The sequence below is a fragment of the Spirosoma foliorum genome (assembly GCF_014117325.1).
In the GTDB taxonomy this organism is placed as follows: domain Bacteria; phylum Bacteroidota; class Bacteroidia; order Cytophagales; family Spirosomataceae; genus Spirosoma; species Spirosoma foliorum.
The window spans coordinates 3110071-3225413 of sequence record NZ_CP059732.1 but is presented as its reverse complement, the minus strand read 5'-3'; the positions used below and the strand labels follow the sequence as shown (position 1 = coordinate 3225413).

Below are 115343 nucleotides of genomic sequence, written 5' to 3'. Positions count from 1 at the left end.
GCCATTTCCAGCAGCGACATGGCCCCTATGACACCCGTTAAAGGCGATTTTAGATCGTGGGCCACTACATACACAAATTTTTCCAGTTGCTTATTAATCCGCTCGATGTGTTGCAGGCTTTGTTTTAACTCCTGCTGGTAGCGATACAACCGTTCAAAAACATTCACCTTCGCCTTCGTTACGTTGATATCCAGTGGTTTTTGCAGGTAATCGACGGCCCCTTCATCGAAGCCTTTCATGACATATTGCTCGTCTTTGCTAATGGCCGTAACGAAGATGATAGCGATATCCTTTGTTTTAGGGTTCGATTTAAGCAGATGGGCGACCTCAAATCCGTCCATTTCGGGCATTTGAACATCAAGCATAATCAGCCCGATTGACTCGTTTTTGAGGACTTTTCGTAAAGCCTCGCCCCCCGAAGAAGCCTTCAGAAACGTGCGGTTATCGGTTGCCAGCATGGCTTCCAGCGCCAGCAAATTTTCTTCGCGGTCGTCGACCAGTAAAATGGTAAACTCGTTGCCTGTATTGTTGGAGATCATAAGCTCTGGATGGGTTGAAGTACGCTTTGCAGATACGCCTTGAGTTGATCCGGCGATAAGACAAGGGCCAGTGGATTTTGTTCAATAGCGGCCAAAGGCATGGCCGGGTAATCGGCCGATTCTGGTTCCTGAATAATGCCGACTCCGCCGTGGGCCTGAATACAACCCAGCCCATCGGCTCCATCGCGATTGGCACCACTGAGTAAAATGGCCGTTGCCCTATGGGTGTACACGCGGGCAACGCACTCAAAGGTGACATCGATAGATGGTCGACTGAAATGAACTGGTTCTGAGTAATCCAGGCTAAACGTCTCGTCGGTTTCGATCAGCAGATGGTAGTTCTGGGGCGCCAGATAAACATAACCAGATCGAACGGGGTCTTTGTCATTGGGCTCGCATACACGGAGGCCTTCCTCGTCGCCCAGGAATAATTTGTACAACTCACTTGGCGTATTTTTTAATCGATGCACAATAAGAATGACGCTTCCCGTGAATGGTTTCGGGAGCGATTGGAGCAGATCGGCGATAACCGGAATGCTGCCAGCCGAGCCGCCAATAACTACCAGACCGATATCGTTTGTTAGCCTCATTGCTTGCGTCGGTAAATACGTGTCGGTAAACTGATTGTTTCAAATTGTGTTCGCACATCGGCCGTCTGAATCGACTCTTTCGTGCCAATGGCCAGGTAACCCAGGGGCGATAAACTGTCGTGGAATAGTTGAAACACCCGATTTTGTAAATGCCGGTCAAAATAGATCAGCACATTTCGGCAACAGATTAATTGGAATTCGTTAAACACCTGATCGACAGCCAGATTGTGCTGCGCCAGCACAATATTCGAGCGATACTCTTTCCGAATAATAACGTGTTCATAACGAGCCGTATAGTATGACGAGAATGCGTTTTTACCACCCGACTGCATATAGTTATCGGTGTAGGCTTTCATCTGCTGCATGGGTATGATTCCCTGCCTGGCCTGGTCCAGATTCGCCGGATTCAAGTCGGTTGCGTACAATTTAGAGCGCTCCAGTAAGCCCGCTTCGGCGAGCAGAATGGCCATCGAGAAGACTTCTTCGCCAGTAGCGCAGCCCGCATGCCAGATTTTAATGACGGGATAGCTCGCCAGTTTAGGGAGTACTTTCTCGCGCAAGTCCCGATAAAACGTCGGGTCCCGAAACATCTCCGTAACGTTAACCGTCAGCGATTGTAGAAACCAGTCGAAAAATGATTTGTCATTGGTTAAGCTATATTTTAGGTCGTAAGTCGTTTGCAGACCCGCTTGTTGCATGCATCGAACGACCCGGCGCTCCAGCGAAGCCCGCGCGTAATTGCTGAAATCATACCCATATTGCTGGTGAATCAGGTAGATGATTTTGGTCAGCTCCTCCGACGTTACAATTGGATGCTGATTCATAAACTTAGTGCGACAACCAGACACGCATCAGGGAGAATAACTGGCCTTTATCGACGGGTTTAGGAATATAGTCGGAGGCTCCGGCTTCAATAACTTTTTCCCGGTCGCCGGGCATGGCCTTGGCTGTGAGGGCAATAATGGGCAATTTGGTCATATTCAGGTCTTCCCGAATGCGTCGGGTGGCCTCGTAACCATCCATTTCGGGCATCATAATATCCATCAGTACGATGTCCGTATCGGTGTGCTGCTGAAGCATTTCCAGGGCTTCCCGACCATTGTCGGCGGTTAAGACGTTCATCTGGTTTTGTTCCAACAGCGTGCTGAGCGCGAAAATGTTGCGAATGTCATCGTCTACCAGTAACACTTTCCGACCTTCTAGATTCTGGCTGATCGGCTCTACTTTGGGCTGGGGGAGGGGTCTCTTCTTCTCTTCCTGAACCTTGTAGAGAAACAGTTCCAACTCATCCATAAGCCGGTCGATGGATTGGGATGACTCCCGAATAACGACATCCGATAACTTTTTGAGTTTAAGCTCATTGGCCGGGCTTAAATCTTCATCAATGTAAATAATAACCGGCATCGCGTTCGACGCCAGGGCCGACTTTAACTGGCGAAGTTCCTTAATGCCATGCTTCAAATCGTGGCCCATATCGACAATCAGGCAGTCATAGGTTTGTTCGGTCACCTTCTGAACGACTTCTTCATTCGTCAGTACATACTCGCATTCCAGTTCCAGATGTCGTTGTTCGATCACATGGCGGAGCGCGTCGTCTTTGAGGTAATTGCCCGACTGGATAAGCACCTTTTTGACTTTTCCGCTTAACTGGGTCCCGATTAAGGTGAAAATCTGGTTTAAATCGTTGGCACTAACGGGTTTCTGAATGTATGTCAAAGCGCCGTCGCCAGGAATCCGAAGATCGTTCATGCCCGATATGATGTGTACCGGAATATGCTTCAGCGCTTCATCGTTCTTCAGTTCGCTCAGGATGGACCAGCCGTTTACGACGGGCAATTGCATGTCCAGAATAATCGCGGCTGGTTTGTAGCTACGAGCGAGTTTTAACCCTTCGTCGCCCTGGGTGGCTATAACTGTTTTGTAGTGCCGACTACGGGCAAAATCGCGGACAATTCGAGCGAATGACAGATCATCTTCAATGATCAACATCACCTGATCGTCTTTTTGAATCGCTTGTCGATCATCCAATTCCTGAACATCAGCTACTTTTTTAACTGGTTGAACGGGCTGCGTTACGGCCACAACAGGCTGATTGACAATCGATTGTGCTGAAATCGGTAAATTGCTCCCCGTCAGTGGGAATATTAGTGTAAAGGTGCTGCCTTTACCTACTTCACTCTGAAGCTGCACTTCGCCGTTTAGGAGTCGAATCAGCTCTCGGGTGATGGAAAGCCCCAGACCGGTACCACCGTATTTACGGCTAGTTGACCCGTCGGCTTGCTGAAATGCATCAAAAATTAATTGCTGCCGGTCGTTTGGGATACCAATACCCGTATCGGAAACCGAAAGAGCGAGAACTTGATCGGCCTGCCTTAATGCGAGATTCGTTAACGTAGGAGCGGGCTTCTCAACCCGCAGCGAGAGCGTTACGGAGCCATTTTTTTGGGTAAACTTGAAGGCGTTCGATAGTAAATTTCTAACGGTTTGTTCAAGTCGCTGTTTGTCGGTGTGGATCAGTGCGGGTACGGCTTCGTCAACATAGGTATGGAACGTAACGCCTTTTTGATCGGCAACCACCGAGAACAGCTGTCTCAAATCGTCGACAATGCTGCTGACTGATGCTTGTTCGAGATGCAATTCTACTTTACCCGCTTCAATTTTCGATAAATCCAGGATGTCATTAATAAGTTCGAGGAGATCGGCTCCGGATTTATGAATGACGTTGGCATAACCGATTTGCTTGTCGGTCAGGTTGTTCGATTTATTCTCCGCCAACAGCGAAGCCAGAATCAGGACACTATTTAGTGGCGTTCGCAATTCATGCGACATATTGGCCAGAAACTCGGATTTATATTTGCTGGCTTCTTCCAGCTCCCTAGCCTGACTGACGAGCGTTTGCCGGGTTACCTCAATGGCTCTGTTTCGCTCTTCTAGCTCGGCATTGGTTTGCCGGAGTTCTTCTTCCTGCACACGCAACTCTTCTTCCGACGCCTGTAAATTCTCGGCTTGCAAGGTTAGCTCTTCATTAGTCTGCCTTAGCTCTTCCTGCTGGTTCTCCAGAATGGCCTTTTGCTGTTGCACCTGTCGGAGCAATTGACTCATCTGCTGCCGGGCCTGAACGGTGCTCAACGCAATGGCAATATCGCTGGCCACATCGTTTAGTAATGACAGATTAGAATCTGTGAGGGGTTGAAAACTAGCCAGTTCGATGACCCCTTTCAATTCGTTACCATACCATAAAGGCACGCAGACGACCTGTCCCGGCGTAGATTGTCCTGTTCCTGATTGGATAGCCCAATAGGTCGCCGGAACATTTTTAAGTACTAAAATATCTCGCCGTGTAGCAGCCTGACCAACCAGACTTTCACCGATGAGATAAGATTGAGGAGCACTCGGAGATAAGGCCACCGATGCCGTCAATTGTAAACGCTGCTCACCATCCTGTTCCTGACACAGATAAAAACCAGCAGCGGGCACATGCAGATATTGGCTAAGTGTTTGCAGCGCATTCCTGGCAACCACCTTGGGGTCTTGCTGGTTTTGCATCGCTTCATTCAGCGCGGTTGTCCCCGTGAGTATCCAGTTTCGATTGTCGCTATCCCGATTAAGCGCTTCTAATTTAGTTACGTTGGCATGAAGCTGGGCGGCTACTAAGCGATGGCGTTTGAACTCCTGCGCGTAGAAGTAGGTAAGTACTAAGGCAACGGCAAACAGAATAATGGTGGCTGCAACGGCTCCTTTGGTAAGCGTTTTAATGAGCACCTGCATTTTTTGTTCCCGCTGGTTTAATTCCCGCTGTGCTTCGCGAAGAATCTGCGTGAGTTGCTTATCACTAGCCGCCAGTTCGGCTGCTTCCAGCTTTTTTAATTGATTGGCATCAGTAGCATTTGTTGAGGCATTGGTGGTGTGCTGATTACCTCGAATTTGGACCAGCCGTTGCATGGTCTGTTCTAACTGAAGCAGTCGTTGGGTTTGTTGTAAGTCATTGGGCGTCGTCTTGAGTTCGCTAATCGTTTTTCGGGCTTCTTCCTGTGCTGTTGAATAAGCCAACAGCAACGCCTGATTCCGTGTACTTAGAAAAGAACGATGGGCTAATTCAGCATCATCGAGTAAGTTTTCAAGCGTTAACAATTGCTGAATCTGTAAGTTTTTTCCTCGAGCCCAGCGAGACTCCTGTTGCTGATCCTGAATAGTTTGGAAAAACAATACCCCGATCAGCGAACCGGACAGAGTAAGAAAAATACTACTCAGATGTAGCTTATTTACAAACGAAATAGTCATAAGACAAAGCGTCAGTAGGTATAGGTCAGGGTGTCAACTGGCCTGATTTAAGGCAATGGCGTTTTATAGATAGGAGGTATAGTACTGTACTAGATTGGCATGACTCACGTCGGATCAAACCTAAAAGGCATTTCGATTGATTGCACAGGCAACCAGTTCAACAAAAAGCGTTCGCTACAGAAGGCCAGTGATTGAAATTTGAATAATTTCCTAATTATCAAGAGTTTATATAGAATTGGGTAGAATTAACTAAATGAACTGGCTTTCTATACAGATCTTTATGGGTAGTTATTGTGTAAATATATAGAATGTACGTTAATATAATATTGATTAATATGGAATTAAAGTAACTTTTGTTGAATCGATAAACTAGTAGAAGTACTTACGGCAGTTAAAAGAGCGTAGGCCAGTGTGTTGGCAAAATAGATTCTATAGATACTTTTGAATGTATACTCAGTGTTTAGTAAGTACAATAGAATCCCAAGAATCTATAGAAACTAAATTCGTCAAAGTCGCCGATCGCTCTTTGATCCTTTATACATACACAAGCGCATATTTTTTACCCGGTAGTGAACGGACAAATCCTCTAAATTCCAGGCTGAGAAGTAAGGAGGCCAATTTCCCCATGTGCATCTGACTCTTCCAGCTTAACTCATCAATATGCATGTTCTCGCATTGACGAAGTAAGGCCAGAATCTGACTCTCTTCGTCAGTCAAGTCGACAGGTAAGGCGGGTGCTATCCTGTTTCGTGAACCCTGCTCGTTGGTTTGTTTAGTCGATTGATCCCAATTTAGACCTTCAATAATATCGTTGGGACTGGTGTAGATCTGCGCCTTATTCTCTCGGATGAGTTTGTTACAGCCTGCCGAAAAAGCTTGGTTTAATTGGCCTGGTACTGCAAATACCTCACGGTGGTAGTTGTTGGCATACTCAGCTGTAATCAAGGCTCCGCCTTTGGCCGCAGCTTCTACGACCACCACCACATCGCTCAAACCAGCAATAATCCGATTTCGGGCTGGAAACAAATGCGCATCTGGTTTAGTACCGGGTTGACTTTCGGTGAGCAGGCCGCCCAATGGTTGCATGTCCTGCGCTGTTTTCTGATGCACGTTTGGGTAAATAACGTCTAATCCACTCGCCATGACGCCAATTGTGGGTAGGCCATTGGCTAAACTGGAACGATGAGCTGCAATGTCGATGCCATACGCCAGACCACTGATGACATGTACGCCCAAAGGAGCGATCGCTTCAATGATTTCATTCGTAATGCGTCGGCCATAATCGGTAGCTTGTCGGGTACCAACGATACCAATCGTGCGGGATGTATTCAGGTTGCCTTTACCCTGAAAATAGAGTAAGGCTGGTGCATCATAAAGTGCCTTCAAACGGCTTGGGTACGCCTTTTCTGTATAGAATAAGGCAGTGGCGCTCATTTTTTCCAACCGATTCAGAATTCGTTCGGCTTCGGTCAGGACATCCGATTTCAGAATAGCCCTGGCAGTTACCTCGCCAATACCGGGTACTTTCAGTAATCTACCCACTGGTGAGCGGAGGACATCGGTTGCTGAACCACAATAGCTAATCAGTTGCCGAATAAGAATACTCCCTACGCCAGGTACAAGTGTGAGGGCAATTTGGTGTTGAGTATCGGTGGACACAGAATGAAGATCAGAGTAAGTTCTTTTACTAGACACTATATCTGTAAATAGTAACTTAATGAGTTCCTAAACTTCTACTTTTTTTACGAATTTGTAGTTAGTAGCCCGGACATCTTGTCCGCATAGCCAACTCGGCCATTGATGAAGCGGACAGGATGTCCGCGTTACTAACGTGAGCGTTTTAACAAACGAACTTTGAGCGTTTCAACAAAGCAGGCCGGGCCAATTCGCTGGACCTTTGTCAAAAATAAAATTCAACGACAATGACAAAAGTTTGGTTTATCACCGGTAGTTCCAGAGGCCTGGGACGTAGTTTAACAGAAGCTGTTTTGGCAAAAGGAGATCAGGTTGCCGCAACGGCTCGCAACCTGGAGCAGCTAAAAGACCTCACCAAAACCTATCCAGATCAGATCTACCCCATCCAGTTAGATGTGACCGATAAAGGGCAGATTATCAAGGTTGTTGAGGAGGCTATAGCTCATTTTGGCCGAATTGATGTATTGGTGAACAATGCTGGGTTTGGTATTATTGGAGCTGCTGAAGCCTTTACCGATGAGCAGGTGCGTAGCCAGTTGGAAACGAATCTCTACGCCCCCATCGAAATAACGAGGGTTGTGTTGCCCCATATGCGGAAACAGCGTTCGGGTCGTATTTTGCAAATTAGTTCAATAGGTGGTCGAGTCGGTAATGCAGGTTTAACGATGTATCAGGCCGCTAAATTTGGGTTGGGTGGTTTCAGTGAAGCGCTGGCCAAAGAAGTTGCTCCACTCGGTATTCGAGTAACCAGCGTAGAGCCGGGTGGTTTCCGGACCGATTGGGCCGGAGCTTCTATGACCTATGCGCCAGCCGTAGAAGGTTACGAAACGACTGTCGATCAACGGGCGGATTTCATTAAAGGAGGAAATTTTGTCCCGGTGGGTGATCCCGAAAAAGCGGCAAAAGTAATGGTGGACCTGGTTGAAAGTCCTGAGCCACCCGTTCATCTGGTTCTGGGCAGCGAAGCCATCGGTATCTTAAAACAGGCCGATTCCGCCCGTCAGGCCGAGTTGGAAAAATGGCTTCCGGTTAGTCTTTCCACCGATCACGACGAAGCCGTCAATTTTCTCGATACGACATTGGGTAAAACATTCATTAAAGCGTAATTTTTTTTGACAGGGTTGACAAGATTAACAGGTTTTTATTGATTCTGAAGCCATTTATATTGACCCTTTTATAGCTTTTTTGTCATTTCCACGCAGGAGAAATCTCAAGCCTGACCAATACACAAACTTGAGATTTCTCCTGCGTCGAAATGACAAAAAACAAATTCAGTTTTACGAAGTCTGGCAAGATTAACAGACTCGATTCTAACCATCCTGTTAATCTTGTAAACCCTGTCAAAAAGAGAGTCTTATGATTACACTGGCAGAAACTAAGCCGCCGTCGAAAATCGTCTATTCCTGTTACTACACCCGTAGCAGGGAAGGGGAGCAGTTCATTTCGGAACATGTGTTTAGCTACCAGATTGCTGGTACACTCACCATGACGGACGGACTGAAAGACTATGTATTTAAGGAAGGTGATTTTCGGTTTAGTCGTAGGAACCACCTCGTGAAATTCTTCAAACAGCCACCCGAAAATGGTGAGTTTAAGTCGCTGTCCATTTATCTCGATCAGGAGACCTTACGCAAGTTCAGTATTGAATATGGTTATAAAGCCGAGGCTCATCAGGAAACCGATGCCATTCTGGAGCTAAAGCCGCATGCATTGTACAAGAGCTTTATGGATTCGTTGCTGCCTTATTTGCAGGAGAATCAAGCCGTAAATGAAAACCTACAGGCTATAAAATTGAAAGAAGCAATTTTAATCATTTTACAGGCTAACCCGGAATTAAGGCACATTTTGTTTGATTTTTCGGAGCCGGGTAAGTTAGACCTGGAAAGCTTCATGAACAAAAACTTTCACTTCAACGTGGAATTAAAACGATTTGCCTACTTGACAGGGCGAAGTCTGGCAACGTTTAAGCGGGATTTTGAAAAGATATTTCATGTATCGCCGAGTCGATGGCTACTCCAAAAAAGGCTACAGGAAGCCTATTATCTGATCAAAGAAAAAGGAAAGGCCCCGTCGGAGGTGTACCTGGAGTTAGGCTTTGAAGACCTATCCCATTTTTCATTTGCCTTTAAAAAAATGTACGGCTTAGCGCCTTCGAAAGTTTAGGAAGCTGACTCAATTGCTTACTCCTCAGTCTCTTTGGTGGTTTCCTGCGACTTATCCAACGCTTCGCGTAACTCCACCATAAATGATTTTATCTTTTTCAATTTGGCGATGTAGCGGGCGTTTTCCTGACGTCGTTCCAGTTTGGCTTTTAAAAATTCGCGCGCACCGGGAAGCGTATATTTCTGGCGATCAATTAAATCCAGAATTTCGGTAAGGTGGTCAATGTCTTCCTGCGTGTACACCCGATCACCAGAGCGGTTTTTCTTAGGCTGAAGTGTAGGGAATTCCTTTTCGTAATAACGCAGTTTAGAGGCATTAATGCCGAACATATCGGCGACTTCCTTAATGCCATAATACAATTTACCAGAACCTTCCATATCACAAACTTGCTGACGTTCGGCTAAACCTGCAAGTTTTACCGTAATTTTGCTGAATTAACGTAGTCTGACGTTTGAAGTTTGTAGTTCGAAGTTGGTTGCCGCATTAGTGATTCTCGCGTCAGCCAACTTCGAACTACAAACTTCAAACGTCAAATATCACACGGTCTACAACCGCAATAAAAATGACTTCCCACGAAATTCGTCGGCATTTTCTCGACTTCTTCCGCTCAAAACAACATTTGATTGTTGCTTCGGCTCCGCTTGTTGCCAAAAACGACCCCACCCTGATGTTCAATAACTCAGGCATGGCGCAGTTTAAAGATTTTTTCCTCGGCAACGGGACACCACCAGCCAAACGGGTTGCCGATACGCAGAAGTGTTTGCGGGTGTCGGGTAAACATAACGATCTGGAAGATGTAGGGTTCGATACCTATCACCATACCATGTTCGAAATGCTCGGTAACTGGTCGTTTGGTGATTATTTCAAGAAAGAAGCGATTACCTGGGCCTGGGAGCTGTTAACGGACGTGTATAAACTGCCGAAAGATCGGCTATATGTATCCGTTTTCCAGGGTGATGATAAAGACAACGTTCCGTTCGATCAGGAAGCGTTCGATTTGTGGAAACCCATTGTTGGCGAAGACCGGATTATTTACGGGAATAAAAAAGACAACTTCTGGGAAATGGGGGATACCGGTCCCTGTGGCCCCTGTTCCGAAATTCACGTGGATTTGCGGTCGCCAGAAGAGATTGCCGAGAAGCCCGGTAAAGAACTCGTCAACGCCGATCACCCACAGGTAGTTGAAATCTGGAACCTCGTGTTTATGCAGTTCAACCGTAAAGCCGATGGTTCGCTGGAGCCGCTGCCTGCCCGGCACGTCGATACCGGTATGGGCTTCGAGCGGTTGTGCATGGCCATTCAGCAGAAACGATCAAACTACGATACCGACGTTTTCTCGGGTACGATTCACGTAATCGAAGAACTGTCGGGCCTGAAATACAGTGCCGGAACCGGTATGGCCGATGTAGCGATGCGCGTTATTTCTGACCACATTCGGGCCGTGTCGTTCGCCATTGCTGACGGCTTGGTACCGTCTAATTCGAAAGCAGGCTATGTGATCCGACGGATTCTGCGTCGGGCAATCCGGTATGGCTATTCGTACCTGAACCTGACCGAACCATTCATGACCAAACTCGTGCCTACGCTAGCCATGCAGTTTGCCGATGTTTTCCCCGAATTGAACGCTCAGCGTGATTTCGTGGCAACGGTTATTCGGGAAGAAGAAATTGCTTTCCTACGGACACTGGGAACAGGCTTGGGCCGATTAGATCAGATCATTAGCGACTTGAGCGGCAAAGGCACCAAAGAAATTCCGGGCGAAACGGTATTCGAACTGAATGACACTTTTGGCTTCCCAGCTGATTTAACGGCCCTGATTGCCCGTGAGAAAGGATTGAGCATTGACGAAGTCGGTTTCCAGAAAGCCCTACAGGTGCAGAAAGCCCGTTCGCGGAAAGATGCAACGTCGTCTGCTGGTGACTGGATCGAATTGGCCGAAACCGATAAAGTTGAATTTGTGGGTTACGACCAGCCTGAAGCCTATGCCCATGTGGTGAAGTATCGGAAAATTCAGAACAAGCAGGGGACTCAGGTTCAGGTCGTACTGGATAAAACGCCGTTCTACGCTGAATCCGGTGGACAAATTGGCGATACGGGCGTACTCGAACTGTTCAAAGGTTCGGACCAGATTGGCACGTTAACGGTGCTGGATACCCGGAAAGAAAATGATCTGAGTATTCACATTGTTCAGGACGTGACCGGTATTGACGACCTACTAACCGAAGCGGATACGGTGTATGCTGTTATCAACAACGCTCGTCGGGGTCTGATTGCCAGCAACCACTCGGCTACGCACCTATTGCATTCGGCGTTGCGCGAAGTGTTAGGAACACACGTTGGTCAGAAAGGTTCGTACGTTGGCCCTGATGCCCTGCGCTTCGACTTCTCGCACTTTACCAAAGTGACCGACGAGCAGTTGGCCGAAGTGGAGCGTATCGTAAACGAGAAAATCCGTGAAGATATCAAGCTCGATGAGAAGCGGAATGTCCCCATCGCACAAGCCAAAGAATTAGGCGCAACGGCCCTGTTCGGCGAAAAATACGGTGATTTTGTGCGTGTAATCACGTTCGATCCTAGCTACTCGGTTGAACTTTGTGGGGGTACACACGTGCCAGCTACGGGACATATTGGCCTGTTCAAGTTTACGGGCGAAGGGTCTGTATCGACGGGTATTCGTCGGGTTGAGGCCAAAACGTCGGCGGGTGCCGAAGCCTTGATTAACGAACAGATGGCTGTAGTAAGTGAGTTGAAAGACTTACTGAAAGCGCCTAAAGATATTGTTAAAGCCGTTCAGGCGTTGCTTGATGAACGGACTGCCTTACAGAAGCAGGTAGAAGCGTTGCAGAATGAGAAAGTTCAGCAACTGAAAAATCAACTGCTGGATAAAGTAGAGGTTGTAAATGGGCATTCTCGTCTAGTTGAGCGGGTCGACGTTCCGAATGCGGATGCCCTGAAACAACTGACGTATGATCTGAAAGCGAAAGTAGACAACCTGGCTGTTGTTCTTGGCGCTGATATCAATGGCAAGCCACAACTAGCCGTGATGCTACCCGATTCATTGATTCAGGGTAAAAATCTGAATGCTGGTCAGGTAGTGAAAGAGCTGGCGAAAAACATCAAAGGTGGTGGCGGTGGCCAGCCATTTTTCGCTACGGCAGGCGGTTCCGATTCATCGGGACTGGATGCTGCGTTGGCACAAGGGAAAGCGTTATTGGGGTAAACTAGACCTGTTATGACAACTATCCAACTGACATTGCCCGATCAACAAGTATCGGCTTTGCAATCGAAGGCTGAATCGGAAAATCTTACGATTGAAGAGCTGTTGAAGCAAACGATTGAGACAATTTTAGCTCAATCATCTGAAAAGGAGCGTGCAATGGATTATGTTCTGGCTAAAAATAGAGCCTTGTACGAACGGCTAGCTTAATGGTATTTCTATCTCTCACTGATGCACTTTCGTTGCATGAACGAATTATTCTGCAATCGGGCGGGAGTTTAGGTGTTCGAAATAGGGATGCCATTGCATCTGCTTTGATTCAGCCTTTTGCGACCTTTGATGGCCAGCAGCTTTATCCAACACTCGTTGATAAAGCTGCTTTGGCTGGCTATTTGTTAATCTGCAATCACCCATTTGTCGACGGAAATAAGCGGATTGGCCATGCCGTGATGGAAGTGGTTTTGATCCTAAATGGGTTCGAAATTGCTGCTAGTGTTGATGAGCAGGAGAAAATTATCCTACAAGTTGCTGACGGAACGTTAAGTCGAGAGGAGTTTACAGACTGGCTTCGTCAAAATATAAAGGCAGCTTAAAAAACGACTTGCTTGTTGTTATAGTGTCTACTAAATCATTAATATGCTGAGTTCTAACTTCCCGAAAGCCTAAACTTTCGGGAAGTTTTATTTCTAATCTTACCGTTAATCCTCCATGCGAAACCTACTGCTTGCGCTTTTTATACTGCTTGTAACAATCAATATAGCTCACGCCCAAAAACAAAACGTCGATCTTTTGATCAAATCAGGGAACCTGATTGATGTAAAAACGGGCAGCATTCTGACGAAGAAAATCATTGCTACTCGTGGTAAGACCATTGTGGGTGTGTTCGATGAAGCCCAACTCAAGAATTTTCAGGCGAAAAAGACGATCGATGCGAGCGGAAAATACATCATTCCGGGTCTGTGGGACATGCACGTTCATTTTGGTGGTGGGGATACCTTGATTGAGGAAAACAAAAACCTCTTCCCACTTTACATTGCACATGGGATTACGGCCATTCGCGATGCTGCTGCCGATTTGAGTCCAAGCGTATTAAAATGGCGCGATCAGATTGCAAAAGGTGAATTGATGGGGCCAACACTGTTTACGTCTGGCCCTAAGTTGGAAGGCTATAAATCGAGTTGGGTAGGCGATATTGAAGTGAGCACAAATGCCGAAGTCGACAAAATGCTTGATTCATTGCAAGGATTGAAGGTTGATTTTGTGAAGATCACCGATAATGCGATCAAGCCGGATATCTATCTCTACATTTTGCAGGAAGCCAAAAAGCGCGGTATGAAAACCTCGGGGCACGTGCCCTTTGCCCTGACGATGGACGAGGTTTCTGCGGCAGGTTTAGGTTCGGTGGAACACATGAGTTATGTTCTCAAAGCAGGCTCAACGCGCGACAAGGAGGTGGCCGACAAAGTTAGGTCAGGTCAGCTAACTGCCCGATTGGCATCGCCGATAGTTGCCCAAAGTTTTGATGAAACAACTGCGTTGGCGGTTTATGGTCGAATGGCTAAAAACGGTACAATCGTTGTGCCTACGTTAAACATCAGCCGTACTGTAGCGTATCTGGATCAGGATAATCACCAGAAAGATAGCTACCTGCAATACATCGGTCAGGGGCTTAAAAATACCTACTCCTGGCGGGTGAGCCGGGTGGCGAAAGATGGGCCAGAAGCCATTGCCGAACGCCATGCCGTTTATGAGAAATCGGCGGCTTTGCTTCCGCTACTTCATAAAGCGGGTGTGACGATCATGGCTGGAACCGACGCTGGATTTCTGAACTCTTACGTGTATCCGGGCCTGGGCCTGCATCATGAACTTGGCTATTTCGTGAAAGCCGGATTGACGCCCCTACAAGCGTTGCAATCGGCCATTATTCCGGGACCTGTGTTTTTAAACAAGACCGCTTTGTATGGCGATATTGCCCCCGGGAAAAGTGCCGATATTGTTGTGTTGGATAAGAATCCGCTCGAGAACATTAGTGCCACGCAGGCGATTAATACCGTCATTCTGCGCGGAACCGTGTACGATCGAAAGGCGTTGGATGGGTTGCTGGCCGACGCAAAAAAGAAAGCTAGCAAGTAAGCATGTCAGTATTCTCACAACCCATCGGTGTATTTGATTCCGGCTATGGCGGCCTGACTGTTCTGCGCGAAATTGTTCAGAAATTACCTCAATACGATTACGTTTACCTCGGCGATAACGCTCGAACGCCTTATGGTACCCGCTCATTCGACACGGTTTATCACTACACGCTCGAATGCGTCCGTCACTTGTTCGATCAGGGTTGCCGTTTGGTAATTTTGGCCTGTAATACCGCATCGGCCAAAGCCTTGCGTAATATTCAGCAGCTTGATTTGCCAACGCTTGCGCCAGACAGACGGGTGCTGGGCGTAATACGACCCACCACCGAAGTCATCGGCAATTATTCCAAAACGGGTGAGGTGGGTGTTTTGGCTACGCGGGGAACTGTCACCTCAGAATCGTATCTGGTTGAAATTGAGAAGTTCTTTCCAAACCTGAACGTCTATCAGGAAGCATGCCCAATGTGGGTGCCTTTGGTCGAAAACGGCGAATACGCCAGTCCGGGGGCCGACTATTTTGTTCGACAACATATTGATCGATTACTAGCTCAATCCCCTGATATTGATACGATTCTGCTTGCCTGTACACACTACCCACTCCTGATCGATAAAATCCGGCAGGCAGCACCAGTGGGCACGACGATTCTGAGTCAGGGACGCATTGTTGCCGAGAGTTTAGCCGATTATTTACAACGCCACCCCGAGCTCGAAGCGCAGTGTAGCAAGCATGGGAAGCGCACTTTTCTGACAACCGACTCTACCGATGACTTCGACCGACAGGCTACCATTTTTTATGGGCAGCCTGTGCAATCAGGGCACTTGGCATTGTAGCGCGGACATCCTGTCCGCATAGCTATTATCTCTACAATTTAGATTGAAGCGATGCGGACAGGATGTCCGCGCTACTTAAAACACAACTCGATAACTCAATACCGGTATCAACCCCGTCGCATAATACGATTTAACTGTACCGCTGGCTGGATCGAAATAGTGGTTATAACTGTTTTGCCGATTGATGGCATTCTGCAAATCCAGTGAAAGCGTTCGGGTTGAATTGAGTCGATTTTTCTTCCAGCTGAGTCGGATGTCGGGCCGGAAATAATCGGGCAATTGTTCCGTAAACGATTGATTATCTACGTACACCGTTTCTCCCAGCCGTTTGGATTCGGCGATGTCAACCGGTGTGTCACGATAACCTCCATAGTAGCTCAGTTTCAGGTTTAAGCCAAATACATTGGAACCTGACACCCACTCATTACCCACCAGCAGGCTTTCGGCGAAGCGGCCATTCCAGCGCGTATTTCGCCAAACCCTATCCGACCCCTGATATTCCGAATTGTAGAGCGATGAGGAGAGTAGAAAATAAAAACTATTGCCCGACGCCGACCGACGAAGAAATTGTTCCAGCGTTAACTCAAGCCCATAATTCCGGCCAATACCTGCGTTGACCAGCGCTCGGTCAGTGAACCCATCGAATCGATTGATACTTGCAAGGGCGTCGCGTTGACCGGCACTCACCGGAATGTTGAACAGATGCTGGTAATACGTTTCCACTTTCAAGCGTAGTGGCGCTCCATCACTGTGGCTGTTCAATCGTTGATCATAGGCTAGCACGTAATGATGGGAGCGGGTAAAACTCAGGTTTCGATTGGACGTAACTGGACTACCCGACTGATCGGTTGGAAGTACAAAATAGACTGCTGGATTCTGCAACTGGCTATGCAAGCCGTAGCCCAGACTAATGGATTTATTGGCTGAGAATGCCCAGCGAATAGAACCACGTGGTTCCAGCGCCGAGGTGTTGTTGAGGTTCAGACGAAGATAGTGCAGCCCGGCGTTGATCGTTAATTGCTCCGATAGTCGATAATTCCACTGACCAAATGCCTGTAGTGTACTGGTTTGATCGCTAACCCGAACCTGTGTTAATACTTGCTGCTGTTCTGAATCCCAGGATTTTTGATTCAGATCGTACAGCAACTGTGTGCCAATTAAGCCGGTTCGGAATGTGTGCTGAGCATTGAGTTTATAGGTCAACGTGGTCGATAGAATACGCTTTTGGGTGAGGAAGGCATCGTTCTCCCGCTCCGAGGCCGAGTATTCTTTGGCGGGGTCCAGCAGTTCAGTTCGATCCCTATTTTCATAGCCAGAGGCTAGTATTACCGTTTTGAGTAAGGCTTTCCGACCAATTGATAAGGCGTGTGTTAGCCCAGCGGCACCCGTATTTGATTGAAAATTGTCATTGTATTGATCGTAGTCGGTTACCCATTTGCTGGAGTCGGCTGGGGCGTTGACTTTGCTACTACTGAGTCCGCCAAAACCGAAGAAGGTGAACGTGCCGACTTTTCGGGTGGGCAGATATAAATTGAACGATAAATCCTGAAATACACTTTCTCCTGTTCCAATATTGACTCCCAGCTTTGAGAGCAGTCCCAGAGTTGAGTAACGATAGTTAATCAAAAACGAACCCTTGTAGTTTTTGGCAATAGGCCCTTCGGCGGCTATATCCAATCCGAGTACACCGGCTTGCACAGTGTATTCCCGCTTGGTGTTGTTGCCCCGTCGTAATTTCAGATCGAATACACCAGAGAGGGCATTTCCATATTCGGCGGGAAAAGCGCCTGTTAGGAAATCGGAATTGGCTAGTAATTGGGCGCTCAGAATAGAAATGCCTCCACCAGCCGAACCCAGATTGGAGAAGTGATTGGGATTTGGAATTTCGACCCCTTCCATTCGCCATAAAAGGCCATTGGGGGCATTGCCACGAATGACAATATAGTTGCCGCCATCGTCGCCCCCAACAACGCCAGCATAGGCTGTTGCCATACGAGCGGGATCGTTCACGGCTGCTGCAAATTTCTGAGTTTCTTCAACCGAAAACGTTCGGGCCGAAACGGCTGCCATTTCATTGATTGGCTTGTCTTTTTCAATCGTCGGCTTTACGGTTATTTCCGATAATTGACTAACAGCTTCTTCGAGCGCGATGGTTAGTACCAATTCCTTCCCCGCATCGACGGTGATATTCTGGAGCGTTGTCGTTTTATAGCCAACAACACTAATTTGCAGGGTTTGTCGACCAACTGGGATCTGTAAAAACTGGAATTGGCCACTGGCATCTGTACTGACCCCTCGGGTTGGTGAGTTGCCGAGAATAACAACAGTAGCCCCAGGGAGTGGCGTTTGCAGGCTCTGATCAACGACCGTGCCCCGGATAGTTTGGGTTAGTGATTGCGCGTAAACGAACGGTGAGAATAGAAAAAGGCAGAGAATTAATAAGCGCTGGTGGCTGGACATGATTGACAGGATTGTGATGGTTTGCTTACCTGACAGCCAGTTTGTCAATTGCCCCTATGCATTGGTTGTTGATTTTTTATAGTAGCGCGGACAGGATGTCCGCGCTACTATAAAAAAGTTTTGTACTAGATAGGGGTAAGGTGCAGGTTAGTTGTCATAGAGCTAACCAAGCGTGTGTTTAGCGAAAAATGATAGCTTTGCAACCTCCTATCATCCACAAGCCTACAGCCGTGCCACCGATTGAGCAGGATATACTTTCGGCCATCCGAGACGGAAATGAGCGGGCATTTGAGTCGGTTTTTCGGCAGTACTATGCAGCGCTGTGCCGTTACGCCCGACAGCTGTTGCCCGACACTGATGAAGCCGAAGAAGAAGTACAAGCCATGTTTTTGTCCGTCTGGGAAAAACGGGAAGACTTGTACATTACCGTTTCGTTGAAATCCTACCTGTATCGGGCGGTGCATAACCGGTGTTTGAATCGACTAAAACACGCATCGGTTCGGGAAGAGCATCGGGAGTATACCCGTTATCTGGGTGACACCACAGCTGAATCGCCCATGCAGACATTGCTTGGCAATGAACTGTCGGTCCAGATTCAGTGGGCGATTCAAAAGTTGCCTGAACAGTGTCGATTGGCGTTTACACTAAGCCGATTTGAGGAACTGAAATACGGAGAGATTGCCGACCAATTGGGCATTTCCATCAAAACGGTTGAGAATCAGATTGGAAAGGCACTTCGTATTTTACGTACTGAATTGAGCGAGTATTTGCCCGTTGCCGTTGTGATAATGAATAATGTACAATGGCTAATGGATAATGTAGGCCGGCTTTTCCATATAGACTTGCTTGCTTTACTGATAACTGCTCATTTCGCATTATCCATTTTACATTATTCATTAGCAATCGTAAGTCATGTCTGATCAGCAACCTATAGATGATGCCCTGCTGGGCAAGTTTCTGGCGGGTGAAACCGATCCAGCTGAATCGGCGCGGGTACGGGCGTGGCTGGCTCGTCGCGAGGACAATCAAGCAGAAACGAGTCAAGACGATTTTGGCCGGTTCGAACGACTTTGGGAGGCTGCCGAACCCAATAAAACGGAAGTAGATACCGATGCCGCCTGGCGATCGGTTCGGCAGAAGATGCGAACAACCGATCGGAATCCTGTTTCCCGCAATGAACCGATCATCAAGCCGTTGCCGGTTCAGTCTACTAAATCGTATCGAGACTGGAATCAGACAATTCTTCGGGTAGCGGCTGTGCTGGCGTTGGTGGCGAGTTTTGGTGGATTGCTGTACAAATTCAGAACGATGAGTCATCGGCACCCGGCTGAGGGCGTGGTAACACTGGTAACCAATAATCAGAAAATCAGCAAAACCTTACCCGATGGCACCCATATTTTACTGAATAGCCATTCGATACTAACCTACCCCGTCGCTTTCGCCGATGATCGACGAGAGGTAACCTTAGTGGGGGAAGCTTTTTTTGAGGTTACGCCCGATGCCAGCCGTCCATTTCGGATCGATGCCCGCAAAAGTGTTGTGCAAGTGCTGGGTACGTCGTTTAGCGTTCGGGCTTATGATGATAACGTAAGCGTGGCCGTTCGGACGGGGAAAGTGCGTTTTTCCAGAGGGCGAAATAAGGTTCTACTGACCAAAAATCAGCAGGCAACGTTTGAGGAATCGGGTGACACAATTCGTCGAATGACGCAACTGTCGCCGAATGTATTTGCCTATAAAACAGGTCAGCTTGTTTTCGACAATGAACCGTTGCGTGATGTAATTCAGTCGATTAATCAGTTTTATAATGCCGATGTCCGACTGGCAAACGACCAGCTGGGTAACTGCCGTCTGACTACCCGATTCGATAAAACGTCGCTGGACGATGTGCTGGCCGTTACTGCCGAAACGCTCAGCCTGCATGTTCGTCATGAAGGAAGGCAGGTAATTTTAGACGGTACTGGGTGCCGATGAATAGGGGTAAGGATCAAGATAACTGTCTTGCTCTAAACTCATCAGAATACACCGTCATGCGCTATGTTCTCATTTTTGTTTTCCTACTTGTCAATGCCAGCCTTTTTGCTCAATCGGTTCCTCCGCTCGATCGGGTTATTTCGGTAGATATTCGAAATGCCACAATCGAAAGTGCCCTTCATCAGGTTAGTAGCGCCGGACGGTTTGAGTTTTCGTACAATCCAGATCGTGTCAATGCAAACGCTGTAGTGACCTTACGCTTGGTCAATACGCCTGTCCGTGACATACTTAATCGATTGTTTCAGAATCAGGTATCCTTCAAGTCACGAGGCAATCACGTTATCTTGGTTCGGGCTGAAGCGCCTGACCCAACGCCCAAAAACTTCCTGCTCGACGGGTATATTCTGGACGAACAAACGGGCGAACGCATAGCACAGGTCAGTATTTTCGAAAAGACAACCCTGGCGTCGACCGTCAGCAACCCATTTGGTTACTACCGGCTTCGCTTGGCGACCGACTTGCCAGCGGTACGACTGGATGTTCGGAAACAGGCGTATGTGGGCGAAACGGTTTTGATTAGATCGAGAAGTACGCATTCGCTCAGTATCCGAATGACGCCCATACCTGCCCGTATGCCGTTGGAAACGTTGCCCATACGCATCACGGAAGATACAACACGATCAATAGGGACATTGGCTGCTGTGCCGGTTGAAATGCCAGCGGTTTCGCCCGATACAACGGTTCAACAACGACCCGTCTCTGTTCTGGATCAGGGTCTTACACGAATCACGCGCGTTTTTGTTTCCGCTCAACAGATTATTCACGATGCCAACTTAAACCGCGACACACTCTACCGCGATTGGCAGGTGTCGTTTCTACCGTTCATTGGAACTAACCATCGATTGAGCGGACGAATCAGTAATCGTGTTTCCGTGAATATGCTGGTTGGTTATTCATTTGGTGTGCGTGCATTTGAACTAGGCGGTTTAATGAACCTTGTCCGTACGGATGTGCAGGGATTTCAGGCGGGTGGACTGGCTAACCTGGTAGGCGGTAAGCTTAAGGGCGTACAGCTTGGAGGGCTGGTTAACTATGCCAATCAAAACCTGAATGGTGTGCAGATCGGCGGTTTAGTAAACACCGCTGGCTTATCCGTCGACGGGCTTCAACTCGCGGGTTTAGTCAATTATGCGCATCGGGATGTGAGGGGTTGGCAGATTAGCGGTATTTTGAATCGGGCTCATCGCGTAACATTGGGGCATCAGATTGGGCTGGTCAACATTGCCGATACGGTAGGCAACGTTCCAATTGGCTTACTAAGTTATGTGCGTAAAGGCGGTTATCAGAGCCTGGAAGTAGCGGCCAATGAAGTCAATTTACTAAACGTCACGATTCGGACGGGTATGCGAAGACTATACAATATCCTTTCAGCAGGGCACAGTTTCGACCGGGTAGGAAGCCCCCGATTGAGTGCAGGTTATGGGCTTGGAAGCGCCTTTGGCTTATCGCGCGCTACATTCCTTAGTGTAGAAGGAACCTATCATCACCTGTTTTATTTCGATAAAGCGACCAGGAATGACGGCTGGAATAATCAGGTTCGATTGAGTACGCTGATCGAAACAAAATTTAGCCCGCATCTGTCGCTGGCATTCGGACCATCGGCCAACTGGTATTTCAGTAACGATGGAACCACTAAACCATTGCTACAACCTGAGGTGGCCCTTATTTCTGGCCGTAACGACATTTCGAATGCTACGCATAATTGGGGCTGGGTTGGTTTTCAGGTTGGGTTACGGTATAGTAATTTGTAGGCGTCTTCTGTTTAATTCAACTGAATCACTCTGTTGAAGTAGTATGGACTACGTTCGAGCGTTATCCGGTCTCTAACCGGGATGTAATAATCTAGAAAAGCCGGTCGGAGACCGGATAACACCACTTCGTAGTCCAGAGACTACGCCGAACAAAGGTTCACAGGCCGAGGATACCGGAAGGCCCAATTCGTCAATTAATTCAACTCAATCAATTAGACAGTAGAGGCAAAAAACAGCAGCGCGTCGGCAAGGTGTTCTTCCCAATAGGGCCATTCATGTCCCCCAGGATATTCGACATATTGGTGTGCTATGCCTTGCTCCGATAAACCCCGATGCAGGATACGATTGTGTTCGATCAACAAATCGTTCGTACCACAATCAAACCGAATTGGCGGGAGTTTCGCCCGATTTTGTACCATTAAGTCAAGTACAGATTCGTCAACGGAATTGGCTTGTCTGTACGAGCTGAGTGGCTCTTCGACAAAAAGGGGAAGTTGATCTACGTGCGTAATTGATGACATCCCACAAACGGCTTTAAATCGTTCAGGGTATTTAGCGGCCAATCGTAAAGCCCCAAAGCCACCCATCGACAAGCCCGCGATAAATAGCTGAGATGGAAAGATGGCCGCTTGATCAGGAGGCAATGCGGCTGCCGCTGCTTGCGGTACATCATCAACGATCCATCGCTCAAAATCAGAGCTATTATGAGGCAAATAACCGCTGCCATCGCCCCAAAGACCATCGGAAGGCATAGCCAGCATCATCGGGCGAATTCGACCTTCCCGAATTAATCGTTCAGCTGTTCGGTGGGCGCCACCTTTCAATGACCAGGCCCAATGGCTGCCGTAAACACCATGCAACAGAATGACGAGCGGTAAAGGCTCGTTGCCAATCAAATCAGGACCGGGAAGCCAGACGGTTAAATCACCCCGACCTTTCAGATTTGGCGTTTTTACCGTGATGGAGCGGAGGCCATCCTGCTCATAAGCCGGATTTGATAGCTCTATTGTTCGAAATGTTGAGGCCATCAGAAAACCAGTACGCCTTTGGCATTGCGTCCCTTCAGCATATCGTCGAAGGCAGTGTCGAGCTGGTGAAGGGAGTAAGTTCGGGTAATGAGATCATCCAGAATTAAGTCCCCTTTCTGGTATAAATTCAACAAGATGGGGATGTCAATTTCAGGGCGGCATTTTCCGTAGAGTGGATTGATGTAGATTTTGTCCCACTCGAACAGGTTCATGTCGATACTGATTTCCTGCTCAATTCCGCTAACCTGACAGGCAACGCCAGCGTTTCGGACCATCGCCAATGGTACAGCGCCGAGTTCGGGAATTGCAGTGCATTCGAACGCATAATCGGCACCGCGCCCGCCAGTTAACTGTTTAACTTGACTGACCGCCTGGGCTAATCCTTTATCGGCCCGGTCGGCCAGAATGGTGTGGGTAGCACCATAGCGAACAGCCATTTCCAGACGATTGGGGTTAACGTCGACCGCAATAATCATCCCGGCTCCCGAAATGCGTGCGCCTTGTATGACGTTCAGCCCAACGCCCCCCGTTCCCACCACAACCACCGATCGACCCGGTTTGACCTGGGCTGCATTCATGACGGAGCCTACGCCCGTCATGACCCCACAACCGACAATAGCCGCTGATGAGAACGGAATAGGAACGTTTGTTTTCACAACAGCGGCTTCGCGCACAACCGTAGCTCCCGACATAGTGCCGAGGCTAAAGGATCGTTCGATGGGTTGTCCGTTGTAGATGGTACGCTCCAGGGCCGCATGACCGCCACTGGCTTTATTGCCGGACGTAACCGGCGAGTTTACTTCGCAGATATGCTGATTGCCTTCCAGGCATTGAAAGCAATGCCCACACGGAATGGCCCAGTTAAGGATTACCGAATCGCCCGGTTTGACTTTCTGAACAAGCGGGCCTACACTGCGGACTATACCGGCACCTTCGTGGCCCATAACGATGGGTTTTCCCCAGGAAAGCGAGTCGAAGTCAGTATGGCAAATCCCGGCGGCTTTGATCTCAACCAGCACTTCGTCACCCTGCGGTTCATCAACGTCAATATAATCAATCTGGAAACTTCCCGTCCCGGTAGCAATGGCGGCTTCAACCTTCATAGTAGTGGTTTTACCTACTTAAAAGAAATGCCAAATAGCTTCCTACTTAGTGTTGGCTCAAACAAGATCGGAGGTACTGTAGGTTACTTATAACCGACACGATAGGTTTCTAAAAACCTACTCTTTGTGTCTATAGGTTTTGAGAAACCTCCCTGTCAGCTATAAGTAGCTGACAGCACTGGAAGAGCCTGTTTGGGCTAGCACTACAACCAGCGGCTGATGAACTGACCGAAAACGTCTTTGTACTGATCGCTAACCGGAATCATGGTTTGGCCAATCTGTACGGAGTTGCGCGTAACGGCATTGATTCGGTCGAGGGCGACAATGAACGACCGATGCACGCGCATGAACTGCTTGGTCGGTAATTTTTCTTCTAAAGTTTTAAGGCTGGTTAACGAGAGTAGTGGCTTGGTAGTGTCGCTTTGCCGATAGACTTTTACGTAGTCTTTTAGCCCTTCGATATACAAAATGTCATTATAAGCAACCCGAACTAACTGATACTCTACCTTCAGGAACAGATAGTCATCCGAAGGGTCAATGGGAATGGTTTGGGGAGCGACAACAGGCGATGATTCAGGACGTTGTACTAGCTCAAAGTAATTACGGGCCTTACTGGCCGCCCTTAGAAACTCTTCGTAGTTGAATGGTTTGAGCAGGTAATCGAGTGCATCAACCCGGAACCCATCGAGCGCAAATTGATCGAAGGCGGTTGTGAAAATGATCCGCGTTGTTTGTGCTCCCCGATTGCTGCGTTCCAGTACACGAGCCAGTTCCAGACCCGTTAAATCCGGCATCTGAATATCCAGAAAAATAACGTCTATGGGTGTCGTTATTAATGCCTGTAAAGCTTCGACAGCGCTGCTGTATCGGCCGACTAATTGGAGAAAAGGGGTCTTTTCGATGAACGCACAGACAAGGCCCAGAGCCAGCGGTTCGTCATCTACCGCAATACAGGAAAGTGTCATGCCAGATTAAGGGTAAGGTGTACATGGTATTCGCCAGCGGTCGTATGCTCATTGATTTGAAGTTCGTACTGCCCTGGATAAAGTAGATCGAGCCGACGGCGGGTGTTGGTCAGGCCAATGCCATTTCCTGTTTCGAGCGAGGGCGCTTTTTCAACAAATAATGTATTATGAACATCGAGTAATAATTTATTTGGCTCCTGTTCGATGGCGATATGTATCCGGCTTGGATGCATGGCACTGACGCCGTGTTTAAAGGCATTTTCTACAAAGGGAAGCAAGAGCATGGGCGCAATGGGCTGGTCATGCAATGGGTTTGGCGTATTGAACGTAACAGACACTTTATCGGTCAGGCGCAACTGCATAAGTTGGATATAGTCGCTAACGAACGATAACTCTTTACTCATCAGGGTAGTACCCGACTGAGTTTCATAAAGAACATAGCGCATCATTCGGGAGAGCCGATGGATAGCTTCACGGGCCGTTTCGGTATCGATTAACGTGAGCGCGTAAATATTGTTGAGCGTGTTGAAAAAGAAATGAGGGTTGATCTGGGCTTTCAGAAACGAGAGTTCGGAGGTTGTTTTCGCCTGTTCAAGGGAGATTCGAAGATTCGCATCATCCTGCCATTTTAACAACATCGCAATGCTAGTGCTAATCCCTAACACGAGCAGAATGGTAAACAAGGTAGGCTGAAGCCAGCCATAGAGTTTAGGTTTCCCCTTGCCATCGGGATGGAAAGCGAGGTGCATTTTCGTGGCTAGATCAAAGCCGAATTCAACACAAGCCACTAGAATCAGCACGGTAAGAATCATGGCAAATAAGGCCAGAATGTATTGACTGGTTTGTCCCTGCAAAAGCAACCGGGGAACCAGTCGCTGCGAATTCAAATAGAAAATGCAAACCATCAGGCCAAAGAAAATGCACTGTCTGACCCAGAAAAGACGAGGAAATTGGATGTCTGAATTAAACGACTGAGAAAAAAACAGCAGATAGCCCATTAAAAACCAGCCCAGTACGTGGATCAGTACAGGAACATAGCGTCGGGAAAACAGAGTAGCAGCCATAATTGTCAGGAAAGCTACAAGTTTACTGCAAATCTCCGACACCCCTTTAGCCAATCGCTGATTCCCCCAACTTTGCCGATGGCTTGCTTAGTTTGACCGATGAATGGCCTGATTTTTCAGTCGGTATAACTACTTAGCCATTCATCGTCTAAAATGGGCTATCTGCCGATGTTTTACAGTACTCAGTCTATTGCATTTTTTGGATTGATAGAACGGTAGTTGATTTGAACGATCAATCTGAAATCATTACATACCAATGCGTAAGCAACTTATACTTCGACTTCTAACATTTGGTCTCTGGAGCGGTCTGGCAATTGTTCAGACGGCCTATGCGCAATTTGGCGGCCCTCCAGGTGGTGGCCCCGGCGGACCTGGTGGTTTTGGCCAGGACAATGGACGTAAAAAAGCCGAGTTTACGGGCGTAGCCGACGACACTCCCAAAGGTAATGGCAAGATTGCCGGTGTTCTGGTCGATTCAACTTCCGGGAAACCCGTTGAGTTTGCGACCATCGCTCTCATGAATGTGAAAACCAATAAGCCTGTCGATGGGACAACATCGGATGCGAAAGGGGCTTTCACGCTCGCCAAATTAGCACCGGGCGAGTATCGGCTTCAGTACTCATTTATTGGTTATAAAACCCGCGATTCCAAGTCGTTCACGATTGCGAAAGGAACGGATATCAATCTGGGCTCCGTGAAACTGCCTGCCGATGTTCGCATGCTGGGTGAAGTGGTTGTAACCGGGAACGCTGCGTTGATTGAAGAGAAAGTAGACCGTCTGGTGTTCAATGCCGATAAAGATATGACTGCAAAAGGGGGCGACGCGTCGGATGTATTGAAACGCGTGCCGATGCTGTCGGTCGATCTGGATGGCAACGTGAGTCTACGGGGAAGTTCCAACATTCGGGTATTGATCAATAACAAACCATCGACAATTGTAGCGGCCAGCGTAGCCGATGCGCTTAAGCAAATCCCTGCCGACATGATCAAAACGGTAGAGGTAATTACGAGTCCTTCGGCTAAATACGATGCTGAAGGTGCCGCCGGTATTATCAACATCGTCACGAAAAAGAATACGCTACATGGCTTGACCTTGAATGTGGACGCGGGAGCAGGCCTTCGGGCATCTAACCTGGGCCTGAACGGTTCGTATCGGCAAGGAAAGCTGGGTATTACACTCGGTGGATTTGGTCGGGCAATGTACAACCATGCCTCCTCAACCTTAGATCAGACAACAACGTTTGGCGGGCAATCTGTGCGAACCAGTCAGGCAGGTACCGCCTTCGATAAGCCAGTATTTGGTCAGTATACCTTAGGCTTCGACTATGACCTGGCTAAGAACCAGTCGTTATCGGCCAATGTTCGCTATGGCACCCGCAATTTTGTTCAACAGCAGCAGCAATTGACCAGCACGTTTTCTGACAATGTGCTACAGAGCATAACTGACCGGGATGTAAATCGGAAAGATCTGTCAAACTCGGTCGATATGAATCTGGACTATGTTCGTACATTCAAACCACAGCAGGAGTGGAGTATTTCGACTCAATATAGCCGAACGGGACTGACAAATAATTTCTTCGCCGACCTGCTGAACACCAGTACCGGAGCCCTGACGGGCCGCCAGCAGAACCTGAATAATAATACTAACCAGGAAATAACCATTCAGTCGGACTATCAAACACCGATCCGGAAAAATCAATTACTGGAGTTTGGCGGTAAAGCCATTATGCGTCAGGTAGATAGCCGTTACCAGTATCTGGTAAGTGGTAGCTCAGGAGAACTGGCTGTAGATCAAACAAACCCTCCCGGATCGTTGAACTATAGTCAGAACATTGGCGCGGGCTATATCTCGTATACCTACGTAACACCAAGCAAATACACTTTTAAAGTAGGAACACGCTACGAACATACGGGCATTACAGCTACGGCTAATGAAAATACGCCATTAAATATTCCGGACTATAGCAACCTTGTGCCAAGTATTAACGTATCGAAGGGGTTGAAAGGCGGTACCACACTCAAAGCAGGTTACAATCGACGTATCCAACGGCCGGGTCTGCAACAGCTGAACCCGAACGTCAATGCGGCTAACCCGTTAACGATCTCGAAAGGTAACCCAAATCTGAGCCCCGAATTAACCGATAACGCTGAAGTAAGTTTGAGCACGACCATCAAGAAAACGTACCTGAACGCTTCGGTGTTTGGCCGGTTGACCAACAACGCAATAACGCAGGTTCGTATCCCTGGTGATACGGCACAAGGCTTTGCCGCAGGTTCTATTATTACGACGTTCCAGAATATCGGAGTGCAGCGTACGGTTGGGACGAACATTTTCTTCAACACGAACCTGACATCGAAATGGAGCCTCAACGGTGGCCTGGATGGTTACTATATGTACATGCAGGGCACAACCCAGGGTACTGATGGAAAAACTCAACTTATCGACAATTCTGGCATAAGTATTGGTGGACGATTGATGAGTCAGCTCCAATTGGATAAGGGCTGGAGTGCTCAGGTATTCAGCTTTTTCCGGGGACCAAGCCCACAACTGCAGGGAACGATGGGTAGCTTTTACATGTACTCGCTGGGCGTTCGGAAAGATCTGGCCAGCAAACGGGGCAGCATCGGACTGGCGGCAGAGAACTTTGCGGGTAATGGTGTAACCATGCGCACTACCCTGAATTCTCCGACGCTTACTCAGGTAAACGTTAACCACCTGTACAATGCAAACCTAAAAGTAACGTTCACCTACCGTATCGGTAAAATGACCTTTGAAGAGAATCGCCGGAAGTCGCGCTCGGTAAGTAACGACGATGTGAAAGGTGAAGGTGGTGGCGATGGTGGCGGACAGCCGCAGGCAGCACCTGCGGGTGGTGGACGTCCAAAATAAGTTTTTAGATTCTGTCGATGCGGCTAATCAGTGGTGATCGCATCGACAGAATCCAAAGAATCAATTAGTTAACTATATTGCTTAAATTCAATTTTCACCAATCCAATTCCAATCACACATGAAATCGATTCTATTTACAGTTGCTTCTTTACTTGCCTTTTCAGCGGCTAATGCACAAACCTGGGCAGTTGATAAAGCGCACTCAGGCGTAGGATTCACCGTTACGCACAATTTGCTGTCGGAGGTAGATGGTAAGTTTAAAACATTCGATGCCACAATTACATCGGCAAAACCCGATCTGTCGGATGCTACCTTTGCTTTTTCGGCTGACGTAAACAGCATCAGCACCGACAACGAACGGCGCGATGGTCACCTGAAAAGCCCCGATTTCTTTGATGCAGCGAAGTTTCCAACGCTAACGTTCAAGAGCACATCGTTCAAGAAAGTAGACGGTAAAAAGTACACGCTCGTAGGTGACCTGACCATGCATGGTGTAACGAAACCAGTAACCCTGGCGGTTGTGATGAATGGTCCCGTAACCGCGAAAGGCATGGGCGGCAAAGAGCAGGAAAAAGCTGGTTTTAAAGTAACGGGTACCCTGAAACGCTCTGATTTTGGCGTAGGTACAATTCCGGTTGTGGTGGTTAGTGATGAAATCGAACTAAAAGTTACCGGTGAATTCACCAAGCAATAAGTAATGAATATGCATTAGAACGCCCTGGCTTGTGTCTTATCAAGTCAGGGCGTTTTTTGTAAGCTGGCACGGGTAAATACCCGCGCCAGAAAATACAGCCAATTTAACTGAATTTATGATACGACATACCGTTGTTTTTAAGCTGAAGGATCAAATTGATTCGCTGCAGGAGCAGGCATTTTTCGAGGCTGCGTTAGCATTAGCCGCTATACCTGGCGTGCAAAAATTTGAAGGCCTGAAGCAAATTGGAACGAAAAACAATTTCAATTTTGGGCTGTCTATGGAGTTCGATAGTGCAGAGAAGTATGCTTACTATAACAACCATCCGGCCCATGTTCAGTTTGTACAGGAGCATTGGATCCCAACAGTACAGGATTTCCTGGAAATAGACTACGAACCCTTGGAGCCTGTTGCTGGAAATTCATAAAAGAGTGATTGAACATCAGGTTGTTATGCTTACATTAGCCTTGTCAATCAACGTATTCTTTTAAAACTAAACTCAATCAACATGAAACGACTATATGCCGTGCTGACCATCGGGTGTGCTGGCCTTTTATTGCTGGCAACAACAACCCGTTCGCCTAAAAGCAAGTATGGATTGGAAGTTGGAACACCGACCATTAAGTCGATCAATGCTTTGACATTTGGCCCTGAGGGCGTCTTATTCATTGGCGATGGAAAGAGTGCCACCGTGTTTGCGATTGATACCAAAGACGCCAACCTTGTCGAGAAACCCAATGCGGTCGATGTCAAAAATATTGATCAGAAGATTGCGGCTCTTTTGGGTACGGAGGTAAAGAATATCACCATTCAGGATATTGCCGTAAATCCGCAATCGAAGACTGTGTACTGCGCGGTGCAACATAGCGATGGAACGCCCGTATTGCTCAAGGTGGAAGGAGATAAAATTACACCTGTATCGTTGAAAGATGTTCCCTTCTCAACGCTGGCGCTAACCAACGCCCCGGCCGAAGATGCCAAAGATGGCCGAGGAGAGCCTTTACGCGTTGCGTCCATTTCCGATATGGGTTTTGCCGACGGCAAGCTGCTGGTGAGTGGATTGTCGAATCAGCAGTTTGGCTCTACCTTCCGCAGTATTCCATTTCCGTTTACCAAGGCGCAGGATCAGGCTTCGCTCGAAATCTACCACGCTGCGCACGGCCGATATGAAACAATGGCTCCGATCAAGACCTTTACAACGACGGAGATAAAGGGTAAAAAATATTTGTTGGCCAGCTACACCTGCACCCCGCTGGTTTTGTTTCCACTCGATGAGCTAAAGGCTGGCAGTCATGTGAAAGGTCGTACGGTTGCCGAAATGGGGAGTGGTAACCAGCCGCTGGATATGGTCATTCTGAAAAAAGGGAATGAATCATTTTTGATGATGGCCAATTCGAGTCGACCCGTATTTAAGGTGAAAGCCAAAAGTATTGAAGCCTATCAGGGTTCGTTGACCACACCGGTGGAAGAAAACTTTGCGACTGCCGGCGTCGATTTCGTTTCATTACCCGTTACAAACGTGATCCAGCTAGACAAACTCGATGACTCAAGAATGGTATTACTGCAACGTCGATCCAATGGCAACCTTGATCTTTGGACCTCCAGTGAGCGGTATTTGTAATCAATTCCAGTTTGCGAAAATCAGGTTATACACCATGTATAGCCTGATTTTTTTTGTTTGTGGCTTATTGCTGAACTGTCGTCAGTCAGAAAAAACGAGCATCGAAATCCAGTGGTCAGACAAACGGGCTACGGGTATTTCCATACCTAAGCCGTTGCTTCAGTCGGTGCCAGTCGATTCGCTGGGTCAATTGCTGGTGGTACGGCTGGCAGGAAAAACGACGGCTATTGCGGGGGCTATCAGCCAACGTAATGAGGCTGTTATTTTTGAGCCATTGATTCCGTTCACCCGCGGACTACACTATACGGTTTGGCTGCGCAATAACCAGCTCGGCGAACTGGCTATTCCAACGTTGGCGTCTGACGATAAACCTGAACTCCTGGCGATTTACCCGACACAGGATTCGCTGCCGGATAACCTGCTGAAAATCTACCTGAAGTTCTCCCGGCCGATGCGGGAGGGGCAATCGCTGAATTATGTTTCGTTAATCAAAAACAAAACGGATACATTGTCGGGTGTCTTTCTGGATCTTCAACCAGAGCTATGGAATGCCGACCGGACGATGCTGACGCTCTGGCTGGACCCCGGTCGAATCAAACGCGATTTACAGCCGAACAAACGATTAGGAACGCCCTTGCAGGCTGGCGAGTACTACCAGCTCATTATTTCCCCTTCCTGGCCCGATCAACAGGGAGCCACCTTGGCGAAGTCAATAACTAAGTCCTTCCAGACGATTTCACGAGATAGCGTTTCCCCCGCTCCAACTCGATGGACGATCTCTCCGCCGAAATCAGGAAGTGTGCAACCATTGGAAGTTGCGTTTGGTGAAACGCTTGATTATAGCTTGCTAAGCGAAACAATGCATGTGTTCACACCCACTGGGCAACTGGTTGCAGGGAGCTGGCAAATCGGAAACGAAGAGAAAATGGGCTTATTTACGCCAGACGTGCCGTGCCAAACAGGAGAGTATCGAATCCGAATCGAAGGGCGATTGGAAGATCTCGCGGGCAATAATCTGAACCGCCTTTTTGATCGTGACATAACCCGTAAAGAACTATCTAAAAAGTCCCAATCATTTGCCGAGTTAAGATTTGTAGTTCGTTAAGCAGGTGTACTGAAAATGAATAATTTAGTTTTGGTTTTAAAAGCCTATAAATCAGATGTCGAGATTCATAGGCATTCAGCTTATCAAATTGTTTTTACTACAGATAATCCTTTTTTGACTGTATGCGACAATAAAAAATGTGAAAATATCTTTGGTTTTGTTATCAAACCACAAGTTGAGCATTCCTGCACTTGTAGCAATAGCAATTTAATCATAATGAATATAGAGACGTATTCATTTATGGGTGAAAAATTAGCAGAAAAGTTAGGTGATAAACATGCTGAACTATTCCGAAATCGAGACGAGTTTATGGATTTCTTTATGCTATCCGGCAATGAAATTAGAATCCAGGATATTGTAAAGTCTATTCAACTAAATGATGACCTTCAACGAGTAGATAGTAGGATACTTAATGCCATTGAGCTGATAAATAGTGGTTACCAATCTAATAGGTTAACCCTTGAGTACATCGCAAAAACTGTCTGCTTATCGCCTTCTCGGCTGATTTTTTTGTTTAAGCAGCAAACCGGAAGTAGTATCATGAAGCTTCTGGTTTGGATTAGAGTCAGGAATGCCATAGCACGTATTCTTACCCAAAAAGATGAGTTGTTTACCTCCATTGCCTACGAATGCGGCTTTTATGACTCGGCGCAAATGAACAAATATATGTATCAACTATTTGGTATATCCCCGTCGAAACTCAGGAAGAAAAGTGATTTGATACAATTTTTACAATGACCCTACAGTGAACTTTGTGTTTGTTTTTAATCGAAGCTGTTTGGGGTTTCTTATTTCAGTTGAATCGTTTTTTTTGTCATGCTGACGAAGGAAGCATCTTAAAGTCGACTATCAAGTAGTTTTAAGATGCTTCCTTCGTCAGCATGACAAAAACTCTTGATTTTGACTTGAAAAGAAAAGCCTAAACAGCCTCATTATTAAATAATTTTTAATAGCGCAGGCAATGAATAGAATATTAGTTTTAATTACGTTGGCAGAAAATGGGATTGCGCAAATAAAAGCAACCCCAGAACTACCAAAGCGGGAAATGGAGTTTGTGAATCGTTGGAAAGAAGAAGGCCTATTAGAGAGTTTTTTTATTGCCACGTCTAAAAAAGATGCCATTCTTATTTTTAAAAATGTTGATGAACAAAAGGCGAAAAGCCTTATCGAAACACTGCCGTACTTCCCGTATATGCATAAGATAGATTACTATATTTTGGATAAACAATTCTAATTGGTAATTCAAAAAGAGGATTGGTTGATATAGGGCTTTCTTATAAAATTGAGACTCTTTTGTAGTAGCCTGAACGTCCACGTCCGGGTAGAAATTCAGCTATTTCTACCCGGACGTGGACGTTCAGGCTACTACAAAAGAGTCTCAATTTAGAAAATCCAGATATAGAGGGTCTTATAAGGATTCTTGTTTTCTAATATATGCCCGAAATTGGTCGGATTTAGCCCGCTATTTGTCGCTTTTACACACCGTTTGTTGGGTTGCCTTGCTATAAATTTGTTGCGTTAACAACCAGTAAGCAACATGCAAACAATCACGACATTTCTGACCTTTAACGACCAGGCCGAAGAAGCCGCCAAGCTCTACACCTCCGTATTTAAGAACTCAAAAATTAACCGGGTTAGCCATTATGGCGAAGGGGCGCCTATACCAGCGGGCAGTGTCATGTCGGTCACGTTTGAGCTTGATGGGCAGGGGTTTTTTGCCCTGAATGGCGGTCCTCATTTTAAGTTTTCGGATGGAATTTCGCTCTTTGTGAACTGCAATACGCAGAAGGAAATAGACTACTATTGGGAAAAGCTCACCGAAGGCGGGGCACCAGGTCCCTGCGGCTGGCTGAAAGACAAATTCGGTGTATCGTGGCAGATTGTGCCTTCGAACCTGGGTAAATTACTGGGAAACAAAGACCCCGAAAAGGCAAAGCGAGCGATGGCTGCCATGATGAAGATGTCGAAGTTGGACATTAAGACATTAGAAGAAGCCTAAACCTGATAAGAATGGGCCTTACTTTCGATAACCAGTAAATTTTCTAGGGGTCATCGAAGGTAAGGGCTGTTGCCTAGTTGACGATATTTAATATGAACTTCGCGTATTCGATCATTTCAGGGTAGTGTCTACTAAATTAGAAACTATTGTTTCAAGGGAAGGACCTCTCGTAAACCATATCGGGTATACCGTTTTAGGCTGGGTTGAGGGCGTTTGTGGGTTGCCGATATAAGCCGTTCCCAAATCTCGTTTGTCCAGGAATACCCCTGTGCCATGCATCTTTACGGGACCATAATAGAGTCCGTATTGTGGCTTTATCCCGTAGGCGGTCTTTAATTTTTGATGCAATGCGTCGGATTGTCGGTTCCCGTTAACAATCAACTCAGTTTCAGTTAATCCAAACCAGTCAACATCGGTCGGACTGGCTACTACTTTCTCCTGAACTAGTGCCGAAATAACTCCTCGAACACGTTCCTGATCGTACGAGATGTCTGGCGCTGTTCGTAGTTTTTTCTTAGACCAGTCCTGTAGTTTGGCTGAGCTATCGGGCAGCGTTGTCGCATGTTTTTTATATAGGACTTACGCAAAGGCAACTGAAGGATTCGCCAACTCTTGACGAAGGTAAGCATCTAATAAGCCTTGTTTGAGTTGGTAAACCGTTTTCTTAGTCTGATAAGCCAACTGTTTAAAACGTAACCAAGTCAGAGCCGCTAAGCCAATGTGATTGCGTTGACTACGAGCTAATCGACATTGACAACATTCCAGACCCGTGATCTGCTTATCTTCTCGATGAAACTGCTCAATTGTCCAACGAATACCACTTTTTTCTTCAGCGGCACTCGTCTCATTTTGAGCTAAATCGTTGGTGACGATATAGTCCGTCCGGTGGGTAGACACCAGTACGCGGAACAGTTTAAGATAGGTGTTTTGAGGCATCTTGTGTACTTTAACCAGCTTACCCTGCTGCACCTGTTGAGCTGACCAGCTCAGATAGCTGACAGGTTGATACGATTCTTTGCCACCTGAATCATCGACCTTACGGTTGCTCTTGATAGGACAGTAAAACAGTTTTTCATTGGTAATGAGCCACTTGAAGAGGTCGGTCACAGCATACCAACTGTCCATTAAGACGATTCGATAACTGATCTGGCGGGGTGCTAGTTGGTTAAGCATGTCCAACACATGATCCAACTTGCTTTTTCCATCCTCATCGGGATTAAAAATACGGTAGTCAATGAGCCAGAACTGATTAATTTTAGGATTGAAGTAGACACAATTAACCACACCGATGCCTTTGATGATTCCATGAGCATTTCCACTGTATTGCCGACGAACCAGTTCAATTTTATGACTATGTTCTTTATTGAGCACGGTATCATCAAAGAGGATATAGCCATCGGTATCCAGTTGAATTTGGTGGCGGACATGTTGCCAGACCTGGCGAGGTGCCACTCGGCTAGCTTTGAGAAAGTACTGCACATTGTCATGGGTGATCCCTTCCAGGTGATCAGCCAAGTAGGTAGCCGTATAGTTGATCTGGCTACTCAGTAGAAACTGTCCGTAAAGTTGTGCGGTGACCTTCAAGCTATTTTTTATTTCAATTTACCACTTTTGCGTAAGTCCTATTATAATTAGCTAGCTTCTCGGATTGGCTGGATAGGTCAGTTGTTTGCTTTACTGATTTTCCAGTAGCGTCTTTTTCCGTCTGCGATTGGAGATGATTGCGTTTACTCGCTTGCGCTTGTTTTAACCGACTAAGTTGCTGGCGCTGATTTTCGGCTGCTTTGGCTTTGAACTCAGTCACTGTTTCCTGTTTTACCTTCGATTTTTCCGCCATTGCCCGGTCAATTTGGGGTAGCAGTTCACTGTAAGTAGCTCGTTCACTTTCGGATAGAGAGACCCCATTAACGTCCAGAGCGACAAGTTGATTATTGATAATTTTTAGATGGTATTGATTGCCCTGGTCATCACGAACCATAATTTCCCGATTGGCCATATCGTGGTTGTTATTCACAAACAAAATGCTGGTAAAGGTGCGGGTTGTATCCCTGGGCGTTGTGTTAGGCGCACTGGGTAGTTGAATGTGCTGGTCCTGGTTCAGGATGGCTGCTTTAACGGGGCTGTAATGAGCTGTTTTATACGCCCTAATTAAGAAGCAGAGACATGAAAACTCTTCCGTTTCAGGTAGAAGGGTTTACTGAGAATATGTATTAAGAATACTAGACTGCACTTTTAATATCTGTCAACTCTAATCCGGTGAATTCGATATGGCTTGTATTAAGAAAACCAACCTTCTCTTGAAATACGAGCGGATGATGGATAAAAACCATCCGGAGTATATCCAAGAGAAGTGGTGGAATAAATAGGGGATAGTTGCTTTAAAGGCCTACTCCGCCAGTCACTTCTAGGCGCTGACCATTCACCCATTTCGCATCTTCACTACAAAGGAAGGCTACTACACCCCCAATATCGTCAGGAAGTCCAACCCGTCCCAAAGCCGTAATGCCCGCTACAAAATTTCGCATTTCCGGCGAATCCGGCATGGTACTGCCCCCAAAAATAGCACCAGGGGCCACTACATTGGCGCGGATGCCCCGTGGCCCCAATTCCAGGGCAAGGTATCGTGTATAGACATCGATTGCACCTTTCATGATCGCATAGGCCGATACGCCCGAAAAGGTCTGGCGGGAAACGGCGGATGAGATATTAACGATCCGTCCACCCTCTCGCATCTGCTCGAGTGCCTTCTGGGTAAAGAAGTAGACCCCTTTCAGATGGACGTTCATCATTTCGTCGAATTGGGCTTCAGTCGTTTCGGTGATTGGAGCGCTTACGCTAGTGCCGGCATTGTTGATGAGAAAATCGAAGCGGTCTGTTGCAAATCGATCTGGCAATATCACTTGTAGTTGTTCGAAAAAAGCAGGGAAGCCACTGGTTTGTGAGATGTCGAGCGGCAGTGCAACGGCTTTACGGCCAACCGATTGGATGACAGCAACGGTAGCATCTGCTTCCGATTTATTGCTAATGTAGGTAAATACGATGTCGACACCTTTTTGCGCCAGGTTCATCGCAATGTTCTTGCCTATTCCACGGCTTCCGCCGGTGATAAGTGCTATTTTCTGAGTTGTCATCGGACTTTTGTATAAACTAAAAACGAATACAAAAGTCCGGCAAAAGAGCACGTCAGGGTTTGTGGCTGTCAATCCATTTTATGTATAATTCAAACTTTGTGCCTGACGGCGAAAGGCACCGGGAGACAACGACGTTTCACTTTTGAAGAATTTGGCGAAATGCGCGAAATCAGAAAAACCCAGACTGTCGGCGATTTCGGCGATGGTCCAGTCTGTATGGAGTAGCAAGGCCCTGGCTTCCTGCACCAGGCGACCCGAGATAAGTTCGGTAGTTGTTAGTCCCGTGGATTCCCGGAGTACTTTATTCAAATGATTCACATGTACAGCGAGCTGGTCAGCAAACTGTTTTGCCGTCCGCAGGGCGATTTTCTGCTGTGGATTTTCAAGCGGAAATTGCCGTTCCAATAACTCGATAAACAGGGAGGTTGTCCGGGCAAATGCGCTATGATTGGGATGCAGCATCGTAGTTGATTGTAGCTTTTGACCGATATGAACAAGCTCGATCGTATAGGCACGCAACAAGTCGTATTTATAGGCATAATTAGACGTAATCTCAGCCTCCATATTGTCAAAAATGGCTTGAACACGTGTAGCTTGGGTTTCCGACAAGGCGTAAACCGGGTGTTCCGGAGATTTAAAAATGGGAAGCTCGTCGAGTATCACACCACTTTTAGTCGGGTGGAGGAAGTCGGCAGTGAACACGCAAAACTGTCCGGTTTGCCGGCCCATGGGCCACCAGGTAAACGGACTTTTGGGCGTGGTGAAGATTAGGGAGGGCTGATTGATTTCGATGGTGCGGTCGGGATACTCGGCCCGCGATTTTCCGGTCAGAAAATTAATCTTATAAAAGGCCCGGCAGGCGTAGGGCATTGCCGGTTTCTCCCGACTTGTCTGGGTAAGTTGGGTCAAGTTAAAGACGTTAAAATGGCCCACTTCGTGCTGTATACCCTCAGGTAGCAAGGCGCTCAGTTCCGTTGAGGTGCCGCTGGACAAACTGCTGCAAAGTGCTTCAAAGGAGGTTACGCTCATCTTGTTCTAGTGTGAAAATCAAATTTACATACTAACAACAAAACGCGGCTATCAGTTTAGTCTATGGCCATATACATGAAAGTTGCTTCGTCTCACTTGAGAGGTATTACTATGACTACTTTATTCCCAATAGCTGTTTGGAATTTTAGTAGATGGGAAGAGCGTATGCTACTGGTATAGGTTTACAATGGAGAACAAGGCTGCCAATCAGCTTGATATTGCACATTTCCGTACCGAACTTTTTTATAAGGGTACCATTTTAGTGGTTGATAGCCTTGACCCTGGTGAGCCTGATCAGGCGTTTTATAGCCTAAAGACGCGTGCGGTCGTACTGAATTGTAAGCACCAATGGCCTGCTCGATAGCCGTTTCAGCCACACCAAAAGTAGGGAACCCCCACAGATGAAAGTCTTCTTTTAGGGTACGGAAAACCCGTTCCGCTAAAGCATTCTCGTTTGGATCACCCGACTCGGTCATACTAATGGTAATTGTAGCTTGACGCAATCGATCCACATAAGCCCCCGAACAATACTGAACGCCCCGATCGGAGTGGTGGATCAGCGGTTGATTCGGCTGACCACGCGTTTTTAGGGCCATCTCCAAAGCCGCTACTGGCCCTTTGGCTTCTAACGTTTTGTGGAATGACCAGCCTACAATTTTACGCGAATACGCATCCATAATCACCGATAAATAGGCAAAGCCAATCCCCACCCGAATGTAACTCAGATCACTGACCCAGAGCTGACCCACTCGATCTGGTTTGAGCTCTTTAACCTGATTAGGATACTTCTCTAAATCATGATCGGAATCGGTCGTTTTAACTCTTGATCGTTTCTTAGAAAGCAGTAAAGTATTGTCTTTCAGTAATTTATGTAACCTGTCGCGTCCTAACTTGATTTGATGAGAAGCCAGAAAATCCTGCATCGGCTCATACAATTTAGTCGTGCCCAAACCCGCAACTTGCTTACGCAATCGTCTGACTTCAGCCAGAACAATGGCTGCCTGAAAGCCCCGTTTTTCCTGACGCCGGGTAGCCGCATACCAGGCCTGTCTTGTCATCCCAAACACTCCGCACAACTGCTCCATACCCACCAGGGGATAGCGACGAGTCAGTTTTTGAAGGGTTTGGTGCCAGACTTTTTTAAGATCGGGATCTGAAACTGTTCTTCGGCAATTTGGATGGCCGTCTGATAAGCCTCAGCTTTGAGTTTAAGGAGTTTATTTTCCTCTTCAGTGGCAGCCAGACGTCGTTCCAGCGCTTTGACGTAGGCATCTTGATCGTGCTTTTTCATGGATTTGTAACAGCGATACGGGTACAAATAAGGGGCTAATCGGTGCTTGAAATACCATCGGTTCAACTGACGCAATTCGGTCAGGGAAATGTGCAGGCATCGTTCAATGTCAAGGGCTTCGGCAATCTCGGCTCGAAAGACTTCAACGACCCTTCGCTTGAAATGAAGCGATTTTCTACTTTTCTTATTTCGTTGTAATACGCTAATATACATAAGCTTACCGATTTACTGTACACAGAAATCAGTAGCATACGGTAAAGCCTGTGAGCGGTATTATGACGACCTGACAGAAACCATCTTTGAAGGACACCATCAACCTTTAAAGGTCTGGATACTTTGTCTTTACCTGATGAGTTTGAACCTGTCTAATGCCCAGATTGCCCACGAGTTGGGGCTTTCAGAAAGCGACCTGCACCTGATGGCTTCGTTGCTGCGTGAAGGCGTTTATGAAAACATGAGTCATCCCGAATTTTGCGTGATGGCAAAAGCCACCATCAATGCATTGGCGATGGCTAAACGCAATCGATAGATCGGCACCGAAACGCTTCGGTGCCGATTGCCTGTTCGGGGTGCCCACCGCTTCAAGAACAGGGGTACCCAACCCGGCCAGTTGCGCAACAAAGACAACAGAAAATCATATACTAGAGCCACCACCCCTAACAACTTGAGTCGACTCGGCCAAAACCACAATCGGGGCGATTCCATGCCTAACTCGGCTTTGCCAGCCCGAAACGCCTGCTCAATCTGCCAGCGATGCATATAGCTGTGCACCAGCTGCCAAGCCTCTTTAACTGAATCAATGGCTACACTCGTCAGCAGATACATCGGCGGTTGACGGTGTTTCTTGTCCCGAACTACAATTAGATATAGCGTTGTTTGAGTAAACTCCGCATGGACGACTGCCGTCCAGCCCACACTGACATGCTTGGTGAGCTTACGCTCCTTATCGCGCAGCAATTTATGTCCCTGAGCCGGACAGCTACGAGCCAGCAGATGGGTCTGTTTAGTACCTTTCTGCGCATGGGTCAGTAAGTAATTTTTTTTCCAGCGCACCAGAAAATCCTGCTGAAAGTGCAACATCCACTCCAAGGTCCAGTGACTGGCGTACCCCCGGTCCAAGCTATGTAACACCGACTCAGGGAGCGAATCCTGTAGGGCTTTGAGCATGCGGTAGATGATGTTGGTGCCCACCTCCTTATACTTGCCTCGGGTGGTCCACCAACTCATCTGAACCACACTCGGCACCTCGCCCAGAGCCGACAAGAGTACGCCCGTCCACTGGAAGCCCGGTACGCAGATGCGAGCTGAAGGAGGCTTGAAAAAGCCTTTTTTGATCTTGGTGAGTCGCTTGCCCTTACTGCTTTCGACCGAACAGAGTCCTTCGACAAACCAGCTCTCGGGCTTCTCTAGCCGACTGTCATCCCATAACAGCAGCGGACGTTTGCCCACCGCCCGGAGCTGGTTAATGCGCTGTTTTGCCTTATCAAAGAAGAACTCATCCACTAAAGAGGCTGACCACTTTTGGCATCGTAAGAGGTTGCTGATACGCTTGGTGCCCGCCGGAGCATGCGCATGACCAGCAACGTATCCGCCTAACTCACTCAGCAAGAGGGCCATTTTGGTATTACGAAATAGCAAGATACTGTTAAATAGGGTCGAGAAGGTGGCTACTAGCCGTTTATCAATCTGCTCAAGGAGTTTGGCTTCCAAGGGCTGCAGATACTGCTGGACTTTGGCCTGTAAAAAAGCGGCACTGGTTGACTTTGGGGCGTGAATAACCGTATTTTGTTGGCATGTCCTGGACATAAAAAGACCTCCCTTCTAGTTTTGGCGTTGTGGTGATGCTCAAAACTACGAAAGGAGGTTCTTTTTTAGTAAGACCCTAAAATTCGGGATGACTCATGTTTGTCGGGTCAGGTAGAAGCCGATGAGCTTTACGTAATTGCTGGCCACAAAGGACAACGGGGGATACCCCAAAAAAAGGCCGCAAAGCCCGACGGCGACGCTTAAAAGGTAAGCGTCGCCGTGGTAGTGCTGCTGACAATAAACCACCCATTTTAGGCTTGCTGGAACGGGGGGGATTAGTACGCATCTGGATGCTTGCCAATGTGCAGCGTAAAACTATTCAGCCCCTAATTGAGCAAAGCGTTCAGCAGGGTAGCCTTTTTTATAGGGATGAGTATAATATTTACAACTGGCTATCAGACTCGTACATTCACAAAACGGTCACCCCTAGTCAGGGTGAATATGCCCGTGATGAGGACGGAGAGGGTAAACACAAAGTTCATGTCAACACGATGGAATGTTTTTGCCGGGCCGCCGTTGCGGAGTTTACTACGCCCCTGGCTACGAGTCCATCGAGGTCTATCTCAGGAACGCTTACCCTACTATCTGGCCTTCTTTGAATGTCTTTACAATCTGCGCAAACGCGGCCAGGTGGCTCTATCGGGGCTGATCACCTTGCTGATAACAACTTGAAACCCAAATTGAGCCATGGTTTTTATGCGTTGGATCGGCCGTTGTTCCATAATAAAGTCAAAACTTGATTTTTAGTGCGCTTGGTCCCATTGGTCAAAACCAACAGCCGGTAGATGTACGCCTACCGACTGTACTTTGTCGCCTTTCCAGGCACAAACAACACAGATTTTTCCTGATTTCATAAAAAGAGGTTCGACAGCTGATAGGCATTTCGGACCGTTGCTACACGGCCTGGTCATTTGGGAATCATTCCGGTTAAGTGTTCCCAGTTGGCGAACGCAAATTTTTCTTTGTCTTGCTGACTTAATGGGGCTGCTTCTAAAAAGGTACGGGCTTCACGGCCTGGTCGATACTGATAGGGGTAGTCGGTCGAAAAAAGAATGCGGTCGGTTCCGATAATGTCAATAGTGCGTTGCAGGTAAGATTGGCTGAACATGCCGCTGGCCGTTACGTACAAGTTTTGACGAATGTAGTCAATGAAGGGTCTATTCAGTTTGGTCACTCTGGTTATAGAAGCTAACCGTTCGGTATAGAATAAAATCACTTCCCCCCAATGGCCGAGAATAATTTGCAGGTTAGGAAATCGGTCAAATACTTTCGCTAAAACCAGGCGGACAAATTGGATGCCTGCTTCGTAGTGCCAGCCCAGTCCAAACGTTGAAAAGGCCAAGTCTGTTAGCTCGTCGAAGCCCGAATAATAAATGTCTCTAACCGCTTTCTGGGGGATTTGGGGGTGAATAAACAAGGGAACGCCGAGGGATTCTGCGCATTCAAAGAGTTCCCAGTAATCGGGATGGTCTATATTTTTCTCCCCCGTTCGTCCACAGATCATCGCTCCTTTAAGGCCTAAATTAGTTACGGAACGGCTCAATTCGTTGGCGACCTGGCTGGGTACCGCCATGGGCAAAGCTGCTAATCCTTGAAATCGTTCAGGGGTTTTGCTCACTAGTTGGGCTACATAATCATTCGTTAGTTTGGCTAGGACTACGCTTTGAAGACCTAAGTTGTGTAAACTTGGACTGGTAAGCGAGAGCACCTGCACGTCAACCCCTGCTTCGTCCATGAGTTGAAGACGGGTCTGGCCGATGTCTAGCAGCCGATTATCAATCTCACCAACGTGTAATTTATGAGTTGGGTCGTTGGGGTCGGCATAGGTTCTCCATTCCTCTTTGACAGCTTGGGTCAAAAAATGTTCTTCGATGGCAATTAGCTTCATCTTCGTAGTTGTTTATAGTGGCCACAAAATTCACTCCCCGTCTAAAAACAACGGTAGCCAAATGTCAGGTTCTTGTAGTCAAAACGGAAAAGTTCCACTATTGCTTGAGCCCCGGTATACGGGGCTTCGCGCATCAATCCACCAGACGGTATTAATATATTTGTTAGACAACACAAATTTATAGCTACGTTAGTTGCATGAGCTGTACTCCATGAATCTATCACTATGCTCATTACTTACTTTCCTCAAATTACATGGGGCATTTTTTGGATTGGCTGGGCCATCTGGGGGTATATAACACGCCGTCGAGTTCACATTCAGCAGCAATCGAACACGAGTTGGTATCGGCGAATCCATGTAGCCCTAGTCGTACTATCCTTCATCCTGTTGCTCAATCCACTACCATTGTCGTTCAATAAACCTTTTTCCGTTTTGCCGCACTGGGTTCACCTACTCGGAATGGGGTTGATGCTGATGGGCATGGTGTTCGGAGCATGGGCACGCCACGTGCTGGCTGACAACTGGAGTGGGGCCATTCAGCAAGTAGAAAAACAGATGTTAGTGACTAACGGCCCCTATAAATACATTAGAAATCCCATGTATACCGGTATACTCTCGGCAGCATTGGGTACAACCCTCTATCAACTTAGCTGGTCAAGCTTGACTGGCTTACTAACCTTGTCTACGATCTACGCGGTTAAAATAAGACGAGAAGAACATTTCTTACGGCAAGTATTTCCTGGCTACGCTGCTTATAGTCAGCATACTTGGCGCCTACTTCCGTTCATCTACTGAGTTGGGAATCGGCGAGGGTACACGGATTGTGGTTGCCACAACTGACGTTCCGGTTGGCGAGCTCTACCGAGAAGATTTTTAAGCGGACTGGCCAACTTTTGTGCAGACCTACCAAAAATCTGTGGAAAGCACACCATCTCAGTAAAGGCTCCTAAGTGATACGAAGGAGTTTATCCATCTGACTTTATGCTGCCGTTGGGGTGAGAAGATTCGAGAAAGAGGACACTCATGCCCCCAACAATCACTAGTTTGTTAAAACTTCTTAATGGCTTACAACCGCCCGACCCCTAGCCGCGTCTGAATAGTAAAACCACGCGCATGAATCAACTCCTTACCCTTTATCTTCTCCTGAATACCCTTCGCTTCGGTGCATTCCACCCAGCTATTCTGCCTGGCCAGGCCGATCAAAACGATTATACAACCTATCATCAAACCATTGCCAGGGCTCAACAGCTTATTGCTAGCAAGCACTATCAAGAGGCATTCGCGTTGTACAAACAGGTGTTTGATCAATATGAGTTCGTCTTTTCAAGGGACTACAAAGTGGCCACGCAGTTGGCCATACAAGTGGACCAAAAACAGCAGGCGTTTACCTATCTTAAGAAAGCAATCGCTACGGGTTGGACCCTGAGCGACATAAAGAAAAATGCCTTGGTCACTACGCTCCAACGCGACCCGCAGTGGAGAGTGGTTGAACAACAATACAACTCGCTCAGAGCGCTCTACCAAAACGGGGGAAATCAGGCCGTTCGGGCCCAAGTTGAGAAAATGTTTAAAAAGGATCAGCGAAAGGCCTTGTTGGCGCTGTTTCGTATTAGGGCTACCCAAGAGCGGTACGCCGAAAAACGATTTGCTCCTCACAGTGAGCAGCAGATGGCTCAACTCCTGCCGATTATTGATCAGTACGGCTACCCTGGTGAGCGACTGATTCACAATGGCTACTGGGCTGCGGTCATGCTGAGTCATCACAACTCCATTAGTAAAGCCTACGCCTTAAAAGACACCGTGTACCCCCAGGTGAGACCCAAGCTCATGAAGGCTCTAAAATCCGGGCAGCTGTCACCCTACGAATTTGCGATGATCGATGACTGGTATATGGCCGTCAAGACCAATGGTCAAGAAACGCACTTCGGCTACTTAAGTAGTTCCTTGACTGCTCAGGTGAAGACCAAAGTCGATCAATACCGGGAAGCCATTGGCCTGAATAGTGTAGAAACGATCAGTTTGTTGACTGACCTGCAACAACAGACAGGCTTCAACTGTTACTTGCCCTCCAACTTGGCTAAGAAAATAGCGACTGCTGAGTAGACTGGGCAGTGTTATGGCGGCAGCAGGGGACAGCATGCTTGAGGTCATTTTAAGTTTCGTTCGCTCATCCTCTGCTGAATAAGCATTCTCAAAATAAGGCTCATTAGAATTGGCTGCTTTATGAATGGCAGTAGTAGTTCTGTAGTTCTGGTAAGCCTATCCACTTCAGGCTTATCTTGCAGCCATGAAATCGATTTTCCCCGCCACCTATTCGACCCTTTCCCCCCAGGCCCTGGCTGATTTACTTGCTGAACGCTATACCTTAGAGACGATTCAATGCACCTTTCTGGTTCGAGGAGTGGGAGACACCTATTTAGTCGACTCTGCTCAGGGGCGATTTATTCTTCGTATCAACCGCACCACGCACCGTAGCTTGGCTCACGTACAGGCGGAAGTGGCCTTGCTAATCGCTCTCAAGAAAGCGGGCGTATCAGTGTCTTATCCTATTGTCGATCGGACGCAGGAATCTATTCAACAGCTGGAGGCCGTGGAAGGATCACGCTATGCGGTGCTCTTTAGTTATGCCCCTGGCCAGCCCGCTAAACTACTAAGCAACAACCAGCTCCGTACGCTTGGCCAGGAAATGGCGCACTTTCACCAAGTATCATCCACCATCGCATTGCCTGGGGAGCGCTGGGTGTTTGATCTGGATACCACCCTTTTCAGGCCATTGGAACGGTTAAAAGCCAACTTTGTCGCCGATCAGGAAAGTTATCTCTGGTTACAGCAAGCCGCCAAACGTGTCGAGACGAGGATAGCCCAGGTAAACACATCGGGGTTTCACAGCGGCTATTGCCATTTTGACCTACTCCCTAAAAATATGCATTTTGACGGGGATTCTGTTTCCTTATTTGACTTTGATTTTATGGGCTACGGCTGGTTGGTGCATGACCTGGTTTCTTTTTGGCAACACCTGGCCTTGGAGGTCTATACTGGGCGGATGACGCAATCAGCCTTTGAGGAGTCCTACACTATTTTTCTGGCGAGCTATCAAACCAGCCACCCGATCAGCGATCAGGAGTTAGCCCTGATTCCTTACCTGACGCTAGGGTTCTGGCTTTTTTACATGGGCTTTCACACGACCCATGACCAGTTCTATAGCTATCTGCAACCGGCCCAGTTAAAGGCGTATACGGGTTTCTTAAAACATGTGGCAGCGACTTATTGGGATTAGCCTTCTTAAGCATATTGGGAGTAAAAGGCGGGAAACCTGCATATCCAGATAAACTATCCCAAATTCTCTTGTTACCCTCCCAAATGAGACAACCTTCTGTTGGTGCACTTTGAAAGTTCACATTTTGTTAACTTTTTTCGTACCTTAACAGTAGCTTATGAAGCTTCATCTAATCAGAAAGGAAACGATTGAGGCTTATACCGAAATGAATGCTCGCCGTAAAAGTTCGTTTAAGGTTTGGCTCACCGTAGTCAAGTTTGCCGATTGGCAGACACCTGAGGCTATTAAAGATACATTTGGGGCAGCCGATTTGCTGGGTAATGGCACCAACCGTGTCGTATTTGATATCGGCGGTAATAACTACAGAATGATCTGCAAATACGCCTTTGGCAAGAACCAAGTTCATCTCTTTGGCTGCTGGATAGAAACCCATGCCCAGTATGATAAGCTTTGTAAGCGCAATGACCAGTATACCGTAAATCATTATTAATATGGAAGCACTCAGATATAAGATAATCAAATCCGAGAAACAATATAATGACTACTGTACTGCTTTAGAAGAGCTAGTAACTGGAAGCGATCAAGGGGAAAATACGCAGGATGAAATCGAGCTGCTCACTTATCTCATTGAAAAATGGGATGCCGAGCATAACTCCTTTGAGGATGTGGATCCCATTGAGTTACTCACAGCTCTGATGAGCGAGAAATCACTTAAAGCGAAAGATCTGACCCAGATTTTGGGCGTAAGTAAAAGTCTTGTTTCGGATATTTTGCATTATAAGAGAGGGTTATCCAAAGAGATCATCAGGAGACTTTCAAGCTACTTTAGCGTTTCCCAAGAAGCGTTCAATCGGCCCTATAAATTAAGGGTGCCCGAAAATAGCCACTTCAAAAATGCCAGTGTTATAAACACTAGAAAAGACCTACAACTGGTTTAGTATGAATTTACGATAGTATCCAACTGCAACAGGTGTTAAGCTTTACTGGGAATACCCTGACCTCCTCTTATATACTATCCAGCCGTCTGAGAATATCTAAAAATGGGTGTTTTAAGATACGCTATCCTATCAGTTATTCTGCACTCACTATTGGGTATAATCATACAGGCGGACCGTGTTCGCCGTTGCGGGTCACTGCCAGCGAAATTCCTACCGCTTCGGCGACCATACACGGCTTCGGCCCGGCCTAGCCGGGGATCGTCACAGCGGATAGGGCTCCATGTGGTCAAAGGGTAAATGATGTTGCTTAATACAAGAAAGGTGCGCTGGTTTAATTCATTGAACTTAGCAGGAATTCTTTCCTCCCCACGCAACGCGCTTCCGTTTTCTACAAATTTTTGAACCGTAAACGAATCATGAGATAAGACTTACGCCAGACCTCGTTTAATCGCAACCCTGTCCGTTCAGGGACGTTTTTTGTCCATATTCGGACAACCAACACTAGTTACTAGTTGCTCTCAACGTGTCTACGGCCTGATTTAAATGCATTTCAGGATTTGGCCGGAGATTTGTACGATAAAATATAAACTAATACTTCATGCAATGCGTCGCACGTATTTTGGTGAGTTTGAAGAGGTCGTTCTGCTCATGGTTGCTATCCTAGATGGGCAGGCTTACGGTGTCACAATTTCGCAAGAGATTGAGCAACACACGGGACGTTTGGTAACGTTTGGGACTGTGCATAACACGCTTGTTCGCATGGAGGAAAAAGGCTTTGTAAAGTCCGAGTTGGGCGGAGTCACTACAGAACGGGGCGGACGGCGTAAGCGCTTCTTCAGCGTCACGGCCCTATGCAGTCGTGCCTTGCAGGACATTCAACAAATGCGCCGTGAACTCTGGCAATTAATTCCCCCTCGGTCGTTGACGCTAAGTGGCTTATGAAGCGATCAAACCAACACAAGCCAACCCCACCGCGTTGGGCTCACTGCCTACTAACTTGGCTGCACCCGGCTAATACACTGGAAGAAGTCGAGGGCGACCTTGATGAGCTGTATGTCTACTGGTACAATCGGGCGGGTCCAACCCAGGCTACACTGAGGTACGTGCTCAATGTGGTGTCGGTGTTGCCCCCGTTTGTGCGCCGACGCCAACAAAGCAATCAATACACTCACCCCTCAATTCTTCACCCCGACATGTTTCAGAACTATTTCAAAATCGCCCTGCGAAACCTTTTTAAGCAAAAGGTGTATAGCGTTTTCAATCTGCTGGGCCTCGCTTTAGGAATTTCATGTGGACTGTTGTTAACGCTTCACATTAAAGAAGAGCTTAGCTATGAGAAAGACTTTCAGAATTATGACCGGATTTACCGGGTTGCTACAACGGAGTGGTCGAAGTCATCTCCTCCCTTAGCGGGCGCAATGAAGCCTTATTTTCCAGATATTGAACAGATTGTACGGTTTTCAAGTCGGGGAACGCGGGTTGTAAATTCGGAATTCAACGAACAGGGCGAAAGCACCGGCTATTTTGCGGATTCGTCGGCCGTACCCGTTTTTAGCCTGAAAACGGTAGCCGGGAATCCGATTCGGGCGTTGGCAGAGCCAGCCTCGATTGTGATTACCCAGAAAATGGCGGCGAAGTTTTTTGGCAAACGAAATCCCATTGGACGAAAGCTGATTTTTGATAGCAATGAAGAGTTATGGGTGAAAGCAGTCATTGAGAATTTGCCTGAAAACACCCATTTAAAGTTTGATTATCTGGCGTCCATGCCGACCTTTTACAAGTACGTTCCCGAGAGCTTGACAGGTAATAAAGGGTGGATGTTTGGCTGGACGTACGTGTTATTTCGCCACAAAGACGATGTGGCCAAAGCCGAAAAGCGGCTAATGGATTTTCTCCTCACCTATTACGCTCCCGGAAATGAAAAAGACGTTCGGGAGACAACGGAATTCGCTAGGACGGTTCGTTTTCAACCACTAACCGACATCCATCTCAAATCGAATCTGATTCAGGAGATGGGTGCTAACAGCAACATTGTTTACATCTATATTTTTATTGCGGCCGAAGTACTAATCCTGCTAATTGCCTGCTTCAATTTTATCAATCTGTTTACGACGCAGGCGCTTAGACGGGCAAAAGAGGTAGGTATGCGGAAAGTGTTGGGAGCTCGCAAGAGTCAAGTTATCGGACAGTTTTTGGGCGAAGCCTTCATTCTCACCTTACTGGCCAGTTTAATGGCGATCTGCCTGTATGAAATAGCGTTGCCTTTTTACAATAGCCTGGCGGGTAAACAGGTTTCGGCCTGGGAAATCTTCCGACCTGACAATCTGCTGATCATTGGTTTGATTGTGCTTTCTATCGGTTTGCTATCAGGCCTGTTTCCGTCCCTGTTCATTTCTCACTTTGAACCCATCACGTCACTTAAAGCCGACAAACTCCCTAAATCTTCGGCCAGTTTGTTACGAAAAAGCCTGATTGTCGCCCAATTTGTAGTATCGGCATTTCTGATTATGGCTACGATTCTGATCTATCAGCAGATGAATTTGCTCCGAAACAAACAATTGGGCTTTGATAAGGAACAGGTGCTTATTGTGAAGCTATATGGAAAATTTAAAGAGAAGGTATTGGTTAATACGGAGCTTTTTAAAAACGAACTGACGCGTAATCATTCTATTTTGGCGGTGGCTCAGTCGTCCAACCTGATCGGTGATGATCTAAGCGTTGAATCTGTAACGCCACTTAACCCACCAGCCGGAAAAGATTACCCTTCCGTAAAAGTCGCGCGGGTTGATGAGGATTATCTGAATGTGTTGCAAATCAAGCTTAAAGAAGGTCGAAATTTTTCCCATCAATTTAATGATTCGGCATCGTTCATCATCAACGAGAGAGCCGTCGAGCTACTGGGACTGAAAAATCCGGTAGGAGCCATTGTCGTAAACGATTCAGATAAACGGCAAGGAAAAGTAATTGGCCTTGTGCGGGATTTCAACTTTGCGTCGCTTCATAATCAAGTCGAACCGCTAGTGCTGGAATACAAACCACAGTTTAGTGGAAACTTGCTAGTCAAAATTAAGCCTGGAAACCCGCAGGAGGCCGTCGCTTTCCTGAAGAATACTGTTGAAAAGCTCGCTCCTAACACGCTGTTTAGTTACAGTTTTCTGGATGAACGAGTAGATGCCCTCTATACCAAAGAAGACAACATGAGCGGAATTCTGAATGGTTTTTCCGGGCTGGCTATCATCATTTCGTGTCTGGGCCTGTTTGGATTGGTTGTCCATGAATCAAAAATACGGACCAAGGAAATTGGTATCCGGAAAGTATTGGGAGCATCCGTCAGTAACCTGGTCGGGTTACTTTCGGGAAGCTTTATTAAACTGGTACTCATCGGTATTCTTATTGCCGCCCCGTTAACGTGGTATCTAATAGACAAGTGGCTGCAGGGATTTGCGTATAAAATTGACATTCATTGGTGGGTATTTGTGTTGGCTGGTCTGCTCATTATTGCCGTTGCTTTGTTAACAGTCAGTTTCCAGAGCATCAAAGCCGCCTTGATGAACCCGGTCAACTCATTACGTTCTGAATAATCTATCAACGCACTTTTATGAAAACGACATTATTCGCTTTTACCTGGCTTTTATCGCTCAGTATCCAAGCCCAAGATTCTAAATACAGTTCCTCACAGGAAGTGCGCGGCAGCGGATGGATTGTACGGGAAACCAAACCGGTTGCCCCCTTCAGCGAGATTCAGACGCAACAGTTTCCGGCAACTATAGCCGTTGAGGTTGGCGGCAATGAATCCTCAGTAGCTATCAGCCTTGACGATAATCTGCGCCCGTACTTGCGCATTGACCAGCAGAACGACATCCTGAAACTATCCTTCGCCGAGCCATCAGGTAAACCATTCTGGATCAGCAAATCAACGATCCGTGTTACTATCCGAACGCCCCAACTCATTGGATTCAGACACGGGTCCAACAATGATGTGCTGATACAAGGGTTGAGCGGTGAGTGGTTCGACTTAGTCAACGAAGCGAATGGTACTGTAAGGCTGCGGGGATAAGTCACAACTTTCAATGTGGTTAGTGCGGCCAATGGCGATGTGCGTGCGGACGAGTTGCTCTCGCAAACGGCCAACGCTACGTTGCGGGTTAATGCTCAAGCTATTAAAGAGATTAACTCCGGGCAAGGCCAGGTTATTAACGTCGCTAAATAAGCTCTCGTCAGCATCGTAAACAAGCCGCCTTGGTCAATCCGGTGAGGAGTTTACAAAGTGAATAAAGCCGTTGAATCGGTCCAGTGAGGTTACGGTTCATTATAGGTTGGTAGTTGGGGAAAGTATATCTGGGTTTCGGGTATACTTTTTCGTGTTTTGCTGAACAAGCCAACCCAACGGATCGGTCTGGTCTCATTCTGATTGATTTATTTATCGAGTAATAAGTTGAAGCGTATTGATCGGAACAACTAATTGTTGATTTATTCTCTCGAAAGGCGGCTCTCTAATAGGAGACGAGTAAGCTTACATAGATCTGCCTTTAAAATTCGGTTACAACCTTAGTTGAAGACTGCCTACATCAAATTATAATCTTTAGTAGCCCGCTGCGGCTAGAGCTTTTTCGATTTTTGCGGAAATGCCCTGACTGGGTCGCTCGGCGAAGTTTTCAATAATCGTTCCGTCAGCGCCAATCAACACATAATGCGGGTAGACGCTCACGATGTATTTCTCACTCAATGTTTTGGTCCAGGCACGGTTAGCGTACAGATCAATGGTTTTTAGCCCAAACCGTTTCGATGCCGCTTTCCATTTGAGCAATTGTTCGTTATCGGCCGCTCCTGGTGTGCCAACGCAGATACTAACAATTTTGACGGGTTTACCCTTAAACTGCTCAACCAGTTTGTTCTCATAGGGCATTTCCTGAATGCAGCCCCCACAGGTCGTGAACCAGAAACTTAGGTAGACCACCTGACCTTTGTACTGACTAAGCGTGATCAGCGAATCAGTCGCATTGACCAATGCGAAATTGGGTGCTTTATCACCTGACCGTAATAGCTTCACATTGCTAGTGGCGCGTTGTTTGATGTAATCAACCAAGTATTGGTACTGAGCAGGAAATTGTTTTTTGAATTTTGTCTCAACCCAATTGGGATTATCTACTGAGCCGCTCAATTCCCAGATTTCAAAAAAAGAACTCGCGTTTTGCCCCAATTCCTTTTTGGCGTAATCTATCAGGGCTTGTGATGAAGGTTTTGGTTCGGCTTGGCGTATCTGCCAGAAGAGGTGTTCCCGCAAAAATCGCAGATAGTCATACTGGTACAACGCCGTCAGGTTCTTCACCTTGATTCGACTATTAAACTCGTAATAGGAAGCCGGAATCACCTGTTTTTTCTTTTGATACTCGGTCTGGTACCAAACCATATACACCCTAAGCCAGGCGTCTGAATAGTTCAGTACGTTTGTTTCGTACGTTTTGAACCAATTGGGTAAGGTGTTCTTCTTCTGATAATCCATCCAGAACTGATCCTGTTTCTGGTAGGTTTCATCCATCATTTTCTTAAAAGGAACGAGATTGGCAGCCCGCATTCCTTCATTCATGCAAGTTTGCAGGGGGGCATTCAGTAGTCGTGTCTTGGCTTGATAATACTGTTGAATTTCGTTGTTTTTACCCTCGAATGTGATAAATGACTGAGTAGGGTTTTCCCCGCGTTTAGCTAAAATGAGTAGATGAATTGTATCCCCAGGAGCCCCAAGTATCTGATAGGTGGAATCGGCAATCGTAAGAAAAGAGTGGCCTACCGTTCTGAATGGGCTGTTTAGATAAATCTCGTTTCGGTCAACGGTTATGGAGTCTCGAACCGAATTTACATCATACTGGGGGAAGCTATGATAGGTATCTAACTTTATAGGAAGAGTTTCCACTTGTGGTACTGACTTAATGTGAAGAGTAAGCACCCCGGCTAGATTCAGTTTCGGAAGCGATGCTTCTTTAGACTGGGCCATACAGATGGTTAAACTAAAAACGAGCATGAAAGCAGTCTGTAATGATTTCATTTTAGCTCCAGATTAAGTGAGGTAACACGGAAGATCAAATATAAACTAAAAATATAGTTTAACAGTAGCATTATCTTATCTATTTCTAAAAAGGCAGGTGGTTTTATCCCCCTGTATCCGCCCCCTAGCGTTGTGGGATTGGGAAGTGAGTGAACGCATTAATAAATTGTATTGGCCGCTTTACAATAGCTCAACCTCGCAAAAACGCTCCTAACTGGGACAAAGGAATAATCAGATGTCCCCTTCATTTATTTGGCATGTAAACGGGCAGTTTTTAGTTGTGCTTGGCTTTATGGTTTTAATAGCTGTCAACCCAATTCCGTAGCATACGATCCAACTCAATGGATAACAACCGGTACGAATGGTCCCTGTAAGGTGAATGAGGATAAACCTCGGCTAATCCCTGGATTTAATCACTCAAGCATATTGAGTAAATCGGATATGATCAAATTTGCGTATTTTAAGGGTCAATTCGTTAGTCAATGCGTACCTTTTCCTTTCTACTCTTCGTTATTTTCTTTCCATTTAGCCTCTTTGCCCAGCCTAAGGCTCAAGGTTGGAAGGAACTGACTATTTCAGATGGCCTGTCGCAGGGTATGATCTACGACCTTAAACAAGACTATAAGGGCTTTATATGGATAGCCACCAAAGACGGACTCAACCGCTACGATGGTCACAATTTCACGGTCTTCACCCACGATCCCTATAATGAATTCAGCCTCTCAGACAATACCTGTACAGCCCTGTTGATCGACAGGCGGGGGCGCCTTTGGGTGGGTACGCTCAACCAGGGGCTGAACCTCTACGATGCACAAACCCAGCGGTTTTATCACATCGACATTCGCGATACAAATTCGCCCGGCGCAGGCAATCATGAAGTACGTTTGCTGGCGGAAGATCTGGATGGCAACATTTGGGTGAACACGGATCAGGACAAACTTTTTAGAATTACGCTGCCTGCTCACTTGAAAACCAGCTTCCCGGATAAGGCCAATTTTACGAGTCAGGCCCGGTTTAACTCCATTACGCTGGCTAGAATGGCAACCAATGCATCAGCACACCATATCCAATTCCGACCTGATGGCACAGCCACTGTTGGAACCACCTATGGTATGTGCGCCATCAACTGGCGACACATGAGTGGTATGCGACCTGTAAATCGCCCACCCAACCTGGCGGTGAGCGACTGGAACCTGGGAGATGATGACGCCCAAGGTGACTATTGGTTTTCGACTAGACAACAGCATATTCACGGCTGGTGGCGGGGAAGCCATAAAGTAATAAGCTTACCCGGTGTAACCACCGGTGCGCTGGTGGAGTTTCTCGATGCCAATACGGTAGCGGTGGTCACCTTGGAGCACCTCTGGCTCATGACGCCCGATCAACTTTTTGCGCAGGACAGTTTGACGGCAAATAATGCATTCACTGCTATACCGCCCGGCGCGATTGGCCTGACAACCTTAATGAAAGACCAGACAGGTTCGATCTGGATCGGCACAATGGGCTATGGGATACGGGTATTTAATCCAAAAATCAATCAATTCAAGGCTTTTTTGCCTACTAGATCCCTTACTTATCTCTATCAGGACCAACTAGGGCGCACCTTTGTTCGCCACTTCTTATCCTATGCTCAGCTTGACCAGGCCAACAACCGAATTGTTCCGTTCCTGGCTAAAGCGAATTCGGGAAACGGCCCACAGCAGAACTTCCTGATGCAGAGTAAAGCCGGTTTTTTCTGGGTGTCAAGTATTGACTACAATAAAAAAATACATCAATTGCTCAAGTACGCACCCACTGGGCAATTGCTGATGCGCTACAAGCTTCCTCCCAAAACTGCGTTTGGGACGTATCTTAATCAGACGGTGGAAGATCAGGCGGGTCGGCTTTGGATTGGAGCCATCAATGGTAAACTTCTGCAGTTCGATCCCAAAACGGAAACCTTCGCGGTATTTAGCTATGGGCACCTGCTTCCCCAAAGTGGAGCTGAAATAGAAGTGAGTGCCTTATATTTTGACCAGGCGGGTACGCTCTGGATCGGTACGGCCAGAGGATTGGTTAGAGCTGATTTGAACAAGATCAACCCTTCTTTCGCTATGTACAAAAATAGCATTACGGATCGGCTGAGCCTGAGCCATGATGTTGTATCGAGTGCAGTCGATGATCCGAACGAACCAAACCGATACCTGTGGGTCGGTACCAAAGGCGGGGGATTAGATCGGCTTGATAAACAATCGGGACAGTTTCGCCATTTTACGGAAGCGCAGGGCTTGCCCAACAAAGTCGTTTATGGTATCCTGACCGACGAATTCAATAACCTCTGGATGAGTACCAACCGGGGACTCGCCCAGTTTAACCCGAGAACATTCACGTTTCGCACCTATTCCAAAGCCGATGGCCTCCAGGATGATGAGTTTAACACGGGCTCTTACTTCAAAACGGCATCTGGAGAGTTACTTTTCGGTGGGGTCAATGGGCTGACAGCATTTCGGGCGAAGGATGTAGCGGGTAAAGCGGGGGCTCCTCCGCAAGCCCATCTGGTTAACCTGAAAATCAATAGTGAATCCATAACGGTGGGGGGAGCTGACGGAATTTTAAGTCAAAGTGTCGAAAATACCACCCATATCGACCTGGCGCACAACCAGAATTTAATTACGCTGGAGTTCGCGGTGATGAATTTTACCAATCCGGCCAAGAACCGCTATCGCTATCGGCTTGAGGGCATCGACCAGACCTGGGTGGAGGCCGGTACGAATCGGTTTGCCAATTACGCCCAATTGCCCAGTGGGCAGTACACGCTGCAGATGGTCGGGTCTGCCGATGGGCTGAACTGGAGTAAACCGGTCAAACTTCGCATTCAGGTCCATCCACCGTTCTACCGCACCTGGTGGGCTTATCTAGGTTACCTTAGCCTACTTTCGTTTGTTGGCTGGCAATTGTACCGTTTCCAGAAACAGCGATTGTTACTACATCAACAGGTTAGTTTTGAACAGAAAGAAGCGAGTCGACTGGCTGAGCTCGACGCCCTCAAAACGCAGTTTTTTGCGAATATCTCCCATGAGTTCCGCACACCGTTGACGTTGATTCTGGGCCCTGTAGAGCAAATGGCCCAGGATTACACCCATGACAGCCGTTTTTCGGTGCTCCAACGAAATGCCAACCGGCTACTAAGTTTGATCAACCAACTCCTCGACCTAAGTAAACTCGAAGCCGGACAGCTTCGGGCCGAAACTGAACCGGGTGACATGGCCGCTTTCTTCCGCATGCTGACCAGTTCGTTCAGTTCGCTGGCCGAAAGCCGCCAGATTACATTCACCTTTAGCCAGAATGTATACGAACAATGGACCAGTTTCGACCGCGACAAAGTGGAGAAGATCGTGACTAACCTGCTGGGCAACGCCTTTAAATTCACCCCCGCAGATAAAGCCGTCAGTATGACGGTGCAATATCCGGAGCAGGCGTATACTCCTCTAATTATCAAAATATCTGATACCGGTGTCGGCATTGAGGTTGACAAGCTCCCGCATATTTTCGAGCGGTTCTACCAGGGGTCTTCTGGTGTGGTCGATGGAAAAAACATCCGGCCCTACGAAGGCACGGGCATCGGGCTGGCTCTGGTTCATGAGTTGGTGAAAGTGCTGGATGGCCATATTGACGTTTCCAGTACCAAAGGCGTTGGCACTACGTTTATAGTAACGCTGCCGATAGCGAAAACGACGCCCCCGGCTTCGACCCCTGAGGTGAACATTGCCTCCTCTCCTCGGTCAATATCCTCACAGACGCACCCAACCGCCAACCCTTATCCGCGACCTGTAGAGACACAAGCCGAAGGATTGGAAAACACGGAGACGTCAACGCCCACCACCGACAATATCCTGCTCATCATCGACGATAATGCCGATATCCGGGCTTACATCCACAGCATCTTTGCCGCCGACTACCAGATCCTCGAAGCCCAGGATGGGGAGGAGGGATTGCAAAAAGCCACCGCAAGCCTACCCAATATCGTTATTTGCGACCTGATGATGCCCCGGCTCGATGGCTTCGGTTTTTGTAAAGCCCTGAAAACGCAGGAAGCCACCAGCCATATTCCGGTGGTGATGCTCACGGCCAAAGCGACGCTGGAAGACCGCATTGAAGGCTTTGATTTGGGGGCCGACGACTACCTGACTAAGCCCTTCCACCAGGCCGAAATTCAGGCTCGGGTGCGCAATCTGATTCAGCAGCGGCAACGCCTTTACCAACGGTTTACGACTGGTAAGTCCGGATCAGCCCCCCTTAGCACCGAACCGCTCAGGCCAACTGAACCGGCACTGTTGCAGGTGGAGCAGCAATTTATCGACCGGCTGACGGTCGTGGTGAATCAAAACCTGAGTAACCCGAACTTTGGCGTTGAGGCCCTGGCCGATGCAATTGGCCTGAGCCGGGCGCAGCTTTATCGAAAACTGAAAGCCCTGACCAATACGACCGCCGTTGACTTCATCCGGGATATTCGACTCGCCAAAGCGGCCGAGCTGCTGGCCCTGGGTCAGGAGAGTATCACGCAGATTGCTTACGCCGTGGGCTTCGAACACCTGTCGTATTTTGCCAAAGTGTTCCAGGAACGCTATGGCGTGCTGCCCTCTCAGTACGGTCTGGTCAGGGACGTGCCGACCAGCCGGAAAGACGACTAAATCAGGTACGACTCAGCTGTTTTTGGGGTTGGTATTCGGAGAATGTTCAACTTGATTGGCCTATAGGTTCATAGCAGTCTGAACCTGATTCAGCACGGCGGCAAAAAATGTCCCCCATTGATCGCCTACTTCTGAACCCATTTTTAACGGTTTTTTTGTGCATGCAACAAATAAGCTATTGGATGCAACAAATGGGCTAGCGGCTCAATACGCCCCTTCGCTACTTGCCAGGCAAAGGGGCCAATCCCGAGGAGGTGGTAACACTGCCGGGGATACCCGTCAACCAAACGCTTACCTGTTATGAAAAACGACTACCCATTTTTACTTCTTTTTAGGTTGTTTAGACCTGCCAATCATTTACGTCACCGGTTTAGTTTGCTTCTCCTGCTGTGCTTCAGCACCCAGTTAGCAACCTTTGCTCAGAACGGCCCCACCTGCAGTACGTACACTACCATCGACGTCACCAATAGTAGTCTGGCCAGCAACACCATTTATGGCATTTTTGCCGTAGCCGGTCCCACGAGCGCGAGTGTGTATGCAGCCACTAACTCAGGGCTGGGTATCTCGACCGATGGCGGCAGTACGTTCACCAACCGTCTTATTGGCAACAGTGGCCTGGGAGATAACCGGGTCAACGGCGTATTTGTACTAAACAGCGTTATTTATGCCGCTACCAGCGGTGGCCTGAGCATCTCGACCGACGGGGGCACCTCCTTCACGAATCGAACCAACGGCCTGGGCAGTGTTTCCGTAAACGGCGTATATGCGGTGTCGGGCCCCGGCAGCACGACCGTCTATGCCGCCACAAACGGTGGCCTGAGCGTGTCAACCGACGGTGGGACGACTTTTGTTAACCGGACAACCAGCAACGGCCTGGGTAGTAATGCCGTGAACGGCGTATATGCGGTATCGGGGCCTGGCAGTACGACCGTCTATGCCGCCACGAATAGTGGCGTGAGCATCTCGACTAACGGGGGCACCTCCTTCGTTAACCGGACCAATGGCCTGATCACCACGACCGTAAATGGGGTGTATGCCGTGTCGGGACCCAGTAGCACCACTGTCTACGCGGCCGTGAACGCTGGGTTGGGCATTTCCACCAACGGCGGTACTTCCTTTACCACCCGAACCAAAGATAACAGTGGCCTGGGTCTGGCCAGTGGGAGCAATCCGGCTAACGGCGTGTTTGTGCTGGGAAATACGGTTTACGCAGCCGTACAGGGCGGACTGAGTATCTCTACCGACCGGGGGAATACGTTTACCAATTACACGACTGCCAACGGGTTAGGAAATAACTTCGTGAGTGGGGTATACGTGGCCGGGGATGTTATCTATGCGGCTACCAACGGAGGAGTAGCTTATTGCGATCCGGCGTCGCCAACGCCTGCCATCGCGGACCTGACTGGTAGTCCGAACCTGGTTTGCGCCAGTAGTCCCGTCACCTTCACGGCTACAGTGGGCAACGTCACGAGCAGTTATAACTACACCCTGACCAATGGCAGCAGTCCACTGTCTGGTACAGCTACCGGCAATTTCAGCCAGAGTCTGACCGCCAGCGGCTCCGGTGTACAGACCTATACGCTAACCGTGAGCAATGGTGGCCAGTCAGCCACGGCGATGACCAGCCTGACGGTGGGCCAGCCGGGCGTGGTCCGTCTGTATGTGAAAGCCAATGCCAGTGGGGCCAACACGGGGGTGAGCTGGCAGGATGCCTTTACGGATTTGCAGTCAGCGCTAAAGTACCCCTGCCTGGGTAGTCTGCGCGAGATCTGGATTGCCCGGGGGGCGTATAAGCCAAGATCGAGTCTCAACCTCAATGATGCTTTTTCTATGCTGCCGGATGTGGCCATTTACGGGGGCTTTGACGGCACCGAAACGGACCTAAGTCAACGGCCTCCTATCACCCTGAGCAACCCTTCCTCAACGACCCTTTCAGCAGATGTCGATGGCGATGGTACTTCGGCAAACAATTCCTATTTCCTTATTTACAACACGCGTCGGCTCACCAGCACAGCTATTCTGGATGGAGTTGTTATCACCCCGCCCACCTCGGGTTCATCATTTGGAGCCGTCATGAACAACAGTAATGGCAATACAAATGAAACCTCGCCCGAATTACAATTCGGCAGTGAGAGCAGCCCGCAGTATCGGAACCTGTTGTTTACTGGTAATAATAGCAGTCTTTCTGTAGTTAACACGGCTATAAAAGGGGGAATTACCAGCCCCAGTTTCATAAACTGTGTGTTCCGTGACAACCCAATTGCACTGGTATTCAATCAGGGAAATGATTATTCTTCGGGTGTTTCACCAGTGGTTGCTCCCCAGTTTGTGAATTGTGTCATTGCCAATAACGTGAACAGTCCCGGTTTCCCTTTTCTTATCCTATCTCAGGCTAATTCCACTGATCAGTCCGCATTTATCAACTGTTCGTTTCTGAACCTTCCAACAGGAGTTGTTGCCACGAACACGAATGGGCTTTCTCAGAATGACATCCGGTTTACAAACTGTGTGCTGTGGAATACCGGAGGAGCGAACACCTTTACGAAAGCGAATGCTAATTCGGTGCTCAACGTAACCGTTCAATACAGTCTGCTCGACCAGGCCACCACTGGCTATACCAGCGGACCGGGCAACCAGACCACCACCGGCTCCTCCTTCGTGTCGGCCACCAGTGCCCAACTGCGGGACTGCTCAGTGGCTATCAACACGGGCAGCAATCAGGCCTATACCGCAGTGAATGGGCCAACTACAGATATAGCTGGTAATGCTCGCCAGTACAACGGCGGTGTCATCGATCGGGGCGCCTACGAGTATCAGAATAACCCCAGCAGCCTAACCGTAGGTAACCCCAGCGTCACGACGGCTATGGCCAATCAGCCTTTCAGCCAGAGTTTTACAGCCAGTGGTGGCGGCAGTGGAGTCTACAGTTTTAGTGTGGTCAGTGGCAACTTACCCACCAGCCTGAGTCTGTCGGCTAGTGGGGTGCTGAGTGGCACCCCCACGGTGGCAGGCAGCTACTCAGTGCTGGTGAGTGCCCAGGACCAGAACGGTTGTGTGGGCGTAGCCAGCGCGGCCTACAACCTGACGGTGAACTCTGCGGCTCTGCCCTGCGGGACGGTGGTGTACGTGACCCAAACCGGAGCGGGTTTGCAGGATGGCAGCAGTTGGACCAATGCCTTCAGCGGTACGGCCCTGCAAACGGCCATCAACACAGCCGCTAATTGTGGGGCTCAGGTCTGGGTGGCTCAGGGCATCTACAAACCCACCACCGGAACCGATGTGAATATTAGTTTTGTAATGAAAGAGGGCATAGCCATTTACGGCGGCTTTACAGGGGTTGAAACAGCGGTAAGTCAGCGACCGGCGGTCAACCCCGTCACGGGGCAACCCTCCAGCAGCACCCTCTCGGGCGATATTGGCACACCCGGCGATTCGGGGTATACCAGTGACAACAGCGCTCATGTGGTGCGAAGTGAGCCGGGCCTCACGGCCAGTGCTGTGCTGGATGGCTTTGTCGTCACGCGGGGTAATGCCTCCAATGCCCTCCCCATTGGGAGTAACCAAGGGGGAGGGCTTTACAATGTAGGGAGTAGCCCTGCCATTCGCAACTGCTACTTTGTGGAGAACAATGGCAGCAATGCAGGGGGGGGCATCTACAACCAAAACGGTAACCTCAGCATCACCAACTGCCGCTTTGGCGATGGCGGGACAAGTAATAACGGTACTGCGTTGGGCAACACAGGTACCTGTAGCGTGACCATAGCCAGTAGCTTGTTTGATGGCAAGATAACCGATTCTGGAGGGGGCATTATCCAAAATTATCAGGGCAACATTCGGCTTACGATTACGGGTAGTACCTTCCGGGATAACACTATTTCTAACTACGGGTGTATTTATAACGTAAGTGGTGCCACTGTTCAACTGGAGATGACAGACTGTGTGGTGCAGAACAATACATCGGGTGCAGCTGCTGGGATTTTCCATTTCACCGCGGGTTCAATCGTCCTTACCCGCTGCCAGTTTGTGGGCAACTCCGTCACTGATGACGATGGCGGGGCAATTTACTTCGCCAGTGGCGCTAGCCTGGTGGCCCATGACTGCTCCTTTACGGGTAACTCGGCTTCAGGTGATGGGGGCGCGATCTATCTGGGCGGTAGTGGTAGTCAAGCCTTGACGCTCGATCTGACCGGCTGCGTTTTTAGCGGTAACCGTAGTGGCGGCTATGAGGGTGGAGCCGTATTTGTGGACAACTTGAATGCCTCACCCACCCTGATTAATACGTCCTTTGTGAGTAATACGGCTACCAATGGTCGTGCGGGAGCTTTAGGGTTAAATACGAACAGTACCCGTCTAATCAACTGTTCGTTTATAGACAATCGGGCGGCTGTGCAGGGCGGAGCTATCTATGCCGAGGGTAATCTGCTGGTGACTAACAGTTCGTTCCAGGGCAACCAGGCTCCCCAGGGGCGCGTGGTGTATGCGGATGGGGCGAGGAGTCAACTGGTCAACTCGGTGCTGTTCAACAACGGGGGTGCCAACACCTTTGTGCTGACAAACGGAGCCAGCCTGTCGGCCAGCTACAGTGTGTTCGAGCCCGGCGTGACGGGCTACACCGATGGGGGCAACAACCTGACCACCACCGTCTCGCCCTTTGCCTCCACGACGTCCACTCAACTGGCGGCTTGCTCACCAGCTATCAACACGGGCAGCAATCAGGCCTATAGTGGGGTGAGTGGTCCGGCTACGGATTTGGCCGGTAACGCCCGTCAGTACAACAACGGAGTCATTGACCGGGGTGCCTATGAGTACCAGGGCAACCCCACCACGCTAACGGTGGCCAACCCGGCTGTCAGCACGGCTACCGCAGGGCAGGGCTTTAGTCAGTCGTTCACGGCCAGTGGTGGCAGTGGGGCCTACAGCTTCAGTGTAGTGAGCAGTAACCTGCCAGCCAGCCTGAGTGTGTCGGGCACGGGCGTGTTGAGTGGCACCCCCACGGTAGCGGGCAGCTACTCGGTGCTGGTGAGTGCCCAGGACCAGAACGGCTGTGTGGGAGTAGCCAGCACAGCTTACAACCTGACGGTTAATCCGGCTGCGTCACTAACTCCCACCATTACGGGTTTTATGGCTAGTTCTCAGTCGGTTTGCGCGGGTAGCCCCATCACCTTTACGGCTACGATAGGCAACATAACGAACAATTATGACTGGTCGCTTTCCAATGGGGGAACTCCGGTTGTCAGTCCAGGCCCGACGACAGCAACCGCCTTTAGTGTCGTACAAACAGCCCTTGGTTCGGGTGTACAAACCTTTACGCTCACGGTGACCAGCGGAGGACAGGTAGTGACGGCCACTACGAGTCTGATCGTAAATAGCTTACCTACCGCAAGTCTGATCAACAACGGCCCCCTGACCTGCACACAGACCAGCGTGACGCTGACGGCTTCGGGCGGGGCCAGCTATAGCTTTACCAATAGTAGTGGCCAGCTAGTGCCGGGAAGTGGCAACACGCGCACGGTGAGCAGTCCAGGCACCTACTCAGTTACCGTGGGTGATGCAAATGGCTGTGTGAGCACTACTAGCACGACGGTGGGCCAAAACGTTATAGCGGCCTCGGTGAGCATCAGCCCATCCAGTGCCACACTGACCAACTCCACCCCTTTAGTGAGTCTGACAGCCGTAGGAAGTGGGACGTTTCTTTGGTCAACCGGTGCCACTACCCAGGTAATCTCGGTAACAACCAGTGGCGTCTACTCCGTAACACTAACCAATCCAACAGGCTGTACTGCTACGGCCAGCGTGGCGGTGAGTGGGGCGGACCTGACGGTGACTCTGGAGTTACCCCAGGCCAACTTTGCTGCCCCAGGCAGCGTGGGTAACTTTCTGGTCAATGTGTTTGAAGTGGGGGGCTTGCCCACCTCATCAGGCAATGTGACCATTACCATCACCGCCCCTATCGGCTATACGCTTTCGTTTGCCTCAAGTCTAACCAGTATCCAGGTATCAGGGGGAAGTATCGTCCCAGTCGATAACAGCCAGTGGACAATAACCAATTCACTGTCGGCCCGGCAAATGACTCTGACAATGAATTCAGGAGCCTTTATTAACGGTGGGGGCGAATCGAGCCTAGGCTTTAGCATCACCCGAACGAGTGCGAATTCAGGCAGTACGGCCAGCATCTCGGTCAATGTGGCCGATGATCTGACCATGACGTATGATGGCAATTTAGCCAACAATGTGTACGCTCGCATTATAACGGGCTTGTGAGATGTTCTATAAAAGAGGACTAGTGAGAGGGTTTATTGAGGTGGCACAAAGTGGGGCCTCTCAATAAACCCTCCCATAAGTGAGACGGCTTTCACAAAGGTGGGTTGGGAATCATCTACTAATAAGGCATAACAAACCCATGTGACGAATTTGGTTCGTTTTTTTAGATTTACTCAGCAGTACGGGTAAGACATCAACCGTTAATAGGTCGAGTTGATTTTGACAATAAGCGCGCAACGATGGCGACGATCAAAATGCAAATTGACAACTCTGCCCCAGTAACGAGGATGGGAAAAAGGCACTGAAGCAGTTATTGGAGCAAAAGGAATGAACTAGTGTTCTGTAGATTTATCATTCTTGCCGGGTTAAAATCCGGCGCAAAAACACAGAATGGATGAGCTGCGCTGGGTTTTACCCGGCGAGAATGATAAATACTAAGCCACTCTTTTGATAGAACGAACGCAGTGAAAGCTTATACCCGAATTCGCTTTACTAGTAAAATGACTAGCGAATTTTTTCCATTCCTGTTCACTGGGAAGACGATAGGTAACCAGCGTCTTGGCAGATGCATTTGCCATCTGCATGGTTTGATAAGGAGCTATTTTTGCGTGCGTGAGTAAATAGGTAGCCGTTACGCTACGCCATTCGCAGTACGCTAAAGCTTGATGCCAACTTACGCCCACCACAGGAGCGTCCTGATTTTTAGGGCTGGTTTGCTGCTTACCCCACTGATCAGGTGTCATTGACTGACCTAGCTTTTTAGACAAAGCTGGATCGTTGTGAATAGCTTGAAGAAAAATTGACCAGTTTTTATTTGATACTGGTTGTTGATCAACGATGGGTTGAGCACTCGTAACTGAGTAATAGAAGAAGCTTAAGGCAAGGAGGGCTGATGGCATGATATAATTCGATTTAGTTCTACTGGCAGAACGGATCATCGAAATTTTAATTGTTTGACATCCAGTGATCTAATCCTTGGTCTGGGTCCTCAACTATCTTTGTGATTAGAATGAAATTTTATAATCGCAGAACAGGTTCTTCTGAAAACAAACTGAATACGCGTTAACTCATGGTGGAGATCGAGAGATTCCGGGAAATGGCCCTGTCGTTTCCCCAAATGACCGAAGGGCCTCACTTCGACAAAACGTCGTTTAAAGTAGGAAAGAAGGTTGTTGTAACGCTCAATGCCAAAGAAAATCGGTGTTGTCTGAAATTATCAGAAATTGATCAGGACCTTTTCTCAACATTTGATCGGACGGTTATCTATCCAGTGCCTAATAAATGGGGAAAACAGGGATGGACATTGGTCAGTTTACAGAAGGTAAACGAAGAAACGCTGCTCGACGCTCTAATGGCTGCTTATTGTGAAGTCGCACCGAAGAAGTTGGCAGACCTAGTCCGACCAAATTATGACGACCAACTCTGATAAGACGCGCCCTGAACCGTCATTTCAACACAATCAAGTAACCGTAGATGGCGTGTCTATACATGTGATTTCGGCTGGGCAAGCAACCAAACCCGCTGTATTGTTTTTACATGGCTTTCCCCAAAGTTGGCTGGCATTCCGAAATGTGATGACATCTCTGGCTGATGAATTCTACACGCTGGCTATTGATTTGCCGGGGATTGGCGAGTCTGAAAAAATTCCGACTAATGACACACTCACCATTGCTCATTATGTAAAGGGTGTACTTGCCGAACTAGGACTGACGAACGTAACCTTAGTTGGGCATGATCTCGGAGGTATGGTTACTTATGCTTTTTTGCGGGCATACCCAACCGATCTCGCCAGGGCGGTCATTATGAATGTCGTTGTTCCAGGAGTTGATCCCTGGAATTTAGTGAAACAGAATCCGCACATCTGGCACTTTCCCTTTCACTCCATTCCCGATTTGCCCGAAGCGTTGGTAATGGGGAAACAACGCATCTATTTCGATTATTTCTTCAACACCATCTCCGCGAAGCCCGATAAGATCGACGAGCAGGCCCGGAATGCGTATGCCGAAGCCTATGCCAGTTATGATGCGCTTCATACTGGTTTTGAGTGGTATCGAGCCTTTGGACAGGATGAAAAGGAGAATATTGCTGCTAAAGGAGAACTCGTTCAAACACCCCTGCTGTACCTGCGAGGAGAGCATGAATACGGAACTATTGAAGACTATCTGACGGGTTTTCGAGAAAGTGGGTTAGTCAATGTTAGCGGGCAAATTATTCCGGGTAGCGGTCACTACGCACCTGAAGAGGCTCCTGACGAGGTGGCTAATCGACTACGAGCGTTTGTTCAATAGCTTTTGGCAAATAGTACGATTATCAGCTCAGTAAGTTTCTGCATTAGATTCTCCTAATGATTCCCTTATGTGGGTCAAAACGGAGACGATTTATGAAGCTACGGCTATTGATTTTAGCAGGGCTGATTTGCCAGGTTGCTCACGCACAACTGCCGGTAGATTTGTCTGGTTACCAGAAAAAGAGTGGTACGAGTGTAACGAGTCAGGGAAACAGTTTGGTGATAAGCTGGCCTGCCAAGGGGAAAGAAACGGCTAAACTTGTCCTCAATCTCAACCAGGCAAAACCACTCTTCAGCAGCATTCAGTTAACCCAGCAAGGCAAAGTTCATGAGATTGTGAAAGAGCTGGACCCTGCCTTCGTGCTGACTATTGGTAAGCGGGATTTAGTCTCTCAAAATGGCTGGAATATCTTTTTCGACAAGACCAATAAGTTGCCCCATAAATCCTACGCGGTTGAGTTGACCAAGCGGGCTGCCAGCGTCAAAACCATCGGCACACGGACGGTAGTGCGGCTCTCAGAAGTAAAAGCGGCTACCTTTAGTGGGGCACTTGAAATTACAGTGTATGCAGGTAGCCCATTGATTAATGTGGCTGCCGTAATGGCCACCGAAGTGGACTCAACGGCCATTCTGTACGACGCAGGATTAGTGACGAAGCAGCCTGTGTGGAACACATTGGCCTGGGCCGATACGGACAACAATATGCAGAGTATTGCCGCTGACCTGAATCTGCCTAATAAAGCCCAGGCGGTTAAATACCGAACAATTATTGGCGTTACCAAGAGCGGAAGTCTGGCCGTTTTTCCCGCACCACACCAGTATTTCTATCCGCTGGATGAAGCCTACAACCTTGATTTTACGTGGTATGGGACCAAGTATCGGAGCCTGATTCCTGATTTTGGTATTGGTATCCGGCAGGATTTAATGGGTGATAGACGTTGGGTTCCCTGGGTCAACGCCCCTCCAGGAACCCAGCAACGACTAAACTTTTTCTGCCTGCTGAGCGCCGATACCCCCGCTAAAGCTCTTGACGAAGTCAAGCGATTCACGCACAACGACAAGTACCCGGTGGTGTCAGGATACAAAACGATGTCGAGCCACTTTCACAACGAGCATACCATGAACACGGTGCTGGCGGGAAAGCCGGTGCCCGAAGTGCCTAACTTTGTGAAGGTGTTCAAAAACGCTGGTGTCAATATTGTGCATCTGGCCGAGTTTCATGGACCGGGACACCCCAAAGGGCCTGATGATCAGCGATTACTTGAACTCAAAACGCTTTTCGGTGAGTGCAAACGACTCTCTGACAGTGATTTTCTGCTGCTTCCGGGAGAAGAACCTAACAATTTTTTCGGAGGGCACTGGCTGGACTTCTTTCCAAAGCCGGTGTACTGGATTATGTCCCGAAAGCCTGATATGCCATTTGTAACAGACGATCCAACCTACGGAAAAGTATATCGCATTGCCGATAAAAACGATATGCTGAAGCTTCTGCAGGTCGAAAATGGCCTTGCCTGGACAGCCCACGCCCGAACGAAAGGATCAACAGGTTTCCCGGATCAATACAGAGACGAAGAATTCTATAAATCCGACCACTTTTTTGGGGCCGCCTGGAAAAATATTCCCGCCGATTTGTCGGAGCCAAGATTGAGTCGACGGGTGTTAGACCTGATGGACGATATGGCCAATTGGGGCTTGAAAAAACACGTCATCGCTGAGTCGGACATTTTTTCGATGGAGCCAGAGAACGAAACCTACGCCCACCTGAATGTCAATTACCTACAACTGGATAAACTACCCGAATACAGTAAAGGCTGGCAACCCGTTCTGGATGTGATGAAGCAGGGGAAATTCTTCGTAACAACGGGTGAAATTATGCTACCCAAATTCACGGTCAACGGCAAAGGGGCGGGGGAGACACTGCAACTGCCTGCCGATGGAAAAGCAACGATCAATCTGAATGTTAACTGGACATTTCCGCTAACGTTTGCTGAAATTATATCCGGTGATGGCAAGCAGGTATTTCGTGAACGGATTGATTTAACGAATACGTTACCCTTTGGCAAACAGGCATTTAACTTTACAACGAATCTCAAAAATAGAACCTGGGTACGAGTTGAGTTTTGGGATGCGGCCGTCAATGGTGCTTTCACGCAGCAGGTTTGGCTAACACATTAACTAGTCGCGCGGATTTTAACCACCAAGGGACAGAGTAAAGAAAATCTAGATTGTTTTTTGTCATTCCGACGCCAGGATGAAGCTTAAAGCAGCTTATTTGTCAATGAACCTGTTTAGGATTTTGAAAAAGGATAAGAGTTGAGTGATTTTTGTCATCCCGACGCAGGACCGGGCCGCCGGAGCGGGGATATTCGGATTAGACTGAAAAACTTCCGGCTACAGAATATCCCCGCTCCGGCGGCCCGGTCCTGCGTCGGGATGACAAAAATGCTCTCGAACTGAAATCCTAAACAGGCTCATTCCTAAGCTTCCTCCCGGCGTCGGAATGACAAAAATGATGAACAGTTCCTTTTTAAGAATTAGCCAGAAAGCGATGACGGTATTTGTTCCATTTGCCTTTAAGCTTCCATGACTTCCGATGCATAGCTTTCCAGATGGCATCGTAGGCTTCGGTGTTGATCTGAGGATTAGTCTGATGCTGGCTAACTAACCGGTCTTTTAACACGTTGAGCGTGTACAAACTGAGGCAGTTTTCAACATCATTCAGAAAGTTTTCTGGACTTGGTAAGAATGGACTTTCTGGGGCTATTGGCTGCGTTTGCATACGGTGTAATTGATTGATTTTCTATATTAAATATACGAGTTTTATCGCACTTTATCAAGCAAATTGACTGGTGATTATTATGATTTTTAAGCGTGAAATGATAGCTTATATTGCTGAAAATCAGTGGTCTATTTCATCGCCCGATTTGACGGTAACCGCTGACCCATCGGCCAGAAATACCGAAACGGGTGGATGCTCAAAAAACGGTACAAAGTCAGTTCCGTAGAGAGTGGCTACATCGCAGCGAACGTCGTAGGTCTTTACTGGGTAGATGTTCCAGGGCGGGTGAACAACTTCATATTCTGATGTACGTTCATCACCCCGTCGTGTATAACCCCAGTAATGTTCGGTGATAAAGGCTTCCTCACTTTCGGCCACAAGCGTATGTCCGATTCGGTCGGCACTGACCCGAATACGGTTCCAGTGAGAGTCAACTTCCCACTCATACTCAATATGTTGGACATGTTCCTGAATATCCCAACGATGGCGCATGGGGTGCGTTTCATAAGGTTCGCCATATAGTGTATTGGCTACCAGAGAAATGGCGAATTTGGGGACCAACTCTTTCACAAATACGACACCGCGTCTCCAGCCAGTGGGCGATTTCCGTCGGACATAAAACCGTAAGTTGAACTCTTCAAACTCCCGATGGAAGGGCACTGGCACACGACCCAGCAGTTTTACATTCTGGAAATAAAACCCTACCAGACTCGCGTAGCATACGCCGTTAAACTCGTCGAGTTCGGTGCCGTATGGAACAAGGGGCGCCAGTACCCGACGATCGAGGGCATAGTTGGCAAAGATTAGATTTCGCCATTCGGCGTTGAGAAAAGTAGTTGCCATAGGGGTCAGGAAGGCCAGTTTTCCATGAGCCAAAGGTAAACATTTGTATGGTTTACAGTTAGTTAGGACTTTCTCAAAAGTGGATGGGAAGCCGTGCCACGGTTTATTTAAACATCATGAAAGAACCGTGGCACGGTTTTCCATCCACTTTTGCCTATAAGTTATTCGCCTTCAAGAATATCAAGGATGATTTTACCAATGTGTTCACCAGTTGCCATCAACGCTTGTGCCTGAGCGGCTTCTGCCAGCGGAAAAGTCCGGTAAACAATAGGCTTCAGGCGACCATCGATTACTAATAGCCAAACTCTCTCTTGGACATCCGCAACCAGATCGGCTTTAAACTGGGCGTCGCGTGGTTTGAGCATACTGCCGCTAAGCGTAATCCGTTTTTGCATCAGGGTTGGAATATGGATCTGACTATCGGCACCTTTCATGGCATTGATAAACATCAGTCGTCCATCGGTAGCGAGTAGCCGGAGATTTTTAGGGGTATAATCGCCCCCAACCATGTCGAGCACAACGTTGATGCCCACGTCCGCAAGCGCTTTTTCAAAGTCTTCTTCTTTATAATTGACGCATTTAGTGGCCCCTAACTGTTCGCAGGTAGCACATTTTTCTTTACTGCCTGCCGTTGCATAGACAGTTGCTCCGAATGCTTTCGCCAGCTGAATGGCCGTGACGCCAATTCCACTGCTTCCACCATGAATAAGAAAGTTTTCACCCGTTGTCAGATGTGCCCACTGGAAAACCGTTGACCAGACAGTCAGAACAGTTTCGGGTAAGGAAGCTGCTTCAACAAAGGATAAACCTGCCGGAATAGGCAGGCAATGCCGCTCATCGACAGCGACATAGTCCGCATAGCCACCGCCAGCAATGAGCGCACAAACCCGATCCCCAATTTGCCATCGACTGGTGTTAGGCCCACATTGCTCAATAATTCCAGCAACTTCAAGTCCCGGAATCTGACCGATCGGGTCTGTTCCATAACCCCCTTCCCGTAAGAGAATATCGCTTCTATTGACGCCAGCCGCCCGAACTCGAATCAATACCTGTCCAGGTTCGAGTGGTGGAATAGGGCATTCCTGTAGTTGAAGTATGTTGCTATCGTCTTGTCGGATTATACGAACTGCTTTCATACATCGATAACCTGAAAACCACTCATTTTGTCTGATAAAACGTTTGCTATTATGTGGATGTCCTAGGTGATTAGATTGTACCTACGGGCTTCAGCCCGTATTGCATGATCCAAAACACCGGCCGAAGCCTGTAGGTACAACCGAATCCCCCAATTCACGTAGAGGATAACTTGAATAGCTTGCTACTAAGCAAGGTTTGTTTAAGAGCGGTGTAAATATGAGTAACTAAAAAAAACAATAAACGGGACTAGGTATTTTTATTATTACTATTTGGGTATTTGATAAACAAAATATTTAAGTATTTTTATAATTAGTTTCAATAAAACAAAATATAATACCGTTTAATATACAATTAACCTTCAATTATACTATATGAAGACTATTTGCTTTATAGGTGTATCTGCTCTACTGTGGGCTTCTGTATCGTGCCAATCGGATCGGGAAACTACGCAAACGCCAGCGCCTGTTTCATCGTCGGTTTACAAGGAGAATGGCTCCGACATTGGTACTTCAGCGGTCACTCCAGATCTGGCAGGGGCACGCGCTGCGGCTGCTACAACGGATCAGCAACAACAAGTATTAAACTACATTAATGCGGCTCGTTCTAAACCCTGCAAATGTGGCACAACAACTTATCCGGCTGTTCCAGCTTTGACTTTAGATACTCAATTGAACACTGCTTCCGACAAATTTGCGGTTGATCTGGCTACCTATAACTACTTCAGTCATACCGGTCGGGATGGCTCAATGCCCTGGGACCGTATGACCCGCGAAGGTTATATCTGGAGAGCAGCGGGCGAAAACATTGCCGCTGGCTATTCTACACCACAAGCCGTTGTGGCAGGCTGGCTAGCGTCAACGGGGCACTGCCAAAATATTATGAGCGCCAATTTTAAAAATGTAGGCGTAGGCTATGGCTATTCGGCAAGTAGTACCTACAAACACTATTGGGTAACCGATTTCGGTACCCGTAGGTAATAGTAACCTAACCGCAGAGAACGCAAAGGTCTCAAAGGAATTTGATTAATTCCTTTGAGACCTTTGCGTTCTCTGCGGTTAAATAAAAAATAGCTGTATAGTCTCGCATCTAATCAAAGTCGCCGGATTGTCGTTTCTTGCTCCGCCCTTCTTTCCGAATACCAATAAAAAAGCCGACACTGTTATCATACAGATCGCCAATGTCAGTAGCTACCGATGCATTCGCTGTTACCCCGTTGAGGATGGCAAGTGGAGCGGCTATTGACAGAACCGACGAGAATTGATGTACCGGTTTGTCGAACGGAACCTCATAGGTGCCGAGATTCGTACTGTAAGAGGCTTTTACCTGAAACTGAAAAAAGTCGAGCATCTGCCCTGAAAGTCCCAAATGCATGACTGATACCCGATTATTATTTGTAAAACTGTAGCGGGGAAGATTACTACGACTGTCGGTCGATGGACTGATAAAGGGAGTACCCATGGTGAGGCCATAGCGCGACCAGCCATCCTGATATTGTGAATGATTGAAATAATTATCGCGGCCTCGATGGGCGTCATTTTCCAGAAATAAATTTCCCCCCTGACTTTCGGTGTACAGATATTCGAACAGGATGTCCTGAATTTGTAAACCGTTGGGATTCCGGGGACGCCGATTGCGAATCCGTAGTCCGTTTAAGCCATCCTGAATATTAGTAAGATAGAATAGAGAACCATCCTCGTAGATATTTTGCCGATAAGCGAAGATCGAAAACGAACGAGCCGTGTATTCAAACGCTAGGTCGACTGTGCCGAGGTGATTCCCGATCCGATTTTTTCGATCAAATTCACTGACCCGATTCGTGTCGATATCGGTTCGGTTTCCCAGTGTGACGGCTGTGACAACATTGATATAATCACTGAATTGATTAGGTAACTGATTGTTTTTAATAACCGATCCTGGCAAACGTTCGGTATTCCCTCCCCACATAACCTCGTGATTGATCCCCGCGAAAAGTTTGAGCCGCCAGTGCGGTTTGCCAAACCGACCGTAGAGGGCTTTTTGGTGGAGCATCGTATTATTGACAAAGCGATCTTCCTCAAACCAGCCATGTGCGTAAAAGCCCTTGAAGCCAAATAAACTATTGCGGGGAAGGTAGTCGTTAATCGCAATCTGGATTTTAGCCATGGGTAGCGTATTGCCCGACCAGGCGTACGAACCCGATGTGAGCGTGGAGTCGACTAATCCGATTAGTTCACGGCGTCGGCCTGCCCAGACTTCAAAATTTTTACCAAACCTCACTTTTACGTAGGCCTCCGGAATTAATAATTTATAGTTGTAGCCAGCATTAAATACCGCTTCGGCTCCCCAGCCCCAGTCGATACGTCGATTGGCCGCCCGAAGACTGTCGAGTTTAGTTTTTGGTGATTCATGATAATCGACGCGTAGGCCTTGCCGAACAGTCATAAATGCCTGATCTTTTGCGACGATTCCATATTGATTGGCTCGTAGCCAAAACGGAGTTTGGCCCGATGTGGCAAAATAAGTATCGACTTCAGTATGGTAATGAAGTTGTTTATCAGTCTGCCCAAAACACAAAACCGACCACAAAAAACAAGGGAGAAGTAGAAGTATATTACCAAATTGACTCATAATTATCGTTATTCTCCACTTAAGTTTTTACTTTTTGATTTCGTTATACTATGTATACGAAAACATACAATTAGTTTCATGCATAAAACATGCCACTCTATTAGTAGTTGTTAGTCATAGTGTTATGAAGATTGTTGAGGCCATGTCGATGATGTGTTTAACGTGTTTGTTTCGCAAGGCGATCAATATTGGCTACCTTTGTGAGGCCGCTCAGAAAATAAGATTTTATTGGTAAGCTTTGATATTATTGGTTACAAATAGAGTAGACCAACGTAGGTCAGGATTATTAGTACTGAGTGTAGCCCAAATTTTTTAAACCAACGAACTGATTTAAGGGAAGAGTCCCTGTTTGCGAGGATGAAACGTGCACCTGAGAAGGTCATTATCTGCAGCATTAACTAACTCAACCATTCATTGACTATGGTACCAAACGACGAATTGATCCGCATCATCGACCTCTTAAACACGACATATGAAGGCGAAGAAGCCTGGCATGGCCCATCGGTAGTTGATGTATTGCGGGGCGTTACGCCCGAAATGGCTGGAAAACGGATTGCTCCCAATACACATAGCATTGCCGAACTGGTCTTCCACATGACGAGCTGGCGCATATTCTGTGTCAAAAAGATGCAGGGCGATGAGACGTTTGATATTACAACCCCTGACAAAAACTTTGGGGCTCTGCCCGACAAAATTGATGATTTCGAGTGGGAAGCCCTTGAAATGGAGTTGAGCCTCAGCCAGGAGGAGCTTATCAATGAACTCGACAAACGCGATGACGATGAGTTCCTGGAAGATATCGTTCCCGGTCGTGACTACACCTATTACGACATGCTACACGGCATTATCAACCATGATATGTACCATACCGGGCAGATTATGATTCTGTATAAGGCACTCTCTTTCAAAGGAGGAGGCTCACGTTTTAACGACGATGATATAGATGAATACGGGTCTCCTTTTGGTAGCAGCCAGGAGCACGACGATTATTATTGATAAAGAGCGAAAGAGTGAATGAGCGAAAGAGTGAAAAACTCCGCCTTCCCACTCTTTCGCTCATTCACTCCGCTTCGGCGGTCACCCTATCATTCAAAATTGAATTACTGGCTTGTTAAGTCCGAACCCGATGTATACGGGTGGACTCATTTTATTGAACAAGGAAAGGCCGTGTGGGACGGCGTTCGTAACTATCAGGCACGAAACAACCTGAAAGCCATGCAACTAGGCGATCAGGTATTGTTTTATCATAGCGTCACCAACATAGGCGTGGTTGGTCTGGCCAAAGTGAGTAAGGAGGCCTATCCTGATCCAACCTCACCCGACGATTTACGCTGGGTTGTTGTGGAGCTAGAGCCCGTTATGGCGTTAGACAAACTTGTACCACTCTCGCAAATCAAAGCTGAACCATTACTGGAAAATCTGAGCCTCATCAGACAATCTCGCCTGTCGGTAATGCCCGTTCGGGCCGACGAGTTTGAATTAATTTTAAAAATGGGGCAGATTTCTAATGGATAATGTACAATGAAGAATGGAGAGTCCGGTTACTAGATTCATCTTCATACATTATCCATTCTTCATTGTACATTATCCATTGTACATTTAATCAATGACAAACATCCAACTTATCACCCCCAAACCCTGGGCTGAATACGAACTGATCGACTCGGGTAATTTTCAGAAACTCGAACGATTTGGCGATTTTATATTGTCGCGCCCTGAGCCGCAGGCCATTTGGGATAAGTCGTTGTCTGATCAGGATTGGGAACGTCAGGCCCAGGCTGTTTTCCGTCGTGACCGACAATCGCCGGAACGGGGTGACTGGCAAACCAAGCCCAGCATGCGTGACCCCTGGTATGTCACGTTTCGGCAAAGTGGATTGAATCTGAAGTTTAAACTGGCCCTAACTACCTTCAAACACGTTGGACTATTTCCCGAGCAGGCCGATAACTGGGTGTATATCTACGAAAAGGTAAAGGCCATTTCGGCCAATACCCCCCGCCCTAAGGTGCTGAATTTGTTTGCCTATACGGGGGGCGCTTCGCTGGCGGCTCGCCAGGCTGGAGCCGACGTTACTCATGTCGATGCCGTGAAACCGGTTATTAGTTGGGCTCGCGAGAACATGGATCACAGTGAGTTAGATAATATTCGCTGGGTAGTTGAGGATGCGGTGAAGTATGTTCGGCGGGAGGTTCGACGGGGAAACAAGTATAATGGCATTATTCTTGACCCACCTGCCTATGGGCGTGGACCCGATGGCGAAAAATGGGTGCTTGAAGAACAACTCAATGACTTGCTAAAATCCTGCGCTGATCTGCTCGATCGTGACGATTTTTTCTTTATTATTAATCTATATTCGCTCGGGTTCTCATCCTTGATTCTGGAAAATCTAATGCAGCCCTTATTCGGTGATGTTCCTAATCTGGAATGGGGTGAATTAGCCTTGGCCGACCAGGCGCAGAAACGGTTACCTTTAGGGGTATTTTATCGATTTTCGTCATGAAAATGGTTCAAGAGCGAAAGAGTGAAAGACCGGGCCGCCGGAGCGGTGAAGAGCGACAGGTTAGTGCCGGATGGTATTCACGCATTCGCACATTCGCACTTTCACTCTTTATGGTATCTTTTCTAGTTTCCTGTAGCGACGATAATCGGCAAACGACGCACATTCCCGATTATCCAAAACCGGGCGATAGTAGTCGGGTTGAAGGCGCTCTGCGTGCCCTAACAAACGCTATTAATCAGTCGTCATCGTCATCAGCCTATGCCAAACGCGCTGTTCTTTTGCTAGCTATGGGTCGTGTGAGCGACGCCTTGTCGGATATCGATGAAGCCATCAACCGGGATGATAATATTGGGTCGTTTTACCTGACCCGTGCCCAGATTCTACGGGCATTGCAACAGCCTGATAAAGCACTTCAGAACGCTCAACGAGCCGAAATCCTCGGGATCGACACGCCTGAATTGTATGCCTTGCAGGGTGATTTGTTACAACAGCAAAACCAGTTCGATAAGGCGAAACTCTACGTTGCTAAAGCTCTGCAGATGGCTCCTTACGATGGTGAAGCTTATTTTTTTAATGGACTCATGGCCGCTCGGCAGGGCGATACGGCGCAGGCCTTGGTTCTGTATGAACAGTCGTTGCGGCTGAAACCCCGGTATCTGGAAACCTATAATCAACTGTCGTCCATATACCGGACATTAGGCGATTTGAACTCCGCTCTTGTTTATAATGAACAGGCGCTACGCTACTTCCCAAATAATGCTAAACTGTATTATGGCCGTGGGATGATTTACCATACCGAGGGAAAGCTTGATAGTGCCATGATTTATTATCAGCAGACTGTGAAGGTGCAGCCCAATTACTATCAGTCCTATTTTCAGATGGGATTGATCAGTCAGAAATATCGAAATTATTATTCGGCGTTGGCAAATTATCAGCGAGTTCTGCAACTACGCCCTCAGTTTCCACGTATTGATACATACATTGGTTATTGTCATGAACAAATGGGGCAATATGAATTAGCGATAGCCGCCTACACTAAAGCAACCTCGCAAAATGCAACAGATCAACAGGCTGTTGCAGGTTTATGGCGATCTCAGCGAAGACAATACGCACAAAGTTCGTATAACTCCTTATTTTTGCCCGATACGGTGGCTAAACCAATAACGCCGACGAGAAGCCGGGCTGTGCTTGATACAACCCGCGTTAATATTTCGACGATTCAGCCGAAGCAACGCGTAACAACTAATTCCAGCGATTCGCTAAAACGAACCGTAAAACCGTTAAATTGATTTATGATGTAAGATATATGATGTATAACTTCTCGTGAGAAAATCATACATCATATATCTTACATCATACATAAAAAGTAAGTGGCTTACAGTTGTAGGTAAGCTGCGGGTGCCCACAAATAAATTAGTGTAAAGTATGATTGCGCAGGACGAACAAATCCGCGTGACGCTGCCAGACGGTAGCGTTCGACAGTATCCCAAAGGAAGCTCTGGGTTGGATATTGCCGCTCAAATTAGTGAAGGGCTGGCTCGTAACGTATTGGCCGCCAAAGTAAACGGTGTGGTGCAGGATGCCACGCGCCCCATTGATCAGGATGCGAACGTTCAGCTTTTGACGTGGAACGACGCTGAAGGGAAAGCAACCTTCTGGCACTCATCGGCGCACTTACTGGCCGAAGCGCTCGAAGCGTTGTATCCAGGTACGAAATTTGGAATTGGTCCTGCCATCGAAACGGGATTCTACTATGATGTTGACCTCGGTGGAAAGCCGTTTTCTCAGGAGGACTTCAAGAAGGTAGAAGATAAAATGCTGGAGCTGGCTCGCCAGAAACAACAGTACATCCGCAAGCCGATGAGCAAAGCTGATGCTATTGCTTATTTTGAGGAGAAAGGAGACCCCTACAAACTCGACTTGCTCGAGGGCTTGGAGGACGGAAGCATTACGTTCTACACACAGGGGGATTTTACGGATTTATGCCGTGGCCCGCACATTCCAAATACGGGCTTTATCAAAGCAGCTAAACTCATGAACGTGGCTGGTGCTTACTGGCGCGGCAATGAGAAAAATAAACAGTTAACCCGAATTTACGCGGTTACCTATCCGAAACAGAAAGAACTGGACGACTACCTGTTCTTACTTGAGGAGGCTAAAAAGCGTGACCACCGTAAGTTAGGGAAAGAGTTGGAATTGTTTGCTTTTTCGGAGAAAGTGGGAGCGGGGCTTCCATTATGGTTGCCGAAAGGTACCATGTTGCGGGAACGTCTGGAGAATTTTCTACGGAAAGCACAATCGCGGGCAGGTTATCTACAGGTAGTAACGCCCCACATTGGCAGCAAGCAATTGTACGTGACTTCGGGTCACTGGGAGAAATACGGTGAAGATTCGTTCCAGCCGATTAAAACTCCCGATCCCAACGAAGAGTTCTTGCTGAAGCCCATGAACTGCCCGCACCACTGCGAGATTTATAAAACCAAACCACGTTCTTACCGTGACTTACCATTGCGATTAGCCGAATTTGGTACTGTATATCGCTATGAGCAATCGGGTGAATTACACGGACTGACACGGGTTCGTGGATTCACACAGGACGACGCGCACATCTTCTGTCGCCCCGATCAGGTGAAAGAAGAGTTCATGAAGGTGATTGATTTGGTGTTGTACGTCTTTAAATCACTCGGATTTTCGGATTACAGCGCTCAGATTTCGTTACGTGACCCAGAAAACAGTACGAAGTATATCGGTTCGGATGACCTGTGGGAAAAAGCTGAATCGGCTATTATCGAAGCTGCTGCTGAAAAAGGGCTTCCAACCGTAACCGAGTTGGGCGAAGCGGCCTTCTATGGTCCTAAGCTTGATTTCATGGTACGTGATGCGCTTGGTCGTAAGTGGCAGTTGGGTACAATCCAGGTTGATTACAACCTGCCGAATCGATTTGAGCTGGAATACATCGGCGCTGATAACCAAAAGCACCGTCCGGTTATGATTCACCGGGCGCCATTCGGTTCGATGGAGCGGTTTATTGCGATTCTGATTGAGAACTCAGGGGGGAATTTCCCACTTTGGCTCTCGCCCGATCAAATTGCTATTCTACCGATTTCGGAAAAATACGAAGACTACGCTAACGACTTGTATTTCAGCTTACAGGAGCAGGATATTCGTGGTTTCGTTGATTTACGTGACGAAAAAATTGGCCGTAAAATTCGCGATGCGGAAGTGAACAAGGTTCCGTATATGCTCGTTGTTGGCGAGAAAGAAGCAGCCGATGGTAAAGTATCCGTCCGGCGGAAAGGCCAGGGCGATCTCGGCAGCATGAGCATAGAAGAGTTTGTCAAGACGTTCCAGGCAGAAGTGAAGCTTTGAGTTTAAAGTTAGTAGTTTGTGGTTCGTAGTTGGCTGACGTGTCTAAAATTGATTTGTCAGCCAACTACGAACCACAAACTATAAACCTCAAACTTGTTTCCCATTCGTATTTTCAATAGCTTCCCGAACTTTTTAGAAATCACAATGTTATCCAAGCGACTTTTACCTAAATCAGTGTAAAAGCCCATTTCAATCTAATTCGTTACCCTAAACACAATTTATGGCATTACCCCAACGCAGACCACCCCGTCGCGTGGTTGAAGAACCCTACAAAGTCAATGAACGCATACTTGCCCGTGAAGTTCGGGTGGTCGGTGAAAATGTAGAGCAGGGAATCTACGAAATAAATAAAGCTCAGGCGATGGCCAAAGCACAAAACCTCGACCTGGTTGAGGTGTCGCCTAATGCCGTGCCGCCTGTTTGTCGTATCGTTGACTACTCTAAGTTCAAGTACGAGCAAAAGAAAAAGCAGAAAGAAATCAAGGCCAATGCGACGAAAGTTGTTATTAAAGAAATTCGATTCGGTCCTAACACCGACGATCACGACTTTGATTTTAAGCTAAAACACGCCATTAACTTCCTTAAAGAAGGCGCAAAAGTAAAAGCCTATGTTCAGTTTGTAGGCCGGGCTATTGTTTTCAAAGATCGGGGATTTCAACTGCTGGAACGTTTCTCTAAAGGTTTGGAAGACTACGGCAAAATTGAAGCAGAGCCCAAACTTGAAGGCAAGCGCATGAGCATGTTTCTGTCGCCCAAAGTAGTAGTTCCTAAGAAATAATGTAGCGGCTTTTTTATCTGAAAAGCACGCTTACCATTTCTCATAACGCACAAAAGCCCCATGCCGCTAGTTCAATTGAACTAGCGGCATGGGGCTTTTGTGCATATCCCAGCCTCAGTGTCTTGTTTGCTAAGGGGCCAAAGTCGTTTATCGATACTAGTAATTGAATGTCTACTGCTAACCAAAACCATCTGATTCAATTCATATTGATAATAGGCGAGTTGCTATGGACTTTTTTCGTATCTTTGCGGCCTGTTTACTTATTTTTTCCATAAAGCGGGTTACTGCAATGCCAAAAGTAAAAACCAATTCGGCCGCCAAAAAGCGTTTCAAGCTGACCGGCACCGGAAAAATCAAACGGAAGCATGCCTTCCACAGTCATATTTTGACGAAAAAAACAACCAAACAGAAGCGCAATTTAGTGCACGCTGCCTTGGTTGATGGTCCAGATGAGCGTCGCATTAAAGCGTTGCTGAACGTCTAAGGGACAAAAAAGGACGCGGTTGCGTCCTGGTTTCACGTTTCACCCGATGCCGGGCCTTACAAGAGGAATGAATAATGGATAATGCAAAATGAATATTGAAATGGTCTCGGCCATTATACTTTATTCATTACACATTATGCGTTCATCTTCCCGCCTGTCGTCAAAAAACAACTAACATACAATGCCACGTTCCGTCAATCACGTTGCCTCACGGGCGCGTCGGAAAAAAGTAATGAAGCTGGCCAAAGGTTATTATGGTCGGCGTAAAAATGTTTGGACAGTTGCTAAGAACGCTGTCGAAAAAGGTTTAGGATACGCTTACCGCGACCGTAAAACGAAGAAGCGCAATTTCCGTTCACTCTGGATTCAGCGTATCAACGCTGGTGCCCGGATTCACGGATTGTCGTACTCGGCTCTGATGGGTGCTCTGAATAAATCAGGCATCGAACTCAACCGTAAAGTATTGGCTGATCTGGCCATGAACCACCCAGAAGCATTTTCTGCTGTTGTGGAACAAGTGAAGTAAACAGAGAATCTAGTAATAGGAGCGAGGAGTGAGTAATAGGAGAAACGCTGTATATGCGTCAACCCTCCTATTACTCACTCCTCGCTCCTATTACTACCCCTAGGTTTGAACAATTTTAGTCTTGATACCCGCCCGTTCTCCGTTTTTCTGAAGACCAAGTAAATAAACATCCATTTCGGACTCGCCTACCCGAAATACCTGCCGAACGGTCAATTCATTTTCGGCCAATTTTTTCAGCTGCTGAAATTTGGCAGTACGAGCTTTTTCTTCATCGCCGTACCAATCCTGATCGGTACTAACAGGTTTCCAAAAATCGGTTTCTGGCGTCTCTTCAACATATACTGATGGAGGTAGCATTTGCCAATCTTTGATCTGGCTAACCGTAAGAGGCTCGGCCTGTTTTAAATAACACGTCACCGTCTCGATCGGCTCATCCGACTCGCTAGGATAAAGTAAATCAGTAAGTAATGGATTTGCCTGTTCGGTAAACAATTTATTTTCTGATGTAGGCTCGCTACTTTTCGGCTCTTCGTTCGTCATAAGCGTGAAAATGGATTCGGGACAAATTAACCGATTCAGGTTGAAGTATCCAGTAGAATCTATCTAATTTTAACGCGGGGTATTAACTAAACCTATTCCGTTTAACAGTTTAAAAACAAACTAGTCATGTTCGAAACATTGATGAATCTGGTTCAGCAACAAGCAGGCCAGGCGGTTATTAACAACCCGGCCATTCCAAATAGCCAAAACGACAGCGTAATGCAGACCGTGACCAGTAGCATCCTGAGTGGCCTGGGCCAACAAGCACAGGGCGGTGGTCTGGGTAATTTGTTGGGTATGGTTGTTAATGGCGGTGGCAATATTCACCAAAGTCCGGTTACACAAGGTGTTCAGAGCCATGTTGAGCAAAACCTGATGGAGAAATTAGGAATTTCTCCCCAAGTTGCGATGTCTGTAGCCAGTACATTGGTTCCGATTGTACTGAGCAAATTGATGAACAAAGCAGCAGATCCGAACGATTCAACCGTTGATGGTAACAGTATTTTAGGTGCTGCTACAGGTCAACAAGGTATTGACTGGATGGGTATGGCTGGTTCGGCTATGGCTGATGGTAAACTCGATATGAACGATCTGTTGCGCGTAGCTACACAAGGTGGTGGCGGTAATAGCAGTGGTGGTGGTCTGGGCGGTATGCTGGGTGGTCTGGGCAGTCTGTTCGGTAAATAATTTCTAAACCATACAAGCAGGTATATACAAAATCCTCCTGAGGTAATTCGACTCATATCGGATTCCTCCAGGAGGATTTATTGTTTCTTAATGCCGTTGCATCAATACTCGGAATAGGGCTTACTATCAGGATGTTACATTTGAATATACCTTATGCTTATTCTCATGCAGACTTCTGAAGATATAATTCGCGAGCAACAACGGGCGGTATGGAACCAGTTTGCCCCTGGCTGGAAAAAATGGGATGATTTTACGATGCGGTTTTTACAACCGATGGGCGATGCAATTATAAGAGCGATCGATCTTAACGAGCGAGATACTGTTCTGGATGTTGCTACCGGAACCGGTGAACCAGGCCTGACGATTGCGTCCATCGTAACAAAAGGCAGCGTAATTGGGACAGACTTATCTGAAAACATGCTGTCGATTGCTGCGGAAAAAGCCCAGCAGTCAGGGCTGACTAATTATACAACTCAAGTTGCGGATGTCAGTAAGCTACCGTTTGCGGATACTAGTTTCGATGCAGTTAGCTGTCGGATGGGCTTTATGTTTTTTCCCGATATGGCTCAGGCAGCTCGAGAACTGGTTCGAGTACTTAGGCCCAATGGCCGATTGGCAACGTCGGTCTGGGCGGGGCCAGCGGATAATGCCTGGATAGGTTTGCTGATGGGCGTTATCAATCGAGCATTGCAATTGCCGCCCCCTCCGCAGGGAGCGCCAGGTATGTTCCGTTGCGCTCAACCAGGTATAATTTCAGGGTTGCTGGAAGCGGCTGGTTTATCCGGAGTAACGGAAACGGTTTTATCTGGTCAGGTGATTTATTCGAGTCCTGACGAATATTGGACTAATATGAATGAAGTTGCAGCGCCGGTGGTCGCAGCGTTGAAACAGACAGATTCAGAAACAATCAATCGAATAAAAGAAGAGGTTTGGGCTCTACTGAAGGAAAAGTATGGGAATGGCGAGTTGGCTCTGCCGTTTAGTACGCTTATTATTCAGGGGAGCAAATAAGGTCTGCCATGTTTTTCATTCATGCTTCGCTCGACGCGTCAATATGACCCCATTTAGTCAATTATTCTGCCAATCTGACAGCAAATCAAACAATTTTCCTGGCTGGCATTTGTATTGATAGATAGGTTATGTCTGTCAGAATACACACAGCATATTAAAGAAACTAAACCAGTTATGGGAAAAATTATTGGTATTGACTTAGGCACCACGAACTCGTGCGTGGCCGTGATGGAAGGCAACGAGCCGGTTGTTATCCCCAACTCCGAAGGCGCACGGACAACTCCGTCGGTAGTTGCGTTTATGGACAACGGCAACGGCGAACGCAAAGTAGGCGCTCCCGCCAAACGCCAGGCCATCACCAACCCGAAACATACAATTTCCTCGATCAAGCGTTTCATGGGAAAACGCTACAGTGAGGTTACGAATGAAATTAAAAACGTTGCTTACGACGTTGAAAACGGCCCAAATGGTACGCCCCGCGTTAAAATTGGTGATCGTCAATATACACCACAGGAACTTTCGGCGCTGATTCTGCAAAAAATGAAGCAGACAGCCGAAGATTACCTCGGCCAAACCGTAACAGAAGCCGTTATTACGGTTCCTGCTTACTTTAACGATGCTGAACGTCAGGCTACAAAAGAAGCTGGTGCGATTGCTGGTCTGGATGTAAAACGGATCATCAACGAGCCAACTGCAGCTGCGCTGGCGTATGGTCTGGATAAAACCAACCACGATCAGAAAATCGCTGTATTTGACCTTGGTGGCGGTACATTCGATATCTCGATTCTGGAACTGGGTGATGGCGTGTTTGAAGTAAAATCGACCGATGGTGATACACACCTTGGTGGTGACGACTTCGATCAGGTAATCATCAACTGGCTCGCCGATGAGTTCAAGAAAGATGAAGGCATCGACTTGCGTCAGGACCCAATGGCCCTGCAACGGTTGAAAGAAGCCGCTGAAAAAGCGAAAGTTGAACTGTCTAGCTCAAACTCGACGGAAATCAACCTACCTTATATCATGCCAGTGAATGGTATCCCCAAACACTTGGTACGTACGCTGAGCCGGGCGAAATTCGAGCAATTAGCTGATTCGCTAATTCAACGTAGCCTGGAGCCTTGCCGTCGTGCCCTGAAAAACTCGGGTCTATCGGCTAGTCAGATCGACGAAGTTATTCTGGTAGGTGGTTCGACACGGATTCCTAAAGTGCAGGAAGAAGTTGAAAAACTATTCGGTAAGAAACCTTCGAAAGCCGTTAACCCCGATGAAGCTGTAGCGATTGGTGCTGCTATTCAGGGTGGTGTATTGACGGGTGAAGTGAAAGATGTTCTATTGCTCGACGTGATTCCGCTTTCGCTGGGTATTGAAACGATGGGTGGCGTATTCACCAAAATGGTGGACGCTAACACAACGATTCCAAGCAAGAAAGTAGAAACCTATTCGACAGCATCGGACAACCAGCCAAGCGTTGAAATCAATATCCTTCAGGGTGAGCGTCCAATGGCTGCTCAAAACCGCCAGTTAGGCCGGTTTATCCTGTCCGATATTCCACCAGCACCTCGTGGTGTGCCTCAAATTGAAGTGACCTTCGACGTAGATGCCAACGGTATTCTGCACGTAACGGCCAAAGATAAAGGCACAGGTAAGGAGCAGAAAATCCGGATTGAAGCGTCGAGCGGTCTGACCGAAACAGAAATCAACCGGATGCGCGAAGAAGCCAAAGCGAACGAAGCAGCCGATAAAGCAGAACGTGAGAAAATTGAGAAAGTCAACGCGGCTGACTCGATGATCTTCCAAACCGAGAAGCAACTGAAAGAGTACGGTGATAAATTGTCGGAAGGCAATAAATCGGGTATCGAAGCTGCGCTGACAACGCTCCGCACGGCTCACGCTTCTCGTGACGCTGCTGCTATCGACAGCGCCCTGGAAGGTCTGAACGCTGCTTGGGCAACGGCTTCACAGGAAATGTACAACGCTACTAATGGGGCTAACCCTGCTGATGGCGCTGGTTTCGCTGGAAACGCCGATGGCGCCGGACAGGGTCAACCTGCTGGTGACAATGTCTCGGATGTTCCTTACGAAGAAGTGAAATAGTTAGAACCGGGATTTATTGGATTTTATCTGATTGATCTGATTTTTGAAAAGCTCTGCTGAGGAAACTTGGCAGAGCTTTTTGTTATTCCCTAGTTCGGCGTAGTCTTTGACCACGTCGTGGCGTTTTCCGGTCTCTGACCGGTGTGATATAGTAAACTTTTATATTTAGTAAATAAACTGGAGCTTGATAGAGGGAGAGATGAAAAAGTATCCATCAATTATTTCACCATAGCCTATCCAGTTTCCCCTTCATACAAATCCCAGGTTGGGTAAATGATCTCCCAATCTTCTCCCCAAACTAAGTTGCCATTGTCGATTGTGAATTTTTGAAATAAAGCAGGCAGGCGGTACTGAGCATAGTAGCCTTGTAATTTGCTAAAGGCATCTTCGAAATCCACAATTCGTTGCTTACCATCTGAGAAGTGAATGTCAATACGATAATCACCGAGGAAGTTTGCGTATAGTACCTTACATAACTTGGCAAGAAAATACAGAGAAAAAGAATGTTTAGAGGTCACCAGACAAGTCATCCTAAATTGGAAAGAGGAATCATATTGCTGTTTAATTGTTCAATAGATGACATTGGGCAAGTTTAATGCCTAACTAACCTGTATTTGCCTAATTCAGCGCGTACCTTTATAGCATGACACCAGTATCCGTTCCCCCAATTTCTGATGCCAACCCTAAAGCGGCTCGCCCTCGGTTCGATGATATTTTCATGGATCTAGCCGTAAATCTGGCGAAACGTTCACACTGTATTAAGGCGCAAGTAGGTGCTGTATTGACCCGTGATACCCGTATTATTTCGATTGGCTATAATGGACCTCCAGCCGGTACACACAACTGCGATGAGGAATTTCCAGGTGTAGGTTGCCCCCGCGACTCAAAAGGTTCGTGCTCATTAGCGCTACATGCCGAGCAGAATGCAATCTTGTATGCCGCTAAAAATGGCTCAGAAATTGAAGGGTCAACAATCTATGTGACACTGTCGCCCTGTATTGCCTGTGCCCGAATTATTTATAGTATGAAAATTGCCCGAGTTGTTTACCTGAACTCCTACGCCGAATATAAGGGTATTCCTTCCGACGAAGGCGTTGATTTCCTGCGTCGGTTTGGGGTTACGGTGGAGCGATACGTATCAGGCGTAGTTCCAGCTATGGAGCAGGTGGCGTCATGAATATTCTGGCACACGCTTATTTATCGAACCGACACACGGAGCTACTCATTGGTAATTTTATTGGCGATTTTATAAAAGGAGATCCCAGCAGTTTTCGCCATCACCTGACGCCCGGTGTGGTGGCTGGTGTTCGATTGCATCGGGCCATTGATAGCTTTACAGATGCGCATCCCAATGTGGCCGCTGTGCGGGATATTCTTCATCCTCGTTGTCATAAATACGCAGGTGCCGCTGTCGATATTTTTTTTGATCACTTCCTCGCTGTTAATTTTCAAGCGCTAACGGGGGAGCCCCTGACAGACTTTGTTTCTTATTTTTACCAAACGCTGACGGGAAATCGGGCTTTATTACCGTCTGCACCTGCCCGAATGGCCGACTATATGATTCGGCAGGACTGGCTTACAAATTATCAGTTTACCGAAGGGATTGATCGCTCGTTGAAAGGCGTTGCCAGCCGGACGGCTTACCCATCGGGATTAGATACGGCCATTGAGGATTTTACGGCTTATTACGATCAGATTGCCATGCATTTCAAGTATTTTTGGCCTGCTTTAGTTGAACATTGTAACGAAACACGAGCATCGTTGCTCGCCAGCTTATGAAGTCAAAAACAATTCGTTTCTCCCTTGCGCTCGCTGCGTTGCTAATAGGAGTATTACTTGTGCAGGTCGGTTGGAAAAAAGCTGAACCCTGGACACCCGCACAACTACTGGAGCCATCTGATCTGGCGGCTACTATCAATGACACAAAAGCTGCCCAGCCGCTTATCATCAGCATTGGACCAGCAGCTACCATTAAAACATCGATCGGAGTTGGGCCGGGTAGTGAAGTCGAAAATCTGGCTAAACTGGAGAAGCTACTGAGTAAAGAATCCAAGAGCCGTCAGATTGTTATTTACTGCGGTTGCTGCCCATTTGCGAAATGCCCCAATGTGCGTCCAGCGTTTACGAAACTCAATGAATTGGGGTTCAAAAATCATAAACTGTTGAATATAAGCAAAAATCTCAAAACCGACTGGATCGATAAAGACTATCCGGTAATTGATTAGACGGGGTTTTTGATTAAAATAAACACGATTGCAATTCGGTCAGGATCAGTTCAATGAGTGATCCTGACCGAATTATTGTTTTGGCGGAAACAGCTCGAATTCGCGGATGCCAATACTGCCAACAGACTCTTGAATAATGAGCCGGAAGCGTTGGGCTGTAATTGGTGAAATGGTTTGCTGCCAATTGGCGCCAGGTTGCTGCCCCTGCGCTACAGTCACCCAGTCGTTCCCTTTCTGATACTGAATCGCAAACCGACTAATTTGGGCGACTGGTTCTGAATTTGGCGTCGAAGAGAAATCACGAACAAGCACTTCGCCAACCCGTTGCGGTTTCCCCAAGTCTACTTCTAGCCAGCCAGTCGGATTGTATAGCGCTTGTAAGGCAGGCGATTGAAACGAGAGGTCCTGTCCATAATAGGTATCGAAGTCAACATCTGTCCGTCGCCCCAACTTCCAATAGGTTTTCGGATCATCGTCTACAGCGGCAGCCGCATTGTGCAAAAAATGGCTAAGTTGACTGGAGGCCGTAGCTACCTTCCCATACGCCAATGAACCTGTTTTTGTGAAGGGTCGAATAAGAGGAACCGTAGCCGCTGGTCGATCAAGTGTGAGAGCGATGATGGTTGCAATAGAGTCACGCATCGCCAACGGAACAGTTAAGAGTAGCTTGTTTTTCTCTTGCCTAAAAGCGACTGGACGGCCGTCTAGTAAGGTGGCCTGTTTGATCGTAGCGGGAAGAGATGGCAATGTGACAGTCACTTCTGTACCTGACAATACGTGTACGTAAATGGTGTTGCCCTTTTGCGTACAAACGTAGGAATCGGTTGGGGTATAAGGACCACCCAAGGTGCCATAAATAGCTTCTGATCGGGGAGAAATCCAGTTTCCGAGTTCGCGAAGACGGTTGGCGAAAAGAGGAGGGAACTGCCCCAGGCTATCGGGACCAACATTGAGCAGTAAATTGCCGTTGCTGCCAACACAACGAAGGAGCGTATGGACGGTTTCTCGCAGACTACGGGGCGTATCGCCAAATTTCCAGGCCCACTGATGTCCCAGATTCGTACAGGTTTCCCAGGGTGTTTGGCCAAAGCCAGCCACAAACCCTTCGGGAGTTGTGTAATCACCATACTTGCCGGGTTGGCTGTGAGACTCGTCGGGAGTGAACGCTTCCAGTCGATTGTTCAGAATGATACCTGGCTGGAGTCGATGAGCGAGTTCATAAATGGGTTTCGGGTTGGCGGGAGAAGGAGATCCCTCGTAATCGAACCACAACAAACTTACCTTCCCATAATTGGTCAACAATTCGGTGAGCTGGGCCTTCATCCGGTCGGTAAATGCGCTATTGCTGACAGGATTGCGGCAGTCCGGGTCTTTCCAATCGGCTAACGAGAAATACCAGCCGAGTTTAAGACCTGCTTCATGAACGGCATCGGCCAGTTCTTTACAAACGTCCCGCCCGAAGGGAGCTGACATGATGTTATACGGCGACGTTTGTGTATTCCACAGACAGAAACCATCATGATGTTTGGCTGTCAGGACAACGTATTTCATACCCCCTGCTTTCGCCTGCGCTACCCATTCCTTTGCGTTGAAGCGGGTGGGGTTGAATCGGCGATAAAGCGAATCATACCGGCTTTTGCCATACTCATTCCGCGACCAGCTTATTTCTTTTCCCGTCAGCGTCACTGGACCCCAGTGAATAAACAGGCCAAAGCGGGCAGCCTTCCACCAGGCTAACCGCTCTTTTTGCGGCAAAACTGGCTGAGCCAGTGCGGTGATTGTGAACAACAACGCCAGTAGTGCAGGATAAAGTCGGCGGGAGTTAGTTAGGGTAAAGGGCATGAACTCGAAACTGGTTGTTTGTAAACGCCTGTTTGCTAGTAAAGGAGACAGGTACCTTTAGCTAATTATGGAGCCAATAAATTGTGGAATCATGCAGTTCAAATTGTATCTACAGCATCCACACGATCTGATTCGATTACCGGCGGTTTGGATTTCCAGAACCAGTAAAAGGGTAACCCTGTTGAAATCAATCCCAGTCCCGTTAATGCTTCACGTGGTTGGTTGATGAGGGTCATAATGACCAGCAAGGCGCAGCAGCCACAGAAAAAGGCCGGTACAACTGGGTATCCAATAACTCGATAAGGCCGATGCAGGTCCGGTTGTTTATAGCGAAGTAAAAGTACGCCGAAAGCGGTGGCTCCGTAGAAAATAAACGAGGCAAAGACCAGCATATCTGTTAACTGATCGAAACTCCCAGACCACACCAGAATTACAGCCCACAGGGACTGTAGCAAAATAGCGACTGATGGCGTTTTGAAGCGGGGGTGGATAACGGCTGCGGCTTTAAAAAACAGCCCATCTCTGGCCATCGCATAAAAAACACGGGCCGGCATCAGGATTGACGCATTGGTCGAGTTCGACGTTGTTACCAGGATTAGAATTGAAATAAAGAGCGCTCCAGCCCAACCTGCTGCTTCCCGAACAACCTCAACAGCCGCAATTTTGCCGGGTGAACTAGCGAGTCCAGCTAGTTGACCGATGGGCAGTACGTATACATAGACAATATTCAGCAATACATAAATCAGGACGACGATAGCCGTTCCAACGCCAAGAGCAATGGGTAGATTTCGTTGCGGATTTTTGACTTCTTCCCCAATGTAAGCAATCTGATTCCAGCCGTCATACCCCCAGAATGCACCCAGCGACGCCACAACGAGTGAGCCTAGTAAACTCCCGTGCGCAGCTGTAGCGCTTACCGGAATGGATTGGGTAAGATGATCAATACTACCCGTTTTTGCTGTGAACCCCAGAAACGCAATAACCGCAACGGCCGTGAACGTCAGGTAGATAAGGCCACGACTTAGCCCTTCGGCAAACGTAACACCCCGGTAATTAAGTAGACTTAAAAAGGTAATAAGGCCAGTAGCTACACATTTAACCGCCAGTTCGACAGAATCGCCCTGTAGACTTGTTAAGGAAATTAATGATTGGCCAAAAATGTGCGCGAGGGCGGCAATTGTAGCCGTTCGCATGACGGTAAATGCGCCCCAGCCATACAGGAAGGCAAATAAACGCCCATACACTTTCTTGAAATAGGCATACTCGCCACCCGATTGAGGAAACATACCCGCCATTTCAGCATAGGTGAGTGCTCCCGTCAGACTAACAACACCGGCGGCTATCCAACAAGCCAGCACCAGCAACGGTGAACCTAATTCAGCCGCCATCGGTGCGACTTTCTTGAAAACTCCCGATCCAACAATGCCGCTGACAACTAATAAAATGGCTGGTCGCAACTCGATCGAGCGTGAAAGTTTACTCATGAACGTTGTTTGGTTCTTTAGGTAAAAAGCACACAAAGATTCTATAGGATCGTAATAATACGGAATAAATACTTGTTTTAAGGCGGGAAAATAGATTTGATTTGCCGATGGGCTTAGTTTATTTCTGACTGTCTGGTTAAATAGGCGAGTAGCTCGGGCATAAAATGGGTCATGCTTTTATAAGCAAGCAAAGCCGGGGGAGTCGTACTGAAAACCTGTGCCATTCGGGCCGCACGTTCTGGATCACTGGCTTCATTGGCGAGCAGATTTTGATAGGTATGAATGCTAAATAGAATAGCTCCTGAACGGGGCAATCGGGTGAGTGTTTGTCGCTCAACGCGGATATAAAGCTGATTACCAATCGTGTCGGGGGGTAAGAAGGGTAGACGGTTGGTGAGTAGTTGGTGTATCGTCGCCGTATGGCGGCTGGTCATATCCAGTTGATCACTCACTTTTACACTCCAATTCAGTCGCCAAATCGGGCGTCCGATGGGCAGTCGTTCCATAAGCATTTGTGCAGCCCGCATCATAGGCTCAACAATGGAAACAATAGGCGCATGGATTTGCGAGAACGGTAAGCCTAGTTTCTCGTCAAGACTCCAATCATTCGCAAAACAAAGCTGGCCCGAAACTAATTGGGCGTCATTACCTGCGAGAAGAAGTAGATCTTCCTGAACCTGACGACCTACCCAATCAAGCGGATTGATAGGTAGAGACTCTGAATCACCGAAGGTAAATACTGTTTCTTCATTTAGGAGATGATTTTGCCATACCCAGTTTGCTCCATTCTGATGAAGCGTAAATGAATCAGGGGCAAATCGGACCAGATTTTCCAGAACTAACGCTAATACCTCCCAATGCGCGGTTTCATAGCCGGACTGCGTCTGGAAATAATAAGCGGGTAATTCGGTCAATAGCGTTCGCTTGAGCCCAATTTGACCTGAATAATGCTCATCCACGTCAATCAGCCGATCGCTTTCGAGCAATGGGCGAGTTCCCATTTTATCGTTAAACTGTTGGCCAAAAGGGAAATAGGGGAGCATTTTTGGGATGTATGATGTATGATATATGAGGTTGTACCCACGGGCTTATTGAATCGATTTAAATAAGCGCCTAAATAGGTCTCTCTTTATTTTTGATTCTCGCTGGGTTAAAACCCGGCGCAAAACACAGAATAAATAAGATGCGCTGGGTTTTAACCCGGCGAGAATCAAAAAGTAAATTACAAACGATTCAGCCCTAATCCCGCTCCTGCACTTGGGCGCATGAGACCGTTTTCGAGAGTAAATCCGCCGGAAACAATGTCTTCGGCGAGATCTAAACTGCCATCGAGGTCGATATAGCGGGTATTTGGACAGGCAAATGCCGCATGTAAGGCCGCCGTTATACTTACTCGACTTTCGTCGTTGCAACCCCAAAATAGGGAGATTTTAGCGGGCTTCGCAATGGTCGCAATGTCGAGGGCCGCCCGAATGCCTCCGCATTTCATGAGCTTGATGTTGAAAATGCCAAAGGGTTGGGGTTGTTGTGCCAATCCGAGAGCTGCCTCCGGGCCTTTTAGGGATTCGTCGGCAGCAAGTAGGCTTCTCGTTGCAGCGGGTAAGGCTAAAAGGTCCTGTTCCAGTCCCACAGGCAACGGTTGCTCAATCAATTCGATCGCAGCAGATTGGGTTGCTGTCAGAAATTGCTGTAAATCAGCAAGGGAATACCCTTGATTGGCGTCGACCCGTATAGTGAATTTACTCCCGAACTTCTCGCGTAGTTTGTGAATACGCTCCACGTCTTCGGCTACATCAAGGCCCGTTTTGACTTTTAAAACCCGAAATCCCTGTTCATAAAAAGTAGTAGCTTCAGCCAATGTATCGGCTACATTCATGATGCCAATGGTAACCGAAGTAGGTAGCGCGTGAATCTGCTGACCATAAAATTGAACAATCGGAATGCCCAGAAACTGACCAAAGGTATCGTGCAACGCAATATCCAGTGCAGCCAGCGTGCCGGGAGCATTGGCAAAGTGGTCAGCAGCTTCGTTAAGGAGGGTATTGAACAGACGAATGTCGCGCCCAACCAGACTGGTTACCCATTCACTTTGCAAGTTTTGTAGCGCCTGATCGGGAGATTCGCCCACGACCTCGGGCGAGGGATTGGCGGCCCCAATACCAATAATTCCATTAGCCAGTTCGATTTCCAGAAAGACGTTTTCGACCGCCGAAATCGTTTGGTAAGCGATAGTATATGGTTTGGTTAGCGTAAGGTCCCGGCAATAAGCACGGACGGCGTTAATGCGCATGAGTGGTAGCGGTTAAGGTTTGAATGACAGGCACAATCGCGTCGACACCTTCTTCAAGTGGTAACAAAACAGGAATACCGAGTTGAGTCGCATACTGCTTTTGATACGCAAACGCTTCCTCTCGACTGCACCCTTCTGTATTCAAGGCTAATGCGATGACTTTTGAGCCATACGCCTTGATAAGGTTGATCTCCGACTCGACGGGCGGAATACGACCCCAATGTTCTTCATGGTCATAGAACGTTCGGGTGGGGGCATGCACCAGCACAACATGTCGGGCATTGCCGGATACCAGAAACTCAGAACCACAAGGCCCGCTTGGATTTCGGAGAGAAGCCTGCCCTTCAATCAGCAGAACATCGGCACTGGTTTCGCGCCAGCAGGATACGAGTGCGTGTTCGAGTTCGCCCGATACAAAATCATTCAGCGTCGAATCGAAAATAAACCCGTATTTGACACCCTGCAACCAACCCGTCTGGCCGGTATAAATCATTTGCGCATTGAGTCCCTGTCGACCGCAGGCTTCCCGGATCAGTCGGGTGGTGGTGCGCTTTCCGAGTGCACAGTCGGTACCCATAACGGCGATGATAGGCGCTGTAATCTGATTTATTTCGCCCGTCCAGAAGTGCAGTTCCTGACGGGATTTCGGTCGTCGAACGTCAATAAGTTGGCCGCCATACTGCCGCGCTAACGCTACCAGGTCAGGTTTCTCACTTAGAAATTCATGTAAGCCATTGACGATTGATAGACCTCGCTCCAGGCTATGGCGAATATCGGTTAACATGGTTGGTGGAAGCACTCCACCACTCGTAGCCACCGAAACAATGGCAAAAGAAACATCGCCAAGTTGCGCCAGCGCTTCATCGACCGATGCAAAGACTGGAATGTTACGAGCTGTGCCGTCAAGCACAACACCAGCATCCTGTCCGGCGGTAGGGGCGTCGATAACGCCTACTACCGTATAGCGATCCGTACCACGAATCAGACCGTGAGCGGTTTTGGCATTAGGGGTACTTAATATGCCATCGGTAAGCAGAATAGCCCGATTACTCATTTGCTTAATTGTTCTATATTTTTTCTTAAATCTATGAGTTTGTTCTTATAATCAGTAAATTGTCTGAATAAAATAATAGCTTTTTTAACTGGTTAGAATATTATTCTTTTAGAGAGTAAGATTCCAGTCTTGAAAAGAATAGCATGCTACGCAGACTATGCTCGATGATATTGATTTACGCTTGCTGACTTTATTACAGCAGAATGCCAAACTGACCATCAAGGATTTGGCAGAGCAGTTAGGCATGACCACCACGCCTATTTTTGAACGAATCAAGCGGATGGAGCGCGACGGGGTGATAGCCAATTATGTGGCTTTGGTCGATGCTGAAAAAGTGGGTCGATCGTTGGTTGTCTTTTGTAATGTATCGATGCCGGATTATACGCCCGAAAATATTAATGAATTCGAAGAGAGTGTTCGCCAGATGCCCGATGTGCTGGAAGCCTACCATCTAGCCGGAACGATTGATTATCAGCTGAAAGTGTTGATGCACGACATTAAAGAGTATGCTCAGTTTCTGCAACAACTGGCCCGGCTTTCAATGATTCGTGTCCATAGCAGTGCCATTGCCCTTTACACGGTTAAACAGTCAACAGTAGTGCCGACTCCCACTAAATCAAGTCATTCATGAACCGAATTTTACACCTTCCTCTCCTTGCTTTCCTGATTAGCTTTTCCTATGCGTTTGGCCAAAAGGGAACGCCATTGCTGGCACCCAATCTCAAAACGCTTGATTCAACTCTAACCGTGCTCTATAACCGGGCCATGTTCAATGGGGTTGTGCTGGTTGCCGAAAAGGGTAAAGTGCTTTATACGAAAGCATTAGGTACGGGTAATAGTACGACGAATGAACCACTGACAACCAACTCAGCCTTTAACCTGGCGTCTGTATCGAAGCAGTTTATTGCGATGATGATCATGCAGTTACAGGAGCGGGGTAAATTGAGCTATGAGGAGCCTGTGCAAACCTATTTGCCTGATTTTCCTTACGCCACGATTACTGTACGTGATTTGCTCAACCACACCTCCGGACTTCCCGAATATTTCGATCTGGCGCAGAAATATACTGGCCCACTCGATACGCTAACCAACGATAGTATGCTTCAATTGCTGCATCAACACCAACCCGAAGTCATCTTTCAGCCCGGCGATCGGTGGGAGTATTGCAACACGGGTTATGTGTTACTCGGTTCGATCATTACGAAGGTTGGCAGTATGCCCATCGAAACATTTTTCGATAAAAATATTGTGAAGCCGCTCAAGCTCAAGAATACCTATATCTATTACCACAAAAGCAGTACCATGCCTCGTAACCGGGTTTATGGGTTCCGACGAGAGAATGGAAAAAATGTGCCGGATGACCTGATCCGGCTTGATGGTGTTATTGGGGATGGAAATGTCTATTCGTCGGCCAACGATTTATTGACCTGGAGCCAGGCGCTTTATACAGAAAAACTAGTGAAAGCGGCTACACTTAAGGAAGCGTTTACCCCGGTTAAACTGAATGATGCAACCACCTATCCATATGGTTTTGGCTGGATGATAGACGATAGTGCTAAGGTGCTCATGCATACGGGCAGCTGGGTGGGCTTTCGGACCATGATTATTCGGTATACCGACAAAAAGCAGACGCTGATTCTGTTGACCAATGGAGGCAATGCTGCTGGGAGAATTGTTCGGGAAGCATTTGAAGGAAAAGCGCCACAATTGCCACAAACACACTTGATTACGAATGTTCAACTTATCGATGGAACAGGCGCAACTCCTCGAAAAGCTGCCGTTCGCCTTCGAAACGATAGAATCTGGGAGATTGGCGAATTAACAGCCTTTCCGAATGAATCGGTCACGGATGGGAAAGGCTTTGTGCTGGCACCCGGTTTTATCGATAGCCACAGCCACCATGTGGGTGGACTGAACAAGCAACCAGATGCGCTGGCCGTTGTTAATCAGGGGATTACAACTATCGTGTCTGGGCAGGATGGCGGTAGCTACTGGATTGATTCGTTGCAGGCTCAATTGAAGCGGAATCCTGTTGCCGTTAACATTGCAACCTACACGGGGCACGCTACGCTGCGGCAGAAAGCCCTGGGAGCCAATGGACTCTTCCGAACAGCCAAACCGGAGGAGGTTGACAAGATGAAGGCTTTGTTACGAACTGAAATGAGTAAAGGCTCGCTGGGCTTATCGACGGGGTTGGAGTATGAAGAAGCGTTTTTCTCGAATCGCGATGAGGTCATTCAACTGGCGCAGGCCGCTGCCGATTCGGGTGGTCGTTATATCAGCCACATACGTAGTGAGGACGTACTGATTGATGATGCCATCGACGAAATCATTGAGATTGGCCGGGCAACGAAAATGCCTGTTCAGATTTCGCACCTGAAAATTGCCCTGCGCGACAAATGGGGGCAATCATCGCAAGTACTTGCCCAACTGGAACGGGCGCGTGCTCAGGGAGTAAACATCACCGCCGATTGCTATCCGTATGATTACTGGATGTCGACGATACGCGTGTTGTTCCCCAAACGTGATTATACCAATGCTACAAGCGCTGAATTTGCGGTCAATCAACTGTTCGACCCAACCCAATCGGTACTGGTTAGGTTTGCTGCTAACCCCGCTTATGCTGGAAAAACCGTTGGCAACATTGCTCAACTTCGAAATGAAAAACCGGCTCAAACGCTGATGGGTTTAGTAGCCGAAGCGTCGGCATTTGCGCAGAAAAATCCAGACGCCGAAGGTGTAGAGGGTATTATGGGAAAGTCTATGGATGAGCCGGATGTGAAAAATTTTCTAGCCTGGTCGCATACCAATATCTGTTCCGACGGTGCCTACGGAGGGCATCCGCGCGGCTATGGCGCCTTTACGCGGGTATTAGGTCGATACGTCCGCGACCAGAAATTGATGCCACTCGAAACAGCCATTTATAAAATGACGGGCCTAACGGCGGAACACCTTGGCCTTAAAAATCGGGGACTAATTACGCCGGGTTATTTTGCGGATTTGGTGCTACTTAATCCAGACACCGTGCAGGACAATGCTCGCATTGGCGAGAGCAGTGCGCTCTCAACCGGCATTGAAGCCGTTTGGGTAGCTGGAAAGCTGGTGTATCAGGATCAGAAAGCGACTGGTGCGCATCCTGGGGTATTTATTCGGCGATAATGGCGCGAACGTCTACGTTCGTGCCGACTATTCTCCGGCCTCTGGCCGATAGAATTATGATTACCAGCCCCCGTTGAACGTAGTCAATACTACGTTCGGGTGTTATCCGGTCTCCGACCGGTTCTTCTAACTCACTCCGGTCGGAGACCGGATAACGCCTTGGCGTAGTCCAGAGACTACGCCGAACAAAGGAATAGATGGTGCAAACGTCTACGTTCCCACCATCATTAATTAAACGATTGCCTGAATTCGAGTGGAGAAAGCTGCGTCTTGCTTTTGAAGAGTTTGTTGAATGACTGAGGGTATTCAAAGCCGAGCTGGTATGCTATTTCACTGACAGACAGAGAGGTTGTGGTCAGTGTTTCCTTCGCTTTCTCAATCAGTTTATTCTGGATATGCTGCTGGGTGCTTTGCCCCGTTAGTTTCCTCAATAAATCGCTCAGATAATTCGGAGAGACATTGAGAGCATCGGAAATATAGTGAACTGTTGGCAACCCCATTTCCTGTACTTTCGTGCTATTAAAATAATCGGTTAACAAGCCTTCCAGGTTAGTCAACAGATCATGACTGGCGTGCTTACGGGTAATAAATTGGCGGTTGTAAAACCGATTAGCATAATTGAGCAGCAAATCAAGATGGGCCACCATAACATCCTGACTATAACTGTCGATAGACGAATGATATTCCTGTTCAATATTTCGGATTAACGATTCGATCAGGGCGTCTTCTTTATCCGACAGGTGCAAGGCCTCGGTAACCTCATAGGAAAAGAAACCATAGGTCTTGATCGTCTTTTCTAATGGATAACCTCTGATGAAGTCAGGGTGAATGAGAAGAGACCAACCGGAACAATCTCGACTATCGTCTTCTTCAACGGCGAGCACTTGACCCGGCGAAAGAAACGTCATGGTGCCTTCATCAAAGTCGTAGTAATTTTTGCCGTATTTCAGCTTGCCTTTGAAGTCCTTCTTAATCGAAATGATGTAAAGGTTAATAACATTGCCTTTCCAGTATTGGTCTGAAACAACTGGTACATCGGCATGATGAATCAGACTGATCAATGGATGCTCTGGCTTTGGTAAGGCAGCTATGCCATGCCATTCAGAGATAGAATTGATAATATGGGGCTGATTCATTTCCTTTTTCATGACTACAAGATTATCTGATTTTGAGCATTTTTCATTCCCAGCGTTTCACCCCTCTCCTGAAAACAGGAGAGGGGCCGGGGGTGAGGTGAACTACAAACCCACCATCGACATACCAGCGGCATCATACCGGTCGCCGGTTGATACACCGAGTGGTACGATTGCTTCCAGTTTCTCCAGTTCTTCGGCAGTCAGCGTAATGTCCGTTGCGGCAATATTTTCGGCTACATACGTTCTCCGTTTTGTTCCTGGAATGGGCACATATCCTTTCGAGATGATCCAGGCTATGGCCAATTGCGAAGGCGTAATTCCTTTTGTTTCAGCCAGCGCTTTAATGGCGTTGACCAAGTCAATGTTCTTATAAAACTGTTCGCCCTGAAAACGGGGAATTCCTCGTCTGAAATCATTCTCTGGGAAATCGTCCGGACTTTGGATCGATCCGGTTAAAAACCCACGACCCACTGGTGAATAAGCGACAAAACCAATTCCGAGTTCGTGAAGTGTAGCCAAAATACCCTCTTCTTCCACGCTCCGTTCAAAAAATGAATACTCCGTTTGCACTGCGGTCAGTGGATGGACCTGGTGGGCTTTTTTTATCGTAGCTGCCGATACTTCAGAGAGACCGATGTAGCCAATCTTACCTTCTTTAATGAGATCGGCCATGGCACCAACCGTGTCTTCGATGGGCGTATTAGGGTCTAGCCGATGCAGATAATACAAGTCAATGTAATCGGTGCCCAAGTTTTTAAGGGATCGCTCGATGGCTTTTTTTACGTAGGCTGGTTGGCCGTTTATACGCCAGGTAAGCTGTTCATTATCATCAATTTCGTAGCCGAATTTGGTGGCGATGATGTATTTGTCGCGGCTTCCTTTGATGGCTTTGGCAATGAGTCGTTCGTTAGCCAGCGGACCATATAAATCAGCTGTATCCAGGAAATTTCCCCCTAGTTCCAGCGAGCGGTGAATGGTCGCAATCGATTCCGCTTCGTCGGCTTTCCCATAAATATCCATACCTGCAATCTTGGTCATGCCCATGCATCCCAGGCCAATGGCTGGAACAACAAGTCCCTGACTGCCTAATTCAATTTGTTTGAGACTGCTCATGTTTACGTTTTACGTTTGAGTTTTACGGAAACAAATGTCAGCGTCCTCGCCCTGAAAAAAGTAGCCCAATCTCTTGTTGTTGTATCCAGAACGGGGCAGTGCCGATTTGGATACAGAAAACCCTCATTTTCGGATCATCGGGATCTGCAAATTGGTTGGTCGGTTTGCTTCTGTATCGAAACCGCGCCCATCTACATTCCGTGCCCCCCAGAATAATAGATCGTTCAATACATAAATCAAGTCAAATTCGGCGAAGATTTGCCCGTCGATGAGCCCAAATGGAGGAAAGGCTTTCCCCAGAATACTTTGTGTTCCGTTTACTTCCCATTGGACAAATCCATGACTGGCGAGTTGGTGCATGGCGTCGGCAAACCCTTGTAGTAAGGGTGTTACTTCATAGGCCTCGTCGGCAATAAAGTCTATTTTTTGGGCACCTTCCGCAATCGGGTGCGGGCCTTGCCAAAGTACGTGTCCTTTAATGGTCATTCTTACCAAGGGCACTTTGCCATAGGCATCGGCAGAATTAACTACGACAAGCTCAAATTTGTCATCGGCTAAATAGGTGAAATCCCGCGTGAGGTAAAACGGCTTCATGCTGCCGTCGGTGCTTTTGCTGATGCTTGGTCGGATTTCAGGAGCGATGCTTTTCCAACTGCCCAGAATAGATTGTTTAACTTGATCGACTGTCATTTCCTTGTATTGTTAGAAGTCTCGTTTTGGACGTGCATAGGGTGCCTGGAGGTCTTTTGGGTACCAATAGTCAACTGCCCGTTTTAGCGCAAGCAAAGTTGTTACCTTTGTCTATAAGTGACAAGTAGTCAAGATAACCGGTACTAGTACATTTTTTTAGACTAATGGAAAATTCGAGAAAGAACAAGGATTTTAACCCGAACAATTGTCCGGTTACCCATTGTCTGAACCGGATAGGCGGCAAGTGGAAACCGTTACTGATTTATGCCATCAGTAAAAATTGCAATCGGTTTAGCCGGCTACAAAAAGCGGTGCCCGCTATCAGCAAGCAAATGCTGGTTAATCAATTGCGGGAGCTGGAAGAAGATGGTATTCTTGAGCGGATCATTTATCCCGAAATTCCACCACGCGTCGAATACAAGGTTACGGAATACGGTCAATCGCTAATTCCTATTTTGTATGTGATGCAGGACTGGGGTCTGAACGATTTGAAAAGAATGGCAAATGAAAAGGAGCAGGCTTCAGATCGTGTTTAATGGCGATTCCATACACCTATCATCCGTAACGGCGGACTGCTATAACAGAAGTGCTGTCCACTTCTTACTGCGGAAGAAGTTACTGACTTAGTGTTGGGCTTTGGTCGCTAAAAAGGTCGTGGCTGATGACTTTGGAGGAAAAATCTCCTTTTTATCGCTGGTATGTCTTGGGCATAAAAAGACCTCCGATCTGGTTTTGATGTTGCCCAAAACGAAGAAAGGAGGTTCTTTTATTACCATCCCCACAAAATTTGGGATGACTGCTGTTTCAAGTACAGGCCACTGATAGCCCTGTTTTAAAAGCTGATCTACTGACTAATAGAATTTTTTAGACCCCTTCTGCTTCCACAAGTTTCACCTCAGGCACCAGACGAGTGAGTAGGTTTTCGATACCAGCTTTCAGCGTAAGCGTGGAAGAAGGGCAACCGCTACATGAACCTTGCAGCAATACCTTAACCGTACCACTGGGTTCGTCGAACGAATAAAAATTAATAGCCCCACCGTCTGACTCAACAGCTGGTTTGATGTATTGATCCAGGACAGCTTTTATTTTCTGTACCGTTTCGGAATCCATATCAAGTTTGGTGCTATTCACATCCATAGTCCGTTGAGCAAATACGGGCTTCTGGTCACCAAAATACTCTTTCAGGAATAACTTAATCTCAAATAAAACTTCATCCCAATCGGTTTCGTCGTCTTTCGTGACGGTCACGAAATTTCCCGAAATAAACACCCGACGGACAAACTCAAAGCCAAAAAGAGCGACAGCCAAAGGCGATGCTTTTCCTTCGAGGAGCGTGTCACCCGGTGTTGCGTAGTCGAATGAAAGTCCAGAGGGTACAAGCTCAAAATTAACGACGAACTTCATCGAGTTCGGATTGGGACTTCCTTCCGTAAAAATGGATACGGGACGGTTTAGCGTAGAATTCATTGTCAGGAAAGTTTCAGTTCACCGGTACAAGGGCCGGTAGTAGTAGGAAAGTAACAGCTTGACTGATTTTTTAGTTTTTACAAATGAAAAAACCCGCTTAACGATTGTTAAACGGGTTCTTGCTTTCAAACCTATAAGGTTTTCAAAACCTTATAGGTTTTTAGAATTTAAGCAGCTGCTTCAGCAACAGGAACTGTTTCAACAGCTGATGGTCCTTCTGGGATGATATCCACGTACGAGCGGCTATCGCGGCCTGGACGGAATTTCACAGTACCAGCTACCAGAGCGAAGAGCGTATAATCTTTACCTAAACCGACGTTTTTGCCGGGATGGTGTTTCGTACCGCGTTGGCGAACGATGATATTGCCGGCAATAGCCGACTGACCGCCGAATAATTTTACACCCAGGCGCTTGCTGTGGGAATCGCGACCGTTTTTGGAACTACCTACACCTTTCTTGTGTGCCATTGTCTTTAAAAGAGTTCTAAAGTTATAGGGTTATATAGTTTTAACGTTTTTGTGCTAAATCACTTTATCACTTGTTGACTATACAACTTTACAACTGTTTATAGAGTGATGTCTTCGATCAGGACTTTCGTCAGATACTGACGGTGGCCATTTTTCTTTTTGTAACCTTTCCGACGCTTCTTCTTGAAGACGATAACTTTTTCGCCTTTCAGGTGTTCAACGATTTTAGCGGATACCGACGCTCCAGCGACGGTCGGAGCACCGATGCTAATGCTCCCTTCGTTGTCAACAAGGAGAACCTTCACCTTGTCGGAGGCAAGAGCAGCGTCCACATCGCCTTCTAACCGGTGGGTATAGATAGTGCGACCTTTCTGGATCTTGAATTGCTGTCCTGCGATCTCTACGATTGCGTACATGTGTTGTGTATGAAATTGGAAATGAGGGTGCAAAGGTAGTAGTTATTTCCTGAAAATCCAATACACCACTTAATGTACGCGTATTTTTTGTCCAGGCCGAAGCCGTGAGCCTGATATGTGGTTTTTACGCTTCAGTGTCGATAACGACATTCCATAACGCTCGGCTATGGAGCTAAGCGTCTCACCCGATCGAACCTTATGCAAGACAGTCCGTTTAAAGCGCGGCCGGGAGCTAGATTCGGATGATGACGACGATCGACCTCCTCGCAGATAATCCCAAACTGAACCTGTTAACAGAAAATGATCCGAGTTAATCGTGTTTTCCGGAAACGAGAAGATATTGAGCGGGCTGAACGGGTTGCCTTCATAGCGGGTCTCAAAGTGTAGGTGAGGGCCAGAACTACGACCTGTACTGCCTCCCAAACCGAGTTGGTCTCCAGCTTTAACGAGTTGACCTGTCTCAACGGTTTGCTTCGACATGTGCCCGTAAAGTGTTTCCAGTCCGTTGTAATGCCGGACCAATACATAGCGACCATATCCATTCCCATCCCAGCCCACTACGCGCACAATACCGTCGAAAGCAGAATAAACCGGATTTCCGGTTTCAAGGTCAAGATCGGTACCTGTATGCCAACGTCCCCAGCGAAACCCAAAATTCGACGTCATTTTACCTTCGTCCAGCGGGGCCGACCAGTAGCGGTTGGCAGGTGGGTCGTACAGCTTAATATCAATCGTTTCGTCGAATTCGAGCGGATTAATATTATACGGATCAACCGTTCGGGAATCCCAGACAGCGTAGTAATCGGCAATTTTCACCCATTCGTTACCGACCAGAACCGAATCAATTACTTCGACAACGCTGGTTTCGCCCTGATCGAGCTGGCTGGTATCTTCACTAACAACCGGGTTTAATTCTTTTTTCGGCTCAAACTGGTTGTTAAAGCGCAGTTGAGTTGGTTCCTGATCAAATTGGTCGTCCGCTTTTTGCGGCTGTTCGACGACCGGGGCATTCGGATTAGCTCCGTTTTTGGGCGTGATACGCAGGTTATTTTTAAATCGCCCGCGCTCCTGAGCCTGTGCCGTTACGGTAATGCACAAACACCCAATGGCCAATAGCCACTGTGTAGCGGTTCTTCTCATCGATAAGTAGATGAGTTTACCGTTTTCTGTTTACGGTTGGCTGACGCGAGCAAGGTGATGCATCAGCCAACCGTAAACAGAAAACGGTAAACTAGTTTTGTTAATGAACAATTTCTTCGCCCTGCATTTCCAGCGTGACTAAATAACGTTCTGCGTCAAGGGCGGCCATACAGCCTGTACCCGCTGCCGTGACAGCCTGACGATAGATGTTATCCTGGGCGTCTCCGCAGGCAAATACACCAGGTATATTAGTTCGGGTGCTTCCTTTCTCAGTCAGAATGTATCCGTTGTCATCCAGCTCGATATAGTCCCGGAAAATGTCTGTATTGGGTTTGTGACCAATTGCCACGAAAAAGCCAGTCACGTCTAAAACGCGCGTTTCTCCGGTCACGGTATTTTTTACCAGTACTCCAGTTACGTCTTCATCACCCAGAACCTCTTCCGTTGCTGAGTTATAAAGAATTTCGATATTATGGGCCGATTTAACTCGTTGTTGCATAAAATGCGACGCCCGCATTTCATCACGACGAACCAGCATATATACTTTGCGACAGAGGTTAGCTAAGTAGCTGGCTTCTTCGGCAGCGGTATCGCCCGCACCAACAATGGCCACATCCTGGCCTCTGAAGAAGAAACCATCACAGACCGCACAAGCCGATACACCACGGCCATTCAACCGCATTTCGGAAGGGAGACCGAGCCATTTAGCCGATGCACCCGTCGAAATAATAACCGAGTCGGCGGTGATTTCGTGTTTGTCGTCAACAATAGCCCGGTGAGGGTTCCCTGGTCCGGGTTGCTCGGCGAAAATAACTTTTGTTACCAGGCCATAGCGAATGTCGCTACCAAAGCGACGTGCCTGTGCTTCCAGATCCTGCATCATTTGCGGACCATTGACGCCGTTAGGATAGCCTGGGAAATTATCTACTTCATTTGTGATGGTAAGCTGCCCACCAGGTTGTTCGCCCTGATACAGAACGGGTTTCATATTAGCCCGTGAGGCATAAATAGCAGCTGTATATCCGGCAGGGCCGGAACCTATAATTAAGCACTTAACGTGTTCGGGAGTCATTGCAATGGAAATGAGTTGCCTGGTAACTAAAAATACGACTCCCTAAATAGGGAGCGCATTGTGACAACGTACACAAAATTGAAAAAAATCCCGCAAACAGCAATGATTTACGCGCTTCGATTTGCGAATTACGATTTATAGAAGGCGAGTCGTATTGGCGTCAGCCAAATCATAATTCGTAAATCGAACATCGTAAATCACTGTATTTTCCACTCGATGCGCCGGTTAAGTCGCCGGTTCTCATCTGTTGTGTTCGGAACAAGCGGGTGCGCTTTGCCATAACCCACCGCCCGAATACGACCCGCATCAATGCCTGCTTTGGCGAGGTAAGTGACAACGGCCTGGGCTCGTTTTTGGGAGAGTCCCAGGTTGGCAGCCGCATCGCCTTTGTCATCTGTATGCCCCGAAATCTCAACTTTGAGGGTTGGATTGGCCTGCAAAAACGTCGATAATCGGTCAAGTTCTGTTTTGGATTTTTCGGCAAGGTCATAGCGCCCTGACTCGAAAAATAAATTATTTAGCGTTTCATTGGCCGACGTGCCCGATACGGCTGGTTCCAACGGTACAGTTAATGACAAACCATCACCTTTCGTTTTCTGGGTAAAATCAAAGGAAAGGCTTTTGAAAAGGTAGCCCGGCTGACTTACGTACAAGGCATATTCACCGCCACTTGGTAATACGGCTGTATACTGCCCGGTCTGACTGTCTGTTTGCACACGGGAAACAACTTGATTCGTTTTTAAGTCGATTAACTCAAGGCTGGCATTGAGGGGTTTCTTGGTTTTTGCATCGGTGACCACGCCTTTCAGGTATGTTACCGGCTTGACCCGTTCGCGCAATGACTCTGGTAAGTCGAATGCATAAAGCCTTGATTTCTGCGAAACGCCATCTTTCTGTTCTTCGTACGAGTAATAGGCGCGAGTTCCATTGGCCGAGACAAACAACGATGCCTGATCTTCTGAATTGTTGATCGGATAGCCTAAGTTCGCAGGGGCCGACCAGCCCGATGCGCTATTGTCGGCGACAAACAGATCATAGCCACCCATGCCAACATGCCCTTCTGAGGCAAAAAACAAACTCTGCCCGTTCGGATGAATGAAAGGCGATGCCTCATTGAACGGTGTGTTGACGGGTTCCCCCAAGTTAACGGGCTCGTTCCAGTCGCCAGTGGCACTCCGTTCGCTTCGCCAGATGTCGCGACGCCCTTTGCCTCCAGGACGATCTGATACGAAATAAAGCTGTCGTCCATCAGCCGACAAAGCTGGCTGTGACTCATAATAACGCGAATTGATGGGCGTGCCCAGATTTTCAGGATTCGACCAGTCGTTGCCCGTTTTGTGGCTCATATACAAGTCACAACTGCCGAATCCTTTGCGCCCCTGACAAGCTGTAAACACAATGGTACGCCCATCGGCCGACAAACTGGCTGTGCCTTCGTTTTCGGGTGTATTGATATTGGTGGCAAGTGAGGTAGGGGGTGACCAGGTTTCTCCGTTGAAGGTCGACGTCATTAAGTCTTCATCACCTTCTGGTTTCAACGCTGTAAAAACCAATGTTTGTTCATCGGCTGTGAGCACCGGAAAGTACTGAGAGGGTGTTGTTTGTAAAACAGACGATAGGGGTTTGGGTTCGACAGCCTGCGGATGTTGCATGGCTTCCTGCGCAAAACGTGCGGTTTCAATTTGGCGGGCAATTCGCTTGGCCTGCGTCGATTGCGGGGCAAACATCGTCTGATATTTTTCGAGATAGGGGAGTGCTTCGCTGTATCGCCCCAATCGAAGTAAAGTATTGCTCAATGACTGATAAGCGGCTCCAGAAGCAGGGTTATCGGGTTGAAGTTTTATGGCGCTCCGATAAGACGCCAGAGCAGGGTCGTACCGTTTCTTGAATTCGTAAAGCTGACCGAGTTTTAGATAGGCATCTGTAAAGTTGGGGTCTTGCTTGATCGCCTGCTCCATAAACGGAATGGCTTCATCGGCTTTCCGTTCACCAAATAGCTTGATCGACTGTGCGTAGAATTCCTGGGCTTTAGGAGTTTGGGCGGAAGAATAATGGATAATGACTAATGTGAAATGAATAATGAACAGGAGTTTCCAATACTTTAATTCCATTATCCATTGTACATTAGTCATTATCCATTTCCTTACGGAATATCCATGTACTTGTGCGTTTGCAACGAAATTTGCCATTGCGGGTGATCTTTTACGTATTCAACGATACGAGGTAGCATTTCATTGGAACGCCCCCATTCAGTTTGCAAAAAGAGCCTGCAATCGGGACGTAAATGTGGCACAAACGACTCGGCAAATGCAAAGTCAGATTGATTGTAGATAATAACTTTTAGCTCGTCCGCTTTATTGTAAATGTCGGGGTTGGGGGCTTTAAATTTCTTTGGCGAAAAACAAATCCAATCCCAGGAACCCGTAACAGCCTGACATACGCCCGAGGTTTCAATGTTCGTTTGAAATCCTGCTGCCTGCAAAGCGGAAGTTAACCCTGTCAGGTCGTGCATGAGGGGTTCTCCGCCTGTAATGACGGCCATTCGTCCGGGATATTGTAGGGCACTATCAACGATAGACTGAATCGATAATTTCGGATGCAGGTCGGCATCCCAGGATTCTTTGACGTCGCACCAGAAGCAGCCTACATCGCACCCGCCAAGCCGGATAAAATAAGCGGCCCGTCCTGAATGGGCACCTTCGCCCTGAAGCGTGTAAAAAGCTTCCATGACGGGCAGGGAGGTAGTTGTCGATTCGATTGTTGTTTGTTGATTCTGTTCTAAAAGCATATACAAAGATACAGAAGGTTCACTGGAATGCTTCGTTGTGTCTATCGGGCCCACTGCTTTTCTGCCTGCATAAATAGACCCATTGCCGAGGATTTTAGTTTCAGGAATGAGAAGTGACAGGCGTTTTTTTGCAGAAAGTCCTGAAATTCTTTTTTACCTTTGCGCCATGATTTCCCAACGGGCTACACATTCTCCCTTCCGACATCGTCGCCATCATCGCGGCTACTAAGCCCGTGCGACTACGTGTTGCCTCGTCAAAATATCGAAAAACCTGTCCATTTTCCTGTACTTTTGCCCCCTGATTGCATAAATCATCGCGAACCATGTGGGTTGCTAGTGATTTTTTGCTGACAATCAATCGAGTACGTAGTGTATGGACGCTATCATACATCCTATATCATACCTCAGTTAATGTCTTCTGTATTACGCATTGCCCTGCAAAAAAACGGTCGTTTAAGCGAAGATTCATACCAGCTTTTCAAAGAATGTGGTATCAGATTCGATTACGGAACCGGTAAACTCAAGTCCATTTCGTCGAACTTCCCCGCTGAATTCCTATTCCTGCGTGACGACGATATTCCTGGTTACGTTGAAGATGGCGTAGCCGATCTAGGCATCGTTGGCGAAAATGTAGCCGTCGAAACCGGTCGGCCGGTGACAACGATTCACAAGCTGGGCTTTTCCAAATGCCGCCTGTCCATTGCAGTTCCACGCGGTATTGAATGGACTGGAATTCAACATTTGGATGGTAAAAACATCGCCACGTCCTACCCAAATTTATTAGGTAAATATCTGGCTGAACAAGGCGTGAAAGCCGAGATTCATGAGATTAGTGGCTCGGTTGAAATTGCGCCAAGCATTGGCCTCGCCGAAGCGGTCTGTGATATTGTCAGTTCGGGGAGTACGTTGTTGAGCAATGGATTGAAAGAGGTGGAAACGATTTTCCGTTCCGAAGCCATTCTTATTGCCCGCCCCGAACTGGATGCCGACAAACAATCGTTAGTCGATAAGCTCCTGTTCCGGATCAAGTCGGTTCAGGCTGCCAAAAACAATAAGTACATTGTACTGAATGCCCCAAACCATGCCCTTGGGCAGATAACATCATTGCTGCCCGGCATGAAAAGCCCAACGGTAACGCCATTGGCTACCGAAGGCTGGAGTTCGGTTCATTCAGTATTGAACGAAAACGATTTCTGGGAAAATATAGAAGCCATCCGCGCTGCTGGTGCCGAAGGTATTCTGGTGATCCCGATTGAGAAAATGATCTATTAAAAAGGAGGGAGGGGAGAAAAGGTGGAGAGGGAGGAAGGGTATTGCCCGCTTATTAACCCTCTCCTCCCGCTCTTCCCCTTCTTCCCTTCCTCCTTTATTATATGAACATCATCCCGTTTCCTGCCCGCGCTGAATGGCCTGCTTTACTAGCCCGGCCTGTTCAATCGACCGAACAGATTGAAGCTGCTGTAGCTCCCATCCTGGCACAGGTTCGTTCTGGTGGCGACGCTGCCTTGGTTGAACTAGCGAAGAAATTTGACAAGATAGACCTGGAAAGCAGCCAACTGCAGGTTAACCCTGACGAACTTGATGCCGCTGAAGCGCAACTAAGCGATGAACTGAAAGCCGCTATTCGGCAGGCGTACCAGAACATTCGGTTGTTTCACGAGCGACAAAAACAGCCTGTTGAGAAAATCGAAACAATGCCAGGGGTTATTTGCTGGCGCAAAAGCGTAGGTATCGAAAAGGTTGGGTTATACATTCCAGGGGGAACGGCACCACTTTTCAGCACCGTACTGATGTTGGGAATTCCTGCGCAATTAGCTGGTTGTCGTGAAGTTGTTCTCTGTACGCCCAGCAATCACCCTGCCATTTACTTTGCTGCCAAATTAGTGGGTGTAACCAAGGTATTTCGCATTGGTGGCGCACAAGCTATAGGGGCTATGGCGTATGGAACGGAGTCAGTGCCAAAGGTTTATAAAATTTTCGGTCCAGGTAACCAATACGTGACAGCGGCAAAAATGCTGGTAGCCAAAGAGGGCATGGCCATCGATATGCCAGCCGGACCCAGTGAAGTTGCGGTATATGCCGATGACTCAGCTATCCCGGCCTTTGTTGCGGCAGATCTACTATCACAGGCTGAGCATGGAGCCGATAGTCAGGTGTTGCTGGTTTCGACCAGTAAAAAGCTGCTGAGCAGTGTTAATCTGACGTTGAGCACACAGCTAAGCCGACTCCCTCGTCAAGAGTTCGCTGGTAAGGCGCTGGAAAACAGCAAGATGATTTTGCTCGATAACCAGACGGATGCTATCGATCTGCTGAACGACTACGCTGCCGAGCATTTAATCCTGAGTATTGAAAACGCAGAAGAAGTTGCCGATAAAATCATTAATGCAGGTTCTATTTTCCTGGGGAACTATACCCCCGAATCGGCCGGTGATTATGCATCGGGGACCAATCATACGTTGCCAACCAATGGGTTTGCGCGGGCTTATAGCGGTGTGTCGTTAGACAGCTTTGTTAAGAAAATTACGGTTCAACACATAACTGCAGAAGGTTTGCAAAACGTTGGCCCTGTAGTTGAAGCGATGGCCGAAGCCGAATCCTTGGAAGCCCACAAGCGGGCTGTGAGTTTACGACTGGCAAGCCTTGCGGAAGTAAATCCGGCCTGATTTTGTTATCTTGCTGAACATAATAAGATAAAATTATGAGCCAGTTATTGATTGAAATAGATTCGGAAGAAAACGTAGCCATACTGCTTTCTTTGCTTCCTAAGCTAGGTGGACATTTGATTGAAAAAAAGGTAGTATCAAAAAAGCCAACTCTGGCAGAGGTGTTAGAGGAAATTATTCAATCGGGCGGAGCTGGAGAATCTTTCGGTGATGCGTCGGAGTGGCAACGGGAAATTCGCAGTTGGGATAGAGTGCTTCATGGTCGGGAAGAATGATTTTAGACAGTAATATCATTATCTATTCCGTACAGCCAGAGTACTTATCGCTGGCTCGATATCTACAGGCCAATCAGGAAATTGTGCAGGTTTCGCTAATTTCTACACTTGAGGTTTTAGGTTTCAGTCGCTTAGACCCTATTGACAAACGTAAGTTTGAAGCATATTTAGGTAGTGCTAAGCTATTGCCAATTACCGATGAGATTATTAATAAAGCTATTCGATTACGCCAGCAACGCAAGCGCTCACTAGGTGATTCAATCATTGCGGCTACAGGGCTGATTTATAATCAGCCAATTCTGACAAATAATGTGGCTGATTTTGCCGATGTTGATGGCTTAGCGGTTATTTCGCTGGCATCGGTTTTATTGTAATTTTTATGCTTGATCTCCTTTCCCTTCGTGCCGATACCCCCGGCACTCAGCATGTCGTTCATGTGAACAACGCGGGCGCAGCGCTGATGCCAAAACCAGTAATTGATGCCATAACGCAACATATTGCTTTAGAAGCCGAGATTGGTGGCTATGAGGCTGCCGGAGCTCGTCAAGAAGCCATTCAGGAATTTTATACCTCGACAGCTGACTTACTGAACACTACCGCGAATCATATTGCTGCAACAGCCAGTGCGACTGATGCCTATGCCAAAGCACTATCGTCAATTCCGTTTCAGCGAGGTGATGTAATCCTGACCACAACGAACGATTATGTTTCCAATCAGATTGCGTTTTTATCGCTGCAAAAAAGGTTTGGAATTGAACTAGTTCGGGCAGAGGACGAACCTACGGGTGGTGTATCGGTGGCCGATATGGCCGAAAAAATTAAGACGCTTCGGCCACGTCTTGTGGCGGTTACCCATGTGCCAACAAACTCTGGACTGGTGCAGTCGGTTGAAGCGATTGGGAAAATCTGCCGGGAATACGACCTGTTATATCTGGTAGATGCCTGCCAATCAGTAGGGCAGCTACCCGTTGATGTAACCCAGATTCACTGCGATTTTCTGTCCGCTACCTGTCGGAAGTTTCTTCGGGGGCCGCGTGGTATGGGGTTTCTGTATGTATCAGATAAGGTTCTGACGGCCAATATGGCTCCGCTCTTTGTCGACCTTCATGGCGCTTCGTGGGAATCGGCCAACAGCTATCAGTTGGAGCCGACTGCTAAACGGTTTGAGGATTGGGAGTTTCCGTATGCACTAGTCTTGGGTGCTGTCGAAGCGAATCGCTATGCTCTATCTGTCGGCATTGACGCCATCGCACAACGAAATGCTCAGCTTTGTACAATACTCCGAACGCAACTGAGTCAATTGCCGGGTGTTCGTCTGTACGATGAAGGTGAGCGATTATCAAGCATAATCACCTTGTTCAGCGAAACCAAGTCGGCGGCTGAATTGAAGGCAGCTTTATCAGCCCGGCATATCAATACCTCTATCAGTCCTTATGGAGGGGCTATCCTGGATTTTGGCCGGAAAGGCATGTTGACCGCTACACTTCGGATTTCGCCACACTACTACAACACCGAGGATGAAATGAAGACGTTTGTTGATGCACTAAACGATATACTCAGATGAAATTAGCGCGAGCAACAGCAGGTGCCATACAGTCTACGCTCTCTGCTACAACATGGTTTATAACCAGTTGTCTTGTTCTGCTACAAACAAGTTTGGTACAAAGCCAGGATCTGTCTGGGAAACAGATTTTTGAGCGGATGTTACGGGTTTATGCTGAGGCAAATACGTATCAGGATCAGGGAAGTGTACAAACCGATTTTTATGAGTTAGGCCAGAAGGAACCAAAAATTACAAACACCCTGAACTTCACAACGGCCTACAATCGGCAAGCAGCCCGATTCCGTTTTCAATATGAAGTTCAAGATAGTTTTGAGTACAAAGGGAAAAAAATAGGGCGTGCTACCCCGCCTGAAAAGATGGTGATCTGGAGCCAAGGGAATAATGTGCAACGATGGTGGACTATAGACGATTCGACGAGTCGAGAAGCGTCCTTGGGAGATGCCTTAGCTGTAGCTACCGGCGTTTCGGGCACGTCGTCCCGCAAAGTTCCTTACTTACTTATGCCTAAAGCTACAGATGCTGGCTGGGGTATCGATTCGCTGCAAAATGTGAAATTACTTGGTACCGATGTACTGGACAAAGCATCCTGCTATCGACTTACGGGGCATCTTGCCAATGATTATTGGAAAAATAAGGAGATTTTGCTCTGGGTTGATCAGAAAACCTTCCTGTTGCGCCGGGTTGATGAAGCCGATTCATCAATTAGCAAGCCAAAGCAACTGGTAAAAAAGAGTCTGACCTATCAACCTATTCTTAACCAGCCTGTTTCCGAAGAGGCACTCACGTTCGAGCCTCCTCGGCCTGTCGGTAAGTCAAGTATCAAGTCTACTGTACGCGATATGCTTTACCCAGTAATTAGCTTAGTGGGAGTAAGTTGCCTGATCTACTTATTGTCGAAAAGGAAAAAGCAGCGCTTATAAATTGATTGCTCATGAAACACCTCGCTGACCTCCTGCTTTTGGGTGATCCACGTCTGTACGAAACCTGCGAGCCAGTTTTGGAATCAGAGCTTCCGTTGGTGATAGGCTGGGCGGCCGATTTGCACAACGTGATGGAAGAAATCAGAGCGAAGTACCAGTTTGGACGAGGCATTGCCGCTCCACAGCTCGGTATTATGAAACGGCTGATTTATCTGAATGTAGATCGTCCCCAGATTATTATCAACCCCGAATTGGTTACCGTTAGCGACGAGACCGATGAACTCTGGGACGATTGCATGAGTTTCCCAAATTTACTCGTGCGTGTCCGGCGACATTGCCGTCTGACACTGGCCTATCGGGATGAGCACTGGCAACCGCATACCTGGGCGATCACAGACTGGAAACTGGCCGAGCTGATCCAGCACGAATACGACCACCTGAACGGCATACTTTGTACCATGCGGGCAATCGACGAACGATCATTTCAGTGGCGACCAACACCAACTAGTAGTTAAGTAGCCCTTTATTAGTTAATCTCTGTGCATCAATTTGGGGTCATAGAAAAGTGTCCGTATTTTTAAGGAAATAATTCCTCATTATGACAATCATAGCCATCGCCAATCGCCTGGGCGGCAATGAAATACTCGGACGAGTTATTCGTAGTGAAGCCGACTTGATGCAGCTTATTGAGCAGGGGGTGCCTAAAGCAACGATTCGATATCTGGCTGATTCATTGGGTATTGAACCAAAAGAATTAGTGGAGTATTTGCCCGTTACACCCCGTAATCTACAACGTTACCAGGACAGTGACCGCTTGAGCGACATTGTTTCGGATCATATTGTTGCGTTAGCCGAACTGTTCGAACACGGCGAAGATGCCTTGGGTAAAGCGTATTTTCGGGATTGGCTTCATGGTTCAATTTTATCGTTAGGGAATCGACGTCCGGTTGAATTTCTCAAAACGCACAAAGGAATTGGTATCGTTGACCGCGAGTTGGGTCGGATTGAACACGGAATTTTTGCCTGATGGAGTTATTTCGGGTTACTCGCCAGATATACGCCAATGACCTGTCGGGTAATGGGGCCGCTGTATACGGAGGTCGATGGAACGAAGTTGGTAAACCCGCTCTTTATACGACTAGCAGTCGATCGCTGGCAATTTTAGAGACATTGGTTCATTTACGCCAATCGCAGCCTCCAACCGATTACCGGGTTTTGGTTTTGTACGTACCAGATCATATTCCCGCTGTAAACAGTGGGCAGTTGCTTGAAAACTGGCAAATCGACGAAGCCTATACACAACAAGTTGGAAGTAAATGGCTGGCTTCCAATGACTCACTTCTGTTACGAGTACCTTCCGTAATCGTTCGGTCAGAGTATAATTATCTGCTCAATCCAGCACATGTTTTTTTTGCTGACGTAAAACTAATTGCCGTGGAGTCC

General features: G+C 47.6%; 101 protein-coding genes and 1 pseudogene (2 of these 102 only partly in view). 60 read left to right on the top strand and 42 right to left on the bottom strand.

The window, feature by feature from the left end:
• The 5 genes from H3H32_RS13500 to dprA all read right to left on the bottom strand — a co-directional run.
• Positions 1–539, bottom strand: the start of a protein-coding gene (locus tag H3H32_RS13500; protein ID WP_182463206.1) for a sensor histidine kinase. Its footprint begins 583 nt before the window's first position; only the first 539 of its 1122 coding nucleotides appear in the window; it begins with the start codon at positions 537–539; the stop codon falls past the left edge of the window.
• Positions 536–1129 (bottom strand): chemotaxis protein CheB, encoded by a 594-nt coding sequence (locus H3H32_RS13495; RefSeq protein ID WP_182463205.1) that lies wholly within the window; start codon positions 1127–1129, stop codon positions 536–538. The genes H3H32_RS13500 and H3H32_RS13495 overlap by 4 nt, the downstream gene beginning before the upstream one ends.
• Positions 1126–1953 (bottom strand): CheR family methyltransferase, encoded by an 828-nt coding sequence (locus H3H32_RS13490; RefSeq protein WP_182463204.1) that lies wholly within the window; start codon positions 1951–1953, stop codon positions 1126–1128. The genes H3H32_RS13495 and H3H32_RS13490 overlap by 4 nt, the downstream gene beginning before the upstream one ends.
• A gap of 4 nt (positions 1954–1957) precedes the next feature.
• Complete coding sequence (locus H3H32_RS13485; protein ID WP_182463203.1) at positions 1958–5410, bottom strand: hybrid sensor histidine kinase/response regulator; 3453 nt, start codon at positions 5408–5410, stop codon at positions 1958–1960.
• A 534-nt stretch (positions 5411–5944) separates the two neighbouring features.
• A complete protein-coding gene (dprA, locus tag H3H32_RS13480) occupies positions 5945–7069 on the bottom strand; it encodes a DNA-processing protein DprA (RefSeq protein ID WP_182463202.1) in 1125 nt (374 codons plus the stop codon).
• Positions 7070–7332: 263 nt separating this feature from the next.
• On the opposite strand from dprA, the gene H3H32_RS13475 reads away from it, so the two are divergent.
• Together H3H32_RS13475 and H3H32_RS13470 are read left to right on the top strand one after the other, a co-directional pair.
• Complete coding sequence (locus tag H3H32_RS13475; protein ID WP_182463201.1) at positions 7333–8211, top strand: oxidoreductase; 879 nt, start codon at positions 7333–7335, stop codon at positions 8209–8211.
• Positions 8212–8461: 250 nt separating this feature from the next.
• Complete coding sequence (locus tag H3H32_RS13470) at positions 8462–9268, top strand: helix-turn-helix domain-containing protein (protein ID WP_182463200.1); 807 nt, start codon at positions 8462–8464, stop codon at positions 9266–9268.
• Between the two features lie 17 nt (positions 9269–9285).
• Here the strand turns inward: H3H32_RS13470 and H3H32_RS13465 are convergent, their stop codons facing one another.
• Complete coding sequence (locus H3H32_RS13465) at positions 9286–9645, bottom strand: MerR family transcriptional regulator (RefSeq protein WP_182463199.1); 360 nt, start codon at positions 9643–9645, stop codon at positions 9286–9288.
• Positions 9646–9830: 185 nt separating this feature from the next.
• Between H3H32_RS13465 and alaS the strand changes: the two genes are divergently transcribed.
• The 5 genes from alaS (at position 9831) to murI (ending at position 15448) form a co-directional block, all read left to right on the top strand.
• Entirely contained in the window at positions 9831–12488 is a 2658-nt protein-coding gene (alaS, locus tag H3H32_RS13460) for an alanine--tRNA ligase (protein WP_182463198.1), read from the top strand.
• A 12-nt stretch (positions 12489–12500) separates the two neighbouring features.
• Positions 12501–12695: a DNA-binding protein gene (locus tag H3H32_RS13455; protein ID WP_182463197.1), complete on the top strand. Its 195-nt coding sequence runs from the start codon at positions 12501–12503 to the stop codon at positions 12693–12695.
• Positions 12695–13078, top strand: coding sequence for a type II toxin-antitoxin system death-on-curing family toxin (locus H3H32_RS13450; protein WP_182463196.1), 384 nt, complete (start codon positions 12695–12697; stop codon positions 13076–13078). Before H3H32_RS13455 ends, H3H32_RS13450 begins: the two co-directional genes overlap by 1 nt.
• A 115-nt stretch (positions 13079–13193) precedes the next feature.
• Complete coding sequence (locus H3H32_RS13445; protein ID WP_182463195.1) at positions 13194–14618, top strand: amidohydrolase family protein; 1425 nt, start codon at positions 13194–13196, stop codon at positions 14616–14618.
• A 2-nt stretch (positions 14619–14620) separates the two neighbouring features.
• Positions 14621–15448 (top strand): glutamate racemase, encoded by an 828-nt coding sequence (gene murI / locus H3H32_RS13440; protein ID WP_182463194.1) that lies wholly within the window; start codon positions 14621–14623, stop codon positions 15446–15448.
• Positions 15449–15523: 75 nt separating this feature from the next.
• Here murI and H3H32_RS13435 read toward each other — a convergent pair whose 3' ends face one another.
• Positions 15524–17908 (bottom strand): TonB-dependent receptor, encoded by a 2385-nt coding sequence (locus tag H3H32_RS13435; protein ID WP_182463193.1) that lies wholly within the window; start codon positions 17906–17908, stop codon positions 15524–15526.
• Positions 17909–18096: 188 nt separating this feature from the next.
• Between H3H32_RS13435 and H3H32_RS13430 the strand changes: the two genes are divergently transcribed.
• From H3H32_RS13430 to H3H32_RS13420, 3 genes are read left to right on the top strand one after another with little or no spacing between them, the layout of a single operon-like run.
• Positions 18097–18828, top strand: coding sequence for an RNA polymerase sigma-70 factor (locus H3H32_RS13430; protein ID WP_182463192.1), 732 nt, complete (start codon positions 18097–18099; stop codon positions 18826–18828).
• Positions 18821–19879: a FecR domain-containing protein gene (locus H3H32_RS13425; protein ID WP_182463191.1), complete on the top strand. Its 1059-nt coding sequence runs from the start codon at positions 18821–18823 to the stop codon at positions 19877–19879. Before H3H32_RS13430 ends, H3H32_RS13425 begins: the two co-directional genes overlap by 8 nt.
• A 56-nt stretch (positions 19880–19935) precedes the next feature.
• Positions 19936–21690: an STN and carboxypeptidase regulatory-like domain-containing protein gene (locus H3H32_RS13420; protein ID WP_182463190.1), complete on the top strand. Its 1755-nt coding sequence runs from the start codon at positions 19936–19938 to the stop codon at positions 21688–21690.
• Between the two features lie 212 nt (positions 21691–21902).
• Here the strand turns inward: H3H32_RS13420 and H3H32_RS13415 are convergent, their stop codons facing one another.
• The 4 genes from H3H32_RS13415 to H3H32_RS13400 form a co-directional block, all read right to left on the bottom strand.
• Positions 21903–22718: an alpha/beta hydrolase gene (locus H3H32_RS13415; RefSeq protein ID WP_182463189.1), complete on the bottom strand. Its 816-nt coding sequence runs from the start codon at positions 22716–22718 to the stop codon at positions 21903–21905.
• A complete protein-coding gene (locus H3H32_RS13410; protein WP_182463188.1) occupies positions 22718–23821 on the bottom strand; it encodes an alcohol dehydrogenase catalytic domain-containing protein in 1104 nt (367 codons plus the stop codon). Before H3H32_RS13410 ends, H3H32_RS13415 begins: the two co-directional genes overlap by 1 nt.
• Positions 23822–24024: 203 nt before the next feature.
• The gene (locus tag H3H32_RS13405; RefSeq protein ID WP_182463187.1) at positions 24025–24786 is read right to left on the bottom strand and encodes a LytR/AlgR family response regulator transcription factor; all 762 of its coding nucleotides are present in this window, start codon (positions 24784–24786) and stop codon (positions 24025–24027) included.
• Complete coding sequence (locus H3H32_RS13400) at positions 24783–25850, bottom strand: sensor histidine kinase (protein ID WP_182463186.1); 1068 nt, start codon at positions 25848–25850, stop codon at positions 24783–24785. Before H3H32_RS13400 ends, H3H32_RS13405 begins: the two co-directional genes overlap by 4 nt.
• Before the next feature lie 256 nt (positions 25851–26106).
• Here H3H32_RS13400 and H3H32_RS13395 point away from each other — a divergent pair, with 256 nt between their 5' ends.
• The 8 genes from H3H32_RS13395 to H3H32_RS13360 all read left to right on the top strand — a co-directional run bounded on the left by H3H32_RS13395 (position 26107) and on the right by H3H32_RS13360 (position 34159).
• Entirely contained in the window at positions 26107–28740 is a 2634-nt protein-coding gene (locus tag H3H32_RS13395; protein WP_182463185.1) for a TonB-dependent receptor, read from the top strand.
• A 118-nt stretch (positions 28741–28858) separates the two neighbouring features.
• The gene (locus H3H32_RS13390) at positions 28859–29434 is read left to right on the top strand and encodes a YceI family protein (RefSeq protein ID WP_182463184.1); all 576 of its coding nucleotides are present in this window, start codon (positions 28859–28861) and stop codon (positions 29432–29434) included.
• Positions 29435–29549: 115 nt separating this feature from the next.
• A complete protein-coding gene (locus tag H3H32_RS13385) occupies positions 29550–29861 on the top strand; it encodes a Dabb family protein (RefSeq protein WP_182463183.1) in 312 nt (103 codons plus the stop codon).
• An 81-nt stretch (positions 29862–29942) separates the two neighbouring features.
• A complete protein-coding gene (locus H3H32_RS13380) occupies positions 29943–31055 on the top strand; it encodes a hypothetical protein (RefSeq protein ID WP_182463182.1) in 1113 nt (370 codons plus the stop codon).
• Positions 31012–32160, top strand: a complete 1149-nt coding sequence (locus H3H32_RS13375; RefSeq protein ID WP_240543761.1) for a hypothetical protein — start codon at positions 31012–31014, stop codon at positions 32158–32160. Before H3H32_RS13380 ends, H3H32_RS13375 begins: the two co-directional genes overlap by 44 nt.
• A 15-nt stretch (positions 32161–32175) precedes the next feature.
• A complete protein-coding gene (locus H3H32_RS13370) occupies positions 32176–32898 on the top strand; it encodes a helix-turn-helix domain-containing protein (protein ID WP_182463181.1) in 723 nt (240 codons plus the stop codon).
• A gap of 223 nt (positions 32899–33121) precedes the next feature.
• Complete coding sequence (locus H3H32_RS13365) at positions 33122–33394, top strand: hypothetical protein (protein WP_182463180.1); 273 nt, start codon at positions 33122–33124, stop codon at positions 33392–33394.
• Positions 33395–33697: 303 nt separating this feature from the next.
• The gene (locus H3H32_RS13360; protein ID WP_182463179.1) at positions 33698–34159 is read left to right on the top strand and encodes a VOC family protein; all 462 of its coding nucleotides are present in this window, start codon (positions 33698–33700) and stop codon (positions 34157–34159) included.
• A gap of 579 nt (positions 34160–34738) precedes the next feature.
• Here the strand turns inward: H3H32_RS13360 and H3H32_RS13355 are convergent.
• The 7 genes from H3H32_RS13355 to H3H32_RS13325 form a co-directional block, all read right to left on the bottom strand.
• The gene (locus H3H32_RS13355; protein WP_182458304.1) at positions 34739–35743 is read right to left on the bottom strand and encodes an IS701 family transposase; all 1005 of its coding nucleotides are present in this window, start codon (positions 35741–35743) and stop codon (positions 34739–34741) included.
• A gap of 13 nt (positions 35744–35756) precedes the next feature.
• Positions 35757–36173 carry a hypothetical protein gene (locus tag H3H32_RS13350; RefSeq protein ID WP_182463178.1) on the bottom strand — a complete coding sequence of 139 codons (417 nt, stop codon included), beginning with the start codon at positions 36171–36173 and terminating at the stop codon, positions 35757–35759.
• Between the two features lie 364 nt (positions 36174–36537).
• On the bottom strand, positions 36538–37290 hold the full coding sequence (locus H3H32_RS13345; RefSeq protein ID WP_182463177.1) for an SDR family NAD(P)-dependent oxidoreductase: 753 nt from the start codon (positions 37288–37290) through the stop codon (positions 36538–36540).
• 78 nt (positions 37291–37368) lie between these two features.
• Entirely contained in the window at positions 37369–38319 is a 951-nt protein-coding gene (locus H3H32_RS13340; protein ID WP_182463176.1) for a helix-turn-helix domain-containing protein, read from the bottom strand.
• A gap of 182 nt (positions 38320–38501) precedes the next feature.
• Positions 38502–39404: an IS3 family transposase gene (locus H3H32_RS13335; protein ID WP_182463175.1), complete on the bottom strand. Its 903-nt coding sequence runs from the start codon at positions 39402–39404 to the stop codon at positions 38502–38504.
• 23 nt (positions 39405–39427) lie between these two features.
• The gene (locus H3H32_RS13330; RefSeq protein WP_182462110.1) at positions 39428–39823 is read right to left on the bottom strand and encodes a hypothetical protein; all 396 of its coding nucleotides are present in this window, start codon (positions 39821–39823) and stop codon (positions 39428–39430) included.
• 246 nt (positions 39824–40069) lie between these two features.
• The gene (locus tag H3H32_RS13325) at positions 40070–41416 is read right to left on the bottom strand and encodes a transposase (RefSeq protein WP_182463174.1); all 1347 of its coding nucleotides are present in this window, start codon (positions 41414–41416) and stop codon (positions 40070–40072) included.
• Positions 41417–41589: 173 nt separating this feature from the next.
• Here H3H32_RS13325 and H3H32_RS13320 point away from each other — a divergent pair.
• Positions 41590–42015, top strand: a pseudogene (locus H3H32_RS13320) (transposase); the annotation flags it as partial.
• 308 nt (positions 42016–42323) lie between these two features.
• Here H3H32_RS13320 and H3H32_RS13315 read toward each other — a convergent pair.
• Positions 42324–43304 (bottom strand): amidohydrolase family protein, encoded by a 981-nt coding sequence (locus H3H32_RS13315; RefSeq protein WP_182463173.1) that lies wholly within the window; start codon positions 43302–43304, stop codon positions 42324–42326.
• A 225-nt stretch (positions 43305–43529) separates the two neighbouring features.
• Between H3H32_RS13315 and H3H32_RS13310 the strand changes: the two genes are divergently transcribed.
• The 9 genes from H3H32_RS13310 (at position 43530) to H3H32_RS13270 (ending at position 51729) form a co-directional block, all read left to right on the top strand.
• On the top strand, positions 43530–44099 hold the full coding sequence (locus H3H32_RS13310; RefSeq protein ID WP_182463172.1) for a methyltransferase family protein: 570 nt from the start codon (positions 43530–43532) through the stop codon (positions 44097–44099).
• A 318-nt stretch (positions 44100–44417) separates the two neighbouring features.
• The gene (locus H3H32_RS13305) at positions 44418–45407 is read left to right on the top strand and encodes a hypothetical protein (RefSeq protein ID WP_182463171.1); all 990 of its coding nucleotides are present in this window, start codon (positions 44418–44420) and stop codon (positions 45405–45407) included.
• 184 nt (positions 45408–45591) lie between these two features.
• The gene (locus H3H32_RS13300; RefSeq protein WP_182463170.1) at positions 45592–46581 is read left to right on the top strand and encodes a phosphotransferase enzyme family protein; all 990 of its coding nucleotides are present in this window, start codon (positions 45592–45594) and stop codon (positions 46579–46581) included.
• A 157-nt stretch (positions 46582–46738) separates the two neighbouring features.
• Positions 46739–47071 carry a type II toxin-antitoxin system HigB family toxin gene (locus H3H32_RS13295; protein WP_182463169.1) on the top strand — a complete coding sequence of 111 codons (333 nt, stop codon included), beginning with the start codon at positions 46739–46741 and terminating at the stop codon, positions 47069–47071.
• A 1-nt stretch (position 47072) separates the two neighbouring features.
• Complete coding sequence (locus tag H3H32_RS13290) at positions 47073–47519, top strand: helix-turn-helix domain-containing protein (RefSeq protein ID WP_182463168.1); 447 nt, start codon at positions 47073–47075, stop codon at positions 47517–47519.
• A 603-nt stretch (positions 47520–48122) separates the two neighbouring features.
• Complete coding sequence (locus H3H32_RS13285) at positions 48123–48461, top strand: PadR family transcriptional regulator (protein WP_182463167.1); 339 nt, start codon at positions 48123–48125, stop codon at positions 48459–48461.
• A complete protein-coding gene (locus tag H3H32_RS13280) occupies positions 48458–51100 on the top strand; it encodes an FtsX-like permease family protein (RefSeq protein WP_182463166.1) in 2643 nt (880 codons plus the stop codon). The genes H3H32_RS13285 and H3H32_RS13280 overlap by 4 nt, the downstream gene beginning before the upstream one ends.
• Positions 51101–51117: 17 nt before the next feature.
• Entirely contained in the window at positions 51118–51576 is a 459-nt protein-coding gene (locus H3H32_RS13275) for a DUF2807 domain-containing protein (RefSeq protein WP_182463165.1), read from the top strand.
• Positions 51577–51591: 15 nt separating this feature from the next.
• Positions 51592–51729: a hypothetical protein gene (locus tag H3H32_RS13270; protein WP_182463164.1), complete on the top strand. Its 138-nt coding sequence runs from the start codon at positions 51592–51594 to the stop codon at positions 51727–51729.
• 372 nt (positions 51730–52101) lie between these two features.
• Here H3H32_RS13270 and H3H32_RS13265 read toward each other — a convergent pair whose 3' ends face one another.
• Complete coding sequence (locus H3H32_RS13265) at positions 52102–53562, bottom strand: TlpA family protein disulfide reductase (RefSeq protein ID WP_182463163.1); 1461 nt, start codon at positions 53560–53562, stop codon at positions 52102–52104.
• Positions 53563–54044: 482 nt separating this feature from the next.
• Here H3H32_RS13265 and H3H32_RS13260 point away from each other — a divergent pair, with 482 nt between their 5' ends.
• Positions 54045–58232, top strand: coding sequence for a hybrid sensor histidine kinase/response regulator transcription factor (locus H3H32_RS13260; protein ID WP_182463162.1), 4188 nt, complete (start codon positions 54045–54047; stop codon positions 58230–58232).
• Positions 58233–58532: 300 nt separating this feature from the next.
• A complete protein-coding gene (locus H3H32_RS13255; RefSeq protein ID WP_182463161.1) occupies positions 58533–64493 on the top strand; it encodes a choice-of-anchor Q domain-containing protein in 5961 nt (1986 codons plus the stop codon).
• Positions 64494–64927: 434 nt separating this feature from the next.
• Here the strand turns inward: H3H32_RS13255 and H3H32_RS13250 are convergent, their stop codons facing one another.
• Positions 64928–65392 (bottom strand): formylglycine-generating enzyme family protein, encoded by a 465-nt coding sequence (locus H3H32_RS13250; protein WP_182463160.1) that lies wholly within the window; start codon positions 65390–65392, stop codon positions 64928–64930.
• A 170-nt stretch (positions 65393–65562) separates the two neighbouring features.
• Between H3H32_RS13250 and H3H32_RS13245 the strand changes: the two genes are divergently transcribed.
• The 3 genes from H3H32_RS13245 (at position 65563) to H3H32_RS13235 (ending at position 68955) form a co-directional block, all read left to right on the top strand.
• Positions 65563–65919, top strand: a complete 357-nt coding sequence (locus tag H3H32_RS13245; RefSeq protein ID WP_182463159.1) for an MmcQ/YjbR family DNA-binding protein — start codon at positions 65563–65565, stop codon at positions 65917–65919.
• On the top strand, positions 65903–66781 hold the full coding sequence (locus tag H3H32_RS13240) for an alpha/beta fold hydrolase (RefSeq protein WP_182463158.1): 879 nt from the start codon (positions 65903–65905) through the stop codon (positions 66779–66781). Before H3H32_RS13245 ends, H3H32_RS13240 begins: the two co-directional genes overlap by 17 nt.
• A gap of 92 nt (positions 66782–66873) precedes the next feature.
• Positions 66874–68955, top strand: coding sequence for a CehA/McbA family metallohydrolase domain-containing protein (locus tag H3H32_RS13235; RefSeq protein ID WP_182463157.1), 2082 nt, complete (start codon positions 66874–66876; stop codon positions 68953–68955).
• A 352-nt stretch (positions 68956–69307) separates the two neighbouring features.
• On the opposite strand, the gene H3H32_RS13230 is transcribed toward H3H32_RS13235, so the two are convergent.
• The 3 genes from H3H32_RS13230 to H3H32_RS13220 all read right to left on the bottom strand — a co-directional run bounded on the left by H3H32_RS13230 (position 69308) and on the right by H3H32_RS13220 (position 71538).
• Complete coding sequence (locus tag H3H32_RS13230) at positions 69308–69559, bottom strand: hypothetical protein (RefSeq protein WP_182463156.1); 252 nt, start codon at positions 69557–69559, stop codon at positions 69308–69310.
• Positions 69560–69679: 120 nt separating this feature from the next.
• Positions 69680–70402: a YqjF family protein gene (locus tag H3H32_RS13225; protein ID WP_182463155.1), complete on the bottom strand. Its 723-nt coding sequence runs from the start codon at positions 70400–70402 to the stop codon at positions 69680–69682.
• A gap of 161 nt (positions 70403–70563) precedes the next feature.
• Complete coding sequence (locus tag H3H32_RS13220) at positions 70564–71538, bottom strand: NAD(P)H-quinone oxidoreductase (protein WP_182463154.1); 975 nt, start codon at positions 71536–71538, stop codon at positions 70564–70566.
• 372 nt (positions 71539–71910) lie between these two features.
• On the opposite strand from H3H32_RS13220, the gene H3H32_RS13215 reads away from it, so the two are divergent.
• Positions 71911–72516 carry a CAP domain-containing protein gene (locus tag H3H32_RS13215; RefSeq protein WP_182463153.1) on the top strand — a complete coding sequence of 202 codons (606 nt, stop codon included), beginning with the start codon at positions 71911–71913 and terminating at the stop codon, positions 72514–72516.
• A gap of 109 nt (positions 72517–72625) precedes the next feature.
• Here H3H32_RS13215 and H3H32_RS13210 read toward each other — a convergent pair whose 3' ends face one another.
• Entirely contained in the window at positions 72626–74146 is a 1521-nt protein-coding gene (locus H3H32_RS13210) for a capsule assembly Wzi family protein (RefSeq protein WP_182463152.1), read from the bottom strand.
• 420 nt (positions 74147–74566) lie between these two features.
• On the opposite strand from H3H32_RS13210, the gene H3H32_RS13205 reads away from it, so the two are divergent.
• The 8 genes from H3H32_RS13205 to rplT all read left to right on the top strand — a co-directional run bounded on the left by H3H32_RS13205 (position 74567) and on the right by rplT (position 81803).
• Complete coding sequence (locus H3H32_RS13205; RefSeq protein ID WP_182463151.1) at positions 74567–75142, top strand: DinB family protein; 576 nt, start codon at positions 74567–74569, stop codon at positions 75140–75142.
• Positions 75143–75241: 99 nt separating this feature from the next.
• Positions 75242–75661, top strand: coding sequence for an EVE domain-containing protein (locus tag H3H32_RS13200; protein ID WP_182463150.1), 420 nt, complete (start codon positions 75242–75244; stop codon positions 75659–75661).
• 91 nt (positions 75662–75752) lie between these two features.
• The gene (locus H3H32_RS13195) at positions 75753–76646 is read left to right on the top strand and encodes a class I SAM-dependent methyltransferase (RefSeq protein ID WP_182463149.1); all 894 of its coding nucleotides are present in this window, start codon (positions 75753–75755) and stop codon (positions 76644–76646) included.
• A gap of 110 nt (positions 76647–76756) precedes the next feature.
• On the top strand, positions 76757–77935 hold the full coding sequence (locus H3H32_RS13190; RefSeq protein WP_374191837.1) for a tetratricopeptide repeat protein: 1179 nt from the start codon (positions 76757–76759) through the stop codon (positions 77933–77935).
• A gap of 136 nt (positions 77936–78071) precedes the next feature.
• Complete coding sequence (thrS, locus tag H3H32_RS13185; RefSeq protein WP_182463147.1) at positions 78072–80015, top strand: threonine--tRNA ligase; 1944 nt, start codon at positions 78072–78074, stop codon at positions 80013–80015.
• 220 nt (positions 80016–80235) lie between these two features.
• Entirely contained in the window at positions 80236–80793 is a 558-nt protein-coding gene (infC, locus tag H3H32_RS13180) for a translation initiation factor IF-3 (protein ID WP_182463146.1), read from the top strand.
• Between the two features lie 289 nt (positions 80794–81082).
• Positions 81083–81277 carry a 50S ribosomal protein L35 gene (gene rpmI, locus H3H32_RS13175; protein ID WP_012926783.1) on the top strand — a complete coding sequence of 65 codons (195 nt, stop codon included), beginning with the start codon at positions 81083–81085 and terminating at the stop codon, positions 81275–81277.
• Positions 81278–81458: 181 nt separating this feature from the next.
• Positions 81459–81803 carry a 50S ribosomal protein L20 gene (gene rplT / locus H3H32_RS13170; RefSeq protein WP_182463145.1) on the top strand — a complete coding sequence of 115 codons (345 nt, stop codon included), beginning with the start codon at positions 81459–81461 and terminating at the stop codon, positions 81801–81803.
• A 99-nt stretch (positions 81804–81902) separates the two neighbouring features.
• On the opposite strand, the gene H3H32_RS13165 is transcribed toward rplT, so the two are convergent.
• A complete protein-coding gene (locus tag H3H32_RS13165) occupies positions 81903–82343 on the bottom strand; it encodes a nuclease A inhibitor family protein (protein WP_182463144.1) in 441 nt (146 codons plus the stop codon).
• Positions 82344–82469: 126 nt separating this feature from the next.
• On the opposite strand from H3H32_RS13165, the gene H3H32_RS13160 reads away from it, so the two are divergent.
• From H3H32_RS13160 to dnaK, 3 genes are all read left to right on the top strand, one after another.
• Entirely contained in the window at positions 82470–83030 is a 561-nt protein-coding gene (locus tag H3H32_RS13160; protein ID WP_182463143.1) for a hypothetical protein, read from the top strand.
• A 165-nt stretch (positions 83031–83195) separates the two neighbouring features.
• On the top strand, positions 83196–84041 hold the full coding sequence (locus H3H32_RS13155) for a class I SAM-dependent methyltransferase (RefSeq protein WP_182463142.1): 846 nt from the start codon (positions 83196–83198) through the stop codon (positions 84039–84041).
• Positions 84042–84215: 174 nt separating this feature from the next.
• Entirely contained in the window at positions 84216–86135 is a 1920-nt protein-coding gene (dnaK, locus tag H3H32_RS13150) for a molecular chaperone DnaK (protein WP_182463141.1), read from the top strand.
• Between the two features lie 233 nt (positions 86136–86368).
• Here dnaK and H3H32_RS13145 read toward each other — a convergent pair whose 3' ends face one another.
• The gene (locus H3H32_RS13145; RefSeq protein WP_182463140.1) at positions 86369–86653 is read right to left on the bottom strand and encodes a DUF2442 domain-containing protein; all 285 of its coding nucleotides are present in this window, start codon (positions 86651–86653) and stop codon (positions 86369–86371) included.
• A 125-nt stretch (positions 86654–86778) separates the two neighbouring features.
• On the opposite strand from H3H32_RS13145, the gene H3H32_RS13140 reads away from it, so the two are divergent.
• The 3 genes from H3H32_RS13140 to H3H32_RS13130 are packed head-to-tail and all read left to right on the top strand — an operon-like array spanning position 86779 to position 88360.
• The gene (locus H3H32_RS13140; RefSeq protein ID WP_182463139.1) at positions 86779–87312 is read left to right on the top strand and encodes a deoxycytidylate deaminase; all 534 of its coding nucleotides are present in this window, start codon (positions 86779–86781) and stop codon (positions 87310–87312) included.
• Positions 87309–87914: an acyl carrier protein phosphodiesterase gene (locus H3H32_RS13135; protein WP_182463138.1), complete on the top strand. Its 606-nt coding sequence runs from the start codon at positions 87309–87311 to the stop codon at positions 87912–87914. Before H3H32_RS13140 ends, H3H32_RS13135 begins: the two co-directional genes overlap by 4 nt.
• Positions 87911–88360 (top strand): rhodanese-like domain-containing protein, encoded by a 450-nt coding sequence (locus H3H32_RS13130; RefSeq protein ID WP_182463137.1) that lies wholly within the window; start codon positions 87911–87913, stop codon positions 88358–88360. The genes H3H32_RS13135 and H3H32_RS13130 overlap by 4 nt, the downstream gene beginning before the upstream one ends.
• A 72-nt stretch (positions 88361–88432) precedes the next feature.
• Here the strand turns inward: H3H32_RS13130 and H3H32_RS13125 are convergent, their stop codons facing one another.
• From H3H32_RS13125 to H3H32_RS13105, 5 genes are all read right to left on the bottom strand, one after another.
• Entirely contained in the window at positions 88433–90202 is a 1770-nt protein-coding gene (locus tag H3H32_RS13125) for an alpha-L-fucosidase (protein ID WP_182463136.1), read from the bottom strand.
• Positions 90203–90300: 98 nt separating this feature from the next.
• A complete protein-coding gene (locus H3H32_RS13120; RefSeq protein WP_182463135.1) occupies positions 90301–91686 on the bottom strand; it encodes an APC family permease in 1386 nt (461 codons plus the stop codon).
• 113 nt (positions 91687–91799) lie between these two features.
• Complete coding sequence (locus H3H32_RS13115; RefSeq protein WP_182463134.1) at positions 91800–92729, bottom strand: heme-dependent oxidative N-demethylase family protein; 930 nt, start codon at positions 92727–92729, stop codon at positions 91800–91802.
• Between the two features lie 179 nt (positions 92730–92908).
• Positions 92909–93976 carry a mandelate racemase/muconate lactonizing enzyme family protein gene (locus H3H32_RS13110; protein ID WP_182463133.1) on the bottom strand — a complete coding sequence of 356 codons (1068 nt, stop codon included), beginning with the start codon at positions 93974–93976 and terminating at the stop codon, positions 92909–92911.
• Positions 93966–95030, bottom strand: coding sequence for an N-acetyltransferase DgcN family protein (locus H3H32_RS13105; protein WP_182463132.1), 1065 nt, complete (start codon positions 95028–95030; stop codon positions 93966–93968). The genes H3H32_RS13110 and H3H32_RS13105 overlap by 11 nt, the downstream gene beginning before the upstream one ends.
• 157 nt (positions 95031–95187) lie before the next feature.
• Here H3H32_RS13105 and H3H32_RS13100 point away from each other — a divergent pair, with 157 nt between their 5' ends.
• On the top strand, positions 95188–95661 hold the full coding sequence (locus H3H32_RS13100) for an Lrp/AsnC family transcriptional regulator (RefSeq protein ID WP_182463131.1): 474 nt from the start codon (positions 95188–95190) through the stop codon (positions 95659–95661).
• Positions 95658–98189, top strand: a complete 2532-nt coding sequence (locus tag H3H32_RS13095; protein WP_182463130.1) for a serine hydrolase — start codon at positions 95658–95660, stop codon at positions 98187–98189. Before H3H32_RS13100 ends, H3H32_RS13095 begins: the two co-directional genes overlap by 4 nt.
• Before the next feature lie 227 nt (positions 98190–98416).
• Here H3H32_RS13095 and H3H32_RS13090 read toward each other — a convergent pair whose 3' ends face one another.
• The 3 genes from H3H32_RS13090 to H3H32_RS13080 all read right to left on the bottom strand — a co-directional run bounded on the left by H3H32_RS13090 (position 98417) and on the right by H3H32_RS13080 (position 101128).
• The gene (locus H3H32_RS13090) at positions 98417–99337 is read right to left on the bottom strand and encodes a helix-turn-helix domain-containing protein (RefSeq protein WP_182463129.1); all 921 of its coding nucleotides are present in this window, start codon (positions 99335–99337) and stop codon (positions 98417–98419) included.
• Between the two features lie 90 nt (positions 99338–99427).
• Positions 99428–100438 carry an aldo/keto reductase gene (locus tag H3H32_RS13085; RefSeq protein ID WP_182463128.1) on the bottom strand — a complete coding sequence of 337 codons (1011 nt, stop codon included), beginning with the start codon at positions 100436–100438 and terminating at the stop codon, positions 99428–99430.
• Between the two features lie 123 nt (positions 100439–100561).
• A complete protein-coding gene (locus tag H3H32_RS13080; protein ID WP_182463127.1) occupies positions 100562–101128 on the bottom strand; it encodes a hypothetical protein in 567 nt (188 codons plus the stop codon).
• Positions 101129–101292: 164 nt separating this feature from the next.
• On the opposite strand from H3H32_RS13080, the gene H3H32_RS13075 reads away from it, so the two are divergent.
• Positions 101293–101664 (top strand): winged helix-turn-helix transcriptional regulator, encoded by a 372-nt coding sequence (locus H3H32_RS13075; protein WP_182463126.1) that lies wholly within the window; start codon positions 101293–101295, stop codon positions 101662–101664.
• Between the two features lie 328 nt (positions 101665–101992).
• Here H3H32_RS13075 and H3H32_RS13070 read toward each other — a convergent pair whose 3' ends face one another.
• The 7 genes from H3H32_RS13070 to H3H32_RS13040 all read right to left on the bottom strand — a co-directional run bounded on the left by H3H32_RS13070 (position 101993) and on the right by H3H32_RS13040 (position 108478).
• The gene (locus H3H32_RS13070) at positions 101993–102595 is read right to left on the bottom strand and encodes a NifU family protein (RefSeq protein ID WP_182463125.1); all 603 of its coding nucleotides are present in this window, start codon (positions 102593–102595) and stop codon (positions 101993–101995) included.
• Positions 102596–102762: 167 nt separating this feature from the next.
• Complete coding sequence (gene rpmA, locus H3H32_RS13065) at positions 102763–103062, bottom strand: 50S ribosomal protein L27 (RefSeq protein ID WP_182463124.1); 300 nt, start codon at positions 103060–103062, stop codon at positions 102763–102765.
• A 98-nt stretch (positions 103063–103160) separates the two neighbouring features.
• Positions 103161–103478, bottom strand: a complete 318-nt coding sequence (rplU, locus tag H3H32_RS13060) for a 50S ribosomal protein L21 (RefSeq protein ID WP_157588287.1) — start codon at positions 103476–103478, stop codon at positions 103161–103163.
• Between the two features lie 69 nt (positions 103479–103547).
• Positions 103548–104618 (bottom strand): peptidoglycan DD-metalloendopeptidase family protein, encoded by a 1071-nt coding sequence (locus H3H32_RS13055; protein ID WP_182463123.1) that lies wholly within the window; start codon positions 104616–104618, stop codon positions 103548–103550.
• A gap of 100 nt (positions 104619–104718) precedes the next feature.
• Positions 104719–105690, bottom strand: a complete 972-nt coding sequence (gene trxB, locus H3H32_RS13050; protein WP_182463122.1) for a thioredoxin-disulfide reductase — start codon at positions 105688–105690, stop codon at positions 104719–104721.
• Between the two features lie 197 nt (positions 105691–105887).
• Positions 105888–107801 (bottom strand): OmpA family protein, encoded by a 1914-nt coding sequence (locus H3H32_RS13045; protein ID WP_445265559.1) that lies wholly within the window; start codon positions 107799–107801, stop codon positions 105888–105890.
• 32 nt (positions 107802–107833) lie between these two features.
• Positions 107834–108478, bottom strand: coding sequence for a 7-carboxy-7-deazaguanine synthase QueE (locus H3H32_RS13040; protein WP_240543760.1), 645 nt, complete (start codon positions 108476–108478; stop codon positions 107834–107836).
• A gap of 411 nt (positions 108479–108889) precedes the next feature.
• Here H3H32_RS13040 and hisG point away from each other — a divergent pair, with 411 nt between their 5' ends.
• The 9 genes from hisG to H3H32_RS12995 all read left to right on the top strand — a co-directional run.
• On the top strand, positions 108890–109750 hold the full coding sequence (hisG, locus tag H3H32_RS13035) for an ATP phosphoribosyltransferase (RefSeq protein WP_182463120.1): 861 nt from the start codon (positions 108890–108892) through the stop codon (positions 109748–109750).
• 101 nt (positions 109751–109851) lie between these two features.
• A complete protein-coding gene (gene hisD, locus H3H32_RS13030; protein WP_182463119.1) occupies positions 109852–111141 on the top strand; it encodes a histidinol dehydrogenase in 1290 nt (429 codons plus the stop codon).
• Positions 111142–111176: 35 nt separating this feature from the next.
• Positions 111177–111416 carry a hypothetical protein gene (locus H3H32_RS13025; RefSeq protein ID WP_182463118.1) on the top strand — a complete coding sequence of 80 codons (240 nt, stop codon included), beginning with the start codon at positions 111177–111179 and terminating at the stop codon, positions 111414–111416.
• Complete coding sequence (locus H3H32_RS13020) at positions 111413–111790, top strand: type II toxin-antitoxin system VapC family toxin (protein ID WP_182463117.1); 378 nt, start codon at positions 111413–111415, stop codon at positions 111788–111790. The genes H3H32_RS13025 and H3H32_RS13020 overlap by 4 nt, the downstream gene beginning before the upstream one ends.
• A 5-nt stretch (positions 111791–111795) precedes the next feature.
• On the top strand, positions 111796–112980 hold the full coding sequence (locus tag H3H32_RS13015; protein WP_182463116.1) for an aminotransferase class V-fold PLP-dependent enzyme: 1185 nt from the start codon (positions 111796–111798) through the stop codon (positions 112978–112980).
• Entirely contained in the window at positions 112977–113900 is a 924-nt protein-coding gene (locus tag H3H32_RS13010; RefSeq protein ID WP_182463115.1) for a hypothetical protein, read from the top strand. Before H3H32_RS13015 ends, H3H32_RS13010 begins: the two co-directional genes overlap by 4 nt.
• Positions 113901–113911: 11 nt before the next feature.
• The gene (locus H3H32_RS13005) at positions 113912–114415 is read left to right on the top strand and encodes a peptide deformylase (RefSeq protein ID WP_182463114.1); all 504 of its coding nucleotides are present in this window, start codon (positions 113912–113914) and stop codon (positions 114413–114415) included.
• Between the two features lie 83 nt (positions 114416–114498).
• Positions 114499–114927 carry an Xre family toxin-antitoxin system antitoxin gene (locus H3H32_RS13000; RefSeq protein ID WP_182463113.1) on the top strand — a complete coding sequence of 143 codons (429 nt, stop codon included), beginning with the start codon at positions 114499–114501 and terminating at the stop codon, positions 114925–114927.
• On the top strand, positions 114927–115343 hold the 5' portion of the coding sequence (locus tag H3H32_RS12995; RefSeq protein ID WP_182463112.1) for an RES family NAD+ phosphorylase. It continues 39 nt past the right edge of the window; 417 of the gene's 456 nt are visible here — the first part of the coding sequence; it begins with the start codon at positions 114927–114929; its stop codon lies beyond the right edge, outside the window. Before H3H32_RS13000 ends, H3H32_RS12995 begins: the two co-directional genes overlap by 1 nt.

What these genes read in the sequence shown, in the direction of transcription:
- H3H32_RS13495 (WP_182463205.1), bottom strand. Translation starts at nt 1,129, where the DNA reads ATGAGGCTAACAAACGATATCGGTCTGGTAGTTATTGGCGGCTCGGCT.
- H3H32_RS13490 (WP_182463204.1), bottom strand. Translation starts at nt 1,953, where the DNA reads ATGAATCAGCATCCAATTGTAACGTCGGAGGAGCTGACCAAAATCATC.
- H3H32_RS13485 (WP_182463203.1), bottom strand. Translation starts at nt 5,410, where the DNA reads ATGACTATTTCGTTTGTAAATAAGCTACATCTGAGTAGTATTTTTCTT.
- H3H32_RS13475 (WP_182463201.1), top strand. Translation starts at nt 7,333, where the DNA reads ATGACAAAAGTTTGGTTTATCACCGGTAGTTCCAGAGGCCTGGGACGT.
- H3H32_RS13470 (WP_182463200.1), top strand. Translation starts at nt 8,462, where the DNA reads ATGATTACACTGGCAGAAACTAAGCCGCCGTCGAAAATCGTCTATTCC.
- H3H32_RS13465 (WP_182463199.1), bottom strand. Translation starts at nt 9,645, where the DNA reads ATGGAAGGTTCTGGTAAATTGTATTATGGCATTAAGGAAGTCGCCGAT.
- alaS (WP_182463198.1), top strand. Translation starts at nt 9,831, where the DNA reads ATGACTTCCCACGAAATTCGTCGGCATTTTCTCGACTTCTTCCGCTCA.
- H3H32_RS13455 (WP_182463197.1), top strand. Translation starts at nt 12,501, where the DNA reads ATGACAACTATCCAACTGACATTGCCCGATCAACAAGTATCGGCTTTG.
- H3H32_RS13450 (WP_182463196.1), top strand. Translation starts at nt 12,695, where the DNA reads ATGGTATTTCTATCTCTCACTGATGCACTTTCGTTGCATGAACGAATT.
- H3H32_RS13445 (WP_182463195.1), top strand. Translation starts at nt 13,194, where the DNA reads ATGCGAAACCTACTGCTTGCGCTTTTTATACTGCTTGTAACAATCAAT.
- murI (WP_182463194.1), top strand. Translation starts at nt 14,621, where the DNA reads ATGTCAGTATTCTCACAACCCATCGGTGTATTTGATTCCGGCTATGGC.
- H3H32_RS13435 (WP_182463193.1), bottom strand. Translation starts at nt 17,908, where the DNA reads ATGTCCAGCCACCAGCGCTTATTAATTCTCTGCCTTTTTCTATTCTCA.
- H3H32_RS13430 (WP_182463192.1), top strand. Translation starts at nt 18,097, where the DNA reads ATGATAGCTTTGCAACCTCCTATCATCCACAAGCCTACAGCCGTGCCA.
- H3H32_RS13425 (WP_182463191.1), top strand. Translation starts at nt 18,821, where the DNA reads ATGTCTGATCAGCAACCTATAGATGATGCCCTGCTGGGCAAGTTTCTG.
- H3H32_RS13420 (WP_182463190.1), top strand. Translation starts at nt 19,936, where the DNA reads ATGCGCTATGTTCTCATTTTTGTTTTCCTACTTGTCAATGCCAGCCTT.
- H3H32_RS13415 (WP_182463189.1), bottom strand. Translation starts at nt 22,718, where the DNA reads ATGGCCTCAACATTTCGAACAATAGAGCTATCAAATCCGGCTTATGAG.
- H3H32_RS13410 (WP_182463188.1), bottom strand. Translation starts at nt 23,821, where the DNA reads ATGAAGGTTGAAGCCGCCATTGCTACCGGGACGGGAAGTTTCCAGATT.
- H3H32_RS13405 (WP_182463187.1), bottom strand. Translation starts at nt 24,786, where the DNA reads ATGACACTTTCCTGTATTGCGGTAGATGACGAACCGCTGGCTCTGGGC.
- H3H32_RS13400 (WP_182463186.1), bottom strand. Translation starts at nt 25,850, where the DNA reads ATGGCTGCTACTCTGTTTTCCCGACGCTATGTTCCTGTACTGATCCAC.
- H3H32_RS13395 (WP_182463185.1), top strand. Translation starts at nt 26,107, where the DNA reads ATGCGTAAGCAACTTATACTTCGACTTCTAACATTTGGTCTCTGGAGC.
- H3H32_RS13390 (WP_182463184.1), top strand. Translation starts at nt 28,859, where the DNA reads ATGAAATCGATTCTATTTACAGTTGCTTCTTTACTTGCCTTTTCAGCG.
- H3H32_RS13385 (WP_182463183.1), top strand. Translation starts at nt 29,550, where the DNA reads ATGATACGACATACCGTTGTTTTTAAGCTGAAGGATCAAATTGATTCG.
- H3H32_RS13380 (WP_182463182.1), top strand. Translation starts at nt 29,943, where the DNA reads ATGAAACGACTATATGCCGTGCTGACCATCGGGTGTGCTGGCCTTTTA.
- H3H32_RS13375 (WP_240543761.1), top strand. Translation starts at nt 31,012, where the DNA reads ATGGCAACCTTGATCTTTGGACCTCCAGTGAGCGGTATTTGTAATCAA.
- H3H32_RS13370 (WP_182463181.1), top strand. Translation starts at nt 32,176, where the DNA reads ATGAATAATTTAGTTTTGGTTTTAAAAGCCTATAAATCAGATGTCGAG.
- H3H32_RS13365 (WP_182463180.1), top strand. Translation starts at nt 33,122, where the DNA reads ATGAATAGAATATTAGTTTTAATTACGTTGGCAGAAAATGGGATTGCG.
- H3H32_RS13360 (WP_182463179.1), top strand. Translation starts at nt 33,698, where the DNA reads ATGCAAACAATCACGACATTTCTGACCTTTAACGACCAGGCCGAAGAA.
- H3H32_RS13345 (WP_182463177.1), bottom strand. Translation starts at nt 37,290, where the DNA reads ATGACAACTCAGAAAATAGCACTTATCACCGGCGGAAGCCGTGGAATA.
- H3H32_RS13340 (WP_182463176.1), bottom strand. Translation starts at nt 38,319, where the DNA reads ATGAGCGTAACCTCCTTTGAAGCACTTTGCAGCAGTTTGTCCAGCGGC.
- H3H32_RS13335 (WP_182463175.1), bottom strand. Translation starts at nt 39,404, where the DNA reads ATGGAGCAGTTGTGCGGAGTGTTTGGGATGACAAGACAGGCCTGGTAT.
- H3H32_RS13330 (WP_182462110.1), bottom strand. Translation starts at nt 39,823, where the DNA reads ATGTATATTAGCGTATTACAACGAAATAAGAAAAGTAGAAAATCGCTT.
- H3H32_RS13325 (WP_182463174.1), bottom strand. Translation starts at nt 41,416, where the DNA reads ATGTCCAGGACATGCCAACAAAATACGGTTATTCACGCCCCAAAGTCA.
- H3H32_RS13315 (WP_182463173.1), bottom strand. Translation starts at nt 43,304, where the DNA reads ATGAAGCTAATTGCCATCGAAGAACATTTTTTGACCCAAGCTGTCAAA.
- H3H32_RS13310 (WP_182463172.1), top strand. Translation starts at nt 43,530, where the DNA reads ATGCTCATTACTTACTTTCCTCAAATTACATGGGGCATTTTTTGGATT.
- H3H32_RS13305 (WP_182463171.1), top strand. Translation starts at nt 44,418, where the DNA reads ATGAATCAACTCCTTACCCTTTATCTTCTCCTGAATACCCTTCGCTTC.
- H3H32_RS13300 (WP_182463170.1), top strand. Translation starts at nt 45,592, where the DNA reads ATGAAATCGATTTTCCCCGCCACCTATTCGACCCTTTCCCCCCAGGCC.
- H3H32_RS13295 (WP_182463169.1), top strand. Translation starts at nt 46,739, where the DNA reads ATGAAGCTTCATCTAATCAGAAAGGAAACGATTGAGGCTTATACCGAA.
- H3H32_RS13290 (WP_182463168.1), top strand. Translation starts at nt 47,073, where the DNA reads ATGGAAGCACTCAGATATAAGATAATCAAATCCGAGAAACAATATAAT.
- H3H32_RS13285 (WP_182463167.1), top strand. Translation starts at nt 48,123, where the DNA reads ATGCGTCGCACGTATTTTGGTGAGTTTGAAGAGGTCGTTCTGCTCATG.
- H3H32_RS13280 (WP_182463166.1), top strand. Translation starts at nt 48,458, where the DNA reads ATGAAGCGATCAAACCAACACAAGCCAACCCCACCGCGTTGGGCTCAC.
- H3H32_RS13275 (WP_182463165.1), top strand. Translation starts at nt 51,118, where the DNA reads ATGAAAACGACATTATTCGCTTTTACCTGGCTTTTATCGCTCAGTATC.
- H3H32_RS13265 (WP_182463163.1), bottom strand. Translation starts at nt 53,562, where the DNA reads ATGAAATCATTACAGACTGCTTTCATGCTCGTTTTTAGTTTAACCATC.
- H3H32_RS13260 (WP_182463162.1), top strand. Translation starts at nt 54,045, where the DNA reads ATGCGTACCTTTTCCTTTCTACTCTTCGTTATTTTCTTTCCATTTAGC.
- H3H32_RS13255 (WP_182463161.1), top strand. Translation starts at nt 58,533, where the DNA reads ATGAAAAACGACTACCCATTTTTACTTCTTTTTAGGTTGTTTAGACCT.
- H3H32_RS13250 (WP_182463160.1), bottom strand. Translation starts at nt 65,392, where the DNA reads ATGCCATCAGCCCTCCTTGCCTTAAGCTTCTTCTATTACTCAGTTACG.
- H3H32_RS13245 (WP_182463159.1), top strand. Translation starts at nt 65,563, where the DNA reads ATGGTGGAGATCGAGAGATTCCGGGAAATGGCCCTGTCGTTTCCCCAA.
- H3H32_RS13240 (WP_182463158.1), top strand. Translation starts at nt 65,903, where the DNA reads ATGACGACCAACTCTGATAAGACGCGCCCTGAACCGTCATTTCAACAC.
- H3H32_RS13235 (WP_182463157.1), top strand. Translation starts at nt 66,874, where the DNA reads ATGAAGCTACGGCTATTGATTTTAGCAGGGCTGATTTGCCAGGTTGCT.
- H3H32_RS13230 (WP_182463156.1), bottom strand. Translation starts at nt 69,559, where the DNA reads ATGCAAACGCAGCCAATAGCCCCAGAAAGTCCATTCTTACCAAGTCCA.
- H3H32_RS13225 (WP_182463155.1), bottom strand. Translation starts at nt 70,402, where the DNA reads ATGGCAACTACTTTTCTCAACGCCGAATGGCGAAATCTAATCTTTGCC.
- H3H32_RS13220 (WP_182463154.1), bottom strand. Translation starts at nt 71,538, where the DNA reads ATGAAAGCAGTTCGTATAATCCGACAAGACGATAGCAACATACTTCAA.
- H3H32_RS13215 (WP_182463153.1), top strand. Translation starts at nt 71,911, where the DNA reads ATGAAGACTATTTGCTTTATAGGTGTATCTGCTCTACTGTGGGCTTCT.
- H3H32_RS13210 (WP_182463152.1), bottom strand. Translation starts at nt 74,146, where the DNA reads ATGAGTCAATTTGGTAATATACTTCTACTTCTCCCTTGTTTTTTGTGG.
- H3H32_RS13205 (WP_182463151.1), top strand. Translation starts at nt 74,567, where the DNA reads ATGGTACCAAACGACGAATTGATCCGCATCATCGACCTCTTAAACACG.
- H3H32_RS13195 (WP_182463149.1), top strand. Translation starts at nt 75,753, where the DNA reads ATGACAAACATCCAACTTATCACCCCCAAACCCTGGGCTGAATACGAA.
- H3H32_RS13190 (WP_374191837.1), top strand. Translation starts at nt 76,757, where the DNA reads ATGGTATCTTTTCTAGTTTCCTGTAGCGACGATAATCGGCAAACGACG.
- thrS (WP_182463147.1), top strand. Translation starts at nt 78,072, where the DNA reads ATGATTGCGCAGGACGAACAAATCCGCGTGACGCTGCCAGACGGTAGC.
- infC (WP_182463146.1), top strand. Translation starts at nt 80,236, where the DNA reads ATGGCATTACCCCAACGCAGACCACCCCGTCGCGTGGTTGAAGAACCC.
- rpmI (WP_012926783.1), top strand. Translation starts at nt 81,083, where the DNA reads ATGCCAAAAGTAAAAACCAATTCGGCCGCCAAAAAGCGTTTCAAGCTG.
- rplT (WP_182463145.1), top strand. Translation starts at nt 81,459, where the DNA reads ATGCCACGTTCCGTCAATCACGTTGCCTCACGGGCGCGTCGGAAAAAA.
- H3H32_RS13165 (WP_182463144.1), bottom strand. Translation starts at nt 82,343, where the DNA reads ATGACGAACGAAGAGCCGAAAAGTAGCGAGCCTACATCAGAAAATAAA.
- H3H32_RS13160 (WP_182463143.1), top strand. Translation starts at nt 82,470, where the DNA reads ATGTTCGAAACATTGATGAATCTGGTTCAGCAACAAGCAGGCCAGGCG.
- H3H32_RS13155 (WP_182463142.1), top strand. Translation starts at nt 83,196, where the DNA reads ATGCAGACTTCTGAAGATATAATTCGCGAGCAACAACGGGCGGTATGG.
- dnaK (WP_182463141.1), top strand. Translation starts at nt 84,216, where the DNA reads ATGGGAAAAATTATTGGTATTGACTTAGGCACCACGAACTCGTGCGTG.
- H3H32_RS13140 (WP_182463139.1), top strand. Translation starts at nt 86,779, where the DNA reads ATGACACCAGTATCCGTTCCCCCAATTTCTGATGCCAACCCTAAAGCG.
- H3H32_RS13135 (WP_182463138.1), top strand. Translation starts at nt 87,309, where the DNA reads ATGAATATTCTGGCACACGCTTATTTATCGAACCGACACACGGAGCTA.
- H3H32_RS13130 (WP_182463137.1), top strand. Translation starts at nt 87,911, where the DNA reads ATGAAGTCAAAAACAATTCGTTTCTCCCTTGCGCTCGCTGCGTTGCTA.
- H3H32_RS13125 (WP_182463136.1), bottom strand. Translation starts at nt 90,202, where the DNA reads ATGCCCTTTACCCTAACTAACTCCCGCCGACTTTATCCTGCACTACTG.
- H3H32_RS13120 (WP_182463135.1), bottom strand. Translation starts at nt 91,686, where the DNA reads ATGAGTAAACTTTCACGCTCGATCGAGTTGCGACCAGCCATTTTATTA.
- H3H32_RS13115 (WP_182463134.1), bottom strand. Translation starts at nt 92,729, where the DNA reads ATGCTCCCCTATTTCCCTTTTGGCCAACAGTTTAACGATAAAATGGGA.
- H3H32_RS13110 (WP_182463133.1), bottom strand. Translation starts at nt 93,976, where the DNA reads ATGCGCATTAACGCCGTCCGTGCTTATTGCCGGGACCTTACGCTAACC.
- H3H32_RS13105 (WP_182463132.1), bottom strand. Translation starts at nt 95,030, where the DNA reads ATGAGTAATCGGGCTATTCTGCTTACCGATGGCATATTAAGTACCCCT.
- H3H32_RS13100 (WP_182463131.1), top strand. Translation starts at nt 95,188, where the DNA reads ATGCTCGATGATATTGATTTACGCTTGCTGACTTTATTACAGCAGAAT.
- H3H32_RS13095 (WP_182463130.1), top strand. Translation starts at nt 95,658, where the DNA reads ATGAACCGAATTTTACACCTTCCTCTCCTTGCTTTCCTGATTAGCTTT.
- H3H32_RS13090 (WP_182463129.1), bottom strand. Translation starts at nt 99,337, where the DNA reads ATGAAAAAGGAAATGAATCAGCCCCATATTATCAATTCTATCTCTGAA.
- H3H32_RS13085 (WP_182463128.1), bottom strand. Translation starts at nt 100,438, where the DNA reads ATGAGCAGTCTCAAACAAATTGAATTAGGCAGTCAGGGACTTGTTGTT.
- H3H32_RS13080 (WP_182463127.1), bottom strand. Translation starts at nt 101,128, where the DNA reads ATGACAGTCGATCAAGTTAAACAATCTATTCTGGGCAGTTGGAAAAGC.
- H3H32_RS13075 (WP_182463126.1), top strand. Translation starts at nt 101,293, where the DNA reads ATGGAAAATTCGAGAAAGAACAAGGATTTTAACCCGAACAATTGTCCG.
- H3H32_RS13070 (WP_182463125.1), bottom strand. Translation starts at nt 102,595, where the DNA reads ATGAATTCTACGCTAAACCGTCCCGTATCCATTTTTACGGAAGGAAGT.
- rpmA (WP_182463124.1), bottom strand. Translation starts at nt 103,062, where the DNA reads ATGGCACACAAGAAAGGTGTAGGTAGTTCCAAAAACGGTCGCGATTCC.
- rplU (WP_157588287.1), bottom strand. Translation starts at nt 103,478, where the DNA reads ATGTACGCAATCGTAGAGATCGCAGGACAGCAATTCAAGATCCAGAAA.
- H3H32_RS13055 (WP_182463123.1), bottom strand. Translation starts at nt 104,618, where the DNA reads ATGAGAAGAACCGCTACACAGTGGCTATTGGCCATTGGGTGTTTGTGC.
- trxB (WP_182463122.1), bottom strand. Translation starts at nt 105,690, where the DNA reads ATGACTCCCGAACACGTTAAGTGCTTAATTATAGGTTCCGGCCCTGCC.
- H3H32_RS13045 (WP_445265559.1), bottom strand. Translation starts at nt 107,801, where the DNA reads ATGGAATTAAAGTATTGGAAACTCCTGTTCATTATTCATTTCACATTA.
- H3H32_RS13040 (WP_240543760.1), bottom strand. Translation starts at nt 108,478, where the DNA reads ATGCTTTTAGAACAGAATCAACAAACAACAATCGAATCGACAACTACC.
- hisG (WP_182463120.1), top strand. Translation starts at nt 108,890, where the DNA reads ATGTCTTCTGTATTACGCATTGCCCTGCAAAAAAACGGTCGTTTAAGC.
- hisD (WP_182463119.1), top strand. Translation starts at nt 109,852, where the DNA reads ATGAACATCATCCCGTTTCCTGCCCGCGCTGAATGGCCTGCTTTACTA.
- H3H32_RS13025 (WP_182463118.1), top strand. Translation starts at nt 111,177, where the DNA reads ATGAGCCAGTTATTGATTGAAATAGATTCGGAAGAAAACGTAGCCATA.
- H3H32_RS13020 (WP_182463117.1), top strand. Translation starts at nt 111,413, where the DNA reads ATGATTTTAGACAGTAATATCATTATCTATTCCGTACAGCCAGAGTAC.
- H3H32_RS13015 (WP_182463116.1), top strand. Translation starts at nt 111,796, where the DNA reads ATGCTTGATCTCCTTTCCCTTCGTGCCGATACCCCCGGCACTCAGCAT.
- H3H32_RS13010 (WP_182463115.1), top strand. Translation starts at nt 112,977, where the DNA reads ATGAAATTAGCGCGAGCAACAGCAGGTGCCATACAGTCTACGCTCTCT.
- H3H32_RS13005 (WP_182463114.1), top strand. Translation starts at nt 113,912, where the DNA reads ATGAAACACCTCGCTGACCTCCTGCTTTTGGGTGATCCACGTCTGTAC.
- H3H32_RS13000 (WP_182463113.1), top strand. Translation starts at nt 114,499, where the DNA reads ATGACAATCATAGCCATCGCCAATCGCCTGGGCGGCAATGAAATACTC.